The organism is Sphingomonas sp. DMC6 (genome assembly GCF_056314225.1).
The window spans coordinates 1-99,909 of the sequence record NZ_JBQUYT010000009.1; the positions used below are offsets into that span (position 1 = coordinate 1).

At 65.9% G+C, this 99,909-nt stretch carries 105 protein-coding genes, 1 pseudogene and 1 riboswitch; of the genes and pseudogenes, 37 read left to right on the plus strand and 69 right to left on the minus strand.

Translation table 11 applies throughout. The features are described from left to right. Positions 1 to 126: 126 nt before the first annotated feature. From proC to ACT53M_RS17115, 5 genes are all read right to left on the minus strand, one after another. Positions 127 to 933, minus strand: a complete 807-nt coding sequence (gene proC, locus ACT53M_RS17095) for a pyrroline-5-carboxylate reductase (RefSeq protein WP_476234938.1) — start codon at positions 931 to 933, stop codon at positions 127 to 129. A 9-nt stretch (positions 934 to 942) separates the two neighbouring features. Next, positions 943 to 1,446 (minus strand): type III secretion system chaperone family protein, encoded by a 504-nt coding sequence (locus ACT53M_RS17100; RefSeq protein ID WP_476227280.1) that lies wholly within the window; start codon positions 1,444 to 1,446, stop codon positions 943 to 945. A gap of 118 nt (positions 1,447 to 1,564) precedes the next feature. Beyond that, positions 1,565 to 1,831 (minus strand): accessory factor UbiK family protein, encoded by a 267-nt coding sequence (locus ACT53M_RS17105; protein WP_476227065.1) that lies wholly within the window; start codon positions 1,829 to 1,831, stop codon positions 1,565 to 1,567. Positions 1,832 to 1,852: 21 nt separating this feature from the next. Further along, positions 1,853 to 2,410 carry a TspO/MBR family protein gene (locus tag ACT53M_RS17110; protein WP_476234940.1) on the minus strand — a complete coding sequence of 186 codons (558 nt, stop codon included), beginning with the start codon at positions 2,408 to 2,410 and terminating at the stop codon, positions 1,853 to 1,855. 171 nt (positions 2,411 to 2,581) lie between these two features. Further along, positions 2,582 to 3,319, minus strand: a complete 738-nt coding sequence (locus ACT53M_RS17115; RefSeq protein ID WP_476234941.1) for a TlyA family RNA methyltransferase — start codon at positions 3,317 to 3,319, stop codon at positions 2,582 to 2,584. 125 nt (positions 3,320 to 3,444) lie between these two features. On the opposite strand from ACT53M_RS17115, the gene ACT53M_RS17120 reads away from it, so the two are divergent. The 5 genes from ACT53M_RS17120 to dxs all read left to right on the plus strand — a co-directional run bounded on the left by ACT53M_RS17120 (position 3,445) and on the right by dxs (position 8,662). Beyond that, complete coding sequence (locus ACT53M_RS17120; RefSeq protein WP_476234942.1) at positions 3,445 to 4,167, plus strand: RBBP9/YdeN family alpha/beta hydrolase; 723 nt, start codon at positions 3,445 to 3,447, stop codon at positions 4,165 to 4,167. Between the two features lie 228 nt (positions 4,168 to 4,395). Then, positions 4,396 to 5,640: a serine hydrolase domain-containing protein gene (locus ACT53M_RS17125; protein WP_476234943.1), complete on the plus strand. Its 1,245-nt coding sequence runs from the start codon at positions 4,396 to 4,398 to the stop codon at positions 5,638 to 5,640. An 86-nt stretch (positions 5,641 to 5,726) separates the two neighbouring features. Beyond that, entirely contained in the window at positions 5,727 to 6,113 is a 387-nt protein-coding gene (locus ACT53M_RS17130) for a MerC domain-containing protein (RefSeq protein ID WP_476234944.1), read from the plus strand. 82 nt (positions 6,114 to 6,195) lie between these two features. Next, positions 6,196 to 6,663 carry a Fur family transcriptional regulator gene (locus tag ACT53M_RS17135; RefSeq protein WP_476234945.1) on the plus strand — a complete coding sequence of 156 codons (468 nt, stop codon included), beginning with the start codon at positions 6,196 to 6,198 and terminating at the stop codon, positions 6,661 to 6,663. 73 nt (positions 6,664 to 6,736) lie between these two features. Beyond that, positions 6,737 to 8,662: a 1-deoxy-D-xylulose-5-phosphate synthase gene (dxs, locus tag ACT53M_RS17140; RefSeq protein ID WP_476234947.1), complete on the plus strand. Its 1,926-nt coding sequence runs from the start codon at positions 6,737 to 6,739 to the stop codon at positions 8,660 to 8,662. Between the two features lie 41 nt (positions 8,663 to 8,703). On the opposite strand, the gene ACT53M_RS17145 is transcribed toward dxs, so the two are convergent. The 3 genes from ACT53M_RS17145 to recO all read right to left on the minus strand — a co-directional run bounded on the left by ACT53M_RS17145 (position 8,704) and on the right by recO (position 11,658). Next, positions 8,704 to 9,807 carry a glycosyltransferase gene (locus ACT53M_RS17145; RefSeq protein WP_476227056.1) on the minus strand — a complete coding sequence of 368 codons (1,104 nt, stop codon included), beginning with the start codon at positions 9,805 to 9,807 and terminating at the stop codon, positions 8,704 to 8,706. Then, entirely contained in the window at positions 9,804 to 10,856 is a 1,053-nt protein-coding gene (leuB, locus tag ACT53M_RS17150; protein WP_476234949.1) for a 3-isopropylmalate dehydrogenase, read from the minus strand. The genes ACT53M_RS17145 and leuB overlap by 4 nt, the downstream gene beginning before the upstream one ends. Before the next feature lie 70 nt (positions 10,857 to 10,926). Then, on the minus strand, positions 10,927 to 11,658 hold the full coding sequence (gene recO / locus ACT53M_RS17155) for a DNA repair protein RecO (protein WP_476234950.1): 732 nt from the start codon (positions 11,656 to 11,658) through the stop codon (positions 10,927 to 10,929). A 122-nt stretch (positions 11,659 to 11,780) separates the two neighbouring features. On the opposite strand from recO, the gene ACT53M_RS17160 reads away from it, so the two are divergent. Continuing rightward, positions 11,781 to 12,155, plus strand: coding sequence for a PRC-barrel domain-containing protein (locus ACT53M_RS17160; protein ID WP_476234951.1), 375 nt, complete (start codon positions 11,781 to 11,783; stop codon positions 12,153 to 12,155). 3 nt (positions 12,156 to 12,158) lie between these two features. Here ACT53M_RS17160 and ACT53M_RS17165 read toward each other — a convergent pair whose 3' ends face one another. The 5 genes from ACT53M_RS17165 to putA form a co-directional block, all read right to left on the minus strand. Next, on the minus strand, positions 12,159 to 13,061 hold the full coding sequence (locus tag ACT53M_RS17165) for a GNAT family N-acetyltransferase (RefSeq protein WP_476234953.1): 903 nt from the start codon (positions 13,059 to 13,061) through the stop codon (positions 12,159 to 12,161). Continuing rightward, positions 13,058 to 14,011, minus strand: coding sequence for a polysaccharide deacetylase family protein (locus tag ACT53M_RS17170; protein ID WP_476234955.1), 954 nt, complete (start codon positions 14,009 to 14,011; stop codon positions 13,058 to 13,060). The genes ACT53M_RS17165 and ACT53M_RS17170 overlap by 4 nt, the downstream gene beginning before the upstream one ends. A gap of 96 nt (positions 14,012 to 14,107) precedes the next feature. Next, a complete protein-coding gene (locus ACT53M_RS17175) occupies positions 14,108 to 16,903 on the minus strand; it encodes a DUF3857 domain-containing protein (RefSeq protein ID WP_476234956.1) in 2,796 nt (931 codons plus the stop codon). Positions 16,904 to 17,016: 113 nt separating this feature from the next. Next, positions 17,017 to 18,939 (minus strand): excinuclease ABC subunit UvrC, encoded by a 1,923-nt coding sequence (gene uvrC, locus ACT53M_RS17180; RefSeq protein ID WP_476234957.1) that lies wholly within the window; start codon positions 18,937 to 18,939, stop codon positions 17,017 to 17,019. Positions 18,940 to 19,026: 87 nt separating this feature from the next. Next, positions 19,027 to 22,092: a bifunctional proline dehydrogenase/L-glutamate gamma-semialdehyde dehydrogenase PutA gene (gene putA / locus ACT53M_RS17185; RefSeq protein WP_476234959.1), complete on the minus strand. Its 3,066-nt coding sequence runs from the start codon at positions 22,090 to 22,092 to the stop codon at positions 19,027 to 19,029. Positions 22,093 to 22,213: 121 nt separating this feature from the next. Between putA and ACT53M_RS17190 the strand changes: the two genes are divergently transcribed. The 5 genes from ACT53M_RS17190 (at position 22,214) to ACT53M_RS17210 (ending at position 25,363) form a co-directional block, all read left to right on the plus strand. Further along, entirely contained in the window at positions 22,214 to 22,645 is a 432-nt protein-coding gene (locus ACT53M_RS17190; protein ID WP_476235038.1) for a MaoC family dehydratase, read from the plus strand. A 47-nt stretch (positions 22,646 to 22,692) separates the two neighbouring features. After that, complete coding sequence (locus ACT53M_RS17195; protein WP_476234960.1) at positions 22,693 to 23,868, plus strand: acetyl-CoA C-acyltransferase; 1,176 nt, start codon at positions 22,693 to 22,695, stop codon at positions 23,866 to 23,868. 41 nt (positions 23,869 to 23,909) lie between these two features. Then, positions 23,910 to 24,401: a DUF805 domain-containing protein gene (locus ACT53M_RS17200; RefSeq protein WP_476234961.1), complete on the plus strand. Its 492-nt coding sequence runs from the start codon at positions 23,910 to 23,912 to the stop codon at positions 24,399 to 24,401. Positions 24,402 to 24,468: 67 nt separating this feature from the next. Then, positions 24,469 to 24,963 carry a pyridoxamine 5'-phosphate oxidase family protein gene (locus tag ACT53M_RS17205; protein ID WP_476234962.1) on the plus strand — a complete coding sequence of 165 codons (495 nt, stop codon included), beginning with the start codon at positions 24,469 to 24,471 and terminating at the stop codon, positions 24,961 to 24,963. Between the two features lie 31 nt (positions 24,964 to 24,994). Continuing rightward, positions 24,995 to 25,363: a YkvA family protein gene (locus ACT53M_RS17210; protein WP_476227043.1), complete on the plus strand. Its 369-nt coding sequence runs from the start codon at positions 24,995 to 24,997 to the stop codon at positions 25,361 to 25,363. Between the two features lie 88 nt (positions 25,364 to 25,451). Here the strand turns inward: ACT53M_RS17210 and ACT53M_RS17215 are convergent, their stop codons facing one another. Next, complete coding sequence (locus ACT53M_RS17215) at positions 25,452 to 26,684, minus strand: polyhydroxyalkanoate depolymerase (RefSeq protein WP_476234963.1); 1,233 nt, start codon at positions 26,682 to 26,684, stop codon at positions 25,452 to 25,454. A 154-nt stretch (positions 26,685 to 26,838) separates the two neighbouring features. On the opposite strand from ACT53M_RS17215, the gene ACT53M_RS17220 reads away from it, so the two are divergent. Further along, positions 26,839 to 28,617: an ABC transporter transmembrane domain-containing protein gene (locus ACT53M_RS17220; RefSeq protein WP_476234964.1), complete on the plus strand. Its 1,779-nt coding sequence runs from the start codon at positions 26,839 to 26,841 to the stop codon at positions 28,615 to 28,617. A 94-nt stretch (positions 28,618 to 28,711) separates the two neighbouring features. Here the strand turns inward: ACT53M_RS17220 and ACT53M_RS17225 are convergent, their stop codons facing one another. Continuing rightward, positions 28,712 to 30,325 carry an NAD(P)/FAD-dependent oxidoreductase gene (locus ACT53M_RS17225; RefSeq protein WP_476234966.1) on the minus strand — a complete coding sequence of 538 codons (1,614 nt, stop codon included), beginning with the start codon at positions 30,323 to 30,325 and terminating at the stop codon, positions 28,712 to 28,714. Positions 30,326 to 30,497: 172 nt separating this feature from the next. Here ACT53M_RS17225 and ACT53M_RS17230 point away from each other — a divergent pair, with 172 nt between their 5' ends. Continuing rightward, positions 30,498 to 31,655, plus strand: a complete 1,158-nt coding sequence (locus ACT53M_RS17230; protein WP_476234968.1) for a saccharopine dehydrogenase family protein — start codon at positions 30,498 to 30,500, stop codon at positions 31,653 to 31,655. Positions 31,656 to 31,661: 6 nt separating this feature from the next. Here ACT53M_RS17230 and ACT53M_RS17235 read toward each other — a convergent pair whose 3' ends face one another. Then, positions 31,662 to 32,093 (minus strand): MarR family winged helix-turn-helix transcriptional regulator, encoded by a 432-nt coding sequence (locus ACT53M_RS17235; protein ID WP_476234970.1) that lies wholly within the window; start codon positions 32,091 to 32,093, stop codon positions 31,662 to 31,664. Between the two features lie 143 nt (positions 32,094 to 32,236). Between ACT53M_RS17235 and ACT53M_RS17240 the strand changes: the two genes are divergently transcribed. Further along, complete coding sequence (locus ACT53M_RS17240; protein WP_476234972.1) at positions 32,237 to 32,662, plus strand: organic hydroperoxide resistance protein; 426 nt, start codon at positions 32,237 to 32,239, stop codon at positions 32,660 to 32,662. 44 nt (positions 32,663 to 32,706) lie between these two features. On the opposite strand, the gene ACT53M_RS17245 is transcribed toward ACT53M_RS17240, so the two are convergent. The 6 genes from ACT53M_RS17245 to ACT53M_RS17270 all read right to left on the minus strand — a co-directional run bounded on the left by ACT53M_RS17245 (position 32,707) and on the right by ACT53M_RS17270 (position 37,695). Further along, positions 32,707 to 33,123 (minus strand): flagellar basal body rod protein FlgC, encoded by a 417-nt coding sequence (locus ACT53M_RS17245; RefSeq protein WP_476234973.1) that lies wholly within the window; start codon positions 33,121 to 33,123, stop codon positions 32,707 to 32,709. Between the two features lie 162 nt (positions 33,124 to 33,285). Continuing rightward, the gene (gene rplQ / locus ACT53M_RS17250) at positions 33,286 to 33,708 is read right to left on the minus strand and encodes a 50S ribosomal protein L17 (protein ID WP_476227036.1); all 423 of its coding nucleotides are present in this window, start codon (positions 33,706 to 33,708) and stop codon (positions 33,286 to 33,288) included. Between the two features lie 267 nt (positions 33,709 to 33,975). Further along, a complete protein-coding gene (locus ACT53M_RS17255; RefSeq protein ID WP_476227035.1) occupies positions 33,976 to 35,043 on the minus strand; it encodes a DNA-directed RNA polymerase subunit alpha in 1,068 nt (355 codons plus the stop codon). Between the two features lie 99 nt (positions 35,044 to 35,142). Beyond that, complete coding sequence (rpsK, locus tag ACT53M_RS17260) at positions 35,143 to 35,532, minus strand: 30S ribosomal protein S11 (protein ID WP_010545745.1); 390 nt, start codon at positions 35,530 to 35,532, stop codon at positions 35,143 to 35,145. 78 nt (positions 35,533 to 35,610) lie between these two features. Further along, the gene (rpsM, locus tag ACT53M_RS17265; RefSeq protein ID WP_476227034.1) at positions 35,611 to 35,979 is read right to left on the minus strand and encodes a 30S ribosomal protein S13; all 369 of its coding nucleotides are present in this window, start codon (positions 35,977 to 35,979) and stop codon (positions 35,611 to 35,613) included. 639 nt (positions 35,980 to 36,618) lie between these two features. Then, positions 36,619 to 37,695: an alpha/beta fold hydrolase gene (locus ACT53M_RS17270; RefSeq protein ID WP_476234974.1), complete on the minus strand. Its 1,077-nt coding sequence runs from the start codon at positions 37,693 to 37,695 to the stop codon at positions 36,619 to 36,621. Between the two features lie 149 nt (positions 37,696 to 37,844). On the opposite strand from ACT53M_RS17270, the gene ACT53M_RS17275 reads away from it, so the two are divergent. Beyond that, positions 37,845 to 38,003 (plus strand): hypothetical protein, encoded by a 159-nt coding sequence (locus ACT53M_RS17275; protein ID WP_476234975.1) that lies wholly within the window; start codon positions 37,845 to 37,847, stop codon positions 38,001 to 38,003. A gap of 74 nt (positions 38,004 to 38,077) precedes the next feature. Here ACT53M_RS17275 and ACT53M_RS17280 read toward each other — a convergent pair whose 3' ends face one another. The 3 genes from ACT53M_RS17280 to rplO all read right to left on the minus strand — a co-directional run bounded on the left by ACT53M_RS17280 (position 38,078) and on the right by rplO (position 40,868). Continuing rightward, entirely contained in the window at positions 38,078 to 38,731 is a 654-nt protein-coding gene (locus ACT53M_RS17280) for an adenylate kinase (protein WP_476234976.1), read from the minus strand. 28 nt (positions 38,732 to 38,759) lie between these two features. Then, positions 38,760 to 40,121: a preprotein translocase subunit SecY gene (gene secY / locus ACT53M_RS17285; RefSeq protein ID WP_476234977.1), complete on the minus strand. Its 1,362-nt coding sequence runs from the start codon at positions 40,119 to 40,121 to the stop codon at positions 38,760 to 38,762. Positions 40,122 to 40,337: 216 nt separating this feature from the next. After that, positions 40,338 to 40,868 (minus strand): 50S ribosomal protein L15, encoded by a 531-nt coding sequence (gene rplO / locus ACT53M_RS17290; RefSeq protein ID WP_476234978.1) that lies wholly within the window; start codon positions 40,866 to 40,868, stop codon positions 40,338 to 40,340. A gap of 142 nt (positions 40,869 to 41,010) precedes the next feature. Between rplO and ACT53M_RS17295 the strand changes: the two genes are divergently transcribed. Next, positions 41,011 to 41,742: a hypothetical protein gene (locus ACT53M_RS17295; RefSeq protein ID WP_476234980.1), complete on the plus strand. Its 732-nt coding sequence runs from the start codon at positions 41,011 to 41,013 to the stop codon at positions 41,740 to 41,742. A 209-nt stretch (positions 41,743 to 41,951) separates the two neighbouring features. Here ACT53M_RS17295 and rpmD read toward each other — a convergent pair whose 3' ends face one another. The 24 genes from rpmD to rpsL all read right to left on the minus strand — a co-directional run bounded on the left by rpmD (position 41,952) and on the right by rpsL (position 55,988). Continuing rightward, the gene (rpmD, locus tag ACT53M_RS17300) at positions 41,952 to 42,131 is read right to left on the minus strand and encodes a 50S ribosomal protein L30 (RefSeq protein ID WP_010545738.1); all 180 of its coding nucleotides are present in this window, start codon (positions 42,129 to 42,131) and stop codon (positions 41,952 to 41,954) included. Between the two features lie 6 nt (positions 42,132 to 42,137). Beyond that, positions 42,138 to 42,848 (minus strand): 30S ribosomal protein S5, encoded by a 711-nt coding sequence (rpsE, locus tag ACT53M_RS17305; RefSeq protein WP_476234981.1) that lies wholly within the window; start codon positions 42,846 to 42,848, stop codon positions 42,138 to 42,140. 2 nt (positions 42,849 to 42,850) lie between these two features. Then, on the minus strand, positions 42,851 to 43,210 hold the full coding sequence (gene rplR, locus ACT53M_RS17310; RefSeq protein ID WP_029623362.1) for a 50S ribosomal protein L18: 360 nt from the start codon (positions 43,208 to 43,210) through the stop codon (positions 42,851 to 42,853). Then, positions 43,210 to 43,743, minus strand: coding sequence for a 50S ribosomal protein L6 (gene rplF / locus ACT53M_RS17315; protein WP_476227022.1), 534 nt, complete (start codon positions 43,741 to 43,743; stop codon positions 43,210 to 43,212). Before rplF ends, rplR begins: the two co-directional genes overlap by 1 nt. Beyond that, the gene (gene rpsH, locus ACT53M_RS17320; RefSeq protein WP_476227021.1) at positions 43,743 to 44,138 is read right to left on the minus strand and encodes a 30S ribosomal protein S8; all 396 of its coding nucleotides are present in this window, start codon (positions 44,136 to 44,138) and stop codon (positions 43,743 to 43,745) included. The genes rplF and rpsH overlap by 1 nt, the downstream gene beginning before the upstream one ends. Before the next feature lie 12 nt (positions 44,139 to 44,150). After that, positions 44,151 to 44,456, minus strand: coding sequence for a 30S ribosomal protein S14 (gene rpsN / locus ACT53M_RS17325; protein WP_010545733.1), 306 nt, complete (start codon positions 44,454 to 44,456; stop codon positions 44,151 to 44,153). A gap of 19 nt (positions 44,457 to 44,475) precedes the next feature. Further along, positions 44,476 to 45,057 (minus strand): 50S ribosomal protein L5, encoded by a 582-nt coding sequence (gene rplE / locus ACT53M_RS17330; protein ID WP_476227020.1) that lies wholly within the window; start codon positions 45,055 to 45,057, stop codon positions 44,476 to 44,478. Continuing rightward, complete coding sequence (gene rplX / locus ACT53M_RS17335) at positions 45,050 to 45,367, minus strand: 50S ribosomal protein L24 (RefSeq protein WP_476227019.1); 318 nt, start codon at positions 45,365 to 45,367, stop codon at positions 45,050 to 45,052. The genes rplE and rplX overlap by 8 nt, the downstream gene beginning before the upstream one ends. Continuing rightward, on the minus strand, positions 45,367 to 45,735 hold the full coding sequence (gene rplN / locus ACT53M_RS17340; protein WP_019369682.1) for a 50S ribosomal protein L14: 369 nt from the start codon (positions 45,733 to 45,735) through the stop codon (positions 45,367 to 45,369). The genes rplX and rplN overlap by 1 nt, the downstream gene beginning before the upstream one ends. A gap of 142 nt (positions 45,736 to 45,877) precedes the next feature. Beyond that, positions 45,878 to 46,144: a 30S ribosomal protein S17 gene (rpsQ, locus tag ACT53M_RS17345; RefSeq protein ID WP_010545729.1), complete on the minus strand. Its 267-nt coding sequence runs from the start codon at positions 46,142 to 46,144 to the stop codon at positions 45,878 to 45,880. 13 nt (positions 46,145 to 46,157) lie between these two features. Then, positions 46,158 to 46,361 carry a 50S ribosomal protein L29 gene (gene rpmC, locus ACT53M_RS17350; protein WP_476227018.1) on the minus strand — a complete coding sequence of 68 codons (204 nt, stop codon included), beginning with the start codon at positions 46,359 to 46,361 and terminating at the stop codon, positions 46,158 to 46,160. A gap of 5 nt (positions 46,362 to 46,366) precedes the next feature. Further along, complete coding sequence (gene rplP / locus ACT53M_RS17355) at positions 46,367 to 46,798, minus strand: 50S ribosomal protein L16 (protein ID WP_476227017.1); 432 nt, start codon at positions 46,796 to 46,798, stop codon at positions 46,367 to 46,369. Positions 46,799 to 46,814: 16 nt separating this feature from the next. Next, positions 46,815 to 47,525 (minus strand): 30S ribosomal protein S3, encoded by a 711-nt coding sequence (gene rpsC, locus ACT53M_RS17360; RefSeq protein ID WP_476227016.1) that lies wholly within the window; start codon positions 47,523 to 47,525, stop codon positions 46,815 to 46,817. Further along, positions 47,525 to 47,902: a 50S ribosomal protein L22 gene (gene rplV / locus ACT53M_RS17365; RefSeq protein ID WP_476227015.1), complete on the minus strand. Its 378-nt coding sequence runs from the start codon at positions 47,900 to 47,902 to the stop codon at positions 47,525 to 47,527. The genes rpsC and rplV overlap by 1 nt, the downstream gene beginning before the upstream one ends. After that, entirely contained in the window at positions 47,902 to 48,180 is a 279-nt protein-coding gene (gene rpsS / locus ACT53M_RS17370; RefSeq protein WP_476227014.1) for a 30S ribosomal protein S19, read from the minus strand. The genes rplV and rpsS overlap by 1 nt, the downstream gene beginning before the upstream one ends. Before the next feature lie 3 nt (positions 48,181 to 48,183). Beyond that, positions 48,184 to 49,035: a 50S ribosomal protein L2 gene (gene rplB, locus ACT53M_RS17375; RefSeq protein ID WP_476227013.1), complete on the minus strand. Its 852-nt coding sequence runs from the start codon at positions 49,033 to 49,035 to the stop codon at positions 48,184 to 48,186. A 4-nt stretch (positions 49,036 to 49,039) separates the two neighbouring features. Beyond that, positions 49,040 to 49,351, minus strand: a complete 312-nt coding sequence (locus ACT53M_RS17380; RefSeq protein WP_476234982.1) for a 50S ribosomal protein L23 — start codon at positions 49,349 to 49,351, stop codon at positions 49,040 to 49,042. Then, complete coding sequence (gene rplD / locus ACT53M_RS17385; RefSeq protein ID WP_476227011.1) at positions 49,344 to 49,970, minus strand: 50S ribosomal protein L4; 627 nt, start codon at positions 49,968 to 49,970, stop codon at positions 49,344 to 49,346. The genes ACT53M_RS17380 and rplD overlap by 8 nt, the downstream gene beginning before the upstream one ends. Then, entirely contained in the window at positions 49,971 to 50,720 is a 750-nt protein-coding gene (rplC, locus tag ACT53M_RS17390) for a 50S ribosomal protein L3 (RefSeq protein ID WP_476234983.1), read from the minus strand. A gap of 355 nt (positions 50,721 to 51,075) precedes the next feature. Further along, positions 51,076 to 51,387 (minus strand): 30S ribosomal protein S10, encoded by a 312-nt coding sequence (rpsJ, locus tag ACT53M_RS17395; protein ID WP_029936463.1) that lies wholly within the window; start codon positions 51,385 to 51,387, stop codon positions 51,076 to 51,078. Between the two features lie 262 nt (positions 51,388 to 51,649). Next, positions 51,650 to 52,843 (minus strand): elongation factor Tu, encoded by a 1,194-nt coding sequence (tuf, locus tag ACT53M_RS17400; RefSeq protein ID WP_476227009.1) that lies wholly within the window; start codon positions 52,841 to 52,843, stop codon positions 51,650 to 51,652. Positions 52,844 to 52,922: 79 nt separating this feature from the next. Next, on the minus strand, positions 52,923 to 55,016 hold the full coding sequence (gene fusA, locus ACT53M_RS17405; protein ID WP_476227008.1) for an elongation factor G: 2,094 nt from the start codon (positions 55,014 to 55,016) through the stop codon (positions 52,923 to 52,925). A gap of 66 nt (positions 55,017 to 55,082) precedes the next feature. Beyond that, positions 55,083 to 55,553 carry a 30S ribosomal protein S7 gene (rpsG, locus tag ACT53M_RS17410; RefSeq protein WP_476227007.1) on the minus strand — a complete coding sequence of 157 codons (471 nt, stop codon included), beginning with the start codon at positions 55,551 to 55,553 and terminating at the stop codon, positions 55,083 to 55,085. A gap of 63 nt (positions 55,554 to 55,616) precedes the next feature. After that, entirely contained in the window at positions 55,617 to 55,988 is a 372-nt protein-coding gene (gene rpsL, locus ACT53M_RS17415) for a 30S ribosomal protein S12 (RefSeq protein ID WP_019831557.1), read from the minus strand. A gap of 301 nt (positions 55,989 to 56,289) precedes the next feature. On the opposite strand from rpsL, the gene ACT53M_RS17420 reads away from it, so the two are divergent. Next, positions 56,290 to 56,724 carry a bactofilin family protein gene (locus ACT53M_RS17420; RefSeq protein ID WP_476234985.1) on the plus strand — a complete coding sequence of 145 codons (435 nt, stop codon included), beginning with the start codon at positions 56,290 to 56,292 and terminating at the stop codon, positions 56,722 to 56,724. A 25-nt stretch (positions 56,725 to 56,749) separates the two neighbouring features. Here the strand turns inward: ACT53M_RS17420 and ACT53M_RS17425 are convergent, their stop codons facing one another. Both ACT53M_RS17425 and ACT53M_RS17430 read right to left on the minus strand, forming a co-directional pair. Continuing rightward, the gene (locus ACT53M_RS17425) at positions 56,750 to 57,373 is read right to left on the minus strand and encodes a DUF4142 domain-containing protein (protein WP_476234987.1); all 624 of its coding nucleotides are present in this window, start codon (positions 57,371 to 57,373) and stop codon (positions 56,750 to 56,752) included. A gap of 163 nt (positions 57,374 to 57,536) precedes the next feature. After that, positions 57,537 to 57,926: a hypothetical protein gene (locus tag ACT53M_RS17430; protein ID WP_476234989.1), complete on the minus strand. Its 390-nt coding sequence runs from the start codon at positions 57,924 to 57,926 to the stop codon at positions 57,537 to 57,539. A gap of 91 nt (positions 57,927 to 58,017) precedes the next feature. Next, a riboswitch (cobalamin riboswitch) is annotated at positions 58,018 to 58,211 on the plus strand. 114 nt (positions 58,212 to 58,325) lie between these two features. Here ACT53M_RS17430 and ACT53M_RS17435 point away from each other — a divergent pair. The 6 genes from ACT53M_RS17435 to ACT53M_RS17460 all read left to right on the plus strand — a co-directional run bounded on the left by ACT53M_RS17435 (position 58,326) and on the right by ACT53M_RS17460 (position 65,254). Then, positions 58,326 to 60,197 (plus strand): TonB-dependent receptor plug domain-containing protein, encoded by a 1,872-nt coding sequence (locus ACT53M_RS17435; RefSeq protein ID WP_476234990.1) that lies wholly within the window; start codon positions 58,326 to 58,328, stop codon positions 60,195 to 60,197. Further along, on the plus strand, positions 60,197 to 61,027 hold the full coding sequence (locus ACT53M_RS17440) for an ABC transporter substrate-binding protein (RefSeq protein WP_476234992.1): 831 nt from the start codon (positions 60,197 to 60,199) through the stop codon (positions 61,025 to 61,027). Before ACT53M_RS17435 ends, ACT53M_RS17440 begins: the two co-directional genes overlap by 1 nt. 199 nt (positions 61,028 to 61,226) lie before the next feature. Then, positions 61,227 to 62,198 (plus strand): FecCD family ABC transporter permease, encoded by a 972-nt coding sequence (locus tag ACT53M_RS17445; protein WP_476234993.1) that lies wholly within the window; start codon positions 61,227 to 61,229, stop codon positions 62,196 to 62,198. Beyond that, positions 62,189 to 62,968, plus strand: coding sequence for an ABC transporter ATP-binding protein (locus ACT53M_RS17450; RefSeq protein ID WP_476234994.1), 780 nt, complete (start codon positions 62,189 to 62,191; stop codon positions 62,966 to 62,968). Before ACT53M_RS17445 ends, ACT53M_RS17450 begins: the two co-directional genes overlap by 10 nt. Before the next feature lie 271 nt (positions 62,969 to 63,239). Further along, positions 63,240 to 64,016 carry an enoyl-CoA hydratase gene (locus ACT53M_RS17455; protein WP_476234995.1) on the plus strand — a complete coding sequence of 259 codons (777 nt, stop codon included), beginning with the start codon at positions 63,240 to 63,242 and terminating at the stop codon, positions 64,014 to 64,016. 302 nt (positions 64,017 to 64,318) lie between these two features. After that, entirely contained in the window at positions 64,319 to 65,254 is a 936-nt protein-coding gene (locus tag ACT53M_RS17460; RefSeq protein WP_476234996.1) for a right-handed parallel beta-helix repeat-containing protein, read from the plus strand. Positions 65,255 to 65,306: 52 nt separating this feature from the next. Here ACT53M_RS17460 and ACT53M_RS17465 read toward each other — a convergent pair whose 3' ends face one another. Continuing rightward, positions 65,307 to 66,950, minus strand: coding sequence for an alkaline phosphatase family protein (locus ACT53M_RS17465; RefSeq protein ID WP_476234998.1), 1,644 nt, complete (start codon positions 66,948 to 66,950; stop codon positions 65,307 to 65,309). Positions 66,951 to 67,029: 79 nt separating this feature from the next. Here ACT53M_RS17465 and ACT53M_RS17470 point away from each other — a divergent pair, with 79 nt between their 5' ends. The 6 genes from ACT53M_RS17470 (at position 67,030) to ACT53M_RS17495 (ending at position 75,515) form a co-directional block, all read left to right on the plus strand. Continuing rightward, a complete protein-coding gene (locus tag ACT53M_RS17470) occupies positions 67,030 to 69,057 on the plus strand; it encodes a protein-disulfide reductase DsbD family protein (protein ID WP_476235000.1) in 2,028 nt (675 codons plus the stop codon). 226 nt (positions 69,058 to 69,283) lie between these two features. Further along, the gene (locus ACT53M_RS17475; RefSeq protein WP_476235001.1) at positions 69,284 to 70,720 is read left to right on the plus strand and encodes a circularly permuted type 2 ATP-grasp protein; all 1,437 of its coding nucleotides are present in this window, start codon (positions 69,284 to 69,286) and stop codon (positions 70,718 to 70,720) included. Between the two features lie 214 nt (positions 70,721 to 70,934). After that, positions 70,935 to 71,870 (plus strand): alpha-E domain-containing protein, encoded by a 936-nt coding sequence (locus ACT53M_RS17480; RefSeq protein WP_476235039.1) that lies wholly within the window; start codon positions 70,935 to 70,937, stop codon positions 71,868 to 71,870. Continuing rightward, positions 71,870 to 72,679: a transglutaminase family protein gene (locus tag ACT53M_RS17485; RefSeq protein WP_476235003.1), complete on the plus strand. Its 810-nt coding sequence runs from the start codon at positions 71,870 to 71,872 to the stop codon at positions 72,677 to 72,679. The genes ACT53M_RS17480 and ACT53M_RS17485 overlap by 1 nt, the downstream gene beginning before the upstream one ends. 203 nt (positions 72,680 to 72,882) lie before the next feature. Beyond that, on the plus strand, positions 72,883 to 74,874 hold the full coding sequence (thrS, locus tag ACT53M_RS17490; protein WP_476235040.1) for a threonine--tRNA ligase: 1,992 nt from the start codon (positions 72,883 to 72,885) through the stop codon (positions 74,872 to 74,874). A gap of 71 nt (positions 74,875 to 74,945) precedes the next feature. Beyond that, complete coding sequence (locus tag ACT53M_RS17495) at positions 74,946 to 75,515, plus strand: Uma2 family endonuclease (RefSeq protein ID WP_476235004.1); 570 nt, start codon at positions 74,946 to 74,948, stop codon at positions 75,513 to 75,515. 16 nt (positions 75,516 to 75,531) lie between these two features. Here ACT53M_RS17495 and ACT53M_RS17500 read toward each other — a convergent pair whose 3' ends face one another. Beyond that, positions 75,532 to 76,227, minus strand: a complete 696-nt coding sequence (locus ACT53M_RS17500; RefSeq protein ID WP_476235006.1) for a hypothetical protein — start codon at positions 76,225 to 76,227, stop codon at positions 75,532 to 75,534. Positions 76,228 to 76,572: 345 nt separating this feature from the next. Between ACT53M_RS17500 and infC the strand changes: the two genes are divergently transcribed. Both infC and ACT53M_RS17510 read left to right on the plus strand, forming a co-directional pair. Beyond that, positions 76,573 to 77,109, plus strand: coding sequence for a translation initiation factor IF-3 (gene infC / locus ACT53M_RS17505; protein ID WP_476226991.1), 537 nt, complete (start codon positions 76,573 to 76,575; stop codon positions 77,107 to 77,109). Then, positions 77,109 to 77,990 carry a glycoside hydrolase family 16 protein gene (locus ACT53M_RS17510; RefSeq protein ID WP_476235008.1) on the plus strand — a complete coding sequence of 294 codons (882 nt, stop codon included), beginning with the start codon at positions 77,109 to 77,111 and terminating at the stop codon, positions 77,988 to 77,990. The genes infC and ACT53M_RS17510 overlap by 1 nt, the downstream gene beginning before the upstream one ends. A 153-nt stretch (positions 77,991 to 78,143) precedes the next feature. Here the strand turns inward: ACT53M_RS17510 and ACT53M_RS17515 are convergent, their stop codons facing one another. From ACT53M_RS17515 to ACT53M_RS17540, 6 genes are all read right to left on the minus strand, one after another. Continuing rightward, positions 78,144 to 78,353, minus strand: coding sequence for a hypothetical protein (locus ACT53M_RS17515; RefSeq protein ID WP_476235010.1), 210 nt, complete (start codon positions 78,351 to 78,353; stop codon positions 78,144 to 78,146). Positions 78,354 to 78,393: 40 nt separating this feature from the next. After that, the gene (locus ACT53M_RS17520; RefSeq protein WP_476235011.1) at positions 78,394 to 78,945 is read right to left on the minus strand and encodes a F0F1 ATP synthase subunit B family protein; all 552 of its coding nucleotides are present in this window, start codon (positions 78,943 to 78,945) and stop codon (positions 78,394 to 78,396) included. Further along, positions 78,938 to 79,432, minus strand: coding sequence for a F0F1 ATP synthase subunit B family protein (locus tag ACT53M_RS17525; RefSeq protein ID WP_476235012.1), 495 nt, complete (start codon positions 79,430 to 79,432; stop codon positions 78,938 to 78,940). The genes ACT53M_RS17520 and ACT53M_RS17525 overlap by 8 nt, the downstream gene beginning before the upstream one ends. A 21-nt stretch (positions 79,433 to 79,453) precedes the next feature. Further along, the gene (locus tag ACT53M_RS17530) at positions 79,454 to 79,669 is read right to left on the minus strand and encodes a F0F1 ATP synthase subunit C (protein ID WP_476227276.1); all 216 of its coding nucleotides are present in this window, start codon (positions 79,667 to 79,669) and stop codon (positions 79,454 to 79,456) included. A 67-nt stretch (positions 79,670 to 79,736) separates the two neighbouring features. After that, on the minus strand, positions 79,737 to 80,519 hold the full coding sequence (locus tag ACT53M_RS17535; protein ID WP_476226986.1) for a F0F1 ATP synthase subunit A: 783 nt from the start codon (positions 80,517 to 80,519) through the stop codon (positions 79,737 to 79,739). Continuing rightward, a complete protein-coding gene (locus ACT53M_RS17540) occupies positions 80,516 to 80,857 on the minus strand; it encodes an AtpZ/AtpI family protein (RefSeq protein ID WP_476235013.1) in 342 nt (113 codons plus the stop codon). The genes ACT53M_RS17535 and ACT53M_RS17540 overlap by 4 nt, the downstream gene beginning before the upstream one ends. A gap of 189 nt (positions 80,858 to 81,046) precedes the next feature. Here ACT53M_RS17540 and radC point away from each other — a divergent pair, with 189 nt between their 5' ends. Continuing rightward, positions 81,047 to 81,730 (plus strand): RadC family protein, encoded by a 684-nt coding sequence (radC, locus tag ACT53M_RS17545; RefSeq protein ID WP_476235014.1) that lies wholly within the window; start codon positions 81,047 to 81,049, stop codon positions 81,728 to 81,730. A gap of 6 nt (positions 81,731 to 81,736) precedes the next feature. Here the strand turns inward: radC and ACT53M_RS17550 are convergent, their stop codons facing one another. Continuing rightward, positions 81,737 to 82,219, minus strand: coding sequence for an EF-hand domain-containing protein (locus tag ACT53M_RS17550; protein ID WP_476235015.1), 483 nt, complete (start codon positions 82,217 to 82,219; stop codon positions 81,737 to 81,739). Between the two features lie 195 nt (positions 82,220 to 82,414). Here ACT53M_RS17550 and purB point away from each other — a divergent pair, with 195 nt between their 5' ends. Continuing rightward, positions 82,415 to 83,731 (plus strand): adenylosuccinate lyase, encoded by a 1,317-nt coding sequence (gene purB, locus ACT53M_RS17555; protein WP_476235016.1) that lies wholly within the window; start codon positions 82,415 to 82,417, stop codon positions 83,729 to 83,731. Between the two features lie 345 nt (positions 83,732 to 84,076). On the opposite strand, the gene ACT53M_RS17560 is transcribed toward purB, so the two are convergent. The 5 genes from ACT53M_RS17560 to dnaK form a co-directional block, all read right to left on the minus strand. Then, on the minus strand, positions 84,077 to 85,522 hold the full coding sequence (locus ACT53M_RS17560) for a radical SAM protein (RefSeq protein ID WP_476235018.1): 1,446 nt from the start codon (positions 85,520 to 85,522) through the stop codon (positions 84,077 to 84,079). After that, positions 85,443 to 86,195 (minus strand): prolipoprotein diacylglyceryl transferase family protein, encoded by a 753-nt coding sequence (locus ACT53M_RS17565; RefSeq protein WP_476235019.1) that lies wholly within the window; start codon positions 86,193 to 86,195, stop codon positions 85,443 to 85,445. The genes ACT53M_RS17560 and ACT53M_RS17565 overlap by 80 nt, the downstream gene beginning before the upstream one ends. 3 nt (positions 86,196 to 86,198) lie before the next feature. Continuing rightward, positions 86,199 to 86,867 (minus strand): spermidine synthase, encoded by a 669-nt coding sequence (locus ACT53M_RS17570; protein ID WP_476235021.1) that lies wholly within the window; start codon positions 86,865 to 86,867, stop codon positions 86,199 to 86,201. Between the two features lie 223 nt (positions 86,868 to 87,090). Then, on the minus strand, positions 87,091 to 88,215 hold the full coding sequence (dnaJ, locus tag ACT53M_RS17575; RefSeq protein WP_476235022.1) for a molecular chaperone DnaJ: 1,125 nt from the start codon (positions 88,213 to 88,215) through the stop codon (positions 87,091 to 87,093). A gap of 130 nt (positions 88,216 to 88,345) precedes the next feature. Continuing rightward, a complete protein-coding gene (gene dnaK, locus ACT53M_RS17580; protein ID WP_476235024.1) occupies positions 88,346 to 90,256 on the minus strand; it encodes a molecular chaperone DnaK in 1,911 nt (636 codons plus the stop codon). 171 nt (positions 90,257 to 90,427) lie between these two features. Here dnaK and ACT53M_RS17585 point away from each other — a divergent pair, with 171 nt between their 5' ends. The 3 genes from ACT53M_RS17585 to ACT53M_RS17595 all read left to right on the plus strand — a co-directional run bounded on the left by ACT53M_RS17585 (position 90,428) and on the right by ACT53M_RS17595 (position 92,023). Then, entirely contained in the window at positions 90,428 to 90,859 is a 432-nt protein-coding gene (locus ACT53M_RS17585) for a copper chaperone PCu(A)C (RefSeq protein WP_476235025.1), read from the plus strand. A gap of 238 nt (positions 90,860 to 91,097) precedes the next feature. Beyond that, positions 91,098 to 91,550, plus strand: a complete 453-nt coding sequence (locus ACT53M_RS17590) for a PH domain-containing protein (protein ID WP_476235026.1) — start codon at positions 91,098 to 91,100, stop codon at positions 91,548 to 91,550. Beyond that, positions 91,547 to 92,023, plus strand: coding sequence for a vgr related protein (locus ACT53M_RS17595; RefSeq protein WP_476235028.1), 477 nt, complete (start codon positions 91,547 to 91,549; stop codon positions 92,021 to 92,023). The genes ACT53M_RS17590 and ACT53M_RS17595 overlap by 4 nt, the downstream gene beginning before the upstream one ends. 171 nt (positions 92,024 to 92,194) lie before the next feature. Here the strand turns inward: ACT53M_RS17595 and ACT53M_RS17600 are convergent, their stop codons facing one another. From ACT53M_RS17600 to ACT53M_RS17615, 4 genes are all read right to left on the minus strand, one after another. Continuing rightward, positions 92,195 to 93,721 carry a hypothetical protein gene (locus ACT53M_RS17600; RefSeq protein ID WP_476235030.1) on the minus strand — a complete coding sequence of 509 codons (1,527 nt, stop codon included), beginning with the start codon at positions 93,719 to 93,721 and terminating at the stop codon, positions 92,195 to 92,197. A 301-nt stretch (positions 93,722 to 94,022) separates the two neighbouring features. Continuing rightward, the gene (locus ACT53M_RS17605; RefSeq protein ID WP_476235032.1) at positions 94,023 to 94,193 is read right to left on the minus strand and encodes a hypothetical protein; all 171 of its coding nucleotides are present in this window, start codon (positions 94,191 to 94,193) and stop codon (positions 94,023 to 94,025) included. Continuing rightward, the gene (locus tag ACT53M_RS17610) at positions 94,190 to 97,642 is read right to left on the minus strand and encodes a class I SAM-dependent DNA methyltransferase (protein WP_476235034.1); all 3,453 of its coding nucleotides are present in this window, start codon (positions 97,640 to 97,642) and stop codon (positions 94,190 to 94,192) included. Before ACT53M_RS17610 ends, ACT53M_RS17605 begins: the two co-directional genes overlap by 4 nt. 92 nt (positions 97,643 to 97,734) lie before the next feature. Continuing rightward, positions 97,735 to 98,748 carry a hypothetical protein gene (locus ACT53M_RS17615; protein ID WP_476235036.1) on the minus strand — a complete coding sequence of 338 codons (1,014 nt, stop codon included), beginning with the start codon at positions 98,746 to 98,748 and terminating at the stop codon, positions 97,735 to 97,737. A 205-nt stretch (positions 98,749 to 98,953) separates the two neighbouring features. Between ACT53M_RS17615 and ACT53M_RS17620 the strand changes: the two are divergent. Beyond that, positions 98,954 to 99,909: pseudogene (locus tag ACT53M_RS17620) on the plus strand (hypothetical protein); the annotation flags it as partial.

Here is a 99,909-nt window from a genome sequence, read left to right on the forward strand (position 1 = left end):
CTCGCGGCCAACTTCCTTGCAATGGTCCAGCTTGCCTCAATGCGGCTGTGGCTCAGGGCTTATGAGTCTACGGCCTAGCCCTGTATCACGAGGTGATGGCTTAGTGCCGTCACGCTCCACAGATGGCTATTTGCGCGCTTCGGCGGCCATTTCGGCATTGCGGCGGGCAGATGCAGCCAGCGTCTCTGCCATCAGGCGCATCAGCGCACCGTCGCGATCGAGCACATTCAGGCCCTCGCGCGTCGAACCACCCGGGCTGGCGACCCGATCGGCAAGCGCCGCGGGCGAGACATCGGCCTGCGCCGCCAGCAGCGCCGATCCTTCGACCGTGGCGACTGCCAGCCGCTGCGCCTGTCCCGGTGGCAGGCCGAGCGCGACGCCGGCGGCGGCCATCGCGTCGATGAAGCGATAGACAAAGCCCGGCCCGCATCCGGCCAGCGCCGTCACGCTGTCGAGCTGCGCCTCGCTCTCGATCCACTCGACCAGCCCCAGCGGCTCCATCAGCCCCTGTGCCGCGCGGCGCAACCGGGCGTCCTGGCTGGGCGTATGGAGCGCGACCACGCCCTTGCCGATCGCCACCGGCAGATTGGGCATCGCCCGCACCACTGTCTGCGCGCCGAACCGCGCCTCAAGCACGGCGACTTCGACGCCGGCGAGCACGGAAACGAGCAAGGGCACGCCCGCAACCTGACGGCCGATCACGTCGGCGAGCGCATGAAGTTGCTGCGGCTTCACGGCCAGCACCAGCGTGCTGGGCGCCGCCAGCCCCTCCGGGCTCGCCACCAGCCTTACACCCGCCGGCACGGCAGGCGTGCCCGGGTCGATCACGGTAATGCGGTTGGGGTCGATGCCGGCGCCGATCCAGCGGCGGAGCATCGCCCCGCCCATGTTACCGCAGCCGACCAGCCAGATGTTCGCCAGGGGGGCTTCCACGCCGGAAACTCAGGCCTCGCCCTGGGTTTCGATCAGCGCCGCCGCCAGTGCTTCCGACGGGCTCTTGCCGCCCCACAGCACGAACTGGAAGACCGGGTAGAAGCGCTCGCACTCGTCGATCGCGCTTTCCACCAGCAATTCCGCCTGGGTCAGCGTCAGCGAAGCGCCTTCGTCGCCGTCGATCAGCGCGGCGTGGCGGAACAGCAGGATGCCGCTCGACGACCAGAGCTCGAAATGGCCGATCCACAGCTGCTCATTGACCAGCCCGACCGTCTCGTACAGCGATGCGCGCCGCTCGTCGGGCACGCGAATGTCCGGGAACGCCAGAAACTGCAGCACGCCATCGTCTTCGCGCCAGATGGCGCGCAGCTCATAATGCGTCCAGCTGCCCTTCAGCTTGGCGACGATTTCATCCTCGTCGCGTTCGAAGGTCCAGCCATGCGCAGCGAAATAGCTTTCGAGCATGTCGATCGGTGCCGCCGCGTCGCGATCGAAACCCGCCTCGTCGAGCATCAAGACCTCCGCACCGATGGACTGGCAAGACATGCTCCTGCCAATCGCGAAACGCGCTCACAAGCGCGACGTTCGAAGTCCGCTCGAAAAACTGTGGACAAGCAGCGCGTTCCTGCCGTCACGCATCGCCCTTGGTGGCGCCGCCCAGCTTGGCTTCCAGCGCATCCAGCCGCGCCTTCAGCGCATCGGCCTCGTCGCGCGCGGCCGCAGCCATCGCCTTCACGGCCTCAAACTCGTCACGGCTGACGAAATCCAGCCCGCCGATCCATTCGCGCGCACGTTCGCGGGCGGCGGATTCGGTTTCGCGGGCCACACCGGCCAGGGTGCCGGCGGCGCCGTTCACCATCTTCACCAGATCGTCGAACAGGCGGTTATCGGTCTGCATGGAAATTTCACTCACTCGTTTTCAGCGAATCTCGATCTGGTCATTCGCGCGGCCCGGCGCAATCCCTTCCGCGTCGGGATTCAGGACATGCACCTGATAAAGCAGCGCCGTGGCAAAGCCCACCCACAAGAGATAGGGCAGCAGCAACAGCCCCGCGCCGGTGCGAATCCGCCAGAAGACCAGCAGGGTCGCCAGCACCAGCACGAAAAGCACGGCAATAACGCCCAGCGCAGCCACGACCTGATGAAAGCCGAAGAACAGCGGCGTCCAAGTGAGATTGACCGCGAGCTGCACGAAGAACAGCAGGATCGCAGCCCCCCGGCCCCGCGCGCCGCGGGCATGCAGCACCATCGCCAGCGCCAGGCCCATCAGGATGTACAGAATCGTCCACACGATCGGAAAGGCAATGTTCGGCGGCATGATCGCCGGCTTCTGCAGCTGGACGAACCAGGGATTGTCCGGCCCGGACGGCACAAATCGCGCAGAGGCAAGCCCCAGCAGCAGCACGAACGGCACCGTCACCACCGCCCAACGCATAAAGGCCAGCCGCAACTGGCCCTTGGACGCAATCTCGCTCACCCCCCGATGCTCCTTTTGATCACCGCAACCGACGCCTCCGGCTCGCCCTTTCGGCGCCCCGCCCTTGCATCGACTGCGGCGCGGCAAATTGCCGGCGACCCACATGGATAAGGAAAGAGTAACCGGCCGCAGGCGGAGGTGGCAAGGGCAACCTCTTGCCTTCACGAAGTTTCAGATGGGGCGCTGCGCCGCTACCAGAAACTCCACATTGCCTTCGGGGCCGGTGATCGGACTGGCGACGATGCCCTCCACCCGCCAGCCCTGCCCCGTCAGCCAATCCGCAACGGCATCGCAAACCCGCTGGTGCACGGCCGGATCGCGCACCACGCCGCCCTTGCCCACTTCGTCGCGCCCTGCCTCGAACTGGGGCTTGATCAGTGCGACCAGCCGCGCGCCGGGCCGCGTAAAGCCCAGCGGCACCTCCAATACCTTGGCCAGGCCGATGAAGCTGGCATCGCACACCACCCAATCGATCGACTCGGGAATATGCGCTTCGGTCAGGATACGGGCGCTGGTCTGTTCGTGGACGACGACGCGGGGGTCCTGCCGCAATTTCCAGGCGAGCTGGTTGGTGCCGCTGTCGACCGCATAGACTCGCGCCGCACCCTTGGTCAGCAGCACATCGGTAAAGCCGCCGGTCGAGGAGCCGACATCGATCGCCACCGCACCCGTCACATCCCAGCCGAAATGGTCCAGCGCATGCGCCAGCTTGATTCCGCCGCGCGACACCCAGGGGTGGTCGCGCCCGCGCACTTCGATCGCGGCGTCCTCCGCCAGCATCTGGCCCGGCTTGTCGATCTTGCGTTCGCCGGCAAAGGCGAGCCCCGCCATGATCAGCGCCTGGGCACGGGTACGGCTTTCGGCGAGCCCCCGATCGACGAGCATCTGGTCGGCGCGCTGCTTGGCCATGGCGCCCCTTTAGGCGCGGCCAACGGCCCGGCGCAACCGCCCATCGCTCCGCCGCAAGCGCATTGCCCACTAATTCAGTAGGGATTACGTAGGGGGTCCGGCCATCCCTCCAGAGGAGTGGATTTATGACCATCTTTTCGCCGATCGATGATCGCTCGCCGATCATTCTTACCGTTCCGGGCCTGGGTGGATCAGGCCCCTCCCACTGGCAGACGCTGTGGGAACAATCGCGCCCCGACACCCACCGCGTCGAACTTGGCATGTGGGACACGCCGCATCGCAATGCCTGGGTAACGCGACTCGACCAGGCGATCCGCCAGGCACAGGCACCGGTGGTGCTGGCGGCACACAGCCTGGGCTGTCTGGCGGTAGCATGGTGGGCCGAACTGGCCGGCCAGCCCTTTGGCTTTCCGGTCGCCGGTGCGCTGTTGGTGGCGCCCGCCGATGTCGATCGCGACTCGGCGCCGGAAGAACTGCGTACCTTCCGGCCGACGCCCACCAAATTGCTGCCCTTCCCCTCGATCGTGGTGGCCAGTTCGGATGATCCCTGGATCGGCATCGATCGGGCACAGGCGCTGGCCAAGGGCTGGGGCAGTCTGTTCGTCGATGCCGGGCCGCAAGGGCATCTCAACGCCGCCAGCGGGATCGGCTGGTGGGAAGAAGGCCAGGTGCTGCTCGACCGGGTGCTCGATACCGGCACACAGGGCAGCGGCCGGGTGCGTTCGGCAGCGGAAGCACGCACGCTTTTGGCGGTAAATGCCACCGATGCCGCCCAGTCGCATTATCTCGGCGGGCGCCCCGCCCGTTCGCCGCAGCAGGGAGCAAAATTGACGCATGCCCGTTGGTAGCAGCGTATAAATCGGCTACATTGATACCATTGGGCGTGGCCGGGTGACGTACCCTAGAGCGTCATCCGGCCTACGCCCTTTTTTCTTCCCTCCTCGCCCGCTGCGCATATCTGCACCTCGATTTTTTCGCGGTCCATGACGCTGCGCGGGATTGGCCTGGATCGCTATATGTCATAACACTGTCTCGCACGATGACTCACCAGGGGTCACGGAGTCGGGAGAGGATGAATGCGATACAAAGCTGCGCGGGCACTCCGCGCCGGGTTGCTGGGCTGCGCGCTGGTGGCCGCCCCGATCGTAGCGAAGGCACAGCAGAGCCTGCCGGCGGTGCTGACCGAAGGCCCCCATTCGGATGTTCCGGTCGCCGTGCAGATCGCCCGCTGGCACATGCTGGATGGCGACATCAACGCGCTGACCTTCCACAGCATGGACAGCCTGTTCACGACTCGGACGGTCGCCCATTCCGGCACGCCCTGGCAATTGCCGCACGCCGACCATGCGCTCGATTTCAGCTATGACTTTGGCGGGCAAAGCCACGCGGCCGCCGATTTTGCCGAGCGCACCTACACCAACGCGCTGCTGATCATGAAGGACGGCCGCATCGTTACCGAGCTCTATCGCAACAACACGCGGCCCGACATGCGCTTCATCGGCTGGTCGATGACCAAGTCGATCGTGTCGCTGCTGGTCGGCTGTGCGGTGCAGGAAGGACGAATCAAGTCGCTCGACGATCCGATCACGGCCTATCTGCCCGAGCTGAAGGACGGCGCCTATGCCGGCGTCACGATCCGCCAGATCCTGCAGATGCGGTCCGGCGTCGATTATGAGGAGCGCTACGACTTCCAGCACCCGGGAGTGGCCGCGCGCAACCACATCGGCGCGCTGGTCAAGAATGTCGTCCGGTTCGCCGATGCCGCACGCAAGGTACAGCGCGCCCATGCGCCGGGCAGCACCTTCCAGTACAAGACGATCGACACGGCCGTGCTCGGCTGGCTGCTCGAGCGCGTGAGCGGCGGCAGCAACCTTGCTGCCTATATGACGCAGCGACTTTGGGAACCGCTGGGTGCCGAAGCGGACGGTTTCTTCCTGATGGACGGGCAGCCCGGCGTCGGGCGCGAGTTCAGCGGTGCGGGCTTCAACGCCACACTGCGCGACTTTGCCCGGCTGGGCCAGATGGTGCTCGATGGCGGCAAGGCCAATGGCCGCCAGATCGTGCCGGCTGACTGGATCGCCACCGCCACGCGCCCGACCGTGCCCGAAAAGCCCGGCGAACTCGGCTATGGCTACCAATGGTGGACACTGGGCGACGGCACCTTTTCGGCGATCGGGCTGCAGGGACAGTTCATCTTCGTCGACCCGAAGAGCCGGACCGTTGTGGTGAAACTCAGCTATTTCCCGCCCGACGCGAACACCACGGAAATGGCCGAAACGGTCGCGTTCCTGAAAGCAGCCTCTGCCTGGACGCCGCACTGACCTGCCCATTCGGGAGGCCTCACTGCGCCTCCCGAATTTTCAGATGATATGTTGTACCGTTTATCCGGCAGGTATATATGCCGACCATGTCGTTGAGTATCCCCTGGTCCCGGCTTGTCGCGGGTCTCGATTCGCACTTCGATCGAATCGCGATCGCGATCAGCGGCTTGTGCCTGGTTCATTGCATCGGCACCGCAGTATTGCTGACGGTACTCTCCACGGCGGGCGGCCTGCTCAATCCGCACATTCATGAAGTGGGGCTTATGCTGGCGATCGGCATGGGCATCATCGCGCTGGGCCGCGGAATCGTTTCGCACGGCTATATGGCACCGGCGGTGGTGGGTGCGTTCGGGCTCGGCATCATGGCCGGCGCCCTCAGCCTTCCGCATGGTGGTTTTGAGATTTTCTGGACGCTGGTGGGTGTGTCGCTCGTCGCGCTGGGGCATGATCTCAACCGCCGCGCGACCTATTGATACCGCGGTACGGGCCCCCGGGCCGTTCCTACGGAAGATGCACAAGCTTGCCGGAACCGGCCACACTGCCTAAATCGCACCCATGGGCGCCCATATGCATCACGATCATCACGAACGTCAGGGCGACGACCTGACCCGCGCTGCTCAGGCGACGCTGGAAAAGGCCGGCGAGCAATGGACGGCGATGCGCGAGCGCGTGTTCGAGGCGCTGGCCGCGTTCGACAAGCCTGCCTCCGCCTATGACATTGCCGAGGCCGTGTCGAAGCTGGAGGGGCGCCGGGTCGCCGCGAACAGCGTCTATCGCATCCTCGACCTGTTCGTCGGCGCCAATCTTGCGCGGCGGGTCGAAAGCGCGAACGCCTATGTCGCCAACGCGCATCCCGATTGCCTGCACGACTGCATCTTCCTGGTGTGCGACCAGTGCGGCCAGACCACGCATATCGACGACGATACGATCACCCGCAATGTGCGCACCGCCGCGCGGAACGCGGGCTTTTCACCGGAGCGTCCGGTGATCGAGGTGCGGGGAAAGTGCCACAATTGCGAGTGATTGCACGGCCCCTGCACGATACCTGTACCATTTGACCGTTCGACTTGCGTCCAACACTACGCTAACAAGGCCCATGGCCGATCTACCGCAGACGCCGTTGCTCGACACTGTCGACACGCCCCACGATCTCCGCAAGCTCAAGCCGACTCAGCTGCGCCAGCTGGCGGACGAACTGCGCGCCGAAACCATCAGCGCGGTGGGCACCACCGGCGGCCATCTCGGCTCCGGGCTGGGCGTGGTCGAGCTTACGGTTGCGCTCCACTATGTCTTCAACACCCCCGACGACCGGCTGATCTGGGACGTCGGGCATCAATGCTATCCGCACAAGATCCTTACCGGCCGGCGCGCGCGCATCCGCACACTGCGCCAGGGTGGCGGATTGTCGGGCTTCACCAAGCGCAGCGAGAGCGAATATGATCCGTTCGGCGCGGCGCACTCATCCACTTCGATATCGGCCGCCCTGGGCTTCGCCATCGCGAACAAGCTGAACGAGGCGCCCGGCAAGGCGATCGCGGTGATCGGCGACGGCGCGATGAGCGCGGGCATGGCCTATGAGGCGATGAACAATGCCGAGGCGGCGGGCAATCGCCTGGTCGTGATCCTCAACGACAACGACATGTCGATCGCCCCGCCGGTGGGTGGGCTGTCGGCCTATCTGGCGCGGCTGATCTCGTCTTCCGAATATCTCGGCCTGCGCGAGCTGGCGAAGCGCGTCACCCGGAAGCTCTCGCGCCGCCTCACCGCCGCCGCCGGCAAGGCGGAGGAATTCGCCCGCGGCATGGCGACCGGCGGCACGCTCTTCGAGGAACTGGGCTTCTATTATGTCGGCCCGATCGACGGCCATAATCTCGACCACCTTATCCCGGTGCTCGAAAATGTCCGCGATGCCGAAGAAGGCCCGATCCTCGTCCATGTCGTGACCAAGAAGGGCAAGGGCTATGCCCCGGCCGAAAACGCCGCCGACAAATATCACGGCGTGCAAAAGTTCGACGTCATCACCGGTGCCCAGGCCAAGGCCCCACCGGGGCCGCCCGCCTATACCAAGGTGTTCGCCGACGCGCTGATCGCCGAGGGCGAGCGCGACGCCAGCATCTGCGCGATCACCGCGGCGATGCCGTCGGGCACGGGCCTGGACAAGTTCCAGGCAATGTTTCCCGATCGCACCTTCGACGTAGGCATTGCCGAGCAGCACGCCGTCACCTTCGCCGCCGGCCTCGCGGCACAAGGGATGCGGCCATTCTGCGCGATCTATTCCACCTTCCTGCAGCGCGCCTATGACCAGGTGGTCCACGACGTCGCGATCCAGAACCTGCCGGTCCGCTTCGCGATCGACCGCGCCGGGCTGGTCGGGGCCGACGGCGCCACCCATGCCGGCAGCTTCGACGTGACCTATCTCGCCAGCCTGCCCAATTTCGTGGTGATGGCCGCCGCCGACGAGGTCGAGCTGGTCCACATGACCCACACCGCCGCGCTGCACGACAGCGGCCCGATCGCGCTGCGCTATCCGCGCGGCAACGGCATCGGGCTGGAGCTGCCCAAGGTTCCCCAGCGGCTGGAAATCGGCAAGGGCCGCGTGGTGCGCGAGGGCAAGAAGGTCGCGATCCTCTCGCTCGGCACCCGCCTGGCCGAGGCGCTCAAGGCCGCCGACGCGCTCGACGCCAAGGGCCTGTCGACCACCGTCGCCGACCTGCGCTTCGCCAAGCCGCTCGACGAAGCGCTGATCCGCCGCCTGCTGACCACGCACGAAGTCGCGGTGACGATCGAGGAAGCGTCGATCGGCGGCCTCGGCGCGCATGTGCTGACGCTGGCGAGCGACACCGGCCTGATCGACGCGGGCCTGAAGCTGCGCACCATGCGCCTGCCCGACATCTTCCAGGATCAGGACAAGCCCGAAAAGCAATATGACGAAGCCGGCCTCAACGCCGCGCATATCGTCGAGACGGTGCTGAAGGCGCTGCGCTATAACGAAACCGAACTGGCCGACGGCGCGCGCGCCTGAGAGTGAGCGCCCCTCCCTTCACAGGGAGGGGCGAATAACCGTCAGTACCGGCCCCAGACGAAGCGCGACGACAACGCGAAATTCCACACTGCGGCCACCGCTATGCCCGCCAGTGCCGACAGGCGCCAGTCGCCATGCTGGACATTGTGCAGGAACGCCGCGAGCCCGACATTGGCCGCCGCCCCCACCGCGCAGACCAGGCAGAAGCTCACCCAACCGCCCAGCAATGCCGCGAATCCGCGCAGCCGCCGCTCGCGATAGGTCAGCGCGTTGTTGAGGAAGAAATTGAACGTCATCGCCACGATCGTCGCGACGATGGTGCCCGTCACGAACGGCTGGCCAAGCATGCGGAAGAGCAGGAACAGCACCGACAGGTGTACGGCAGCGCCGACCGCGCCGATTGCCGAGAAGATCGCAAACCGCACCGGCACGACCTTGCCGAACATCCGGTCGTAGAGCGCAATCAGATATTCCATCGCCACGACATGGTCGAGCTTGCTTTCGCCTTCGGTGCGAACCCGGAAGGTATAGGGCAGTTCCAGAAAGCGCAGCGGCTGATGGCTCGCGGTCATGATGTCGAGCAGAATCTTGAAGCCGATCCCCGACAGCCCCGGCACCAGTTCGCGCACAATCGGTGTGCGGACCATGAAGAAGCCGCTCATCGGGTCGGTCAGGTCGGCCTTCAGCACCCGGCGCGACAGGCGCGTCGCGAAGGCCGATTTGGCCACCCGCTCGCGATCCCAGTCACCCGTGCCGCCGCCGCTGCAGAAGCGCGAACCGACGACGATGTCGAGTTCGGCATCGGCCTGCAGCGCATCGAGCATCTTGGGCAGCAGCCTTTCGTCATGCTGCAGATCGCCGTCGATCACGGCCACGCAAGGGGCCGCCGTTGCGCACATGCCTTCGATACAGGCCGACGAAAGCCCGCGGCGCCCGATCCGCTGGATCACGCGCACGCGCGGGTCGCGACGGGCGATCTCACGCGCAACCTCCGACGTTCCGTCGGGGCTGTTATCATCGACGAAGATCGCCTCCCAGTTCCGCCCTGCCAATGCCGCGTCGAGTTTCTCGACCAGCAACGGCACATTGGCGCGTTCGTTGAACGTGGGAATGACGACGGCGAGTTCGAGCAGATTTGTGCTCACTGAAGCTCCAGCAACACCGCATCCCCCATCGCGGCGGTTGACAAATTACCTCCCAGATCGGCCGTCCGCGCGCCCTTGGCGAGCGCTGCGGCAACCGCTTTTTCTATGCGCTGCGCGGATGCTTCGTCGGCCAGCGAATGCCGCAGCAACATGGCCGCAGAAAGGATCGCAGCGCAAGGGTTTGCCTTACCCTGTCCGGCAATGTCCGGCGCGCTGCCATGGATCGGCTCGTACATGCCGTTTGCGCCCTGCCAGTCGACGAGCGACGCCGAGGGCAGCATGCCGATCGAGCCGGCGCACATGCTCGCCTGATCCGAAAGGATGTCACCGAACAGGTTACCGGTCACGATCACGTCGAACTTGCCCGGCGCGCGCACCAATTGCATCGCGGCATTGTCGACATACATGTGGGTCAGCTCGACATCGGCATAATCGGATGCGATGTCGTTCACCACGTCGCGCCACAGTTGCGAGGTTTCGAGCACATTGGCCTTGTCGACCGAGCAGAGCTTCTTGCGGCGGCGGCGGGCCATTTCGAAGCCGACGCGGGCGATGCGCTCCACTTCGCTTTCGTCATAGCTCATGATGTCGAAGCCCTGGCGCAGCCCTTCCAGGTTGGTGCGCCGGCCCTTCTCGCCGAAATAGACATCGCCCGTCAGTTCTCGGACGATGACGATGTCGAGGCCGTTCACTACTTCCGGCTTGAGCGGCGAGGCATCTTCCAAGCCGGGGAACAACGTTGCGGGGCGGATATTCGCGAATAGCCCCAGTTCGCGGCGGATGCCCAGCAGCGCCGCTTCCGGGCGCAGATGTCGTTCAAGCGCCTCGAACCGCGGATCGCCGATCGCGCCGAACAGCACCGCATTGGCGCGCTTGGCCAGCGCCAGCGTCTCCGGCGGCAGCGGGCGGCCGGTAGCGAGGTAGGCAGCGCCGCCGACCAGCGCTTCCTCGAACGTCAGGTCGAGGTCGAGTGCTTCGAGCACCCGGCGCGCTTCGCGAGTGACCTCGGGGCCGATCCCGTCACCGGGCAGAACTGCAATCAGCGGCATTCGAATTCCTTCCGCCTCTCGGCCTTGTGCGAGAGGTAATATGCGCGCCGCTTAGCCGCGTGCGGGCCAATTATGCAACTGCCCGCAACAATCGGTCCACCAGCCGTTCGCGCGCGGCGATTAGGTCCGCCCCCTTGCCGATCAGCAGGTCGCGCGCCAGGAAATGCCCCGTAAGCCGGAGACCGGCAACGATATCAGGCCATTCCGCCGCCCCGCCCAGGGTTAGAAAGGGCGGCAGCGGCAGCAACCGCGCGGCATAGTCCCCTGCCCCCGCCCGACTGATCGCCATGCCGCTTTTGGGGCTGACATAGGCGAGATCGTCGCGTGCGCCGGTGACTGCACATTGCTCCAGATCGAGTCCGAAACCAAGTTCGGCCAGGAGCAGCAACTCGTATCGTACCATCGCTACCGCCCATCCCCGAGCGGCGGGGGCGGCCTCGATAGCGGCCAGCAGCCCCTCCAGCGCTGCATGAAGCTGCGGATAGGGCAGCCCCTCCGGCAAGGTCGCCGCCGTCAGTGCCGTGCTCCAGGCAAGGGCCGCCGCAGGCAGCGGCTCACCGAACAGCGGCGCCCGGCTGTGGAGCAGCTCTACGGTAAGCGCCGCAAGCTGCTCTTCGGTACGGGCCCGCCAATCGCCGAGCACCACGTTGGAAGGCTGCAGCACCGGCCGCAGCGCCCGCGACCGACCGCCACGGACATAGCCGGGCTGCACCCCCTCCCGCGCCGTCAGCGCCCGCACGATCGCACCATGTTCGCCATGGCCACGCACGCTCAACAAAATGGCTTCGGCGCGAAGGTGCATAAGGCGCGATGTAGGCTGCCCGGCGGCGAAGGGAAATGGCGGATGCGGCGGCGCCTCATCGCGCTCCCGGAACGACTTCGCGCATCGCGCATTCCCACTCGCACATGCGGAGGAATGCAATCATGTCCGAAACGTCCGAAGATACCAGCCTGCTCGTCACTGCCCGCGTCGAAGGGCTGAAGGTGCGCAGCCGCGACGGGGACAATCTGGGCCAGGTGCAGGCACTGATGGTCGAGAAGGGCAGCGGCCGGACTCTCTATGCCATCCTCAGCCTGGGTGGCTTCCTCGGCATGGGCAAGAGCTATTATCCGCTGCCCTTCGAGGCGCTGGCCTATGATCCGGCGGCAGATGATTATGTCGTAACGATCGACCGCCGCGTGCTGGAGGGCGGCCCGAGCTGGGCCAGCAACCCGCCCGAATTCACCCAGGGCTATGCCGACCGCGTTTCCAGCTATTATGGCTATACCGCGGCACGGGTCGATCGCGTGCCCGGTTGAGGCTCAGCCGCGGCGCAGGCGTTTTACCAGCCGTTCGACATGGAGCCGGTGGACGGTGGCCTTGGCGAGCGCGATGCCCATGTCGAACGCCGCCAGCCCCGCAATGGCGAGCCGGTTCGTCCAAGTCGACCGCAGCAACAGCAGGTCCACGCATGCCACGCCCATGCTCGCCATCTGGCGCTTGTGCTGCCCTTCGCCTTCGGTGAAATCGAACCAGGCGAAGCGGGCTTCGGCGAACAGGTCGCGCAGCGCCTCGAACTGCAACAGCGCACCGGGCGAAAGCGCCTCGAACGCCGGATCATGGCCGACATGCGCATAGAGCAGCGTGTCGCCTTCGGCCGGGCAATAGAGATAGGCGGCCGGCACCCCGTCCACATAGAGCAGCCAGGCGCGGACCGCATCCGCCGCCGCACCACGCCGCATTGCTTCGCGAAACGCCGGCGTTTCAGGAAGCCCGGCGTCGAGCAGGCGCTCCTGATAGGTTCGCGCGGAAATCCGGCGGGCGATCGGGTAGAACGTCTCCAGTTCGTCGGGCGTGCGGAAGCAGCGGACATCGCGCGTGCCGAGTTTCCTTGCCTTGCGGCGCAGCCCCTGCCGCGTATTGGCCGAAAGGCCCGACAGCCAAGTGTCGAAGCCTTGCTGCAGATCGATCGCATGGCGGGTATAATGCTGCCGCACAAAGGCGAGCATGCCACCGGACGCCGTGCAAAGCGCCGCCAGCCGTCCGGCAGGAAGCGACGTGACGACATAGCCATGCGCGTCGCGCGGGAGCGGCGGCAGCACCGGTAGTTCCCCGGCCCGCGCCTCAGCCCAGGTCAGCGGCACCCGCACCAGTCGCCGCCGCACCGTAAACAGCGTCCGCGCGCCGATCGCGAACTTCAGCGGCACGCTGCGCGCGGCATTCATGCGGCGCGCTCCTCCACCAGATTCGACCAGATCTGTTCTGCCTGGCGCAAGCCGGTACGCAGCAGGTTGGGGCCCAGCGGCATATCCGGCTGGCCCAGCGGCAGCTCAGGCCGGTCAGCGAAATGCACCGTCGGCAACATATCTCGCCGCGCCGCCAGCATCGCGCATAGAGCCTCGAAACGGCGGACGTGTACTGCGTTGGGTTTCGTGCCGGCGCGATTGGCAAGCTCAAAGCCGTGGCTGACCACCGTCACTGCTGCGTGGCGCGCGGCGACCGCGTGGTCGAGGGCCGCCTTCATCTCGCGCGCCGACAGCGCGCAAATCTGGAAATGGCGAAGTCCCGCGCCGCTGTCGATCAACGTGACCGGCACTTCGACGATCCCACGATATAGAACCGGCGCGATCTGCCGTGCCGGCAGACCGATAGCGCTGGGCCAGGGATGTTCGGAGCCATTGTGGCTCGAATCATATACGAAACCCTGTTCCGCCAGCGCCGTGAGCGTATCGTCGCTCGCCGCGTAGGCGCCGGAACGAAAGGCGATTGGCATCGGCGCCCCGGCGGCGACCAGCAGCTCGGTGGCGCCGCGCAACAGCGCACGCTGCTCCTCCAGATCATAATCGGTCAGCAGGTCGCGATCCGCCCCCTTTCTGCGGCTATCGGGGCAGGCACCGGCCCAGATCGGGTGGAGGTGAAGCTGCACTTCCTGTCCCGCAGACAGGATCGTCTCGACGATCCGTGTTATAGCTCCCAGTCCATGCGCCAGCGCAGGCATGGGATCGACGAAGAAGCAAGCCTTCAGGCCATGTCGCGCCAGTTGTTCTAGCTGCCACGAAACGCCCACCCCTGCCGGTTCCAGCGAGCACGCCGCAATGGTCTCCAGGTCGCATCCGGATGCGTGATGCCCCCACATCAGCTCGGTATCGATCGTCAGGAAAACATGGGTTGGCACGCAGGCATTTCTCCGGTCCTCCCGCAAGCATGCGAAAGTATTCAGGGGTTGTGCCTGCTGCTTACACCGGCCGAAATGAAGAAATCGGAAAGCGCGTCAGGGCTTGATGCCCCAACGCGCATAATCGCTGTCGACCTCCGGATTCAGCAGTCGCGCATCGTGCAGATCCGCCGCAGCCTCGCTCTTCTTGCCCAGCCGCATTTCCACCACGCCCCGCATATAGCGGCTTGCCGATGAACCGGGACGCTGATCGATGGCTGCATTAAGGTCGGTCAGCGCGTCGCCGAGCCGGTTCATTCGGAAATAGACCATCGCCCGGCTGTCGAGCGGCACTGCCGTATTCTGCCCGCCCAACTCGATCGCGCGCGTACAGTTTTTCAGCGCCTCATCCAGCGCGAAGTTCATCGTTCCGGCGATCCAGCAGCGATTGTTGAGCAGACCGCCATCGTCAGGCTTGTCGGCGAGCGCCTTGTCGAGCGTGGCCAAGGCAGCATCCCGGTCGCCTGCATGCGACAGCACCGTCGCCTTCGCCGAAAGCATCGCCTGCAGATTCTCGCCACCCTCATCGATCTTCGGATCGATCAACGCCAGCGCGTCGTCCTTCTTGCCCGTATCTGCCATCAATTGGGTAAGGCGAGCAAGCAGCGCCACATTGCCAGGTTCCTGATCCCGTGCCGCCTGCAGATCGGCAATAGCACCGGCCTTGTCGCCCATCGCGGCACGTATCGAGGCGCGCGCGACGAGATATTCGGCACTTGCCTCAATTCCGATCGCCTTGTCGTAATCCGCCAAGGCCTGCTTGCGCTCGAAAATCTTCGACAGGAAGCGCGCGCGCGCCGCATAGCGCGCGGCCTCTTCAGGGCGTTCGGCGATATAGCTGGCATAACGTTGCAGCGTCACGTCATAGAGGTGCGCCTGCTTTGCAGCTTCCACGCCATGCCAGGGTCCGGGATAACCGACGTCGGTACGAATGCTGAGCTTCTGGTTGCGCAGTTCGGCAAGCTTCGCGCGAACAGCGGGCAGATCGGCAGGGGCGATCTCGGCACCGGTCTGCATGTCTTCAGTCTGGACGGTAAACGCACCGTCCTGCAACGAGAGCGAAGCGGAGATGTGGCCGCCCGGCTTGTCAATGTCCAGCGTCGGCTTTCCATCGATGGCGAAGCCCTTGCCCGCACCAGGCAACAATTCGGCCGTCTTCGACAAAACCTTCATCGCGTCGCCAGTCGCGATCGGCACGTCTTTCCAGATCGTGCGCGAACGGTCTGGCAACTTCATCCCTTCGGCCTGGAAGAGATCGTTGGTGTACCGGCGCTCCCGATATTTCCACTTCGGCGTGGTGATGCCGCTGAGACTGATCGTCGCAGTTCCGGCCTGATCGTCAAACGCGATGTCACCAGCGGTGACAATCGCGTCGCGATCCCCCGACGCCGAGGTAAACTGGCGGAATGCCTTGCGCAGCGTTTCCTTGTCTGCATTGGCCGCAAAGGCTTTCCACGCACCTACCGCAGCCCCCCGCACAACAACGGTCGTGTCGAACGGCGCGGGAATGTCGAGGCCGCCGCGTGCGTCGGCGCGCGAGTTGACTACCAGTTGCGGCCGCGCCGGTGCACGGTTGGGTGACGCTAGCAGCTGCGCCCCCTCTGCCCGTAGCGGCAGCACCCAGCGATAGGAAGGTACATCGCCCAGATCTTCATATTGTGTGCCGGTCGCGGTGCCTTCCAGCCACAATTGTTCACCACCGACCTTGGCCAGCACGAACACATGGTTGAACGCACCCGCCGAAGGCAGCCGCGCCGCGACCAGATCGCCCTGCCCCAGATTGGCCAAAGCCGGCTCCGCCTCAATCCCCAGTTCGTGCAGAATGGCGAGCAGCAGCAGCGTCTTCGCCTTGCAATCGCCATAGCGCAGCGACCAAGTATCCGCCGGCTTCTGCGGGACATAATTGCCGTTATTCATGCCGTTGAGCAGATAACGGACCTTTTCCTGCACCAGCGCCAGGGCCGCTGCGACGCGGTGGCGGGGGTCTTTTTCCGCTGCGGCGATCCTGGCGACTTCGGCTGCGAGCGAGCTGCCGGGGGCGATCAACCCGTCGGTGCGGTAGAGCGGCGCCATCACCTTCGATAGCGCAGCCCAGTCGGCGAAGGTGGATGCCTCGACCAGCGGCGGGCGGGAGAACCGGCCCGGCGCGTCGGGGGCAGCGTCGGGCTGGCGCGCCAGCGGCTGGTTGAACACCGCCTCGTGCCAGCCGCCATTGTCGCTTTCCGCCGGCGTGGCGCCGACCGGATAGGCTTTCCAGTGCACTGCCGCGCCGGTCGGCCAAAGCAGCCGCGTGCGGGCGAACCCCACCTTGACCGGTTGCGAAACGAGCGGCCCCCGCGCCTCGGCATTGCCCCCAAGCGTCGGATCCTTGACCGTTATCGAGGCGCGGACATCAAGCACGTCGCCAACCCGCAGCCCCTCAACCGCCAACGTGGCGGTAAGCGTGCCGTCGAGCATCATGTTCTCCAGCCCCTGCTCGCGCCGCAGAACGGTGAACGTCTTGCCTTTCAGCGCATCGATCCGGGTGCCGTCGCGCAGAATGTCGACGCCATGGACGATCAGATCGCCATGTGCCGGATTCCAGCTAAGCGTGATCGTCCCCGCCTTCGAGAGCGCATCCAGCGACGTAGGCCGCACCGCCTGCTCAAAATAGGACCAGCTGGCGCCGTCGCTGACCCGCGACTGACTGTCATAGACCAGCATCGCCGGCGAATCGTTGGTCAGTGTCTTGGTGTCTGGCGTGGGCGCGAGCTTCACCCAGCTCGGCACCGGCTGATACAGCGGCTTGTCCCCCGCATGGGCAATCCCCGCCGTGGAAAGCAACACGGCAACCAACGCACTACGCCTGACCATCAACCCATCCCCGAAACAATCCGCACGAAACCTAGCCGAATCCCGTTGCTGCTCAATAGGGTCGCGGACGATTTTAGGATCAGCTTTGGCGCTGTTTCGCGTCCCCGCGCCAGTCAGCTAGCATGATAAAAATCATAGACCTGCTGCGCCACCGCCGCCGATACGCCGGGCGCACGCTGCAGGTCTTCCAGGCTGGCGTTGCGTACCGCCCGGGCCGTGCCGAAATGCATCAGCAGCGCCTTCTTCCGGGCCGGGCCGATGCCGGGTACTTCGTCCAGCGGGCTCGCGCCGATCGCCTTGGCGCGCTTCTCGCGGTGCGCGCCGATCACGAAGCGGTGGACCTCGTCGCGCAGCCGCTGGAGATAGAAGAGCAAGGGCGAATTAACCGGCAGCATCCGCTCGGTCCCGTCCATCAGGTGGAAGACTTCCCGGCCATCCCTGCCATGGTGCGGCCCCTTGGCGACACCAACCATGCAGACATCCTCGATCCCCAATTCCTCCAGCACCGCCTTCGCCGCATTGAGCTGGCCGCGCCCGCCGTCGAGCAGCACCAGATCCGGCCAGTCGCCCTGCGTCCGATCAGGGTCTTCGTCCTGCGCGCGGGCGAAGCGGCGGGTCAGCACCTCGCGCATCATGCCATAATCGTCGCCGGCGATCGTTTCGGGCCGCTTGATGTTGAACTTGCGATACTGACTCTTGCGGAACCCATCCGGCCCGGCGACGACCATCGCGCCAACTGCGTTGGTGCCCTGGATATGGCTGTTGTCGTACACCTCGATCCGGTTCGGTGGCTCGGGCAGGTCGAACAGATCGGCCATCTCGCGGAGCAGCTTGGCCTGTGTCGTGCTTTCCGCCAGCCGCCGGTCGAGCGCCTCCTCGGCATTGCGCTTTGCCTGGTCGAGCAGGCGCCGCCTGGTGCCGCGTTGGGGCACCGACAGCGCCACCTTATGCCCGGCGCGTTCGCCCATCGCTTCGGCCAGCAGCTCGGCCTCGGGCAGGTCGCGGTCGACGAAGACATTCTTTGCCGGCGGCACGTCCTCATAAAACTGCATCAGGAAGGCGGCGAGCACTTCGTCCTCGGGCACCTCCTGCGTGTGCGTCGGGAAAAAGCTGCGATGCCCCCAGTTCTGGCCGCCGCGAATGAAGAATGCCTCGATCCCGATGACGCCCGACTTGCAGGCGAGCGCGAAGATATCGGCATCGCCCACGCCCTCGGCGTTGATCGCCTGACTGCCCTGAATGAAGGTCAAGGCCTTCAGCCGATCGCGCAGGATCGCCGCCAGCTCAAAGTCGAGCGCCTCCGCCGCTGTCTGCATCTGCTCGCCCAGCTTGGCCTGTACCTGGGTCGACTTGCCCTGCAGGAAGTCGCGCGCATCATCGACCAGTTCGGCATAGGCCTCGGGTTCAATCCGCCCCACGCAGGGCGCCGAGCAGCGGCGGATCTGGTAGAGCAGGCACGGCCGGTCGCGGCTGGCGAAGAAGCCGTCGGTGCAGCTCCGAAGCAGGAAAAGCTTCTGCAAGGCATTGAGCGTCTGGCGCACCTGCCCCGCGCCCGCGAACGGTCCGAAATAATCGCCCTTGAACCGCCGCGCGCCGCGATGGAGCTGGATGCGGGCATAGTCATGGTCGCGCCGCAACAGGATGAACGGGAAAGATTTGTCATCGCGCAACAGCACGTTGTACGGCGGGCGGTAGCGCTTGATCAGCTGCGCTTCGAGCAGCAGCGCTTCTGCCTCGTTGTTGGTGGTGACGATCATCATCGACCGCGTCTGCGCCACCATCCGCTGCAGCCGCTTCGACAGCCGCTGAACCTGGGTATAGTTTGTCACCCGGTTCTTCAGCGCCCGCGCCTTGCCAACATAGAGCACGTCGCCCCGCGCATCCTGCATCCGGTATACGCCGGGCCGGGCGGGCAGCGTTTGCAACACGTTACGGATCGCCGCGACCCCCGCCTCCAGATCGGGAGCGTCGGCGCCGCGCACCGCATAGGTCGCCTTTTCCTCGTTGAAACGGTCGGGGGAATTGGGTTCGTTCATTGCCGCCGATGTAGGCGCGCGGGCGCGCGATTGCCAAGCGATCGCGGGGACAGGGAGCGCGGCAGCCGCCGGCGCTCCCCTACCGCCTCAAATACCGCCTTCATCCAGGCTGAGCAGCGTCGCGTTGCCGCCGGCGCTGGTGGTATCAACCGACACCGCCCGCTCTGCGCAGAAGCGGTGGAGATAATGCGGCCCGCCCGCCTTCGGCCCTGTGCCCGACAGCCCCTCGCCGCCGAACGGCTGCGAGCCCACCACCGCACCGATCATCGATCGGTTGATGTACAGGTTGCCGACCCGCGCCTCCGCCTCGACCAGTTCAGCCGAGCGGGCGATGCGGCTGTGCAGCCCCATGGTGAGGCCGAAGCCCTTGGCGTTCACCCATGCCACCGTTTCGGCAAGCGTGCCGGCCTTCCAGGTGGCGACATGCAGAATCGGGCCGAACCATTCGCGCGTCAGGTCTTCCGGCCGATCGAGTCGGATCATCGTCGGCGGCACGAACAGGCCGGTGGCAGGCGCCGGCACGGTCTTCACCCACTGGCCCTTCATGCTCTCGCGATAGGCCATCAGCTTGTCATAGGCAGCCTGATCGATCACCGGGCCGACATCGGTGCGCGGATCGCCGGGATCGCCCAGCACCAGCAGGTCCATCGCGCCGCGCAGCATCTCGATCACGCCCTCGGCGATCTCCTCCTGCAGCAGCAGCAGGCGCAGCGCCGAGCAGCGCTGGCCGGCCGAGCGGAAGGACGAGGTGAGCACGTCCGCCACCACCTGTTCGGGGAGCGCGGTCGAATCGACGATCATCGCGTTGATGCCGCCTGTTTCCGCAATCAGCGGGACGAGCGGGCGGTCCTCGCCTTCCAGCAGCGCGGCCGCGATTTTCTTCGCGGTGGGCGTCGAGCCGGTGAAGGCAACGCCGGCGATGCGCGGGTCGGCCGTGAGCGCCGCGCCCACTTCCGGCCCGCCGGTCACCAGCTGCAGCACATCCGCCGGCACACCCGCCTGAACCGCGAGCCGCACGGCGGCGCGGGCGATTTCCGGCGTCTGCGGCGCGGGCTTGGCGACCACGGCGTTGCCCGCCACCAAAGCCGCGACGGTCTGGCCGAGGAAGATCGCCAGCGGGAAGTTCCACGGCGCGATCGACACCCACACGCCGCGCCCTTCCATGCGCAGCTCGTTGCGCTCGCCCGTCGGCCCGGGCAGCGCGATGGGTGCCAGGCCCGTGCGCGCCTGCATCGCATAATAACGGCAGAAATCGGCGGCTTCGCGGACCTCGCCGAGCGCGTCGGGGATGGTCTTGAAAGCTTCCTTCACCGCGAGCGCCATCAGTTCGATGCGGTTCTCCTCCAGCAAGTCGGCGAGGCGCTCGAGGATCGCGGCGCGGGTGGCCACGGGGGTGGCGGACCATGCCGGGAAGGCGGCCGAGGCGCGGTCGATGGCGGACCTTACCTCCCCGTCTGAGCCCCCCTTCCGCTTGCGGGAGGGGTCGGGGGAGGGGATGGCTGCAGCCGCGTCCGCTCTCGCCACGTCAGCCCCTCCCCTAGCCCCTCCCGCGAGCGGGAGGGGAACGTTCGGGACGGGCCGGGCAGCGATCGCCACCGCCGTCTCCGCCAACACCGTCCGCTCGGCGAGATCGATCCCGCCGGAATTCTTCCACGCGCCGAACAGCTCCACCGGCAGCGGAATGCTCGGATGCCGCGTACCGCCCACCGCCGCGATCTTCTCCACCGGATCGGCGAGCAGTTCTTCCTCGCTCAGATGCTCGTCGGCCAACTGATGCACGAAGCTGGAGTTCGCGCCATTCTCCAGCAGGCGGCGGACGAGATACGCCAGCAGGTCGCGGTGCCCGCCGACGGGCGCATAAATGCGGCAGTGATAGCCTTCCTCGTTGACCAGCCGCTCGTACAGGCCCTCCCCCATGCCGTGCAGGCGCTGGAACTCGAAGTCGCGCGAATCGCCCGCCCAGTCGAGGATCGTCGCCACCGTCAGCGCATTATGGCTGGCGAAGGCCGGGACGATGTTCTTCGCCGCCAGCATGTCGCGGGCGCAGGCGAGGTACGACACGTCGGTCGCGGCCTTGCGAGTGAACAGCGGATAGTCGGACAGCCCCTCTACCTGGGTGCGCTTGATTTCGCTGTCCCAATAGGCGCCCTTGACCAGCCGCACATGCATCGGCCGCCCCAGATCGTCTGCCCAGCCAATGACAGCACGGGCGCGTTTGCCATAGGCCTGCACTGCCATGCCGAAGCCGGTCCAGCCGCGCAGCTCCGGCCGGCGCGCGACCGATCCGATGATGTCGAGGCTCATCTCCAGCCGCTCGCTCTCTTCGGCGTCGACAGTCAGCGGAATGCCCTGCGCCGCCGATTCAGAGGCGAGCTGCGCCAGCATGTCGGTCAGCTCCGGCACGCAGCGATCATATTGCGCCACTTCATACCGCGGGTGAAGGGCCGAGAGCTTCACCGAAATCGAATGCCCCGCCTTGGGATCGCGCCCCACTGCCCGGATCGCCTCGAAATAGGCCTGGAAATAGCGTTCGGCATCGGCCTGGGTCCGCGCGGCCTCGCCCAGCATGTCGAAGCTGGCGGTGAAGCCCTTGTTCTCGGGCTTCTTCATCCGCTTCATCGCTTCGTCGATGGTGCGGCCCATCACGAAGACCTCGCCCATCATCTTCATCGCGGCGCCCACCGCCTGGCGCACGAAGGGCTCACCGGCCCGAGAGATCAGGCGGCGCAGCACGCCGGTCTTTTCGTCCCCCACCAGCGCGCGGCCCAGCATCAGGCCCCAGGTTGCCGAATTGACCAGCATCGAGTTCGACTTGCCCGAATGCGCCTTCCAGTCGGCATCGCCGATCTTGTCGGCGATCAGCAGGTCGGCGGTTTCCGGGTCGGGGACGCGCAGGAACGCCTCGGCCAGGCTGAGCAGCGCCACGCCCTCGGACGAGTTCAGCCGATATTCCTGCAGAAACTGGTTCACCCAGCCGCGATTTTGCGCCGCACGCAGATCCGCCAGCAACGCCAGGGCATGATCCATCACCCGCTCGCGCGACTCAGGGCTGAGTCGCGCGCGCTCCAACAGCGGTTTTAGAACATCGGGTTCGGCAGCTCGGTGCAGTTTTGCCAGCAATTCGCGGTAGGAGGACGTTACGTCAGTCGACATTTTCCAATTTCCGGTCGGTCAAGGCTTGCGGGAAACCCCTTCGCCTCACTAGATGATGGCTGCCTATGAAAGATAATTACGCGAGAGGATAGCCTTGGCAGCAACCGTGACACCGCAGCAGATGGCCGGGATGACCGGCACAGAGCGCGTGTCCGGTTGGGTCGAAGTGACTCAGGCGATGATCGATCAGTTCGCGCAGGCGACGGACGATCACCAGTTCATTCATGTCGATCCGGTGCGCGCCGCGGAAACGCCCTTCGGCGGCACGATCGCGCACGGCTTCCTGTCGCTGTCCCTGATGCCGATGCTGGCCGCCCGCACCGATACCCCGGTCGTCGAGGGCGCGCGGATGGGCGTGAACTATGGCGGCAACAAAGTTCGTTTCCTGACGCCGGTGCGCTCCGGCAAGCGCGTCCGCGGTCGGTTCACGCTGCTGAAGTTTTTCGAGCGCCATCCCGGCGTCTGGGAACAGGTGCAGGAATATGTCCTCGAGATCGAGGGTGAGGAGAAGCCCGCGCTGATCGCCGAGTGGATCGGGCTGGTTTACACATGAATTCCCCTCCCGCTTGCGGGAGGGGAGCGAAGAAGAAAGGACAGGAAATGCGCTCCGCAGTCATCGTTTCCACCGCCCGTACGGGCATCGGCCGCGCCTATCGCGGTGCGTTCAACGCCACGCCGGCGCCGACCCTCGGCAGCCATGCGATCAAGGCCGCGATCGAGCGTGCCGGAATCGAACCCGGCCAGGTCGACGACGTGGTGTTCGGCGCCGCGCTCCAGCAGGGCAGCCAGGCGCCCAACATCGCCCGTCTCGCGCTGCTCCGCGCCGGGTTGCCCGTCGAAGTGCCGGGCATGTCGATCGACCGCCAGTGCGCCTCGGGCCTGATGGCGATTGCTACGGCCGCCAAGCAGATCGTCGTCGACAACATGGACATCGCGCTGGGCGGTGGCGTCGAATCGATCAGCATCGTGCAGACTCCGGCGATGCGCGTCGAACCCGATCGCGAGCTGATCGCGATGCACAACGACACCTATATGCCGATGCTCCAGACCGCCGAAGTGGTCGCCGCGCGCTATGGCATCGGCCGCGATGTCTGCGACGCCTATGCGCTCCAGTCGCAGCAGCGCACCGCCGCCGCGCAGGCCGCAGGCAAGTTCGATCAGGAAATCGTGCCCGTCACGGCGACGATGAATGTCGTGAACAAGGAGACCAAGGAAGTCTCGCAGAAGCAAATCACGCTTGCCAAGGACGAGGGCAACCGCCCCGAGACGACGCTGGAAGGCCTGCAGGCGCTACAGCCGGTAGTGCCGAACGGCACCGTCACTGCGGGTAATGCCAGCCAGCTTTCGGACGGCTCCTCCGCTGCGGTGCTGATGGAGGAGAAGGTCGCCGAGAAGCGTGGCCTCACGCCGCTCGGCCGCTATGTCGGCATGGCGGTAGCGGGCACCAAGCCCGACGAAATGGGCATCGGCCCGATCTATGCCATCCCCCAACTGCTCGAACGCTTCAACCTGAAGATGGACGATATCGGCCTGTGGGAGCTGAACGAAGCCTTCGCGGTGCAGGTGCTCTATTGCCGCGACAAGCTCGGCATTCCGAATGAACTGCTCAACGTGAACGGCGGCGCGATCTCGATTGGCCATCCCTATGGCATGTCGGGCGCGCGGATGACCGGCCACGCGCTTATCGAGGGCAAGCGGCGCGGGGCGAAATATGTCGTCGTGACGATGTGCATCGGCGGCGGCATGGGCGCGGCCGGGCTGTTCGAAGTCCTCTAAGGGGTTGACCGAGGGGGGCCGGGCGCGGCACCCTCCCTTCGATGACGGCTGCCACTTATCGCGATGGCGTTTCGCTGCGGACCGGGCTCCGGGCCATCGCCAGGACTTTCGTGTTGCACGGACGCGCGACGCGGAGCGAATTGACCAGCGCGCTGATCCTGATCGTGATCGCCGAAGGGCTGCTGTTCCTGCTCATCCACCTCTTCCATCCGCCCACCGCGCTGGGGGTAACGACCTTCTGGCGTCGCGTGGCGGTGGAGCAGAGCCTGATGCTGGTGCTGATGCTGCCGATGATCGGTTTGATCTTCCGCCGTTTCCACGATCTGGGCTTGTCCGGCTGGCCGGGGCTGCTGATTGCAGCGCTCGCCATTGCCGGGCAGATCGAACAGGTGAAGGCCGCGCTGGGCGTATTTCCCGGCCTGCCGGCGCTGGCACTGATCGGCGAAGGCTGCGCGCTCATCCTCTTGGTCGCGCTATACTGGAGTCCGGTGATCGGGCCCAATCGCTACGGTCCGGACCCCCGCGCCAGCTGACGGTCACGGGGGAACGCCGGACCGGCCCTGCACGTTACCCGGAACAAGAAACTCCGGGAGACCCAGCATGGCCGACACTGCCGAACTGAAACAGCATTTCTGGGACAAGCTAAGCGGCAGTCCGTTCCTGATGGTCGGGTTGCAGGATGGCCAGCACAGTGAGCCGCTGACCGCGCAGCTGGACAAGGATCAGGTCGACACGCTGTACTTCTTCATCGGCAAGGACAACCGGATGGCCGCCGGCGGGAAGGCGATGGCGCAGTTCGTCGCCAAGGAGCATGATTTCTTCGCCTGCCTGGCGGGTACAGTCCGCATCGACAACGACTTCGCCATGATCGACAAGCTTTGGAACAAGCAGGCTGAGGCCTGGTTTACCGACGGCAAAAGCGATCCGAACCTCGCCCTGCTGCGTTTCGACATCGACGATGCTGAATTCTGGGAAAGCGATTTGTCCATCGCAGGTCGCGTGAAGATGCTGTTAGGCGGCACCATACGATCCGACGAGACGGGCAGCCACGCGCAAGTGCAAACCACTGCAGAATCCGCGTCCTCGGGCAATTGACCCGCGGCGCCGGGCGCGCGAAGCAGGCGCCATGGGACCATCGCTTGCTCACCGCGTCCGCACCGAGGCGCATGCCGTATGGCTGGCTATCCGCGATCCGCGAACGCCTTGGCCGGCGCGCGCCGTGGGGCTGTTGGTTGCCGCCTATGCGCTGTCGCCGATCGACCTGATACCCGACTTCATCCCCGTACTGGGCCTGGTGGACGACGCGATCCTGATTCCGTTGGGGATCTGGCTGTTCGAGCGGCTGGTCCCCCCGGAGCAGTTTGCAGAACATCGCATCGCGGCGGAGCGCGCCACCCAGCGACCGGTGAGCTGGGGCGGTATCCTGATCATCGTAGCGATCTGGGGACTGCTTGCCGTGCTGGCTTGGAACTGGCTGGTGACCAAGTTCGATTGATCTCGCAGCGTTTTTTCGCGGGATCGCGGATGGACTGCCTGTTCGCTTCCCGCTCAGCCAGCGGGAAGCAAAACAGGCGCCTACAGGATCAACCCTTGTGGGCTTCCATCCACTCGACCAGCACCGGAGCGATGCGGTTACGCCATTTTGAGCCGTTGAAGATGCCGTAATGGCCGACACCGGCGGCGAGGTGATACTGCTTATAGGCCTCGGGCAGATTGCGTGCGATGGTTAACGCTGCCTTGGTCTGGCCGATGCCGGAAATATCGTCGCGCTCGCCTTCGATCGCTAGAATGCCGATATCGGTGATGGCGCCCACGTCGACCGGGCGACCGCGATGGCGCATCTCGCCCTTGGGCAGGGCGTGCGACTGGAACACCACGTCGATCGTCTGGAGATAGAATTCGGCGGTCATGTCGCAGACCGAACGATATTCCTCGTAGAACTTCATGGTCGCTTCAGCACCCTCGTCATCGCCCTGAACGAGGTGCTTGAACATTTCCCAGTGTGAAATCAGGTGATTGCCCAAGTTCATCGTCATGAACCCGGCCAGCTGCAGAAAGCCCGGATACACGCGGCGGCCGGCGCCCGGATAAGTGAGCGGCACCGTCGCGATGACATTCTGCTCGAACCAGCTGAACGGGCGCTCGGTAGCCAGCGTGTTGACGGCGGTGGGCGCCTCGCGCGTGTCGATCGGGCCGCCCATCATGGTCAGCGTGCGCGGGCGGTTGGGATGCTTGTCCGCGCTCATCACCGCTGCCGCAGCATAGCAGGGCACCGACGGCTGGCACACCGCGAGCATGTGCGGCCGCGGATCGCCGTCGGCACCGATATGGGCGAGGAATTCGATCACATAATCGATATAATCGTCGAGGTCGAAACGGCCTTCCGACGTCGGCACCAGCTTGGCGTCGCGCCAGTCGGTGATGTACACATCAGCCACCGGCAGCATCCGCTCCACCGTGCCGCGCAGCAGCGTGGCATAATGGCCCGACATTGGCGCAACGATCAGCAGTTTCGGACCGCCCTCCACGCCCGCACGCACGAAGCGCTTGAGCTGGCCGAACGGCTTGCGCAGCACAATTTCTTCATGGACGTCGACCGTGTGGCCATCGATCACCGTATGATCGAGCGCAAATTCGGGCTTGCCGCGCGGCGCCGATGCGTGCGCGAACACTTCCAGCGCCGAGGCAAGCACCGGGCCGCCACCGAAATAGGCAAAGGGATTGGCCGGATTGTTCAGCAACCCGGCGCTAAAATTGGCAAGCGCACTGGCGCCCGCAAGCACCGAACGCTGGATTTCATAGGCGTCGTACAGCATCGCGATCCTTCCCCGCAGCCCCATCCCAACAGCGGGGTTTTGTTATGTCTCATATAGACCCCGCCGTTGTGCACCGCAACGTTGTACGCTTCCTTAATTGGGAGTCTCCGGAGGGTGTTTCCCTCCGCGCCGAACCGCGCTACTCGCTCCTGCCATGGCCGAACCGACCCCGCAGGCGCCCGCGCCGCGCAAGCTGAGCAGCCTCCTTCTGATCTGGGGCTTCACCCGCCGTTATCCGCTGCAGATCGCCATTGCGACGCTGGCATTGCTGACCTCGTCCGCCGCGACGCTGTGGATACCGCGCACGTTCAAGCAGATCGTCGACAATGGCTTTGCCGCCGGGGCCGACACCAGCAAGATCGGCGTCTATTTCCAGGGCCTGCTGGCCGTGATCCTGGTGCTGTCGCTGGCAACAGCGGTGCGGTTCTATTTCGTGTCCTGGGTTTCGGAAAAGACGATCGCCGATCTCCGCGTGGCGGTGCACCGCAATTTGCTGCGCCTGCCGCCGAAATGGTTTGAGGAAAACCGCCCATCGGAAATCGCCTCGCGGCTTACTTCGGATACGGCGATTGTCGAACAGGTGGTGGGGTCGACGGTTTCGATCGCGCTACGCAACTTCCTGACCGGGTTTGGCGGCGTGATCTATCTGTTCGCGCTGGCGCCGAAGATCGCCGCCTTTCTGGTGGTCGGCATTCCGCTCACCGTGCTGCCGATCGTGTGGCTGGGCGGCCGGGTGCGCCAGCTCTCGCGCTCGAGCCAGGACCGGATCGCCGACATTGGCGCCATCGCCTCCGAAACGCTGGGCGCGATGCGCATTGTCCAGGCATTCGGACAGGAAAGGCGCGAGGGGCAACGCTTTCAGGATGCAGTGACCCGCAGCTTCGCGGCCGCGAAGCAGCGGATCGCCTTGCGCGCGATCATGACAGCGCTGGTGATCGGCCTGTTGTTCACCGCGATCACGCTCATCATGTGGGATGCCGTTTCCGGCGTCGCGACGGGCCAGATTACCGGCGGCGCGATTACGGCCTTCGTTATCACAGCCGGTCTCGTTACCGGCTCGTTCGGGGCACTCACCGAAGTTTATGGCGACCTGCTCCGCGCATCGGGCGCGGCCGCCCGCCTGGCCGAGCTGCTGATGCAACAGCCCGATATCGGGGCGCCCGCCAACCCGGTCGCTCTTCCCAGCCCGGCCGAGGGGGCGATTGCGTTCGATTGCGTGACCTTCCGCTATCCCACCCGGCCGGAAGTGTCGGCACTCCAGGACTTCTCGCTGTTCGTGGCGCCGGGCGAAACAGTGGCGGTCGTCGGCCCTTCGGGCGCCGGCAAGTCGACCCTGTTCCAGCTGCTCCAGCGCTTCTACGATCCCGAAGCGGGCGAAATCCGCATCGACGGCGTAGCGCTCCCCAAAGCCGACCCCGCCGACATTCGCGCCCGCATGGCGATGGTGCCGCAGGAGACCGTGATCTTCGCCGCCAGCGCTCGCGACAATCTGCGCTACGGCGCCTGGGATGCCAGCGATGAGGCGATCTGGGCGGCCGCCGAGGCCGCCAATGCCGCCGATTTCCTGCGCGAGCTGCCGCAAGGGCTCGATACCTTCCTGGGGGAAGGCGGAGCGCGCCTCTCCGGTGGCCAGCGCCAGCGGATCGCGATCGCCCGCGCGCTGCTCCGCGACGCCCCGATCCTGTTGCTCGACGAAGCAACGAGCGCGCTGGACGCCGAAAGCGAGCGGCTGGTGCAGGACGCGCTGGAACATCTGATGCAGGGGCGCACCACGCTGGTCATCGCCCACCGCCTCGCCACCGTCCGCGCGGCAGGGCGGATCATCGTGATGGACGAAGGCCGCATCGTCGAGACCGGCACCCACGCCGAACTGGTCGCCAGGGGTGGGCTCTACGCCCGGCTCGCCGCCCTGCAGTTCCACGAGGCGGCGTAACGAACAAGAGCCATCGCCCCAGCGAAAGCTGGGGCCTCTCTGCAAGCGTTTGGCCCGTGGGCGGAGATCCCGGCTTTCGCCGAGATGGCGAGGTTCAAGCCGAACCCGCCAGGCTCTTCGCGACCGCCTCGGCAACCTTGATCCCGTCGATAGCGGCCGAAAGGATGCCACCGGCATAGCCCGCCCCCTCACCCGCCGGGAACAGCCGGCCGGTGTTGAGGCTCTGGAAATCGGCCCCGCGCGTGATCCGTATCGGCGAGGAGGTACGCGTCTCCACGCCCGTCATCACCGCGTCGGGATGGTCGTACCGGGCGATCTGGCGCCCGAACACCGGCAGCGCCTCGCGAAAGGCTTCGATCACGAAGCCCGGCAGGCACGCCGACAGGTCGGTCATCGTAACGCCGGGTTTGTAGCTGGGGACCACCTCGCCCAGCGCAGTCGAGGGTCGGCCGGCGAGCAGATCGCCGACAAGCTGCCCCGGCGCGTTGTAATTGGAACCGCCTGCGATGAATGCCGCATCTTCCCAGTGCCGCTGCAACGCGATTCCGTCCAGCGGCCCGTCGGGATAATCGCGCGCCGGATCGATCGCGACCACCAGCCCCGAATTGGCATTGAACTCGGCGCGCGAATATTGGCTCATGCCGTTCGTGACGACACGCCCCTCCTCGCTGGTCGCCGCAACCACCCGCCCGCCGGGGCACATGCAGAAGCTGTAGACCGTCCTACCGTTGGCGCAGTGGTGCGACAGCGCATAGGCCGCGGCGCCGAGATCGGGGTGCTTCGCGCATTTGCCGAACCGCGCCTGATCGATCCAGCTTTGCGGATGCTCGATCCGCACGCCGATTGAAAAGGGCTTTGCCTCGATATGCACGTCGCGCCGGTGCAGCATCTCGAAGGTCGGCCGCGCGCTGTGCCCAACTGCCAACACGACATGGTCCGCCTCCAGAAAACTGCCATCTTGCAAGTGCAGCCCGCGCACGTTGCGCTGTGCGTCCAGCTCGATCTCGTCGACACGCGTCTGCCAGCGATATTCGCCGCCCAGTTCCTCGATGGTGCGGCGCATGCTTTCGACCATCGTGACGAGGCGGAAGGTACCGATATGCGGGTGCGCCTGCCACAATATGTCGTCGGGCGCACCGGCCTTCACGAACTCCTCCAGCACCTTACGGCCGAGGAAGCGCGGATCCTTCACCCGGCAATAGAGCTTGCCGTCGGAAAAGGTGCCCGCCCCGCCTTCGCCGAACTGCACGTTCGAGTCCGGGTTCAACTCGGAACGTCGCCACAGGCCCCAGGTGTCCTTGGTCCGCTCGCGCACGATCTTGCCGCGGTCGAGGATGATCGGGCGAAAACCCATCTGCGCCAGGATTAGCCCGGCGAACAGCCCGCACGGCCCCGCCCCGATCACCACCGGCCGCAACCCCTGCCAGCCCTCCGGCGCCTGGAAAGGCTGGCGATAGGTCATGTCAGGGGTCCGGCGCACATCCTTGTCGCCGGCCAGCCGCGCCAGCACCTCGGCTTCGCCGTCCAGATCGACATCGACCGTATAGACGAGCTGGATCGCATTGCGCCGCCGCGCGTCATTCCCCCGCTTGAATACGGTAAAGCTGCGCACCGACGCCAGCTTCACCCCCAGCCGCGCCGCGATGGCGCCGGGCAGCGCATCGGCGGGATGATCGAGCGGGAGAGACAGTCCAGAAAGGCGAAGCATGGGGTACGGTGTTCCAGGGGTGAACGGGAAGCCCCCCATGTAGCTGCAAGGCCGCGGGCGGCAAGTGCCCAGGTTGAAGCTGGTACCCGCCCATAAACGGCGTTATGGGTATGCCGCTGGTACAGATATACGACCAACGATTGGAATGTCGGGTATCCAAGAGGAGAGGAAAATGGCCGAGTTCGACCTGATCGTTTATGGTGCCACCGGTTTTACCGGTCGGCTGGTCGCCGAATATCTCGCCGTCACCTATCCGGATGTCCGCTGGGCAATGGCCGGCCGCTCGCTGAGCAAGCTGCAGCAGGTGCGGGACGAAATCGGAGCTCCCGCCGATACCCCGCTGCTCACCGCCAATGCCGATGATCCCGCTGCGCTGGAAGCGCTGGTGGCGCGCGCTACGGTCGTCATCACCACCGTCGGCCCCTATCAACTCTATGGCGAAGCGCTGCTTGCCGCCTGCGCAAAAACCGGCACCGCCTATGTCGATCTGTGCGGGGAGCCCGCCTGGATGCGCCAGATGATCGACAAATATGACGCCGCCGCCAAGGCCAGCGGGGCACGGATCGTCTTTTCGTGCGGTTTCGACTCGGTGCCCTTCGACCTCGGCGTCTGGTCCGTGCAGCAGGAAGCGGCCAAGCGCTTCGGCAAGCCTGCGCCGCGCGTGAAGGGGCGCATCCGCGCGATGAAAGGAACCTTCTCGGGAGGGACCTTCGCCAGCGGCAAGGCAACCATGGCCGCCGCCGCACGCAATCCCTCGATCCTAAAGCTGATGGTCGATCCCTTCGCGCTCGCGCCCGGCTTCGATGGCCCGCACCAGCCGAACGGGATGCTTCCGCACCACGATGCAGCGGTCGATGCCTGGGTCGCGCCGTTCATGATGGCGGTGATCAACACCAAGAATGTCCATCGCAGTAACTTCCTGGCCGGCTTCCCCTATGGCCGCGACTTCCAATATGACGAGATGGTCATCGTCCCCGGCCTGGGTGAAGTCGGCAAGGCGGCAGCCGAAGCGATCGCCAAGTTCAATCCGATGACAGCCGACAAGGGGCCGGCTCCCGGCGAAGGCCCCAGCAAGGAAGAGCGCGACAACGGCTATTACGACCTCCTGTTTGTTGCAGAGGCCGCCGATGGCCAGTCGGTCCGCCTCAGCGTCAAAGGCGACCGCGACCCGGGCTATGGCTCGACCAGCAAGATGATCGCCGAAAGCGCGATGTGCCTGCTGCGCGACGTGCAAGGCGAAGGCGGCATCTGGACGGCGGGGGCGCTGATGCCCGCCGCACTGCAGGTGAGGCTGGAAGCGCATGCGGGGCTGACCTTTACCGTGGAGTGAGCGCCCTCACTCGCGCGCCAGCGAATCCCGGAGCGCCTGCGCCTCGCGGTTGAGCACGGCCAGGCGCTCCAACGAAAGGTCCGTCTTCTCCAGAACAGCCTCGCCCAGGCAACCGCATTCTTCGCGGATCGCTCGGCCGGCGTCGGTCAGGAACACCTGCACCTGCCGCTCGTCCGCCGGGTTGCGTTTGCGCGCTACCAGCCCGGCAGCTTCCAGCCGCTTCACCAGCGGCGTGATCGTGCTCGATTCGAGCGAAAGCCGCTCGGCAATCGCGCCCACGGTGCGGCCATCGGCTTCCCACAGCGCGTGCAGCACCAGATATTGCGGATAGGTGATGCCCAGCCGATCGAGGATAGGCTTGTAGATGCGCGTGATCGCCATGCTCGCGCTGTAGAGCGCGAAGCAGAGCTGACCGTCGAGCGGAAGCGGGGCTGGCATCGGCAAAACTCCTGCCCGCCAACCATGGCGGGACAGAACCTATATCGCGATACAGAATCCGCTGGACAAGGCCCGAACGGCCTCCTATTTAGTAATTTATCGCGATAATTATTATCGCAAACTCTTTGTCGAAAGGAACCCGCATGTCAGTCGATGTGAAGTACACCACCCAGGCAACCGCAAGCGGCGGACGCGACGGCAGCGCCCGCTCGGCGGATGGCGTGCTTGAGGTGAAGCTGTCGACGCCGAAGGAACTGGGCGGCGCCGGCGGCGATGGCACCAACCCTGAACAGCTGTTCGCCGCGGGCTATTCGGCCTGCTTCATCGGCGCGCTGAAGGCAGTGGGTGCCGGCATGAAGATCAAGGTGCCGGCTGATGTGAAGGTCACCGCGACGGTGGGCATCGGCCCGCGTTCCGAAGGTGGCTTCGGCATCACCGCCGATCTGCTGGTCGACCTGCCGGGCATGGAGCGTGCGGAAGCGCAGAATCTGGTCGATGCTGCCCACCAAGTCTGTCCCTATTCGAACGCCACCCGCAACAATGTCGATGTCGGCCTGAAGCTGGCCTGACGCCCCCTTCCCTGCCCCTGCGGCCCAGCCGCGGGGGCGCCGGATCAGGCGCGCCTGTCGACCAGCGTGCCTTCCATCTGGTTCGCGGTGCGGATTACCGCGAGGTTGGCGCGGTAGGCAGACAATGCCTTGCGCTGCTCGGCATCCTCGGCGGCATAGTCGACATCCGGGGCGGCGACCATGCCGTCGTCATCGGCATCGCGGGAATCGGGATCATAGCGGTTGGTGACGCCGGGCACCGCCGGTACCGGGCGCGCATTCACCCCGCCCCCGGCCACCGCCGCCTGATAGACCATCACCGGCTGATAAGCGCTGTTCGCCACCCGCCCCGCCGCATTTGCCGCGGCCACTGCCTTGGGCGTCTCGCCGGTGGTGTTGGCGTTGGCGACGTTCTGGGCGCTGGCGTTCAGGCGCGTCACGCTGGCCTGCAGGCCCGAATAGCCGATATTGGCGGCGATCATGACAGGCGCCTTTCAAGGTCCATGGTGCAGGATCGCACAAACCTGCTTACGGCCCGGTTGCGGCAAAGCGTAAACGGCGCGCACGGCATCTTCCCGCCCCCCAGACAAAAATGGCGGCCGCTGCATGCGACCGCCATTCTATTTTGGGTTCGATCGGGCCGATCAGGCGGCTTCGTCGAAATCCTCGTCCGAGATCACCGGACCCGAGTCCTGGCCCTTGGCCGAAACGTCGCGGTCGACGAACTCGATGATCGCCATCGGCGAGGCGTCCGAGGCGCGGATGCCGGCCTTGATGATGCGGGTGTAGCCGCCGTTGCGATCGGCATAGCGCGCGGCCAGCACATCGAACAGCTTCACCAGCTGCGCGTCGTCGAGCAGACGGGCATGCGCCAGACGACGGTTCGACAGGCCACCCTTCTTGGCGAGGGTGATCAGCTTTTCGACGTACGGACGCAGTTCCTTCGCCTTGGCGAGGGTGGTGGTGATCTGCTCGTGCTTGATCAGCGCGGCCGACATGTTGCGGAACAGCGCGGCGCGATGGGCCGAGGTACGCTGCAGCTTACGACCGCCATAACGATGACGCATGATATTCTTCCCTTCGTTCGTCAGGGGGCCGTCTTACGGAACCCCAAGCCAGGCGGTGCGAAACGGGCCACCGCCCAAAACCCGAAGTTTAGGAAGTTCAGGCGTAAACCCAACTTCCGAGGCCGAAGTTTAGGAAGTTTAGGCTTGTGCCAGACTTCCCGGACTGGCCGCCGCGGCAAAGCCGCGTCGTCGGTCGGAGCCTGTGGCCCCGCCGGCCGGGCCTCGCGATCCACCCGGGATTAGCGACGCTAATCCCGGACGCGAGGCTCAGCCCATGATCTCCTGCTCGAGCTTCTTGGCCATTTCCTCGATATTCTCGGGCGGCCAGCCCGGGATTTCCATGCCCAGGCGCAGGCCCATGCTGGAGAGGACTTCCTTGATCTCGTTGAGCGACTTGCGGCCAAAGTTCGGCGTGCGCAGCATCTCGGCTTCGGTCTTCTGGACCAGATCGCCGATATAGATGATGTTGTCGTTCTTGAGGCAGTTGGCCGAACGCACCGACAGTTCGAGCTCGTCGACCTTCTTGAGCAGATAGCGGTTGATCTGCGCGGTATCGCCCGCGCCACCTTCCGCCGGAGCCGCCGCCGGCGCCATGCCGACCGGCGCAGCGCGCGTCACCGACGAATCGTCGAAATGGACGAACAGCGCCAGCTGGTCCTGCAGGATGCGCGCGGCATAAGCGAGCGCGTCCTCGGGAGCCACGGTGCCGTCGGTCTCGATCGTCAGCGTCAGCTTGTCGTAATCGAGTTCCTGGCCGACGCGGGTGTTCTCGACCTTGTACGACACCTGACGAACCGGGCTGAACAGCGCATCAACCGGGATCAGGCCGATCGGTGCATCGGCCGGACGGTTCGACGTGGCGGGGACATAGCCCTTGCCCACATCGGCGGTCAGTTCCATGTTCAGCGTCGCGCCATCGTCGAGATGGCAGATCACCAGATCCGGGTTCATCACTTCGATGTCGCCCGAAACCGCGATGTCGCCAGCCTTGACTTCCGCCGGGCCGGTTGCCGAAAGCTGCAGACGCTTCGGGCCTTCGCCCTGCATCTTCAGCGCGATCTGCTTCACGTTGAGGACGATGTCCGTCACGTCCTCACGCACGCCGGCGAGCGACGAGAATTCGTGCAGAACGTTCTCGATCTTGATCGAGGTGACTGCCGCGCCCTGGAGCGACGACAGCAGCACGCGACGCAGCGCGTTGCCCAGCGTCAGGCCGAAGCCCCGCTCCAGCGGTTCCGCGACAAAGGTCGACTTGCGCTTGGGATCGCCACCGGGCTTCTTCTCGAGGCCGTTGGGCTTCTTGAGTTCCTGCCAGTTCTTAGCGTTGACCGACACGGGCTTTCCTCATGTTGGGCAGGGGTGAGGCTTCCCCCGCCAGGTAACTACTGCAGGACCGCAGACCCGCCTCAGGGCCTGCGGCACCAGCAGGACGTATCAGACGCGACGGCGCTTCGACGGACGCACGCCGTTATGCGGGATCGGCGTCACGTCGCGGATCGAAGTGATCTGGAAGCCGACCGCCTGCAGCGCGCGAAGCGCCGACTCGCGGCCCGAACCCGGACCCTTCACTTCCACTTCGAGCGTGCGCACGCCGTGCTCGGCAGCCTTGCGGCCGGCGTCTTCGGCGGCGACCTGGGCGGCGTACGGGGTCGACTTGCGCGAGCCCTTGAAGCCCATCATGCCAGCCGACGACCAGCTGATCGCATTGCCCTGCGCGTCGGTGATCGTGATCATGGTGTTGTTGAAGCTGGCGTTCACATGGGCGACGCCGGCGGTGATGTTCTTGCGCTCGCGACGGCGAATGCGCTGCGGTTCACGTGCCATTTGGAAATTCCTGACCTTGAAGCTTGATGCCTGGAGGCTCGGGGCCTCAGGGGAAGAAGAGCGCGCTGGAAGCGCGGCTTACTTCTTCTTGCCTGCGATCGGCTTGGCCTTACCCTTGCGGGTGCGCGCATTGGTGTGCGTGCGCTGGCCGCGGACCGGCAGACCCTTGCGGTGACGCAGGCCGCGATAGCAGGCCAGGTCCATCAGGCGCTTGATGTTCATCGCGACTTCGCGACGAAGATCACCTTCCACGGTGTAGCCGGCGTCGATCGTCTCGCGGATCTGCAGCACTTCCTGATCGCTCAGGTCCTGCACGCGGCGCTCCGGCGAGATGCCCAGCTTCTCGGTGATTTCCTTGGCCTTGGCCGCGCCAATGCCGTGGATATACTGCAGCGCGATAACGACGCGCTTGTTGGTCGGGATGTTAACACCCGCAATACGTGCCATGAACCTTGTTCTCCCAGCTCCACAGGGCGCCGCATGGCAGCAGCACCCCATCTCGTAGCGTTGACTTCCGAAATGCAGCGGCACGACGGGCGCACAACGGCGCCGCCGGGTTTCACTATCTCGGAAGATGGGCGACATATGCCGCCGCAGGCGCTGAGTCAAGCGCTGCGGAGGGAGAAAGCCAGAACCGGATTCATACACCATGGTTCCCGCCGCGCCAAGCATGGCTGCGCCGGCAGCGGCGACATGCGTCCCATTTCGGATAAGGCGGTGGGGTGGTGACGCGGGGCGCGGGCTGAATGGCTGGCGGTGGTGGAGAAGCGCCGTGTCAGACCGTGACCACCGCCTGAAGTTTAGGAAGTTCAGGCATGCACGCGTTTCGGCAGGGATCGCGACGAGACCGCGCGCGGATGCGAAGTTTAGGAAGTTTAGGCTCACGCGCGTATGTGCGCGAGGGCAGACGGGTGTTGATCGGACAAGTTCAAAGAGCGGCACATTGTGGTACGCGATGCAAACATATAGAGAACATTTCGAGATCGACAAGGGTTTGTGGAGCGTCTGAAGGTGGTGGATTGCGGTTCCACGGCGCTGCGAACGGTGAATCCTCTATGCAGATGTATGGTGGGGCTTCGCCTCTCTTCAACGCGTCTCCCCCGCCGAGGCGATAGCTCGGACCCGAGTCATCAGCACCCGCAATTGTGCGTCGATCATCGTCACGTTGGGGTCATGCCCGGTCCGCGGCAGGAGCAGAAATTCCTTCGCCGGAGCGGAGATGCTGTTGAAGTAGGCCTCGCTGATCTCCCGCGGTGTGACCAGATCCTCCTCGCCCTGCAGGAGATAAACCGGCACGGCGAAGCGGGTTCCCAATTTCCGCAGGTCGATCTTTGGGCCCATTCCGTCACCGGAGAGCCCGACAAAGTTCAGGAACGAATAATCTTCTCCGGCCTCATAGGCAGCCCGGTAGTCCTGCGTGTCATATTCAGGAGCGAACTTGAACCAGTCGTCGGGTGCCGGATCGGTGCGCATGGCTTCGTACTTGCGCGTGATACGCCTCAGGATCCCGAAATTGTGCGGGTCGAACCAGGGTGGTGGCCCAATCCTCGCCAGCTTGCCGATCGCGTCCGCATCGCCGGCGGCCTGCGCCAGCTTCAGGGTGTGCGCATAGCTCGAGGCCATGTCCTCCTGATAATTGACCAATTGCGCAGTGCCGACATAGGCGTGGAACAGGTCCGGAGCTGCCATGACCATGTTGACGGCCAATGCGGAGCCCCAGGATCCGCCCATCACGATGACCCTGCGCTTCCCCAGCCGCTGCGCCGCATAGCGGGCGACCTCGATACCGTCCTGCGTGAGCCGTTCCATGGTCAAGGCGTCGTTATTGGCGGGCTTGCTTGCGGCGTAGGTTTTGCCCGACCCGCGCTGGTCCCACTGGACGACCGTGAAATTCCGCGTCCAGCCTCCGAACAGCTTGTGCGCGAAAGGCGTGTTGGGATTGCCTGGCCCGCCATGGACAATCAGGACCACGGGATTGCTGCAATCCTGCCCCTCGATCACGATCCACTGGCGGATGCCGCCGATCTGGACCAGACCTGACTCGTCGACAGGCATTTTCTGTGCGCGGCAAGCGGCGTTCAGCGCTGCCTTTTCAGGCTGCGCGGCACCCAATCCCGGCGCCAGCACAAGCAAAGCCGCGATAACCATCCAGAAACGCTTCATTTTCCCTCTTCGCCGGCCATTGGCTGCCGCAACCAAATGGTCTCTTCCCCCGCCTTGGCGACGCTCGTTCACTGTGCTGCCTATAGGTTTCACGAGACACACGATAGCGGGCCATTGCGAGGTCCGCTATCGGCGTTGCCTGAGCAAAGATGAATGACTGCAACTGGGGCGGTAAGCGGACAAGGGGCTCTTGGCAGCAAGCCGACTCCGGACCTTATCCGGTGCCCAAACCGACGGACCCGATCAACGCCACCTTCGACGAGCCGACGCTGGTCCCCAATCCTGATGCGCCCGGCGGCGGGGCGTAAGCCGAGGGCGCCCAATAAATCCCCGCAAACAAAAAGGGCGGGGTCTCCCCCGCCCTTCCTGTTATCCTTGGCCGTTATCCCTGCCCGTCGAGCACTGCGGCGATCTGCCGGGTGACTTCGTCGATATCGGCCATGCCGTCGACGCGGCGGACCAGTCCCTTTGCCTCGTAGAAAGGCAGGATCGGCGCGGTCTTGGCGCGGTATTCGGCCATGCGGGTGCGCACCGTTTCGGCATTGTCGTCGGGACGGCGCTTGAACTCGGTGGAGCCGCACACGTCGCACACGCCCGCCACCTTGGGCTGCTTGTACTTGTCGTGATAGCCTTCGCCGCACTTGGCGCAGGTGAAGCGGCCCTCGACGCGCTCGACCAGCGCCTCTTCGTCGACGACCAGCTCGATCACATAATCGAGCTTGCGGCCGCGTTCGCTGAGCAGGGCGTCAAGCGATTCCGCCTGGGCCACGGTGCGCGGATAGCCGTCGAAGATCGCGCCTGCCTCGGTATCGGCCATGTCGAGCCGCTCGCCGATGATGCCGGAGACGATGTCGTCGGACACCAGCTCGCCGGCTTCCATCACTGCCTTGGCCTTCAGGCCCGTCGGCGTGCCCGCCTTTACCGCGGCGCGCAGCATGTCGCCGGTGGAAAGCTGCACCATGCCGCGCCCGGTTTCGAGCAGCTTTGCCTGGGTGCCCTTGCCTGCGCCCGGCGGGCCCAACAGGATGATATTCAACGCAAACCTCCCCAGAACAGCCGGCGCCTCAGCGCATCCGGCCCTTGAGCTTCGCCTTCTTGATCAGGTCGCCATACTGATGCGCCAGCAAGTGCGACTGAATCTGCGTCACCGTGTCCATGGTTACGTTGACCACGATCAGAAGGCTAGTGCCGCCCATCAGGAACGGGATGCTCATCGCCGAAAAGGCCCATTCCGGCACCAGGCAGATGATCGTCAGATAGGCCGCGCCGATCACGGTGATGCGGGCGAGGACGTAATCGAAATAGAGCTCGGTGTTCTTGCCCGGGCGGATGCCGGGGATGAAACCGCCATAGCGCTTCAGATTGTCCGCCGTCTCTTCCGGATTGAACACCACGGCGGTGTAGAAGAAGGAGAAGAAGATGATGCCGGCGGCATAGAGCGACATGTAGATCGGCGAGCCGTGGCGCAGCCAGATGTTCAGGTTGCTGATCAGGTCGCCCCACCAGCTGTCGCCCGACGCGGCCTTGCCGGCGAACTGGGTGATCGTCAGCGGCAGCAGCAGCAGCGACGAGGCGAAGATCGGCGGGATCACGCCGGCGGTGTTGAGCTTGAGCGGCAGATGGCTGCGCTCGGCCTGGACGCCGCGTGCGGTCTGGCGCTTCGGATACTGGATCAGGATGCGGCGCTGGGCACGCTCCATGAAGCAGATGAACAGCACGAGCAGCGCGACGCCGACGATCACCAGGATCAGGCGCAGCGGGTCGATCGAGCCCGAACGGCCGCTTTCGAACAGCTGGACCAGCGTGACCGGCAGGCGGGCGACGATGCCGGCCATGATGATCAGCGAAATGCCGTTGCCGATGCCGCGGCTGGTGATCTGCTCGCCCAGCCACATCAGGAACATGGTGCCGCCGATCAGGCTGACCACGGCGGTGGCGGTGAAGGCGATACCGGGCTCGACCACCGGGCTCAGGCCCTTGGCGGCGCCGGCGGCTTCAAGCCCCTGCACCAGGAAGAAGCCCTGCACGGCCGTCAGCGCAACCGTGCCGTAGCGGGTGTACTGGTTCAGCCGCTTGCGGCCGCTCTCGCCTTCCTTCTTGATGGCGGCGAGCTGGGGCGACAGCGTGCTGGCAAGCTGCACGACGATCGACGCGGTGATATAGGGCATCACGCCCATCGCCACGATCGACATGCGCGACAGCGCGCCGCCCGTGAAATTGTTGAAGAAATCGAGCACGCCGCCCTGGGTCTGCTGCGCGAGCAGGCCGAGCTGGGTGGGATCGATGCCGGGCAGCGGCACATAGCTCAGCATCCGGAACACGATCAGCGCGCCGAGGGTGAACCACAGGCGCTTCTTGAGGTCGGTGGCCTGGCTGAACTTCGCCAGGTTGATGCTGGAGGCCAGCTGGTCGGCTGCGGATGCCATTTCGTATCTTCGTCCCGGAGTTGTGACGGGCGCTCCCCCGCCCTGCGGGGATGCATATAGGGCTTGTGCGCGGCTTGTCTAATAGCGGGCGCGGAAATCCCGATCGCCCTGAGCTTGTCGAAGGGCCGTTTTTCTGTGGACGAAGAAGAAAGAACGGCCTTTGGGCAAGCCCAGCACGAAGGAAGGCGGAGCCAGCGGCCCCGCCTTCGCCTTTCGTCAGCCCTGCTTGGCGGCCTTGGCGGCGGCCTGCGCGGTGCGGTGCTTCGCCTTGTGCTTCTCGGCGGCCGGCACGACCTCGATCACGGTGACGGTGCCGCCAGCCTTCTCGATGGCCTCACGGGCCGAACCCGACACGCCGGCAACGGTGAAGTTCAGCTTCGCGGTCAGTTCGCCCTTGGCGAGGATGCGGACGCCGTCCTTACCGCCACGGGCCAGGCCAGCGGCCTTCAGCGCGGTGTGGTCGATGTCGGTCGCGGTCAGCTTGCCGGCGTCGACGGCCTTCTGGATCGCGCCCAGATTCACTTCGGCATAATCCTTGGCGAAGATGTTGTTGAAGCCACGCTTCGGCAGACGCATGTGGAGCGGCATCTGACCGCCCTCGAAGCCGTTGATCGAAACGCCTTCGCGGCTCTTCTGACCCTTGACGCCGCGGCCGCCGGTCTTGCCCTTGCCGGAACCGATACCACGGCCGACACGGATGCGGCGATGACGGGCGCCCTGGTTGTCGTTGAGTTCGTTCAGCTTCATGATGTGTGCACTCGCTTTCGCTTTTGTCGCGCGTTGATAGGAAGCGCGGGCTCATAGCGGCGTGCAGGGGGAATGTCGACTCTCAATTCCACGGACACCGTCAGTCTGGTTATGCATCCTTCGCAGGAGCACAGGAAAGCAAATGAACTCCCGAACGAAAGACGGCACCGACGACACAAACGCCCAGCCACAGCCGAGCGTACATCCGAATGCACGCGCCGACCTTTTCGTGTTTCAGGCATTCGATCCGGTTACGCTGACCGTATGCGCGGAATGGCGTGTCCACATCGGCGATGTCACTCGCCTAAAGGCGCTGCTGGGACCGGAAAGCGAGGACGATCCCGGTCTGACATGCCTCTACGAAGATCTGACTGAACACGACCTCTGCGCGATCGGAGCGCTTTGCCTTCCTCCGATCGTCCCCGACCCGATTTTCACCGGGCTTTGCCGACCCATGACTGGGTTCGATGCAATTCCATATCTGATCCACACGAACTTCGAGCTGCCGCTGATGCTGGAAGGACGAAAGCCCTTGGCGGTCTTCGGCGATGCCTATCCGTCCGACTGGTTCGACGCATTTCTCGCGCCATTCGAACCCTTTGTCGCGTCGGGTCGGATCATTCGCCGGATTATTGATGTTCCAATGCCCGGCCTCAAGCAGCGCCGCCCGGAACTGGAAGGAATGCGGCACGTCTACTTCGCCCTTCCGGGAGAAGAGTGGCGCATCGACGCCTATATCGACCGGATCGTCAACCGGACTGGCGACTGGAACGACGACCTCGAGCGTCTTCAAGGCACGCTGCTGGGATACGAAGACTGGCAGAATGACTGGTGGATCGCACAGCGCGCCCAGCGCAGAAGTGCGCAGGGCTGACGCGCGGGCCAAAATCGATTCGACCGGCATCGCCCTCTTACCACCAAACACCACTTGCTGGCGTAAGCGCTGAAGCCTCGCCCGCCGCTAAAGCGAACCGGATGCAACGCAGCGCATACGTATCAATCACGCAAGACCCCAAAACGAAAAAGGGCGGTGGTTGCCCACCGCCCTTTTCCTATTTCACCGGTTCAAGCGAACCGAAGGCCTCAGCCCTCGATCACTTCCACCATGTGCGGCAGCTTGCGGATCATGCCGCGGACCTCGGGGGTATCCTCGAGCTCCGAAACCTTGTGCATCTTGTTGAGGCCAAGGCCGATCAGCGTTGCGCGCTGATCCTTGGTGCGGCGGATCGGCGAGCCGATCTGCTTGATCTTGATCTTCGCCATGATCGATTACTCCGTGACGGCCGCTGCGTCCGCCTCGGCGGTCTGCGAACCACCGCGGCCGAGCAGGTCGGCGATCTTCTTGCCACGACGCTGTGCGACCGACTTCGGCGAAGTCTGCTCACCCAGTGCCTCGAACGTGGCGCGGATCATGTTGTACGGGTTCGAGGTGCCGACCGACTTGGTCACCACATCGGCAACGCCCAGCGACTCGAAGATCGCGCGCATCGGGCCGCCGGCGATGATGCCGGTACCCTGCGGTGCCGAACGGACGGTCACGCGGCCTGCGCCGAAATGCCCGTTGCCGTCATGGTGCAGCGTGCGGCCTTCCTTCAGCGGAACGCGAACCATCGCCTTCTTGGCCGAAGCGGTAGCCTTCGAGATGGCTTCCGGCACTTCACGCGCCTTGCCATGGCCGAAGCCGACACGGCCCTTGCCGTCGCCGACGACGACGAGCGCGGCGAAGCCGAAGCGCTTACCACCCTTCACCGTCTTCGAGACGCGGTTGATGTGGACGAGCTTCTCGATCAGCTCCTCGCCCTGTTCCTCGGCGTTGCGACGGTCGTCGCGACGGCCACGGCCGTCACGGCCCCGGCCACCACGCTCGCCGCGCTCACCGCCACGGCCACCGCGGCCGCCACGGCCACCGCGATTGCCCTGCTCCTGGCCGGCGTCCTGCGCCTCGACCGGAGCTTCGGTCGTGTTGATTTCGTCGGCCATCTTTAGAACTCCAATCCGCTCTCACGCGCGGCTTCCGCCAGCGCCTTGACGCGACCATGGTAGAGGAAGCCACCGCGGTCGAAGACGACCTGGGTGATGCCGGCGGCCTTGGCGGCCTCGGCAACGCGCTTGCCCACTTCCTGCGCTGCGGCGATCGTGGCACCGGTCTGGCCGCGCACGTCCTTTTCGAGCGTGGAGGCAGAGGCAACGGTGCGACCTGCGGCGTCGTCGATCACCTGGGCATAGATGTGCTTGCCCGAGCGATGGATCGACAGACGAGGACGGCCACCGGCACGCGCACGAAGCGCGGTGCGGTTGCGGCGACGACGCTTTTCGAAAAGCGAAAGACCCTTGGTGCTGATCACTTCTTCTTCCCTTCCTTGCGGAAGATGAATTCGCCATCGTACTTGATGCCCTTGCCCTTATAGGGCTCCGGCTTGCGCCAACGGCGGATTTCCGCGGCCACCTGGCCGACCTTCTGCTTGTCGATGCCCGAGATCTCGACCGTGGTCTGATCCGGCGTCTTGATCTCGATCCCTTCCGGGATGTCGAAATTGACGTCGTGCGAATAGCCGAGCTGCAGCTTCAGCACCTTGCCCTGGGCAGCGGCGCGGTAGCCCACGCCGGTGATCAGCAGCTTCTTCGAGAAGCCGGTGGTCACGCCGGTGACGAGGTTCTGCACCAGCGTACGCTGCATGCCCCAGAAGGCACGGGCGCGCTTGGTGTCGTTCGCCGGCTGCACCGAAATGCCGCCTTCGACCATCTCGTACTTGATGTCGTCGGCGAGCGGCATGGTGAGGGTGCCCTTCGGCCCCTTCACCGAGATCTGCCCGCCGTCGATGTTCGCGGTCACGCCCGCAGGGACGGTAACCGGCTTTTTGCCGATGCGGCTCATCAGAACACCTCCGCCAGCACTTCGCCGCCGACATTCTGTTCGCGCGCTTCCGCGTCGGACAGAACGCCGCGAGGCGTCGAGACGATCGTGATGCCCAGGCCGTTGCGAACGCGCGGAAGTTCCTGCGCGCCCGAATAGATGCGGCGGCCCGGCTTCGAGATGCGCGCGACGTGCTTGATCGCCGGCTGGCCCTCGAAATACTTCAGCTCGATGCGGATGCCGGCCGCGGGGCCCATCTGCTCTTCGCTGTAACCACGGATATAGCCCTCGCGCTGGAGCACGTCGAGAACGCGGGCACGCAGCTTCGACGCGGGCGTCAGGACGCTGTCCTTGCGCGCACGCTGGCCGTTGCGGATGCGGGTGAGCATATCACCCAGGGGATCGGTCACTGCCATCTTGCGTGTCCTTTACCAGCTCGACTTCGTGACACCCGGGATCAGGCCCTTGTTGGCCAGATCGCGCAGCATGACACGTGCGAGACGGAACTTGCGGTAATAAGCGCGGGGACGGCCCGTCAGCTCGCACCGGTTGCGAATGCGGGTCGGGTTCCCGTTGCGGGGAATCTCGGCCATCTTGAGACGAGCGATAAGACGCTCGGTCTCATCCAGGCTCTCGTCATTCGCAATTGCCTTCAGCTTCGCATACTTGCCGGCGTACTTCTTCACCAGCTGCTTGCGACGCTCGTTCTTGTTGATCGAACTCAGTTTCGCCATGACTTAAGTTCTCTTTCCCTTACGCTGCCTTGGCCTGATCGGCCTGCTGCCCCGTGAAGGGGAAGCCGAAGAGACGGAGCAGCTCACGGGCTTCCTCGTCGGTCTTCGCGGTGGTGGTGACGATCACGTCCATGCCGCGCACCTTGTCGATGCGGTCATAGTTGATTTCCGGGAACACGAGCTGTTCCTTCAGGCCGCAGGCATAATTGCCACGGCCGTCGAACGACTTCGGGTTCAGACCGCGAAAGTCGCGGACGCGCGGAAGCGCGATCGTGATGAAACGGTCGAGGAATTCGTACATGCGCTCGCGGCGAAGGGTGACCTTCGCGCCGATCGGCATGCCTTCACGCAGCTTGAACTGCGCGATCGACTTCTTCGCCTTGGTGACGACGGGCTTTTGCCCCGCGATCAGTTCCATTTCAGAAGCGGCCTGCTCGACCTTCTTCTTGTCCTGGGTGGCTTCGCCAACGCCCATGTTCAGCACGATCTTTTCGATGCGCGGAACTTCCATGACGTTCTTGTAGCCGAACTTCTCGGTCATCGCCTTTGCGATCTGCTCGTCATAGAGCTTGCGCAGGCGGGGGACGTACTTGTCAGCCATTGATGACCTCCCCGGTCTTGACGGCGACGCGAACCTTCTTGCCGTCGCGGGTTTCAAAGCGGACGCGGGTGGCCTTGCCGTCGGCGGTCACGTGCGCGACCTTCGAGACATGCAGCGGCGCTTCGGTGCGCACCAGACCACCCTGGGGATCGCCCTGGGTCGGCTTCTTGTGGCGCACGGCGATGTTCACGCCGGCGACGACGACCTTGTCGTCCTTCGGCAGCGACTTGACGACTTCACCGGTCTTGCCCTTGTCCTTGCCGGACAGGACGATGACCTGGTCGCCCTTCTTGATCTTGGCAGCAGCCATCACAGCACCTCGGGGGCGAGCGAAATGATCTTCATGAAGCCCTTCGAGCGAAGCTCGCGGACCACCGGGCCAAAGATACGGGTGCCGATCGGCTCCTCGTTCTTGTTGACCAGCACAGCGGCGTTGCCGTCGAAACGGATCACCGAACCGTCGGCGCGACGGATGTCCTTCGCCGTACGGACGATCACCGCGCGGTGCACGTCGCCCTTCTTCACCTTGCCGCGGGGAGCGGCTTCCTTGATGCTGACGACGATAACGTCGCCCACGCCGGCGAAGCGACGCTTCGACCCGCCCAGCACCTTGATGCACTGCACCCGCTTCGCGCCGCTGTTGTCTGCGACGTCGAGATTGGACTGCATCTGGATCATCGATCCGGTTCCTTCTCGTTTGGCCTGCCGGGACGCGCCCGGTGGTTCCGTTTCTAATGCGTCACCCCGGCCTGCCGGCCGGGGCACCAAAGCGGCGGCCTATGACCGCAACTTGAGTTCTCGGCAAGAGCCGAGATGACGATTATGCGTCGACCGTGTTCGGCGTCGCGTGGGTATCAACCCGCCCGATCACCTTCCAGGTCTTCAGCTTGGAGATCGGCGCAGTCTCTTCGATGCGCACGGTCTCGCCGGCCTTGTACTCGTTCGCCTCGTCATGGGCGTGGTACTTCTTCGAGCGACGGATGATCTTCCCGTAGAGCGGGTGCTTCACCTTACGCTCCACCAGAACCACCACGGTCTTGTCGCCCTTGTCCGAGACGATGTTCCCGGTCAGCACGCGCTTCGGCATGGTCTCGGTCCTCTTACTTCGCAGCCGAGCGCGAGCGCTCGTTCTGCAGCGTCTTGATACGGGCGATGTCGCGACGCACTTCACGCACGCGGCTCGACTTCTCGAGCTGGCTGGTGGCGGCCTGGAAGCGCAGGTTGAACTGCTCGCGCTTCAGGTTGCCCAGCTGCTCGGCGAGCTGGTCGTCGGTGTTCGCCCGAAGGTCGGTTGCCTTGGTCATTTCTATCAGCCCTCCAGGTGCGACGTGTCGCCGAGGCGAGCGACGACCTTGGTCTTGATCGGCAGCTTCATCGCAGCGCGCTCGAACGCTTCCGCAGCGAGCTGGCCGGGAACGCCGTCCAGTTCGAACAGGATGCGGCCGGGCTTGACGCGGGCCACCCAGAATTCCGGCGAACCCTTGCCCGAGCCCATGCGGACTTCGGCGGGCTTCGACGAAACGGGGACGTCCGGGAAGATGCGGATCCACAAACGGCCCTGACGCTTGATGTGGCGGGTGATCGCGCGGCGAGCCGCTTCGATCTGGCGGGCGGTGATCCGCTCCGGCTCCATCGCCTTCAGGCCATAGGCGCCGAAGTTGAGCGCGGTGCCACCCTTGGCGTCGCCATGGATGCGGCCCTTGAAGGCCTTGCGGAACTTGGTGCGCTTCGGTTGCAGCATGGTTCTGTCCTAGTCCTTAGCGGCGATGATCGTCGCGCGACGGGCGCACGCCCGAGGTCTGCGCCTCGAGGTTCAGCCGGTCCTGCGCCATCGGGTCGTGACCCAGGATTTCGCCCTTGAAGATCCAGACCTTCACGCCGCACACGCCGTAGGCGGTGTGGGCTTCGGCCTCGGCATAGTCGACGTTCGCACGCAGCGTGTGCAGCGGAACGCGGCCTTCGCGATACCATTCGGTGCGGGCGATTTCCGCACCGCCCAGACGGCCGGCGCAGGTGATACGAATGCCTTCGGCGCCCAGACGGAGAGCCGACTGCACCGCACGCTTCATCGCACGACGGAACGCGATACGGCGCTCCAGCTGGTCGGCAACGCCCTGCGCAACGAGCTTCGCATCGACTTCCGGCTTGCGGATTTCGACGATGTTCAGCGAAACGTCGGACGAGGTCATCGCGCCGAGCGTCTTGCGCAGCTTCTCGATGTCCGCGCCCTTCTTGCCGATGATGACACCGGGGCGGGCCGCGAAGATCGAGATGCGACACAGCTTGGCCGGACGCTCGATCACCACCTTCGAAATCGCGGCCTGGGGCAGCGTCTCGACGATGTACTTGCGGATCTTGAGATCCTCCAGCAGCAGACGGCCATAGTCATGGCCTTCCGCGAACCAGCGGCTGTCCCAGGTGCGGTTGATCTGCAGGCGCAGACCGATGGGATTGCTCTTCTGACCCATTATGCTTCTTCCTGCTCGCGCACGACGATGCGCAGACGGCTGAACGGCTTCAGGATGCGGGTGGACTTGCCACGGCCGCGCGTCGCGAAGCGCTTCATCGTGATCGACTTGCCAACCGAAGCCTCGGCGACGACGAGTGCGTCGACGTCGAGATTGTGGTTGTTCTCGGCGTTGGCGATGGCCGAAGCCAGCACCTTGCGGGCGTCAACCGCCATCGCCTTCTTCGAGAAAGCGAGGATGTTCATCGCCTCGGCCGCCGAACGGCCGCGGATCAGGCCAGCAACCAGGTTCAGCTTCTGGGCCGAACCACGGATCTGGGTGGCGACGGCAAGGGCTTCCTTGTCGCCGACCTTACGGGGGGCTGCCTGCTTGCTCATTAGCGCTTACCCTTCTTGTCGGCGGCGTGGCCGGGGAAGAAGCGGGTCGGCGCGAACTCGCCGAGCTTCATGCCCACCATGTCCTCGTTGACCGACACCGGCACGAACTTGCGGCCGTTGTACACGTTGAACGTCAGGCCGACGAACTGCGGCAGGATCGTCGAGCGACGCGACCAGGTCTTGATCGGACCGGCGCGGGTGCCCTGTTCCTGAGCGGCTTCAGCCTTCTTGAGAAGGTGCAGGTCCACGAACGGACCCTTCCATACGGAGCGAGCCATCTATCAGCCCTTCTTCTTCGCGTGACGCGAACGGATAATCATCTTGTCCGTCGCCTTGTTGTGGCGGGTGCGCGCACCCTTGGTCGGCTTGCCCCACGGGGTGACCGGGTGACGGCCGCCCGAGGTACGGCCTTCACCACCGCCGTGCGGGTGGTCGACCGGGTTCTTGGCGACGCCGCGGGTAAGCGGACGCTTGCCCTGCCAGCGGCTGCGACCGGCCTTGCCGAAGTTCTGGTTCTGGTTGTCGGGGTTCGACACCGCACCCACGGTCGCCATGCAGCTGGCGTGGATATAGCGCTGCTCGCCCGAGCTCAGGCGCACGATCACCATGCCGCGGTCACGACCGACGACCTGAACATAGGCACCGGCCGAACGGGCGATCTGGCCGCCCTTGCCCGGCTTCATCTCCACATTGTGGACGATGGTGCCGACCGGCATCTGGCCCAGTTCCATGGCGTTGCCCGGCTTCACGTCGGTCTTCTTGCCCGCGATCACCTTGTCGCCAACGCCGAGGCGCTGCGGAGCGATGATATAGGCCAGACGATCCTTGCCGTCTTCGCCCGCGCCATAATTGACGAGCGCGATGAAGGCGGTGCGGTTCGGGTCATACTCGATCCGCTCGACGGTGCCTTCGACGTCCCACAGGCGGCGCTTGAAATCGACGACGCGATAGCGCTGCTTGTGACCGCCGCCGATGCCACGCGAAGTGACATGGCCCTTGTTGTTACGGCCGCCCGTCTTGGTCTTGCCCTCGGTCAGCGCCTTTACGGGGCGACCCTTGTAGAGCTGCGAGCGGTCGATCAGGATCAGCCCGCGGACGCCAGGCGACGTCGGATTATAGTTCTTGAGCGCCATGGTCTCAGATTCCCGTCGTCACGTCGATCTGATCGCCTTCGGCGAGCGTCACGATCGCTTTCTTGATGTCGGAGCGGCGGTAGGGCGCGCCCTTCCACTTCTTGGTCTTGCCCTTCTGGACGAGGGTGTTCACGCCGGTGACCTTGACGTTGAACAGCGCCTCGACGGCAGCCTTGATCTCCGGCTTGGTCGCATCGTTGGCGACCTTGAACACGACTGCGTTCGCTTCGGAGACGAGCGTCGACTTTTCGGTGATGTGCGGGGCGAGCACCACGTCGTAGTGACGGATGTCGACCGGCTTGGACTGCTTAGCCATTGAAGCGCGCCTCCAGCTTCTCGACGGCAGCGCGGGTCAGGACCAGCGTGTCGCTCTTCAGGATGTCATAGACGTTGGCACCGATCGCCGGCAGCACGTCGACCTGGTGCAGGTTGCCAGCAGCCAGCGCGAAAGTGGTCTCGACGGTGTCGCCGTCGATCACCAGCGCCTTCTTGCCGAAGCCCAGCTTTTCCAGGTTGCTCGCAAGCACCTTGGTCTTGCCGTTCTCGACGACCAGGCTGTCCATGACGATCAGCGAACCAGCCTTGGCATGGCTCGACAGTGCCATCTTCAGGCCCAGCGCGCGGATCTTCTTGTTCAGCGACGGATTGAAGTCGCGAACACGGGCACCGTGCGCCTTACCACCGCCGATGAACACCGGCGCGCGGCGATCGCCGTGACGAGCGGTACCACCGCCCTTCTGGCGGCCCCACTTCTTGCCCGAACGCGCAACGTCCGAACGCTCGCGGGTGCCACGGGCAGTGCCGCGACGCTTCTCGAGCTGCCAGGTGACGACGCGGTGCAGGATGTCGGCGCGCGGATCGAGACCGAAGATCTCGTCGTTGAGCTCGATATCGCCCTTCTCGGCGGCGTCGAGGGTTTGAACCTTGACCTTCACTTAGCCCTCCTGGCCTTCGGTGGCTTCCGGAGCCGCCACTGCGGGCGCTTCGGCGGGAGCCTCGTTGCTGTTCGCGACGGTCTTCAGACCGGCGGGGTACGGCGCATCGGCGTGACGGGCGACCTTGACGGCGTCCTTCACGATCAGCCAGCCGCCCTTCGAGCCCGGGACCGAGCCCTTGACGAAGATCAGGCCGCGCTCGGCATCGGTGCCGACCACTTCCAGATTCTGCTGGGTGCGGTTGCGGTCGCCCATGTGGCCGGCCATCTTCTTGTTCTTGAAGACGCGGCCCGGATCCTGGCGGTTACCGGTCGAACCGTGCGAGCGGTGCGAGACCGAAACACCGTGGGTAGCGCGCAGACCGCCGAAGCCCCAACGCTTCATGGCGCCGGCGAAACCCTTACCCTGGGTACGGCCCGACACGTCGACGAGCTGGCCCGCGACGAAATGGTCAGCCGAAATCTCGGCGCCCACGTCCAGCAGACCATCTTCCTCGACGCGGAATTCGCAGAGGACCGCCTTCGGCTCGACTTCGGCCTTGCCGAAGTGGCCGCGCTGCGGCTTGGCGACGTTCTTGGCCTTCGCCGTGCCGGCGCCGACCTGAACGGCCACATAGCCATCCTTTTCGGTGGTGCGCTGTGCCACCACCTGGACGCCTTCCAGTGCCAGAACGGTCACCGGCACGTGCCGGCCGTCGTCCTGGAACAGGCGGGTCATCCCCATCTTCTTCGCGATAACGCCAGTGCGCATCGGCCTGTTGCTCCTATACAGAGGCACCCCCGGGACCATTCCCGCGGGTGCGTGCTCAACCCGAAAAATACTGCGAAGCCCCCGTCCGGGCTGAACCCCCGCCTTGCAGCGGGAGAGACGGGGGACGCAGGCCCGGCCACCCGAAGGCGCCCGGCGGTATCCCTTGTCGATGCGAGCCGTTCCGGCTCAGCGCTCCTTGCGTTGGATCGGGGAACGATCCGGTCGAGGAGGATGGCGACTCCAAAAGGGGTCGCGAATCTCGTGGAAGCGGGGCCTTTACGTCAGCTTCGCTTCCCTGTCCACCCTTTTAGGGGTGAACGCCAAAAGCCCCCGCGAAGCGCGGGGGCCGAAGCCATCAGGCCAGCTTGATCTCTACGTCGACGCCGGCGGCGAGGTCGAGCTTCATCAGCGCATCGACGGTCTGCGGGGTCGGCTGCACGATGTCGAGCATGCGCTTGTAGGTGCGCACTTCGAACTGCTCGCGCGACTTCTTGTCGATGTGGGGACCGCGGTTGACGGTGAACTTCTCGATCTTCGTCGGAAGCGGGATCGGGCCACGGATCAGCGCGCCGGTGCGGCGTGCGGTGTCGGCGATGTCGCCGGTCGCCTGGTCGAGCACTCGGTGATCGAACGCTTTCAGACGAATGCGGATATTCTGCGTTTCCATGGTCCTACCGATGCGAAAGAGCGGGGCTGCGCACCCTGCCACCATCCTGGCGAAGCTACCGGCCCCTGCCCTGCCCCGAAGGGCGATCGGCGGACCCGGTAAACCGGGACGGCGGCTGAACGGCCGCCTCTTGCTGTGTTGAACTCAAAACCGAAGGGCGGGCCCTACAGGCACTCCCATAAAAAGGCAACCGCCCGACACCCATTTTTTTGGGTGCCGGGCGGTTGTTTTCCAAACGAGCCGGCCGAAGCCGGCGCCGTTCTTACTTGTCGATCGAGGCGACCACGCCCGCGCCGACGGTACGACCGCCTTCACGGATGGTGAAGCGCTGGCCGACGTCCATCGCGATCGGGGCGATCAGCTTGACGCCCAGCGAGATGTTGTCGCCCGGCATCACCATTTCGGTGCCCTCGGGCAGCTCGACGGTGCCGGTCACGTCCGTGGTACGGAAGTAGAACTGCGGACGGTAGTTCGCGAAGAACGGCGTGTGACGGCCGCCCTCGTCCTTCGACAGGACGTACACTTCCGACTTGAACTCGGTGTGCGGCTTGATCGAGCCCGGCTTCGCCAGAACCTGACCACGCTCCACTTCGTCGCGAGCGACGCCGCGCAGCAGCGCACCGACGTTGTCGCCGGCCTGGCCCTGGTCGAGCAGCTTGCGGAACATTTCGACGCCCGTGACGGTGGTCTTGCGGGTGTCGTGAATGCCGACGATCTCGACTTCTTCACCAACCTTGATGATGCCGGTTTCGACACGGCCGGTCACCACGGTGCCGCGACCCGAGATCGAGAACACGTCTTCGATCGGCATCATGAACGGCTTGTCGAGCGGACGATCCGGCTCGGGGATCGATTCGTCGACAGCAGCCATGAGCGCCAGGATCGCGTCCTTGCCCAGCTTCTCGTCGGTGCCGTTCAGCGCGGCGGTAGCCGAACCACGGATGATCGGAATGTTGTCGCCGTCGAACTCGCGCTTGGAGAGCTCTTCACGGATTTCCATTTCGACCAGCTCGAGGATTTCCTCATCGTCGACCAGGTCGCACTTGTTGAGGAACACGACCATGGTCGGCACGCCGACCTGACGGGCGAGCAGGATGTGCTCCTTGGTCTGCGGCATCGGACCGTCGGTCGCTGCCACCACCAGGATCGCGCCGTCCATCTGCGCCGCGCCGGTGATCATGTTCTTCACATAGTCGGCGTGACCCGGGCAGTCGACGTGCGCATAGTGACGGCTGTTGGTCTCATACTCGACGTGTGCGGTCGAGATGGTGATGCCGCGCTCACGCTCTTCCGGCGCCTTGTCGATGTTCGCGAAATCGACCGCAGCGTTACCCGCGACGTTCTCCGCGAGGATCTTGGTGATCGCAGCCGTCAGCGACGTCTTGCCATGGTCGACGTGACCGATGGTGCCGATGTTGAGGTGCGGTTTGCTCCGATCGAACTTTGCCTTCGCCATTGTTTCCTACCTTCTGATTCAATTTCCCGTGCCGCCATGGGACTCGCGAGAACGCGGCCCCATAGCGGTTGATTTCCGATTACGCCAGCTTCGCCTTCACTTCTTCGGCAACGTTGGCGGGCACTTCGTCGTAATGCGAGAACTGCATGGTGTACTGTGCACGGCCCTGGGTGAACGAGCGAAGCTGGTTCACATAGCCGAACATGTTCGCCAGCGGCACCATCGCCGTAACCGCCTGGGCATTACCACGCGTGTCGGTGCCCTGGATCTGGCCACGACGGCTGTTCATGTCGCCGATGACGTCGCCCAGATAGTCTTCCGGGGTGACGACTTCGACCTTCATGATCGGCTCGAGCAGCTTGATGCCGGCCTTCTGGGCCACTTCACGCATCGCGCCGCGGGCGCAGATTTCGAATGCCAGCGCCGACGAGTCGACGTCGTGGTAGGCGCCGTCCGTCAGATGGACTTCGAAGTCGATGATCGGGAAGCCGATCAGCGAACCGGTTTCTGCGGTTTCGCGGAAGCCCTTTTCCACCGACGGGATATATTCGCGCGGGATGTTGCCGCCCTTGATCTCGTCGAAGAACTGGAAGCCCGAGCCACGCTCGCCGGGTACCACGGTCACCTTCACGCGGCCGAACTGGCCCGAGCCACCCGACTGCTTCTTGTGGGTGTAGTCGATATCGACCTTCTTCGCGAGATATTCGCGATAGGCCACCTGCGGCGCGCCGACATTCGCCTCGACCTTGAACTCACGCTTCATGCGGTCGACGAGAATCTCGAGGTGGAGTTCGCCCATCCCCTTGATGATCGTCTGGCCCGATTCGTGGTCGGTCGAAACGCGGAACGAAGGATCCTCGGCAGCCAGGCGGTTGAGCGCGATGCCCATCTTTTCCTGGTCGGCCTTGGTCTTCGGTTCCACCGACAGCTCGATCACCGGCTCGGGGAATTCCATCCGTTCGAGGATGATCGGGTTCGCCGGATCGCACAGCGTATCGCCGGTCGTCGTTTCCTTCAGACCCGCGATGGCGACGATGTCGCCCGCAAATGCCTCGTCGATGTCCTCACGCGAGTTCGCGTGCATGAGGAGCATACGGCCGATCTTTTCCTTCTTGTCCTTCACCGAGTTCAGGTACGTGCCCTTGGACAGCGTGCCCGAATAGATGCGCGCGAAGGTGAGCGAGCCCACGAACGGGTCGTTCATGATCTTGAACGCCAGCGCCGAGAAGGGCGCCTTGTCGTCGGCCGGACGGGTGTCCTTGGTTTCGCCGTCGAGCTTGACGCCTTCGACCGCCGGAATGTCCAGCGGGCTCGGCAGATAGTCGACCACGGCGTCGAGCAGGGGCTGCACGCCCTTGTTCTTGAACGCCGAACCGCACAGCACCGGCACGAACGCGAAGTTCAGCGTACCCTTGCGGATCAGCGCCTTCAGGGTGGCGACGTCGGGCTCGTTGCCCTCCAGATACGCCTCCATGACTTCGTCGTCCTGCTCGACCGCCATTTCGATCAGCTCGGCACGCGCAGTGGCAGCGGCGTCGGCGAGATCGTCCGGGATCGCCTGATATTCGAACTTCGCGCCCAGCGACTCTTCGAGCCAGATGATCGCGCGGTTCTCGACCAGGTCGACCAGCCCCTTGAAGCCGCCTTCGATGCCGATCGGCAGGTACAGAACGGCCGGGCGGGCGCCCAGGCGATCCTTGATCATGTCGACGCAGCGCTCGAAGCTCGCGCCGGTACGGTCGAGCTTGTTGACGAAGCACATGCGCGGCACGCGATACTTTTCAGCCTGGCGCCACACAGTTTCCGACTGCGGCTCCACGCCGGCAACGCCGTCGAAGCACGCAACCGCACCGTCGAGCACGCGCAGCGAACGCTCGACTTCGATGGTGAAGTCGACGTGGCCGGGGGTGTCGATGATGTTGATCCGGTGCTCTTCACCCTTGCCTTCTTCGGCGCGCCAGAAGCAGGTGGTGGCAGCAGACGTGATCGTGATCCCGCGCTCCTGCTCCTGCTCCATCCAGTCCATCGTCGCGGTGCCTTCATGCACTTCGCCGATCTTGTAGGACTTGCCGGTGTAATAGAGGATGCGCTCGGTCGTGGTCGTCTTGCCGGCGTCGATATGCGCCATGATGCCGATATTGCGGTAACGCTCGAGCGGATGGCTGCGGGCCATGATCGTGGTTTCCTTGAAGTTTTGGGGAGCCGGACCGTCCAGCTCCCCAATATGTAGGTAAGAAATTTACCAGCGGTAGTGGCTGAAGGCGCGGTTCGCTTCCGCCATGCGGTGCGTGTCCTCGCGCTTCTTCACCGCGTTGCCGCGGTTGTTCGCCGCATCCATCAGCTCGCCCGAAAGACGGGCAGCCATGGTGTGCTCGCTGCGGTTGCGGGCCGAGGCGATCAGCCAGCGGATCGCCAGCGCCTGGGCACGCTCCGGACGAACTTCGACCGGAACCTGGTAGGTCGCACCACCGACGCGGCGGCTGCGGACCTCGATGCCCGGCTTCACATTGTTCAGGGCGTCGTGGAACACGCCGATCGGCTCGCGCTTGGCGCGCTGCTCGATGGTTTCCAGGGCGCCATAGACGATCGCTTCTGCAACGGCCTTCTTGCCGTCCAGCATGACCGAATTCATGAACTTCGACAGAACCTGATCCCCATAGACGGGATCGGGCAGGATTTCCCGCTTCTCGGGACGACGACGACGTGCCATCTCACTTAATTCCTTCTGAACTTCAGCCGATCCGGAACCTGTCCGGGGCTTACTATGGCCTGATTACTTCGGACGCTTCGCGCCGTACTTCGAACGGCTCTGCTTGCGGTCCTTGACACCCTGGGTATCGAGCACACCGCGCAGGACGTGGTAGCGCACGCCGGGAAGGTCGCGCACACGGCCGCCGCGGATGAGCACCACCGAGTGCTCCTGCAGGTTGTGGCCTTCACCCGGAATGTAGCTGATGACTTCGCGCTGGTTGGTCAGGCGGACCTTGGCAACCTTGCGGAGCGCCGAGTTCGGCTTCTTCGGGGTGGTGGTGTAGACACGGGTGCAGACGCCGCGCTTCTGCGGGTTCTGTTCCATCGCAGGGACCTTCGACTTGGCCTTCTGCGGTTCGCGGCCCTTGCGGACCAGCTGGTTAATCGTCGGCATGAAGCCCTTCACCTTTCAAGTGGTTACTTTGCTGGAGCCCTGTTGGACAGAATACGAAAAAGCCCCGGCGGCATTCTTGCCCCCCGGGCGATTGCGTCTCCAGCAACGTTCAGCTCTTATTCCAAAGCGGGATGGCACCTTTGAAGACCAGCCCACGTGGAACGGCGCGCCTATACCGATGTGCCCGGTTGCGGTCAACCACTTCCACCCTGCCCCATCTCGGGGATTCACGGAGGCTGTAGCGGGCCTTGCGCTGTGCTAACGCCCCTGCGGGATTCGGATCAAGGGTTGGGGATCAGGCATGTTCAACGGCAATCGCGGTCGCGAGGAACGTCAGGCGGCACCGGCCGCACCGGCCAATGGCAAGCGCGGCATGTTTTCGGTGATCGGCGCCGATATCGTCATCACCGGCAACCTCACCGCCACGGCCGACCTGCATGTCGACGGGCGCATCGAGGGCGATGTCGATTGCGGCACCCTGGCGCAGGGCGCCGAAAGCCAGATTTTCGGCAGCGTGCGCGCAGACACGGCCCGCATCGCCGGCAACATCGAAGGATCGGTGCATGTCCGCCAGCTCACCGTCGAGCGCTCCGCGCGAATCGTCGGCGATGTCGAATATGAGACGATCACCATCGAACAGGGTGGCCATGTCGATGGCCGGCTGAAGCATCTCCAGCCCGGCGCCCCGGCCGCCGCGCCGGTGCCGCTACAGATTGCGAGCGAAGCGGCGGCCTGACGCCGCCGCCTCGCCCTGCGGGGCCTTACTGGCCGCGAATTTTGTCGAGATGATCGGCCACCACCTTGGCGGTCGAATCGGCGAAGTCGCGCAGCGCCGGCACGTCGCCGCCCTGAGCATAGCTGCGCAACACCGCCAGCCCCTGCTCGTGCGCCTTCACCTGCTGCGAGCGATAGGCCGAGTCGAAATCGGCACCCGTCGCCGAGCGCAGCGTTGCCAAATTGGCCTTTTGCTCGGCAGTCATCGTCGGGTCGGGTGTGAGCGGCGGGGTCGCCTTGCCCGATGCCTTGCGCAGCTTTTCGGTCGAGTCGTTATGGTCCTTGACCATCTCCTTGCCGAAATCCTTCAGCTTGCTGTCCGTCGCCTTCTGCTGGGCAAGCTGCCCGGCGGCGATTTCATAGGCATCGCTGGCAGCTATGGTGTTGACGAATTTCTGACCCGACACCGGCGCGGCGGCAGTTTCGTTGCCGGCCATGCCGTTCATCGCATTCGCATCCATGCCGCTGACATTTTCGTCGGCGGGCATGCTGGTGACCATATTGTCGGTGTTGCCCGCTGCCATGCCGTTGTCGGCACGTTCGCCGCCATTATGGCAGGCGGCAAGGGCGGCGACCGGCAAGACGCCAAGGATCAACAACGATTTCTTCATGAGCGCATCCTCCTGTTTCCTTGGCGCGATTGAACGCGCGGGCGGTATCGCCGTTCCGGTAACGCCTCGAATCGTCCCGAAACTTTGCCGCTCCGGCGAAACGACTTGGGGAAAAGGGAGGAATACTGATGCAGGTTAGGCTTGGAACGGCCGGAAGTGGTGGCTAGCCGCCGTTCACCCGTGCAAACGAATACCGTCCACTGTCCGCGGGATTACCAAGCAATTCCAGTTGGTGGGGATGAGCTGGATCGTCGAGACGTAGCTTAAGCGGGTAAGCATCATACCTGACGATGAAGGCATGCGCTGACGCTCCAACGAATGCCGCTGGCAGCACATACGGGCCTACCTTGTCCCGCTCTATGATGTAATCAACACGCTGATTTGCAACGGTCATCACCCCGTCGTGCAAGACGATCGTGCCACAACAGGCGCTTGAATATCGGCCGTTCGCAATACCGATCGGCAAACGCGGTTCTCCCGAGAGCGCAATGTAAGCCCACGCAGAAAGAACCATGACCACGGTAGCGATCCCAACAGTCTTATTTGCGCTCATGATGCCTGTTTTGAACTGGCACAGGCATGTCCGCAACTGGCCGCAGCCCCCATTCGGCTTTACCCCTTGCCCCGCCCCGCCGCTTGCCGCTACAGGCCGGCGCGTGACGGGTGTCCCCCTTGGCCGGGGGATGAAAAGGGAATTCGGTCTGCAAGTCCGAAGCTGCCCCCGCAACTGTAGCCGGCGAGCCTGCACGCCACAAAGCCACTGGACCTGTTCCGGGAAGGCGGCGTGCCCAGGCGATGACCCGGAAGCCAGGAGACCTGCCCGCCACAGTCGATTCCTTTGCGCGGGCGGGGTGTACCGGGCGAACGGGGCTGAAATCCCCGCGTGAGCGACACCAAACCAGCGGCGCGTCCCGGCCCCCGGGGCGGGCCCGTTTCGAGGTGTCTTGAAGCAATGCGTTACCTGAACTTCCTTTGCGCGACCGGTGCCCTGCTGGTGCCGTTCGCGGCCCATGCCCAGCAGGACGATTCCAGCAAGACCGACAACGAAGTCGTCGTCGTCGCCAGCGGCGTTGCCCAGCCGATCGACCAGGTCGGCCGCTCGGTCACCATCATCGACCGCGCCGAAATCGAGCAGCGCCAGACGCTGGTGCTGTCGGACCTGCTGGCCACCACACCCGGCGTCACCGTCACCCGCAATGGCGGGATGGGCACCCAGACGAATGTGAACATCCGCGGCGCCCAGAGCGAACAGACGCTGGTGCTGATCGACGGCATTCGCGTGAACGACCCTTCCTCGACCGGCGGCGCCTATAATTTCGGCAGCCTGCTCGCCGGCTCGATCGAGCGGGTGGAAGTGCTGCGCGGTCCCAATTCGGTGATCTGGGGCAGCCAGGCGATCGGCGGCGTCGTCAACGTCACCACGCTGCAGGGCAGCGAAGGCCTGAAGGCCCGCGCCAATGCCGAAGGCGGCAGCTATGGCACGTTCAGCGGCAATGCCGCACTCGCGGGCGGCAATGACCGCATCACCGCCGGGCTGACCGCCGGCTATACCACCACCGACGGTATTTCCGCCGCGGCCAATGGCAAGGAAGCCGATGGCTATCGCCAGTTCGGCGCGACCGGCAATGTTCAGGTCAAGCTGGTCGAAGGCCTGTCGCTCGACCTGCGCGGCTATTATGCCGATTCCAAGGTCGATCTCGACGGCTACGCCCCGCCCACCTATGCGTTCGGCGACACCGGCGAATATGCCAAGACGCGCGAATTCTACGGCTATGCCGGGTTGAAGGGCGACCTGTTCGGCGGCAAGCTCCACAACCGGCTGGGCTTCACCTATTCGAACATCAACCGCGACGGCTATAATCCCGCCACCACGCCGACGCTGGAATATGCCTATCGCGGCCGCGCCGAGCGCTACCTCTATCAGGGCGACGCGCAGTTGCTCGACCAGTTGCGCGTCGTGTTCGGCGCCGAACATGAAGACAGCCGCATCCGCTTCAACGATGGCGGCCCGGGCACCACGGCAAAATCGGTCGGCGTCACCAGCGTCTATGGCCAGGCGATCGTGACGCCCGTGGCGCCGGTGACGGTGACGGCGGGCGTGCGTAACGACGACCACGACACGTTCGGCAACCACTGGACCTGGAACACCGATCTGGCGGTGCGCGCCACCCCCGGCACGCTGCTCCACGCCAGCTATGGCGAAGGCTTCAAGGCACCGACGCTGTACCAGCTCTACAGCGCTTACGGGAACGCGGCTCTCCAGCCGGAAACCGCGAAGAGCTACGAGGCGGGCATCCGCCAGTCGATCGCCGGCAATCAGGTCGCGATCGGCTTCACCTGGTTCCACCGCGATGCCGACAACCAGATCGACTATAACTTCGTCACGTCGAGCTATTACAACATCAACAGCACCCGCGCCGAGGGCGTGGAGCTGGAAGCGGTGCTGCACCCGGTCGCGGCCTTCACGGTGCGCGGCAGCTTCACCCATGTCTATGCGCAGAGCCTGAGCGGCAGCACGCTGGGCAAGGATCTGCCGCGCCGCCCGCGTGACACCGGCAGCGTTTCGGCCGATTACCGCTTTCCCTTCGGGCTTGCGATCGGTGGCACAGTGACGATGGTGGGCGACAGCTTCAACGATGCGGGCAACAAGACGCGGATCGACGGCTATGCGCTGGCGAGCATCCGCGCCGAAATGCCGGTCAATCGCCTGCTGTCGGTCTATGCCCGGGTCGAGAACCTGACCGACGAACGCTATCAGACGATTACCGGCTACGGCACGCTGGGCCGCGCTGCCTATGGCGGCGTCCGGTTGCGGTTCAACTGATGCGAAGCGCCGCGCTGCTCGTCTGCCTGATGGCCGCGAGTTGCGCGGCGCCCCCGCCCGGTCCGCAGGGCGGCGGGGGCATCGTGTCGATGAACCCGTGCGCCGATGCGGTGCTGGTGGAACTGGTGCCGCCGGCCCGCATCGCCGCGCTCAGCCATTATTCGATGCGCGAAGATTCGACCTCGATACCGCTGGAAGTTGCACGGAAGTTCCACGCCAATAACGGCACGGCGGAAGAAGTGATCGCGCTGCGGCCCGATCTGGTGATCGCCAGCAGCTTCACCCCGCCTTCGACGCGCGAGGCCTTTGCCCGCGCGCATCTGAAGACGCTCTATATCAACATGCCGGGCACCATTGCCGCCAGCCAGGCGCAAGTGACCGAACTGGCCGAGGCGGTCGGGGCGCCGGCAAGGGGCGACGCGCTCAACGCCCGCATCGACGCCGCCGTCGCGGCTGCCCGCTGGCACGGCCCCAGCGCCCCTGCCCTGCTGTGGATCGGCGGCAACCTCGTCACCGGCGGCAAGACCTTGCTCGACGACATGATGACGCATGCCGGCTTTTCCAATCAGGCGGCGCATTATGGCCTGCAGCACACGGGTCATCTGCCGATGGAGCGCGTGATCGCCGATCCGCCGCGCGTGATGATGGCTCCCGAAGGCGCCGGCCACGACAGCGATTCGCGCGCCGCCGGCCTGCGCAGGCGCGTGATCGCGGAGACCGGCCTGCCCGTAACGCAGGCAGTGTTTCCCCGCCCGCTCGTCAATTGCGGCGGCCCGGTGATCATAGCGGCGATGGCGCGGCTGGCGGAAATCCGGCGGGGGGTGCGGTGAGAATGGCCAACCTGCCCAGCGCAATTCCCCTCCCGCTTGCGGGAGGGGTCAGGGGAGGGACCGACGTGGAAGAAGCGCAATGCCGTTTCGATCCGTGGCCTATGGCATCCCCCTCCCCCAGCCCCTCCCGCAAGCGGGAGGGGAGCGCTTGCCGAAGCCGGCGCAGCGCTTCGATCGCGCACAAACCAAGGCCGCCCCAATGACCCGCACCGCCCTCAACCTCACCCTCGCCTTCCTCACCGCCCTGCTGTTCGTCGGCTCGCTTGCGGCCGGCAAGCTGTGGGTGCCGTTCGATGCCTGGTTCAGCCACGATCCGCGCTGGTGGATCATCGCCGAGCTGCGCCTGCCGCGCGCGGTGCTGGGGCTGGCGATAGGGGCGGCGCTCGGCCTGTCCGGCGCGGTGCTGCAAGGATTTCTGCGCAACCCGCTCGCCGATCCGGCGATCGTCGGCGTCTCGGCCAGCGCGGCGCTGGGCGCCGTGGCCGCGATCGTGTTCCTGTCGACCGCCGCGCCGCTGGTGCTGTTCGCCTGCGCGATGGCGGCGGGCTGTGCGTCGATGCTGTTGCTGGCGGGGCTTGCCTGGCGGGCGGAAAGTCCGGTCGCCTTCATCCTGGCAGGCAGCGTGCTTTCCAGCCTGGCCGGCGCACTGACCGCCTTTCTGATCTCGATCTCGCCCAACCCCTATGCCACTGCCGAGATTCTCGACTGGATCATGGGCGCGCTCACCGACCGCAGCTATTCGGAGGTGCAGCTTGCCCTGCCCTTCATTGCTGCCGGCTGTGCGCTGCTGTTCCTCACCGGCCGCGCGCTGGATGCGCTGACGCTGGGTGAAGGCGCGGCGCGGTCGATGGGAATGCGGCTGGAGCGGACGCAACTGCTCGTCGTGCTCGGCACCGGCCTTGCCGTGGGCGCCAGCGTCGCGGTCACCGGCGTGGTCGGGTTCGTCGGGCTGATCGTGCCGCATCTGTTGCGCCCCTTTGTCGGCGCGCGCCCCTCGGCGCTCTTGCTGCCGAGCGCGCTGGGCGGCGCGGCGCTGGTGCTCGCGGCCGACAGTCTCGTCCGGCTGGCGCCCGGCCCCGGCGAGATCCGGCTGGGCGTGGCGATGGCGCTGATCGGCACGCCCTTCTTCTTTGCCCTGCTCCTCAAATTGCGGCGGTCGCCATGGAACTGAGCATCACCAGCCTTTGCGTCAGCCTGGGCAAGCGCCGGGTGCTCCACCGCCTCGATGCGACGCTGGTGCCGGGGGAAGTGACGGCTATCCTTGGGCCGAACGGATCGGGCAAATCGACGCTGGTACGCACGCTGGCCGGGCTGCTCGTGCCCGATGCGGGACAGGTCACGCTGGGCGACCAGTCGCTCGACCGCTATGAGCCGCGCGAGCGGGCGCGGCGGATCGGCTATCTACCGCAGGACGCGACCGTCCACTGGGACGTGCGCGTCGCCGATCTGGTGGCGCTGGGGCGCCTTCCCCACCGCGCGCCCTTTGCCGGGCTGTCCGCCGAGGACCGCGCCGCCATCGACTCTGCGATGGAGGCGACCGGCACGCGCGATCTTGCCGACCGCCCGGTGACGCAGCTTTCCGGCGGCGAACGCGCCCGCGTGTTGCTTGCCCGCGTGCTCGCCGGCCAGCCGCAATGGCTGCTGGTCGACGAGCCGCTCGCCAGCCTCGACCCGGTCCACCAGCTCGACCTGCTCGACCGGCTGCGCGCGCTGGCGGCGGAGGGCATCGGCGTGGTGATCGTGCTGCACGATCTGGTGCAGGCCGCCCGCGCCGCCGACCGCGTGCTGCTGCTCCGCGACGGCAACCGCATCGCCTTCGGCCCCGCCGGCGAAGCGCTGACGCACGCGCCGCTGCGCGAGGCATTCGGTGTTGAAGTGATGATGGTGCAGGGCGCCGACGGCAGGCAACTGCCGGTGCCGGTGGGGCGTACGCGGGGGTAGCGCCCCTCTATCCCCGGCAAAAAAGGAAAACTTACTCCATGCTCCCCTCCCTGCTCACAGGGAGGGGCTGGGGGTGGGTCCGCCGCCGTAAGGCGGCGGGGCTCGCTGTCGGCACGCGAAGATTTTTCCGAGCGCGCAGACGCGCGCACCCACCCCCGCCCCCTCCCTTTCAGGGAGGGGAGTGCCGCGTAACTCTAACTAATTCGCCTCGCCCTCTTCGCATCCGTCGCAGGAAGCGGCATGAGGCCGGCAAAGATCCGGGAGAAGCACGATGCCGTCTTACGAAACGATTCTGGTCGAGCAGCGCGGTGCCGTCACGCTGGTCACGCTCAACCGGCCCAAGGCGCTCAACGCACTCAACAGCCAGGTGTTGGCCGAACTGCTCGACGCGATGCGCGCCTATGATGCCGATGCCGCGCAGGGCTGTGCGGTGCTGACCGGCAGCGAAAAGGCGTTCGCCGCCGGCGCCGACATCAAGGAGATGCAGGCGCAGGGCTTTGCCGACATGTACGGCCATGACTTCTTCGCCGGCTGGGATGCCTTCACCCGCACCCGCAAGCCGATCATCGCGGCGGTGGCCGGCTATGCGCTGGGCGGGGGCTGCGAAGTGGCGATGATGTGCGACTTCATCCTCGCCGCCGACACGGCGAAGTTCGGCCAGCCCGAGATCAAGCTGGGCGTCTCCCCCGGCATGGGCGGATCGCAGCGGCTCACCCGCGCCGTGGGCAAGGCCAAGGCGATGGAAATGTGCCTTACCGGCCGCATGATGGACGCCGAAGAAGCCGAGCGCGCCGGGCTGGTCAGCCGTATCCTCCCCGCCGCCGATCTGGTCGAGGAAGCGGTGAAGACCGCCGCCGCCATCGCCGCGATGCCGCCGCTGGCGGTGAAGGCAAACAAGGAAATGGTCAACGCCGCGTTCGAGACCAGTCTGGCGCAAGGCGTCCATTTCGAGCGCCGCCTGTTCCACGCGCTGTTCGGCACCGAGGACCAGAAGGAAGGCATGACCGCCTTCGTCGAGAAGCGCCCCGGCAACTGGACGGGCAAGTGACCGGTCGCTGAGCCTTGTCCCCACCCCTCGCGCGGGCGGGCATACGGGCAGGGCAATCGCATTTTGGCTCCTTGTCCCCCCTCCCTGCATTGCAGGGAGGGGCCGGGGGTGGGTCCGCCGCCGTCAGGCGGCGGGACTCGCTGTCAGGTTAGGAAGAGCATTTTTGGAGCGCGCAGACGCGCGCACCCACCCCCAACCCCTCCCTTTCAGGGAGGGGAGCTAAAGCTGCAAACACGACTGCCCTTCCCCGCCTCGGAGGGGGGGCGGGAAAATCTTAACCGCGGCGCGCTAGTTCTCCAGCCATGCTCCTGCCGATCCTGCTCGCCGCCCCGCTGCTCGCCGCGCCTGCCGTGGCGCAGCAAGCGCCGTCCGCGCCCTTTACCATTGCCGAGACCGGCCAGCGGTTCCAGACCCTCGACGCCGCGGTGCAGTCGGTGCGCGACGGCAAGGCGACGATCCTGATCGCGCCCGGCACCTATCACCAATGCACCGTCCAGGCCGGCGGCCAGATCAGCTTCAAGGCAGTGAAGCCCGGCACCGTGATCTTCGAGAACACGGTGTGCGAGGACAAGGCAGCCTTCGTGCTGCGCGGGCGCGGATCGGCGGTCGACGGCATCATCTTTCGCGGCTTTCGCGTGCGCGACGGCAACGGCGCCGGCATCCGCATCGAAATGGGCGACCTGACGGTCACCAACGCAATGTTCCTCGACAGCCAGGAAGGCATATTGGGCGGCGGCCACCCGACGGTGCATGCCATCACCATCGACCACACCACCTTTGCCGGGCTGGGTCAGTGCGACGAGGCGCCGAACTGCTCGCATTCGGTCTATCTGGCGGTCGACGGGCTGGTGACGATCACGCGCAGCCGCTTCGAGCGCGGCACCGGCGGCCATTATGTGAAGCTGCGCGCGCGCCGCGTGGCGATCACCGGCAACAGCTTCGACGACAGCGCCGGGCGCAAGACCAACTATATGATCGACCTGTGCGAAGGCGGCACCGGGCTTATCGCCGACAATGTCTTCGTGCAGGGCAAGGGCAAGGAGAACACCTCGGGCCTGATCGTCGTCGCGGCCGAGGCCCGAACCTATCCCGTCGCCGGGCTGCGCGTGGAAGGCAACACCGCCAGCCTGGCACCGGGTGCGCCGGCCAATCCGGCGTTCGTCGCCGATCTTTCGGGGCAGCCGATCGTGGTGGAGAACAACCGGCTGACGGGCATGCGGGCATTCGAGAAGCGATAGTCGCTTCCGCCCGTGCTCCCCTCCCGCTTGCGGGAGGGGAATGTGAGCGGACCTACTTGCAGCTATCCCCCGCACCCGCATCCAGATCGAGGCAGCGCCCGTCGATTTCCACCGGCACCGGCACATGGATCAACGCCGCCAGCGTCGGGGCGATGTCGACCGTCTCCACCGACAGCGGCTGCTCGAAGCCGGTCATCCCCTTGCGCCAGAACAGGATCGGCACGCGGCGGTCATAGTCCCAGAAGCTGCCATGCGTCGCGACATTGCCGATAGAGGGGTCGAGGATCGGCGTCACCCGCGGCTTCAGCGCCACCACCAGATCGCCCGAATGTTCCGGATTGTACGAGGCGCGCGCGCGCTCGATCAGCGTCCAGGTCTCGGGCGGCGTATGCGCGATCGGCGTCGCTTCGATCTGCGCGCGGGTGAACACTGCCTGGACCTGCGGATTGGCCGAATACAGCTTCACAGCCTCGGCCAGTACCGCTGCGCGCTTCGCCTGCGGCACTGCGGGAGAGACATAGACGTCGCCGCCCGGTCCGCCGACCAGCACCGTGCCGGTCAGGCCCAGCCGCGCGGCAATGTCGCGACCGATACTGGTGACGGTTGCGTCAGCGGTGATCCGCTGCGCCATCGGCGCGGCATGCTCGCGGTTGCGCTCGGGCAGGTCGTGGCCGCCATGGTCGGCGGTCAGCACCACCTGATAGTCGACGCCGGTGCGGTCCAGCGCCTCGAACAGCCGGCCCAGCGTCTGGTCGAGCGAAAGCAGCTGCAGGCACATCTCGCTGCCCTCGGTGCCATAGGTATGGCCGACATAGTCGGTGGCCGAGGCGCCGAGGATCAGCAGGTCGGTATGGCCCTGCTGGCCCAGCTTCATGTCGGTCGCCAGCTTGGCGCCCAGCGCTAGCACTGCGTCGTCGAAATCGGGGGAGATGCGGAACGCCTTGGCGTCGCCGGCGGCGCGCGCGAAGCGGCCGTCGCCGACCGACTTGGTCGCGCTTACCGGAATGGCGCGGCTGCGTGCCTGGCAGAAGGCGGGCAGTTCCAGCGGCTCCTGCGCCTCGGCGATGCGCGCGGCGGTGGCGGCGTTGATCCGGTTGACGGCATCGGGCGCGGTGCGGCCGGCATAGGAAACGAAGGCCTTGCCGTTCCACCACCAGAGCTCGTCGACCTTGTGGCCGCCCATCATCACGGCCGCACGGTCCTTGCCCGCCACCGAAACGACGCGCGAGGCCGGGTCGGCCGCCTTCATCCACTCGCCCAGCGTCGGCACCTTCAGATGCTTGTCCGACACGGTGTAGTGGTTCGAATCGGTGCCCGGGACGCTCTCGTCCTCGGCGCAATAGACCGTCTTGTCGGCGCGCGGCGCGGCGAAGTCGGTCCAGTCATTGGCGATGATGCCGGTGCGCGAGGGGTGGTCGCCGCTCAGGATCGTCGAATGGCCGGGGCAGGTCTCGGTCGCGGCGTGGCTCTGATAGCCCGAGGGGAACACCGCGCCGGTCATCAGCCGGGCGAAGCCGCCGGTGAACTGGGCGCGATATTCGGCGAACAGGTCGGCGGAGAACTGGTCGACCGAAATCACCACGACCAGCTTCGGCGGAGTCGCGGGCAGCGCAGGTGCGGGCGCCGCCGTCTGCGCGGCGAGTGGGGTCGCAGCGGCCAGCGCAAGAGCGGCGGCGAGCGAAGGAAACAATTTCATCAGGGCCAGCTCCAGGCACGGGACGAGAAAAGGACACCCAGCTATTGTCGATCGCGCCGAACTGGGCAAGGACGACGCCATGGCCCAGCTTCGTTTCGCTTTGATGTCGCTTCTTCTCCTCCTTGCTCCGACGTTGCCGGCGGCGGCGCAGGAATTTGCCAAGGGGCCGCACGTCCACAACGAACTGGTGGCGGAAACCGCGCATCCCGCGCCCGGCAGCACGGTTACACTGGCGCTGGTGTCGACGCCCGACCCCAAATGGCATGCCTATTGGCAGAATCCGGGTGACGCCGGCCTGCCCGCCGAAGCCAACTGGACGCTGCCCGCCGGCATGACCGCCGATCCGCTGCGCTATCCGGTGCCGCAGCGGCTGCTGATCGCTGGGCTGATGAACTATGTCTATGAAGGCACGTTCGCGCGGCTGACCACGCTCCACATCCCGGCCGACGCGAAGGGCACGCTGCCGATCCGGCTGAAGCTCGACTATCTGGTCTGCACCGATACGCTGTGCGTGCCCGAAAAAGCCGCGCTGGAGACCAGCCTGACCGTGGGCGACGGCGCGGTCGACGCCGCCACGCGCGCGAAGTTCGACGGCTGGCGGGCGAAGCTGCCGCGGCCGCTGGGCGCCCCGGCGCAGTTCCAGGCGGCGGGCGACACGTTGCGCCTCGCCGTGCCGTACCCCGCAAGCGCCACGGCGAAGGATGTCTATTTCTTCCCGCTGACTGCCAACACGATCGACTATGCCGCGCCGCAAAAAGTCACCCGCGACGGCGACCGGCTGGTGATCGAGACCAAGGCCCGCAATGCGCCTAAGGCGATCGAAGGCGTGCTGGCGGTCGACGGCCAGGGGCTGAGCCTCACTGCCAATGCCGGAGTCGTGGGCGAACCGCGGCCGGTGCCCGCCGGGGCGCCCTGGCTGGCGGTGCTCGGCGCCTTCGCGGCGGCGGTGCTGGGCGGGCTGATCCTCAACGTCATGCCCTGCGTCTTCCCGATCCTGAGCCTCAAGGCGCTTAGCCTCGCCAAGGCCAACCATGCCGAGGGCAATCCGCGCGCCGAAGCGCTGGCCTATACCGCCGGGGTGGTACTGGTCTGCCTCGCACTGGGTGGCGTGCTGCTCGGCCTGCGCGCGGCGGGGGCAAGCGTCGGCTGGGCATTCCAGTTGCAGGACCCGCGCGTGATCCTGATCCTCTTGCTGCTCGTGACAGCCATCGCCTTCAATCTGGCCGGGCTGTTCGAAATCAACGCGCCCGGCTTCGTCAACCGCGCAGCCGGCAAGGGCCATGGCGGCGCCTTCGCCACCGGCGCGCTGGCAGCGTTCGTCGCCACGCCCTGCACCGGGCCCTTCATGGCCTCTGCACTCGGCGCAGCGCTGGTACTGCCCTGGTATGCGGGCCTTGCGATCTTCGGCGGGCTGGGGCTGGGCATCGCCCTGCCCTTCCTGCTGCTCGGCTTCGTCCCCGCGCTGCGCCGCGCGCTGCCGAAGCCGGGCGCATGGATGGCGACGCTGCGCCGCATCCTGTCGGTGCCGATGTTCCTCACCGCGCTGGCGCTCGCCTGGGTGCTCGGCAAGCAGGCCGGGGTGAGCGGGATGACGCTGGGTCTCGGTGCCGCGCTGCTCGCCACGCTGGGCCTGTGGTGGGCGGGGCTGCGGCAGGCAAAGGGCCGCAGCCATGCCTGGCTGCCGGCGCTCCCCCTGCTGCTGGTCGCGCTCGCCGCCGCTGCGCTGGTCCGCCCCGCCCCTGCCGGTGCCGAGGCGCCGTCGGCCGGCAATGCGGAAAAGTTCAGCGAAGCCCGCCTCGCCGAACTGCGCGCGCAGGGCCGGCCGGTCTTCGCCTATTTCACCGCCGACTGGTGCCTGACCTGCAAGGTGAACGAAAAGGCCGTGATCGAAACCGCCGCGGTCGAACAGGCGCTGAAGGACGGCAAGGTCGCGGTGCTGGTCGGCGACTGGACCAATGGCGACCCGGCGCTGGGCCGCTTCATCGAGGCGCACAACCGCGCGGGCGTGCCGCTCTATTTGTGGTACAAGCCCGGCAAGGACGAACCCGAGGTGCTGCCGCAGGTGCTGACCCAGGATCTGCTGACCGGGCTGGCGAAGGCGAAATAAGTTCTCCCTTCATTCGCTCCCCTCCCGCTTGCGGGAGGGGTCGGGGGAGGGGCTGATGGAGACGGAGGGTTGCGCTTATGCTGCCATCCCCTCCCCTAGCCCCTCCCGCAAGCGGGAGGGGAACGAGTTCCTCTATCTTCCGCGCCGCCCCATTTCCCCGCTTGTGCAGCGCAACGAAGCGTTGCAGCATGCGACCAAATAGCCACTCGGGCGTTTGGGAGCTTCGATGGGATCAGCGGGGGCGTTCGACGAGATTTGGGGACAGGGCGGGCCGGATGCGCCGCGCACCGAGTTCGCTGCTCTTTCCCAATGGATTGCAGATACACCCGCTGAAGAACTGCAACGAAGGCAACATTCCGCCGAAGCCGCCTTCCGCCAGCTCGGCATCACCTTCGCCGTCTATGGCGACAGCGACGCCGCCGAACGCATCATCCCCTTCGACATCGTACCGCGCATCTTCCTGCAGCATGAATGGCAGAAGCTGAGCGAGGGGCTGGTCCAGCGGGTCGAGGCGATCAACGCCTTTCTCGAAGACATATATGGCCCGCGCCGCATTCTGGCCGAAGGCATTCTTCCGCCCGAACTGATCTTCAGCAACGAACAGTTCCGCCCCGAAGTCGCCGGAGTCCGCCCGCCGCACGGCGTGTGGGCGCATATCTGCGGCATCGACCTCGTCCGCACCGGCCCGGACCAGTTCTATGTGCTGGAAGACAATGCCCGCACCCCCTCGGGCGTGTCGTACATGCTCGAAAATCGCGAGGCGATGATCCGGCTGTGCCCGGAACTGTTCCGCGATTTCCGCGTCGCGCCGGTCGACAGCTATCCGGACATGCTGCTGGAAACCATGCGGTCGGTGGCGCCGTCGGGGCGGTCGCGGCCGGTTTGCGTCGTGCTCACCCCCGGCCATTTCAACTCGGCCTATTACGAACACAGCTTCCTAGCCGATTCGATGGGTGTCGAGCTGGTCGAGGCGGCCGACCTCGTCGTCGATGACGACATCGTCTATATGGAAACGATCGCCGGGCGCGTGCGCGTCGACGTGATCTATCGCCGCATCGACGATGATTTCCTCGATCCCTTGGTGTTCCGCCCCGATTCCCTGCTCGGCGTGCCGGGCCTGATCGCTGCCTATCGCGCCGGCAATGTCGCGCTGCTCAATGCGCCGGGCAACGGCATCGCCGACGACAAGGCAATCTACAGCTATATGCCCGAAATAGTCCGCTTCTATTCGGGCGGCGAGGCAAAGCTGCCCAATGTCGAGACCTGGCGCTGCCGCGAGCCGCAGGCGCTGAAATATGTGCTCGATCACCTGCCCGAACTGGTGGTGAAGCTGGTCGACGGCTCCGGCGGCTATGGCATGCTGGTCGGCCCGACCGCGACGAAAGAGCAGATCGAGAATTTCCGCGCCGCGCTGGTTGCCGAGCCGCACCGCTATATCGCCCAGCCGACGCTGGCGCTGTCGACCGTGCCGACGCTGACCGAAAAGGGCCTCGCCCCGCGCCACGTCGATTTCCGCCCGTTCGTGCTGACCGGCAGCGACGGCGTGCGCGTGGTGCCGGGCGGACTGACCCGCGTGGCGTTGCGCGAAGGATCGCTGGTGGTCAATTCCAGCCAGGGCGGGGGAACGAAGGACAGCTTCGTCCTGCTGGGGGATGCGGCATGAGGAAGTATCCGAACATCGCCGTGTGCGCTCCCCTCCCGCTTGCGGGAGGGGGCGGGGGAGGGGCTGAACCCTCTTCGCGCTCCTTCCACGTCAGCCCCTCCCAGTATCGGGTGAACAGCGCCCCGCGCTGTTCAGTCCATGCCGGGGGCATGGACGTGCCCGATACTCCCTCCCGCAAGCGGGAGGGGAACCTCGAGGAGACCATCGCATGATGATGCTCTCCCGCACCGCCGCCGCGCTCTACTGGCTGGGCCGCTATGTCGAGCGCGCCGACTTCATCGCCCGGCTGGTCGAAGCGACGATCCGCCTCGATGCGCTCTCCGCCCGGCCCGCCGGCGAAGTCGCATGGCAGAGCGCGCTCGCCGTCAGCTATACCGACGAGGCATTCGCCGCGACCGGGCATCCCGCCACGCAGCAGCATGTCGCGCGTTTCCTGACGCTTGACGCCAGCCATCCGGGCTCGATCACCCGCTGCCTGGAAATGGCGCGCAATAACGCCCGCGCTGTCCGCACCGCGCTCACCCGCGAGGCATGGACCGCGATCAACCGCGCCTGGTGGCTGTTCGCCAACCGCGCCTCGACCGGCGGCGCTACCGAGACGCTCAACCTGGTCGAACAGATCAAGGGGGAGACGCGCGGCTTTGAAGGCGCCACCCACCGGATGATGCGCAACGAAGCGACGCTGCTGATCCAGCTCGGCGCCGCGATCGAGCGGGCCGACAACACCGCGCGGCTGGTCGATGTGAAATACCATCTGCTGCTGCCGGCCGGCGAAAGCGTCGGCGGCGCGGTCGATCGCGACCAGTGGACGACGATCCTACAGACCGTCTCCGCCGTCACCGCCTATCGCTGGCTCTATTCGGAAGGGCTGCGGCCCGACAATGTCATCGACCTGCTGGTCAGCCGCGCCGAACTGCCGCGCAGCCTGGCCGCCTGCGTCGAGGAAAGCGTGACGCTGCTCAGCGCGCTCGCCAAGCGCACCGGCCTGCAGGGCGAGGCCGATCGCATGGCCCGTGCCCGGCTGGCCCGCGTCCAGAAGGCGCGCACGCCCGACATCATCGTCGGCGGGCTGCACGAATATCTGGAGAATTTCATCACCGAGAATGCGCTGCTCGACGGCGCGATCGCACGCCAGTTCCGGTTTCTCTGATGCGCATCGCGGTCGAACATCGCTCCGTCTACCGGTTCAGCCAGCCCCAGGCCCGCATCGTCCAGATGCTGCGCCTGACGCCTTGCGACACCCAGCACCAGACGGTGGTCAGCTGGATGATCGGCGTCGATTGCGACGCAAGGATGCGCGACGCGGTCGACGGCTTCGGCAACGCCGTCACCATGCTCTATGCCGAAGGGCCGATCGACGCGCTGGAGATCAGCGTGACCGGCGAAGTGCTGACCAGCGACAATAGCGGCGTGCTGCGCGGTTCGCCCGAACCGCTGCCGCCGGCGCTGTTCCTGCGCGCCACGCCGCGCACGGTTGCGAGTGCTGAGTTGCGCGATTTTGCGGCAGGGAGCACCGCCGACACGGACGACCCGATCGAGAAGCTGCATCGCCTCAACCTAGCGCTGCGGGATCGCTTCCCCCGCGTGCCCGACGCCCCCGATGCCGGGCTGACCGCCGCCGAGGCCTTTGGCGGCGCGGCCCGCGCCTCGCGCGATGTCGCCCATATGTTCTTGGCGGCCGCACGCAGCCTGGGGGCACCCGCGCGCTATGTCTCGGGCTACCGGCTCGACGACGCGGCGCAGTGCGCGCCCCATGCCTGGTGCGAGGCGTGGGTGGAGGGGCTCGGCTGGGTCGGGTTCGATCCCATCACGGGCCTTTGCCCGGGCGACGGCTATGTCCGCGTCGCAGTGGGACTCGATGCCGACGGCGCCGCCGCCATCGCCGGCCGCCGCATCGGTGAGGGCGAGGAGCGGCTGGCGGTCGACCTGCACGTCGATCGGCTTTCGGGCGAGGAATAACCGGAGCGGAGCAAAGCTGGCCCGTGCAAGCGGCGCCATGTGAAGCGGAGCTATATCGCTCCCCTCCCTTTCAGGGAGGGCGAAAAAAGCCCAAAATCCCCCGCCCCATCCCTTTTCGCCAAACGCTTGCCTATATCGCCCCGGCGCGGGCATAAGCCGCGCTCCATTCCACACCCATGAAAGGGGTTCTTCCCGTGTCCGAGATGTTCCGCATAACGCTGCCCGACGGTTCCGTCCGCGAGGTAGCCCCGGGGACTACCCCGGCGGACATCGCCGCGGCGATCGGCCCCGGCCTTGCCAAGGCGGCGCTCGCCGCGCGCGTCGATGGCGAGCTGCGTGACATCGGCCGCCCGTTCGAGGGCGATGCGAACCTCGCGCTGGTCACCGCGAAGGACGAGGCCGACGCGCTCGAACTGGTGCGCCACGACTACGCCCATATCCTCGCCGAAGCGGTGCAGAACCTGTTCCCCGGCACGCAGATCACCTTCGGCCCGGCGACCGACGACGGCTTCTATTACGACTTCGCGCCCAAGGATCGCCCCTTCACCGAGGAGGACCTGCCGGCGATCGAGGAGGAGATGCGCCGCATCATCGCGAAGGACGAGCCGCTGATCCGCGAAGTCTGGTCGCGCGCCGACCTGATCGCGCGCTGGACCGCGCAGGGTGAGACCTTCAAGGCCGAATGGGCCAAGGAACTCCCCGAGGGCGAGGAACTGACCGTCTACCGCGCCGGCAAGGGCGAAGACGCCTGGCTCGACATGTGCCGCGGTCCGCACCTCGCCTCGACCGGCAAGGTGGCGGCGGATGCGTTCAAGCTGACGCGCGTGTCGGGCGCCTATTGGCGCGGCGACCAGAAGAACGCGATGCTCAGCCGCATCTACGGCACCGGCTGGCTGAACAAGAAGCAGCTTCAGGAGCATCTGACGCGGCTGGAGGAAGCCGCCAAGCGCGACCACCGCAAGCTGGGCGCGGAGATGGACCTGTTCCACCTCCAGCAGGAGGCGCATGGCTCGGTATTCTGGCACCCCAAGGGCTTCCGCGTCTGGCGCGAGCTGGAAGCCTATATGCGCCGCGCGATCGACGGCACCGGCTATCGCGAGGTCAAGACCCCGCAGGTGATGGACGCGCGCCAGTGGGAGCAATCCGGCCACTGGGGCAAGTATCGCGAGAACATGTTCGTCATCCCCGACGAAGTGCCGAACACCGAGGATGAAGGCCCGATCGTCTCGAACGATGCCCAGTGGATGGCGCTCAAGCCGATGAACTGCCCGGCGCACGTGCTGATCTTCCGCCAGGGCATCAAGTCGTATCGCGACCTGCCGCTGCGCCTGTACGAGAATGGCTGCTGCCACCGCAACGAGCCGCACGGCGCGCTGCACGGGCTGATGCGCGTCCGCCAGTTCACCCAGGATGACGCGCACATCTTCTGCCGCGAGGACCAGATCGTCGACGAGGTGAAGGCCTTCTGCGCGCTGGCCGACCGGGTCTACAAGGATTTCGGCTTCACCTATTCGATCAAGCTCGCGCTGCGCCCCGAAAAGCGCTTCGGCACCGAGGAGATGTGGGACCAGGCGGAGAACGAACTGCGCAACGCGGTGATCGCCGCCGGCCTCGCCACGGAGGAATATGGCTGGGAGGAACTGCCCGGCGAAGGCGCCTTCTATGCGCCGAAGCTGGAATGGCACCTGACCGACGCGATCGGCCGCACCTGGCAGGTCGGCACCATCCAGTCGGACCGGGTGCTGCCCGAGCGGCTCGATGCGTCGTACGTCGGCGAGGATGGCGAGCGCCACCGCCCGGTGATGCTCCACCGCGCGATCTTCGGCTCCTACGAGCGGTTCATCGGCATCCTGATCGAGCATTTCGCCGGCAAGCTGCCGACCTGGCTCGCCCCGGTGCAGGCGGTGGTCGCGACGATCGTGTCGGATGCCGACGATTATGCCCGCGACGTGGTCGAAAAGCTGAAGGCGGCGGGCATCCGCGTCGAGAGCGACCTGCGCAACGAGAAGATCAACTACAAGGTGCGCGAACACTCGCTCGCTAAGGTGCCGAACCTGCTGGTCGTCGGCAAGCGCGAGGCGGAGGAGAATACCGTCGCGCTCCGCGTACTCGGCAGCCAGGGCCAGACCATGCTGACGCTGGACGAGGCGATCGCCCGGCTGAAGGCCGAGGCGACTGCGCCGGACCTGATCTGATCCCTCCAACTCCCCTCCCGCTTGCGGGAGGGGAACGTGCAAGCCGGCGCCAAAGCTGCTACACTCCCCGCATGACGCTCTTCCAGAATGTGCGCCGGGGCCTCCTCCCCGCCCGTCTGACGGTCGATGAGATCTACGATCTCACGGCCACCGGCGTGCTGCGCGAGAACGAGCATATCGAGCTGATCGCGGGAGAGGTGGTGCCGATGGCGGCGGCCAAAGCGAACTGGCATTCGATGATGGAAGGCAAGCTGAACTGGGTGCTGGCCCGGGGACTGCCGGACGCGGTCCGCGTCTATCCCGCCCCTTCGCTGACGCTGTCGCCGGACACGCTGGTGGAACCGGATCTTCTGGTCGTTCCCAGCGGCACCAGGATGCGCGAGATCGGCGGCCCCGACGTCCTCCTGCTGATCGAAGTCGCCGACAGTTCGCTGCCCTATGACCTGCGCGTCAAGGCGCCGCTCTTCGCGCAGCACGGCGTACGCGATTACTGGGTCGTCGATGCGGTGCGTCAGACCATCCGCATCCACCGCGCGCCCGAAAACGGCAGCTACACCGATGTCGAGGAATATGAAGCGCACGACAGCGTTTCGCCGCTGCTGTTCCCCGACGTGGTGATCCGCCTCGACGCGCTCGACTGAACGAAGCGCACCCCCCTCAGAACTGATATTGCAGGCCTACTTCCAGCACCGGATAGACCTGATAGTTGTTCGCCGTGTCCTGCAGCTTCTGGCGCTGCTTGGCGAGTTCGTTGCGATAGGTCGTGCCGGCAATCGTAGGATCGGTCGCCAGCGTGCCGGTCGAGGTGAAGTCGCGGATATGCACTGGTCCCTGGAACAGCGCGCCGGCATCGACGGTCAGCTTCAGCCCCTTGCGCAGATGCGCGCCATAGCCGAGCGTCACTTGCGGCGCGAAGTCGCGCACATCGCCGCGGCCGGTAATGGTGCCGATCTGGTCGGGCGTGAACACCAGGTCGCCGATCCGCGTCGGCCCGGTCGGCGTTGCGCGCACCCGGCCCTTGTTGCCGTTGATCCGCGCGCCGGCCGAAAGACGGAACCCGCCGCCGAACGGATAGAGATCGACCATCACCCCGCCCGAACGCAGGCTGGCATGGCCATCATAATCGATACCGCCCGACGTGAAGCTGTGGTCGACGCCCAGAAAGCTGGCCTCGGCCCGCACACCCACCAGTTCGTCGAAGCGATAGGCCAGCCGCGGCCCGACGCCGGTGGTGCCGGCGGCAACGCCCACGCTCAGCCGGCCTTCCTCGGCACGCGACTCGGTCTGCGCCAGCGCCGCCGTCGATCCCAGCGCCGTCACCATCAGCGCCACTGCGCACACACCCGTCTTCATATTGCCGTGCCCCTTGCAGGCGCCGAATCCCATGTTCGGGCGCGCTCTCCGGCCATTATAGCCCGATTGAGGTTAACAATCTGGTTTTAAGCATAATTTTCCTGCGCGCGTGCCGACACCGGAATGTCGCGGCAGGAAGGTCGCATCGGCCCGCTTCCCGGCCCGAACAGCCCCCACGCATCTTGTGCACGGCGGGGCAAGTACCGATATCTGCGTCGTCTTCGCGCCACACCCGGCGCTTTTTCCATCGATGATCGCCATGCGGGCTACCGGAAACGGCGTTTGCGCGTTATTATGGCAAGTCGTAAGCAATAACGCACAGGAGCAAGTCTTATACGTCCTCCCATGTCCCGGCGCCCGATGGCGCCCGCAATGCCGCTGAACGGGCCGCGGTTTAACGAATTCATCCAGTCGCCGAAGGTTCGCGTCATCGACGAGAACGGCGAGAATCTTGGCGTGATGTACACGCGTGAGGCAATGGCGCAGGCTGCCGAGGTCGGGCTCGATCTCGTCGAAGTGTCCCCCAACGCCGATCCGCCCGTCGCCAAGTTCCTCGATGTGGGCAAGTTCAAGTACGAGGCGCAGAAGAAGGCCAACCTCGCACGCAAGACCCAGAAGACGCAGGAGATCAAAGAGATCAAGATGCGTCCCAACATCGACGATCACGATTACGACGTGAAGATGAAGGCGATCCACAAGTTCATCGGCGAAGGCGACAAGGTGAAGGTCACCCTGCGCTTCCGTGGTCGTGAGCTTTCGCACGGCCAGCTCGGCATGCAGCTGCTCCAGCGCGTCCAGCAGGACGCCGCCGAAGTCGCGAAGGTCGAAAGCTATCCGCGCATGGAAGGCCGCCAGATGCTGATGGTGCTGGCGCCCAAATAATGCAGGTGCGGCGGCCAGCCCTTGCGGCGGCCGCCGCGCTGCTTTGCGGCCCCGCAGGTGCCCAGACGGCCGCCCTGCCCCCCAGCCCCGCTGCCACCGACGAAGCCATTGCCGTGCCCCCGGGGGCGCGGCTGGTGTGGCATGACGAGTTCGACAGCGGCCCGCTGCCCGATCCGCGCCGCTGGGGTTATGACACTGCCCGCAACCGGCAGGGCTGGGCCAATCAGGAACTGCAATATTATGCCGCCGCCCGGCCGGAAAACGCGCGGGTCGAAAACGGCCGCCTGATCATCGAGGCGCGCCACGAGCGGCTCGCCGACCGGTCCGATTATGGCGGCCAGGACTATAGCTCCGCCCGCCTGATCACCCGCGGCCGGGCGAGCTGGACCTATGGTTTTATCGAGGTCCGCGCGCGCGTGGCGTGCGGCAAGGGCATGTGGCCGGCGATCTGGCTGCTCGGCAGCGACGCGAGCCCCGGATGGCCACGCATGGGCGAAATCGACGTGATGGAGCTGGTCGGCTGGGATCCGGAGACGGTCCACGGCACGATCCACACCGGCGCCTACAACCATGTCCAGCACACCCAGAAAGGCGCCACGACGCGCGTGCCGGATGCCTGCACGGCCTTCCACCGCTACCAGCTCGACTGGAACCGCGACCGCATCCTGCTCGGCGTCGACGGCCATGCCTATATGCGCTTCGACAACGACCATCGCGGCGATCCCGCGACCTGGCCATTCGACAAGCCGCAATATCTGATCCTGAACGTCGCTGTGGGCGGCTGGGGCGGGATGAAGGGCATCGACTCCGCCGCCTTCCCCGCGCGGATGGAAGTCGATTATGTCCGCGTGTGGCAACGCCCGGACGCTGCGGCACGGTAAAACCCGGCGGTCCGCCTCCCTCATTCGCCGTCACCCCAGCGCACGCTGGGGTCTCTTCGGGACTAAGCGATGCGGGAAAAGCGCTGCTGCGGGAGATGCCAGCCTGCGCTGGCATGACGTTGCGGTGACGGGTCGCCATCCGACCGCGTGGGATCACTGCCCCGCTTCATTCTCCAGCCGGTCGACCTCGGCCTCGATGCGCTGCATCGCCCGGTCGGTCTGGCCCTTGATGTCGCGGGCGCGGGCATGGTCCTGCGCGGCGTGGTGCAGCGCGACCACCGCCACAAAAACGGCAAGCGCCAGCGCCACAAGGGCACCGGCGCTCAGCCAGCGATAGGATTTCTGGGGTTCGCCGTCAGCCATAGACCTGCCTTAGCACGCCCCGACCGACCGGCCAGCCGGTTCAGTTGAGCCGGCCCAGCCCAGCGATCGCCTGGTCGACCAGTGCCTTGTCGGCATCGGCGCCATGCTTTTCGGCAATGATCGCGGCAGCCGCGCTGGTCGCGGCATCGGCGGCCTTGGCGCGGATCGCCTGGATCGCGGCGCGCTCGGCAGCGGCGATCTTGTCTTCGGCCATGCGGGCACGACGTGCGGTCAGTTCGGCGACATCGGCTTCCGCCTTCGCCTTCATCGCGGCGGCGTCCTCGCGGGCGCTTTCCACGATCGCACGGGCATCGGCCTCGCTCGATGCGGTGCGGGCCTTGGCTTCGGCCAGCAGCGCTTCGGCTTCGGCGCGCAGCCTGGCCGCTTCGTCGAGCTGGCTGCGGATGCCGGCAATCTGCTTGTCGAGCATCTTGCCGATCGTCGCCGGCACGCGCGCCAGCAGGATGATCAGCACGACGGCGAACATCGACAGGGCCACCCAGCCGGCGGCGGAGATGCCCAGTGCGGTCGGCTCGTGATGCAATTCGGCGGTCCCCATCTCTGCGTGCAGGGAATTGGTTGCCTCAGCCATGGGCCAGTGCTGCCTTCACATTCTGTTCGACGGTGGCGCGGTCCACGGCCACCCCGGAGAGCCGAGCGACGATCGCCTCGACGGCATCGACCGTCGCGGCTTCGATTTCACCCAGCGCCTCACCGGTGCGCGCCTCGATCGTGCGGGTCGCCTCGGCGATCCGCGCTTCGTCGGCGGCATTGGCGGCCTTGATGGCCGCCTCGGCAGCGGTGGAAGCCTCTGCCTTGACGCTGGCAGTCACCTGCTGCGCCTCGACACGGGCGGATTCAAGCCCCGCCTGATAGGCCTCGTCCGAAGCCCGGGCGGCATCGCGCGCGGCTTCCGCTGCGGCGATGTCCCCGGCGATGCGAGCGGCGCGATCTTCCATCGTCCGCTCGATCTTCGGGACCATTGCCTTGCCGATCCCGAAATAGATCAGGGCAAATACGATCGCGAGCCAGAAGAGCTGCGAGGCGTAAATCTCCGTGATCTGATCTAACTGCGGCATCGGCCGAGGCCCCCGTTTTGCTTAGTGCTTGACGACGAAGAGGATCAGGATCGCGACGACGAACGCGATCAGGCCCAGCAGTTCCGACGCGGCGAAACCGATGAACAGACGGCCCTGCTGGCCATCCGCCGCACCCGGATTGCGCAGCGCGCCTTCGAGGAACGAACCGAACACGTTGCCCACGCCGAGGGCGGCGAGGCCGATACCGATCGCCGCGAGACCGGCACCGATGTACATTGCACCCAGATCAGTCATTTCTAGCTCCCTAGATAATCCGCAAAAATTCAAAACGTTACTCGTCGACTTAGTGCAGGTGCACCGCGTCGTGGAGATACAGCGAAGTCAGCAGCGCGAACACATAGGCCTGGATCGCGCAGACCAGCAGTTCCAGCGCGCTGACGCCGACGATCATCGCGAAGCTCAGCACGCCGACCACGCCACCCAGCGGCGTGCCGCTGCTGAAGCCCTGGACGACGAAGCTGCCGAACACTTCGAGCAGGATGTGCCCCGCGGTCATCGCGACGAACAGTCGCAGGCCCAGCGAGAAGGGGCGCACCATGAACGACACGAACTCGACCGGAATGATGACCGGCATCAGCCACAGCGGCGCGCCGTGCGGCACGAACAGCGAGAAGAACTTCAGCCCATGCTTCACCAGCCCGACGACCATCACGATGCCGAACGAGAAGAAGGCGAGTACCGCAGTCACGGTGATGTGGCTGGTAACGGCAAAGGTGTGCAGGCCCGGCAGGATCGCCAGCGGCAGCACGCCGACCAGGTTCGCGAACAGGATGAAGAAGAACAGCGAGAAGATGTACGGCGCGAACTTCTTGCCGCCCTTGCCGATGTTCACATTCACCATCGAGTCGATGAACCCGACGGCGCTCTCGGCCATGAGCTGCCATTTGCCGGGGATCAGCTTGCGCTGCATGCCACCGGCCATGAACAGGTACAGCAACGCTGCAACCACGAACATGAACAGCGCCGAGTTGGTGAAGGAGATGTCATAGCCGAACAGGTCAATATGACGGCCGAACAGGGGTTCGACCTTGAACTGCTCCATCGGATCGATTTTGCCGGCGCTCACTCCGCGCGCTCCTTCGAAATCTTGTAGATGTTGCGAAACGCCACGATCACGCTCAGCGCCAGCAGGATCAACAGCCCCCAGGGGCTGGTTCCCAGCCAGCGGTCGAGCGCAAACCCGATCACGAACCCGCCCAGCGGTGCGCCGATCAGCTCGGCCAGCACGCGGGAGCCCTGCTTATAGCCCTTTTGGGGCCCGGGCGCCTGCACGCCCTCACCGCGCGCCGCGGCCTTCGCATCGGCGATGCGACGGTCGAGGTCGGTACGGACAGGGTCGTCAGACAAAGCGAGCACGGCGATCCAGATATGAAAAAGCCGCCACGCATGGGCGGGCGACACCACGCACCGCAGGCAAAACGCCGCGATGCGAGGGCGCTTTAGGAACAGGCGCCGACCGAGTCAACCGTTGCGCCGGCCCCGCCCGCGCAGCCGTCAAGTCTTCGCCGGCCGGCCTGTCGAAAAGCCGCCAGTTTCCACCGAATCGGTGGCGTTGCGTTGCCGACACTCCCCTCCCCCTGCATAGTCTGTGCGATGCCCGAGGAGATGTCCGACAATAGCGGCCACCGCGCAAGACTGCGCCGGCGCCTGTTTGAAGGCGGGCCCGACGCACTGCTCGATCACGAACTCGTCGAATATATTCTTGCGCTGACGATTCCACGCAAGGACACCAAGCCGCTCGCCAAGGCGCTGCTGCATGAATTTGGCGGTATCGCCGGCCTGCTCACCGCGGATGCCGAGGCACTGACGCGCGTGAAGGGCGTGGGCGAAACCCAGGTCGCGGCGCTGAAATCGGTCCATGCCGCCGCGCTGCGCCTGTTGCAGAGCAAGGTGCGCGAGCGGCCGGTGCTCGCCAACTGGCAGGCACTGCTCGATTATCTGCGCGCCGACATGGCGCACCACCCGATCGAGCGATTCCGCGTGCTGCACCTCAACACCCGCAACATGCTGATCCGCGACGAGCTGATGAGCGAAGGCTCGATCGACGAGGCGCCGGTCCATGTCCGCGAAGTCATCCGCCGCGCGATCGATCTGGGGTCGGCGGCGCTGATCCTGGTCCACAACCACCCCTCGGGCGACCCCAGCCCCAGCCGCGCCGACATCGAGATCACCCGCACCATTGCGGAGGTGGGCAAAAGGCTGGGGATAGTGGTCCATGACCATGTGATTCTGGGCAGCGAGGGGCACACCAGCCTGCGCGCCAAGGGGCTGATCTGAACGCCCCTATTCCCGCCGGGGCTTGAGGAAATGGGTGAGTTCGCTTTTGTCCACCGCGCCGCTGCGGTCGGCGTCGGTGGCGTCGAATGCCTTGTCGATCCACGCCCGCGCCTCGGGCGTGTCGGCATCGAACTTCGGCTCGGAGGCCTTGCGCAGGCTCGCCATCCAGGCCCCGAACTCGGCCTTGTCGAGCATCCCGTCATGATTGAGGTCATAGGTCGCAAAGTCGCGATCGATGGTGCGGCCGATACTGGCTTCGTCGCTGGCCGCCGCTGCGGCTGCTTCCGCAGGCGATAGCGCCGAGGCCGGGGCCGGCGCCGCCCTGTCCCCGGCGTCAGCATCCGCCGGCGCGGCCCCCGCTGCGGGTGCGGCTTCGCGCGCCGCGCCGGGCGTGGCGCCATCCGTGGCCGGCGGCGCAGTGCGCGTTTCCTGGGCGAAGGCCGGCATCGCAAGCAGCAGCGCCCCAACCACCAATCCTGAACGCATCATACGCAACGCTCCACCGCCGGATACTATAGCGACACGACGAAAGCTTGCCGCGGCCGCCCTCGTCTTGCACGATTCCAATAACCAGCGCCGCCGCACTTCGTTTCACCTGCCCCGCATTGCAGCCCCCGCCCGGCTTTGCTACGGGCCGCCCCGTCGCACCGGGCGCAGCCGCCCACCCCCCGAAAAGGAACGCCGATGGTCCCCCGTTACGCCCGCCCCGTGATGACCGATATCTGGTCGCCGGAAACGCGCCTTGCCATCTGGTTCGAGATCGAGGCGCACGCGACGCAGGCGCTGGCCGATCTGGGCGTGGTGCCGCAGAGCGCAGCCAAGGCGCTGTGGGACTGGTGGGCGACCAAGCCGGCGATCGACGTTGCCGCGATCGACGCGATCGAGGCCGTCACCAAGCATGACGTGATCGCCTTCCTCACCTGGGTCGCCGAACAGGTGGGCGAGGAAGCCCGCTTCATGCACCAGGGCATGACCAGCTCCGACGTGCTCGACACCTGCCTCGCAGTCCAGCTCGCCCGCGCCAGCGACCTGCTGCTGGCAGACATCGACGCGCTGCTCGCGGTGCTCGAGCGCCGCGCCCGCGAACACAAGATGACGCCGACGATCGGCCGCAGCCACGGCATCCATGCCGAGCCGGTCACCTTCGGCCTCAAGCTCGCCGAGGCGCATGCCGAGTTCCAGCGCAACAAGGCGCGCCTGCTCGCCGCCCGCGCCGACATCGCCACCTGCGCGATTTCGGGCGCGGTCGGCACCTTCGCCAATATCGACCCGCGCGTCGAAGCGCATGTCGCCGAAAAGCTGGGCCTGACCGTCGAGCCGGTCTCGACCCAGGTGATCCCGCGCGACCGCCACGCGATGTTCTTCGCGACGTTGGGCGTGATCGCCTCGTCGATCGAGCGCCTCGCCGTCGAAATCCGCCACCTGCAGCGCACCGAAGTGCTGGAGGCCGAGGAATATTTCTCGCCGGGCCAGAAGGGCAGCTCGGCGATGCCGCACAAGCGCAACCCGGTGCTCACCGAAAACCTGACCGGCCTCGCCCGCATGGTGCGCGGCTATGTCACCCCGGCGCTGGAAAATGTCGCGCTGTGGCACGAGCGCGACATCAGCCACTCTTCGGTCGAGCGCTATATCGGCCCCGATGCGACGATCACGCTCGACTTCGCGCTCGCGCGCCTGACCGGCGTGGTCGACAAGCTGCTCGTCTATCCGGTGCGGATGCAGAAGAATCTCGACCGCATGGGCGGTCTGGTCCATTCGCAGCGCGTGCTGCTGGCGCTCACCCAGGCGGGCGTGAGCCGCGAGGACGCCTATCGCCTCGTCCAGCGCAACGCGATGAAGGTGTGGGAATCGGACGGCGAACTGTCGCTGCTCGAACTGCTCAAGGCCGACCCCGAAGTCACCGCCGCGCTCAGCCCGGCGGAGATCGAGGACAAGTTCGACCTCGGCTATCACTACAAGCATGTCGACACGATCTTCGCGCGGGTATTCGGCGCGGCGTAACCGTCGATTCTGCCCCGGTGCTGGAGGGCGAAGCGTGTAACGTGCTTGGGCAGCTACGTCCTCCGGCTATGCCGCACCGGTGGCGCGCATCGAGTTCGGCGCGCCCGACCGGGGCACGGCTCGATGCCTCGGCAGGTAGCGCTCAGTCGAGATCTGTCTCGGGTTCCTTGAGCAAGTGCCTGCCCAGATAGAAGAAGGCCAAGCCGATTGCGAAGGGGACGCCCCCTACAAGCGCGACGAGCATAAAGGCCGTGGGCACGGTCAAGAGAAAGACAAGCGAGCACAGCCCACTGCAGCTCATCACCAATATTCCGAGCCCCAGGCAGATTCCCCCGAAAAGCTTCCTCATGACACTTCTCTCGCCCGTGCCAGCACACCCACCCCTTCGGCGCCCGGCCGGTAGAAGCTGTTATAGGTATCGAACGGGATGATCTGCCCCTCCGGCGTCACGAAGTGGACGCAACTGCGCTTCACCGTCCCCAGATCGAAATTATAGCGGTCGAGAAACTGCAGGATCACGACGCGAAAGCTGTTGGCATAGCTCAGGTCCCGCGGCACCAGCGCCTGTGGCAGGCAGCACAGCACCTCCGCCAGCTTGCTCTCGGTATTGCACTGCGCGGTCGCCAGGCTCAGCAGCTCGACCACCGCCTTCTGCAACGCCGGATAGGCTTCATAGCTGATCGTATTCGGTCCCCGGAGCAGCAGCTCGCGCGGCAACAGCGAGGTGATCGGAGTCACCGTCGTCCCGTCGCGCAAACCATAGCCGATGCAGATCTGGTCGGGGTTGCACGGCAGCGGGATCATGTCCTCCGCGCTGAACACGCCGGCCTTCACCACTTCGCGGCGGATCTGGGTCAGCAGCATCCGGTTCGCCTTGGCGTCGAACCCCTGGTTGCGCCCGGCGTCCTGCACCGGCTGGAAGGTCACGCCGCGCACACAGGCCCATTGCAGCGCATGGCGCACGATCGCGGCGATCTCGCCGTCATTGACGCCGCGCTTCACCACCGCGACCAAGGTGGTCGACAGCCCGACCCGCTCCAGCGCCTCCAGCGCCGCGCGCCGCACCCGCGCCAGCCGCGCGCCGCGCAGGTTCACCAGCGCATCGTCGTCCAGGCTGTCGAACTGCAGATAGACTTCCAGCCGGGGCGCATAGCTTGCCAGCCGCTCGACAAATGCCGGATCCTGCGCGATCCGCACGCCGTTGGTGTTGATCATCACATGGCGGATCGGCCGTCGCTTCACCGCATCCAGGATCGCGAAGAACTCGGGATGCAGCGTCGGCTCGCCGCCCGACAATTGCACCAGGTCGGGCTCGCCTTCGCTCTCGACCAGCGCGTCGAGCATCGCCTCGATCGTCGCCAGCGGCAGATGCCCGCCATGCATGTCCTCGGCATCGGCGAAGCAGACCGGGCACGCCAGGTTGCACGCCGAATTGACCTCGACGATCGCCAGGCAGCTATGCTGCTCATGGTCGGGGCACAGCCCACAATCGAACGGGCACCCCGCCTCGGTGCGGGTCTGGGCGGCGAGCGGCCGGTCGCCCGGCTTCAGCCATTCCTTCTGCGACCGCCAGTAAGGCAGGTCGTCGCTGACCAGCGTCTTCTGCACGCCATGGGTGCGGCAGCGCTTCAAATAATAGACCTTGTCGTTCTCGATGATGACCTTGGCCGGCACCACTTCCAGGCAGGTCTCGCACAGGCTGCTGGTCTGGCTATGGAACAGATAGGGCGCCGCCTTGCGGGCCGGCGGGTCGATCAGCGCGGCGTCCGCGGACGATCCAGACAAGGGCATAGAGGCTCAATCCCGTCATGGTCAGGTGGAAGATATTGAACGGCCCGACCAGCTTTGGATAGGGCTTCAGGAACTCCCACGCAAATCGCTGCACGGCATAGGCAAGTACAAAGGCATGGAAACCATGGCGCACCGCCCAGTCGCGCCCCTGTACCAGCGCCCGCCAATAGACCAGCAGGAACACCAATACTGCCAGCGGTTCATAGAGTTGCACCGGATGCCGGGCGATCCCGTCGCCCAGATCGACCCCCCAGGGCAGACGCGTCGCAATGCCATAGGTCTGGTCCGCCAGCCCGGCGAACAGGCAGCCCAGCCGCCCGACGATGATCCCCAGCGCCAGCGGAATCACGAACGGCCCGCCGGTGGATCCGCGCACCCCGCGCAGCCATTTCCAGATCTCGACCGCGACGATCGCCCCGGCCAGCGCCCCGGCGATCGAATGCGACAGCACCGGGCGCGCATCGCGCAGCGTGTTCGCCGATCCGATCAGCCAGGCGCCGATCGCTCCGCCGAGCGCCAGGCTGACGAAATAGCCGGGCTCGGTCTGCCGGGCGAGCCCCTCGACGCTGCGCCGGCGGTGGCGATAGACCCAGCGCCCGCCGGCAAAGGCCGCCGCCCATGCGCCCACGTCCCCCACATAATGCAGCCAGGGCGCGGTCGGCAGGTGCAGCACGTGTCAGCGCCGCGTGCCGAACCAGATCACGTGGCGCGGGCCCTTGCCGTTGGCGCGTGCCCGCACCGCGACCTCCTCGACGCGGAAACCGGCGTCGCGCATGCGCCGGGCGAAGGCGGCGTCGGGGGCCGCCGACCACACAGCGAGAATGCCGCCCGGCCGCAGCGCCTGTCGCGCGGCGTCCAGCCCGCGCATCGAATAGAGCCCGTCATTGCCCGGACGGGTCAGCCCGTCGGGGCCATTGTCGACATCGAGCAGGATCGCGTCATACGACCCCTGCCCGCCGGCGATCACCGCGCCGACATCGTCGAACACCACCCGCACGCGCGGATCGTCGAGGCAGCCATTGGTCAGCGCCGCCATCGGCCCCTTCGCCCATTCGACGATCTTGGGGACCAGCTCCGCCACCGTCACCTGCGCCCGGTCGCCCAGCACCGCCAGCGCCGCGCGCAGGGTGAAGCCCATGCCATAGCCGCCGATCAGCAGCCGCGCCTCGCGCTTGCCGAGCCGTTCGAGCGTCATCACCGCCAGCGCTTCTTCCGAACCGCTCATCCGGCTGTTCATCAGCTCGTTGCGCTCGAGCACGATCATGTGATCGGCGCCCCGGCGGAACAGCCGCAGCGGCTCGCCACCGGGGACATCGGCGGTGTCGATCAGTTCGCGGGGAGTCATTGGCTTGTCCAGAGGTGCGAAGGGGAGGTCGCATCCCCCTCACCCTTCCCACCGCCTTCGGCGGCGGGCCCCTTCCCTCTCCCACAGGGGGAGAGGGAGTTTCGGCGCCACGCTCTCTCTCCCCCCGTGGGAGAGGGAAGGAGCCGCGAAGCGGCGGAAGGGTGAGGGGGACTATCGTGCATAGGCGATAGCCCAGCCGGCTGATGCGCCGCCCTTTCCAACCTCAACCCAGCGCCGCCTTCAGCTTGGCGAAGAACCCGCTCGCCTGCGGGCATTCCTCGCCCGTTTCGGTCTTGCGGAATTCCTCCAGCAGCTCGCGCTGCCGGGCCGACAGCTTGGTCGGCGTCTCGACTTCCAGCCGGATCACCAGATCGCCGCGCCCGCGCCCCTGCAGCACCGGCATGCCGGCGCCGCGCTGGCGCACTTCACGGCCGGACTGGGTGCCGGGGTGGATCTTGATCGTGTGCCGCTCGCCGTCGAGCCCCGGAATGCCGATCTCGCCGCCCAGCGCCGCCGTGGTGAAGCTGATCGGCGCAGTGGCGTAAAGCGTCGTGCCCTGCCGCTCATAGATGGCGTGCTTGGTGACGTGGAGGAAGATGTAGAGGTCGCCCGCCGGCGCCCCGCGCGCGCCCGCCTCGCCTTCGCCGGTCAGGCGGATGCGGGTGCCTTCGTCGACACCGGGCGGAATCTCGATCTTGAGCGTCTTGGTCTTGTCGGCACGCCCGTCGCCGCGACAGCTACGGCACGGCTCGGCAATCACTTCGCCCGCGCCGTGGCAGGTCGGGCAGGTCCGCTCGACCATGAAGAAGCCCTGCTGCGCGCGCACCTTGCCATGGCCGGCGCAGGTCGAGCAGGTCCGTGCCTTGGTGCCCGGCGTCGCGCCCGATCCGTCGCACGCCTCGCACACGCCCGACACGTCGATGGTGATGTCGGTCGAATGGCCGTGAAACGCCTGTTCGAGCGAGATTTCCATGTCGTAGCGCAGGTCGGCGCCGCGCCGCTGGGGCCGGCCGGCACCGCGCCCGCCGCCCATGAACTCGCCGAACACGCTTTCGAAAATGTCGCTGAACGCACCGAAATCGGCATTGCCGCCGCCATGGCCGCCGCCCATCCCGCCATTCTGGAACGCGGCATGGCCGAAGCGATCATAGGCCGCGCGCTTCTGCGGGTCCTTCAGGCAGTCATAGGCCTGGCTGATCGCCTTGAACTTGGCCTCGGAATCCTTGCACCCGGCATTCTTGTCCGGGTGATATTTCATCGCGAGCTTGCGGTACGACGACTTGATCGTCGCATCATCCGCGCCGCGTTCGACCTGGAGCAGTTCGTAATAATCGACTTCAGTGGTCATCAAAAAGCCCTCTCCCCTTCAGGGGAGAGGGTTTGGGAGAGGGGCATGCGCAATACCAGACGCATCGACCTGCCCCGCTCCCCCTCTCCCCGACCCTCTCCCCGCAAGCGGGGAGAGGGAGGGGCAATAGTTACGCCTTGTTGTCGTCCACTTCCGAGAACTCGGCGTCGACCACTTCCTCGCCGCCGGCATGTTCGCCGGCCGCAGCGCCTGCGTTCGGCGAGGCGTTTTCGGCAGCCTGCTTCTCATAGATCGCCTGGCCCAGCTTCATCGCCACCTGGGCGAGGTTCTGCGCCTTGGCGGTCATCGCATCGGCATCGCCGCTTTCGATCGCCGACTTGGTATCGGCGATCGCCGCCTCGATCTCGCCCTTCAGCGCCGCATCGACCTTGTCGCCATTCTCCTGGAGCTGGCGTTCGGTGGTGTGGACGAGGCTCTCGGCATTGTTCTTGGCTTCGGCCGCAGCGCGCCGCTTCTTGTCCTCTTCGGCGAACTTCTCGGCATCGCGCACCATCTGTTCGATGTCGCTGTCCGAAAGACCGCCCGAGGCCTGGATGCGGATCTGCTGTTCCTTGCCGGTGCCCTTGTCCTTGGCCGACACGTTGACGATGCCGTTCGCGTCGATGTCGAAAGTGACTTCGATCTGCGGAACGCCGCGCGGCGCCGGCGGAATGCCGACCAGATCGAACTGGCCGAGCAGCTTGTTGTCCGCCGCCATTTCGCGCTCGCCCTGGAAGACGCGGATCGTCACCGCCTGCTGATTGTCGTCAGCGGTGGAATAGACCTGCGACTTCTTGGTCGGGATGGTCGTGTTGCGGTCGATCATGCGGGTGAACACGCCGCCCAGCGTCTCGATGCCGAGGCTCAGCGGAGTCACGTCGAGCAGCAGCACGTCCTTCACGTCGCCCTGCAGCACGCCCGCCTGGATCGCCGCGCCGATAGCGACGACTTCGTCAGGGTTCACGCCGGTGTGCGGTTCCTTGCCGAAGAAGTCCTTCACGACCTGGCGCACCTTGGGCATGCGGGTCATGCCGCCGACCAGCACCACTTCGTCGATGCCGGCAGCCTTCACGCCCGCATCGGCCAGCGCCTTGCGGCACGGCTCCAGCGTACGCTGGATCAGGTCGTCGACCAGACGCTCCAGCTCGGCGCGGCTGATCGTCTTCACCAGATGCTTCGGGCCGTTCTGGTCGGCAGTGATGAAGGGCAGGTTGACTTCGGTGGTCTGCGCCGAGCTCAGCTCGATCTTGGCCTTTTCGGCGGCTTCCTTCAGCCGCTGCAGCGCCAGCTTGTCCTTGGTCAGGTCGATGCCTTCGGCCTTCTTGAACTCATCGGCCAGGAACTGGACCAGCTTGGAGTCGAAATCCTCGCCGCCCAGGAAGGTGTCGCCGTTGGTCGCCTTCACTTCGAACACGCCATCGCCGATCTCGAGGATCGAGATGTCGAAGGTGCCGCCGCCAAGGTCATAGACCGCGATGGTCTTGTTGTTGTCCTTGTCGAGGCCGTACGCCAGCGCCGCCGCGGTCGGCTCGTTGATGATGCGCAGCACTTCGAGGCCGGCGATCTTGCCCGCGTCCTTGGTCGCCTGGCGCTGGGCGTCGTTGAAATAGGCCGGGACGGTGATCACCGCCTGCGTCACGCTTTCGCCCAGATAGCTCTCGGCGGTTTCCTTCATCTTCTGCAGGATGAACGCGCTGATCTGCGACGGGCTGTAATCCTCGCCGCCGGCATTCACCCAGGCATCGCCGTTCGCGCCGCGCACGATCGTGTAGGGCACCAGCTCGGTGTCCTTCTTGGTCACGGGGTCGTCGAAACGGCGGCCGATCAGGCGCTTCACGGCGAACACGGTGTTGTCCGGGTTGGTCACCGCCTGGCGCTTGGCCGGCTGGCCGATCAGCCGCTCGCCATCCTTGGCGAAGGCGACGATCGACGGCGTGGTGCGCGCGCCTTCAACATTCTCGATCACCTTGGGCTTGCCGCCTTCCATCACCGCGACGCAGCTGTTGGTCGTGCCCAGATCGATACCGATAACTTTAGCCATGGTCCTCGTTGGCCCCCAGAGTCAAAATAGGAGTTTCAAACACTTGCCCGCCCCGCGGCCCCAGAAGAGGCGACCCGGGAACGAAGCTACGCGATCGGATATAGGTGCGCTGAAGCTTGCCGCAAGACGCACAGGTTTCTATGCAGAATCCCGGATTGGGAGGGCGGTGACATGCGGGCTCTGTTGGGGATCGTTACGGCAGTGTCACTGGTGGCGTGCAGCCCCGCCGCCGACGTGAAGGCGGACGGCGCCTGGGTGCGCCTCCCCGCCGTTGCCGGTCAGCCGGGCGCGGCCTATTTCACGATCACCGGCGGCAAGGCGGACGACACGCTGGTCGCGGTATCGGCACCCTTCGCGCTCAAGGCGGAAATGCACGCCAGCATGAAGGACGGCCATGGCATGATGGCGATGGCGCCGCTGAAGGACGTGCCCGTCCCCGCCGGCGCCAAGGTGACGTTCGCGCCGGGCGGGCGGCATGTGATGCTCTTCTCGCTCGCGCCCAAGGTGAAGGCGGGCGACCATGTCCCGCTGATGCTCAGCTTCGCCAGCGGCAAGACGCTGACCGCCAGCGCCGAAGTCGTCACCCCCGGCGACGCGCGCTAGGGTTCGGCGCTTTCGCGCACCATAACAATCTATCTCCCCTCCCTGGAAGGGAGGGGATCAAGGGGTGGGTTCGGCGGCGGGCGGGGCTCGATGCCCCGGCCGACGCCTTTGCGGCAGGCGGAGACGCTCGGGCTGACGCCCTCGCACCCACCCCCGACCCCTCCCTTGCAGGGAGGGGAGATTGCTGCACCCCCACCCCGCCATTGCAGCGTAATACGCCTGCGCTATGATCGCGCGCATGACGCAGCTGATCGATCGTTTCCGCCCCTCCACCGCGGGCTGGCTCAAGGGTTCCTTTGCCGGCTGGGGCACGCTGCTGCTCTGCCTGGTCGGTGTCGGCTTCATCCTCATCGCGGTGCGCTGGATCGCCAACCAGGCGACGCTCTATGAAGTCACCGAAGACCGGCTGATCCTCTATCGCGGCATCATCAACAAATCGATCGACGAGATCGAGCTGTACCGGGTGAAGGACGTGCGGCTCGACTTCTCGATCGTCAACCAGATCGCCGGCATCGGCCGCATCACCATCACCTCGTCGGACGAGACGACGCACAAGGAACCGCTGGTGATCCGCGACGTCGAACATGCCCGCGAACGGCGCGAGAAGCTGCGCGAGCTCGTCAACAATGCCCGCCGCCTGCGCGGAGTGCGCGAGTTCGACATGGCGCCGGATTTCTACGCCCAGGGGTGAGTGCCCCCGCCTCCCGTCCCCTGACCGACGGCGAGACGCGCCTCGCCGCCGCGATCTTCGGCGACGCGATCGATTATGCCCGGGTGCGCGTGGCGAACCGCAAATGGGCGTTCTTCCAGCCGCGCCATGTGACGATGGCGCCGCTCGGCACCATCCATTTCCACCCGGAAGGCGGCCTGTACCGGGACGATTTCAGCGATGCGCCGCTCGGGCTGCAGGGCCTGTTCGTGCACGAGATGGTGCATGTCTGGCAGCATCAGGCAGGGCGATTCCTGCCGCTGCGCCGCCATCCCTTTTGCCGCTATCGCTATCGCTTCGATCCTGACCGGCTGTTCGCCCGCTACGGTATCGAGCAGCAGGCGGAGATCGTCCGCCACGCCTTTCTCCACCGCCACGGCGCCACTGCCCCCGGCGCGCCCGAACCCGGCGTGCTGGAGGCGCTGCTGCCGTTCGTCCCCGCCCGCATCGGCTGAAAGCACGCAACCCAAGCTGGTCGACACGCATTGCGCGCCAGCCACACGCCGTCACCCCAGCGCACGCTGGGGTCTCCCGGGGGCTGGGCGATACCGGAGCGGCGCTACTGCGGAAGATGCCAGCCTGCGCTGGCATGACGAAGGAAATGGGTCGCCATCCGTGGGCCGGTATCAGCGTTTCGGGTCGTTCCGCTCCACCCTGGGCTGCATCGTCGGGCGCGAGGGCGGCGGGGCGGCGCGCGACGGGCCGGACGGCGCCGGATGGAACACCGGCCGGGTGGGCGCCGCCGGCGCCGGATCGGGCCGCGCCGCATCGGCCGGACGCTGGAACTGCGGCTGGGGCTGCGGCTGCGGCTGCGGCCGGGGCACATCCGCCGGACGCGCCGGCTGCGGGCGCGCCGATGGCACATCGTCGAGCGTCGGCCGCTGCTGCCGCGTCCAGCCGGGCGAGGTCCAGGCATGGCCGCCGCGCGCCGGCTGTGCCTGCCCCGCCGGCGGCGCGGCCGGAGCAGGCGCAGGCGCCGGCGCGGGTGCCGCGGTCGAGGGCAGCGTCACGCCGGAGGCAGGCGGCTGCGGCAGATGGTGCCAGCCCGGCCGGTCCGGGCGCACGCCGCCATCGGGGCGGTTCGGCCAGCCCGGCCTCGGCCCGCCCGGCTGGTCCGGATCGGGCCCGTGCCACGGGCGCGGCGCAGTGGGCGGCGGCGTGGCTGGATTGGTCGCATCGGGCACGGCCGGGCGCGTCGGCCGGCCGGGCCAGGGGCGACCGGGCGCGGGCACGGCGTTGTTCGGCGGGAAAGGCGGGCCGCTGTACGGCACCGCCGGCCGGTCGGGCCGCGCGGGACCATCCGGCCGCCCGGGGCGATCGGGCCGGTTCGGCGGCTTGCCCGGATAGCCCGGCGTACCGGGACGCGGCGGCGGCAGCGGCCCCGCGCCGCCCGGCCCACCGGGCTGGTGATGCCAGTGATGCCCCAGCCCCGGCGGGGGCGGCCCCTGGAAGCCGCTGTCGCGCCAGCGCCGATAGGCGTCCGCCAGCGCCTGCCGCCGGCGCCGCTCCGCCTCCCACCGCTGTTGCGCGGCGATCGAGGCGGGGCTGGCGCTATAGCGCTGCCAGCCGGGATAGCGCATCCAGCCATTGTCCCATTGCTGTTCGAGTTCGAGGAACACGAACTGCGTGTCGAACCACTGGTCGCCGTCGATCGGCGCCCATTGCCGGTCGAGCAGCGCCGCCATCAGCCGCTTGCCGCGCGCATAGAGCGCCGTGCCCTCGTCGATGCTGTCCAGCGCCTCGCTCTCGGGCATCGGCCCGCCATCGGCGGTATAGACCATCGCCACCCGGCCGTCGCGATAGCCAAAGCTGCGATCGGGCAGCCGCACCAGAAACGGCCCGCGCGCACCCGGCGCAAAGAACCAGGTGCGCAGCCCGTCCGGGTCCGGCTCCGCCACCACCCAGAAGCCGCCCTGCACCTGCCACGCCCAGGGGCGCACGCTGCCATAGGAAAAGCTGTAGTCGGGGGGCGCGTCGCCGATCGTGTCCCACAGGCTGCGCGCCCGGTCGATCAGCGCAAAGTCCGCCGCGTCCTCGGAACGCGCCGTCACCACGCTGCGGGTCTGCGCCAGCGCCGGCGCGGCGGTCCCGCCGATCAGCAGCACCGCCACCAGCGGCGCAAGCGATGTTCGAAAGTTATGCCCGAGTGTCACGGCGCGCCTTCCCCAGTTTCCCGCTGTACCTAAACGCGCCGGCATGAATGATGACTGACCGATGACAAAATATTTCGCGGCAATGCTGCGCGGCAATGCTGCGCCGCATTTGTCACAAGCAGCGCGCGCCGCCCGATATTCCCTGCACAAGGCGCGCGCATCGGGCCGGTCGACGCCACCTTGCCTGCAAAAGCGCGGCCGCTACGATAAACGCCGGGGCCGGACATCGGGCGCTGCCGGCAGATACCCGGAAACGTTTCGGGCGTTCGCGCGGGGGCCGGCCTCACCCCTGCCCCGTGCCTCAAATCTCCGCGAAGAACTCGGGCAGCACCGTCACTTCATGATGCACCACTTCGCGCACGCGCACCCCCAGCCCGCGTTCGCGCAGCAGCTGGCATAGATATTCGCCGTCGATCAGGTCGATGGCCGGCGCGCCGTCGCGCCGCGCCTCGCGCCGCGCCGCCCCGCTCACGCCGCGTAGCGGCCGTCGTCCAGCTTGCGCAGGCGGCCCATGCCGGCCAGCGCGTCGAGCACCGGCAGCACGCTGGTCGCGCGCTTGCCCTTGAAGGCGCGGGCGACGTCGTTCGCCGCCACCGGCCGGGCAGAGCGCGCCACCACGCTCGCCACCGCCACCACCTGGTCGGGCAGCGCGCCCGGCCATTCCAGCGCCTCGGCCCTGGCCTTTTGCGGGGCGTCGAGTGCCAGCTTCGCCTGCTCGGCCGGGGCCTGGTATCCCGGCGCCTGGAAATCGGGGCGCAGCCAGCGGACCTTGCCCTTGGCTTCCTCCGCCGCGCGTTCCTGGTTGAGCGCGACCAGCCGTTCCAGGATGTCCTCGTCGCTCAGGTCGACCGGCCAGCCATAGGCCTCCGCCACGCCCGCATCGATCGCATCGTGATACTGGCGGATCAGCGAGACACAGCCGCGCTCGGCAATGTCGCGGTCCTTGGGGCCCAGCACCGTCCCCGCCCGCTCGGCGGCGCGCAGCGCCTCCAGCACATTGTACAGCTTGGTGAGCGTCAGGTCGTCGTACCGGGCAAGCACGTCCTTGCGCAGCGCATCCAGCCGCTCGGCGGCATCGCGGATACGGGCTTTCAGGGCTTCGTCCGAGGTATCGGGGAAGGGGAAGGGATCGAAGCAGCGGGTCTTCGAATAGCGTGGGTCATTGCCCACACCTAACCGGGCACCAGCAGCCAATGACCAAACTACGTGCAGGCGGCTACTCAGTACACCGAGAAAAAATGCGTCACGCAAACCAACGCCAACAATAGAATTATCGGGTAGAAAATCGCTGAAATGAAATTGGAATACGCGGTGCTTCGCCGTCTCAGCAGTTATTATAAAGCGCTCAATCCCCTTCTGAAAATTGCGCAACATTTCCACTGGCTCCCCGTGGAGCCACCACCTCTCAGACCTGTGCCCACGCTTATTTAAGTCACGCTCGGGTTTAACGTGTGTATATAGATGATCATATATTGCCGGATAATTCTGCCTAATATTATCTTCGCTCAATCCGTAAGTATCTATTACGTACAAGCCACGAGAGCGCTGCATAATATCACGCCCGTTGGCGAACCTTCGTACAACACCCTGACAGTCCCCACATTTTTTCAACGCATCTTTTGACAGGATAAAGCCAGCACCATGTAGCGGAGCCCCTCGTGACGCAATACGACTGTTACTTCGAAGAGGCGACGCTGTAGATACAGGCGCTCCAACAGTAAGATCGCTGTGAATGCGCCCGACCTTCTCAACGAAGCCGATCAGTTCGGGCGCGCCGCTTTCGTCGATCACCTGCAAGCGCCGCCCGGCAATCTCGCCCGGCGCCCCGGCACTCATCGCGATCCGCACTGCCGCATCGCCCTTCTCGCTGACCCATGGATGGTCGGGAATGGCATAGGTCAGGCTCAGCGGCGGATCGGCCTCCAGATGCGCGGCGATCACCCGGCGGCTGAACGCCTGGGTAATCGAATTGGTGGTGACGAAGCCGAAGCGGCGCGTCACGCCCTGTCGCACCATCGCCGCCGAGCGGTCCCACCAGTGCATCACGAAATCGGCTGATTCCGGCACCTTGGTGGTGCGGAACAGCGCCTCGAAATAGCCGTCGCCCAGCCGGTCGCGGACATCCTTGCCGCCGATGAACGGCGGATTTCCGATGATAAAATCCGCCTTCGGCCATTTCGCCGCGCGCGGGTTCAAATAGCGATACAGCTCCACCCGCGCGCTTTCGTCGGGCACGTCCTTCCCCGTGACGGGGTGCTTCTTCATCGTCTCCCCGTCCCAGCGCGTCACCGGCACGCCGTTTGCGTCGCGCTCCAGTTCGCGGCGGTCCCATTCGATCAGCGCGTCACGGTTCTCGATCGTGCGCACGTCGCGCAGCACCGGCGGCTCGGGCATCCGGTCCTCGCCGTTCACCCGGAAATGCCATTGCAGATAGCCGATCCACAGCACCAGCTGCGCGATCGCCGCCGCGCGCGGGTTGATCTCGATCCCCAGGAAATTCTCGGGCGTGATGGTGTGGCCTTCCAGCTCGGCCAGATAGCGCTCGTCACCCAGCGCATCGAGCAGTTCGAGCACTTCGCCCTCCAGCTCCTTCATCCGCGCCATCGCCACGTACAGGAAGTTGCCGGTGCCGCACGCCGGGTCGAGCACCTTGGTCGCGGCCAATTTGGTGTGGAACGTCTCGACGATCTGCCGCGCTTCTTCCTTCTCGCCACGCTCCGCCGCCTCGGTCGCAATCGTGCGCGCACCCATCCACTCTTCGCGCAGCGGCTCCAGGATGGTCGGCCCCACCAGCCGCTCGACATAGGCGCGCGGGGTATAGTGCGCGCCCAGCTTGGCGCGCTCCTTCGTGTTCAGCGCGCGTTCCAGCAGCGTGCCGAAAATCGCCGGCTCCACCTGTCGCCAGTCGGCCTCGGCGGCGGCGATCAATATGTCGATTTCCTTGACCGTGACCGGCAGCGCGGTGGTGTCCTTGAACAGATAGCCGTTGAAACGGCGCACCGTCTCGCCCGCCTCGCCCAGCCCGAAGGCGAGCCCGCCCTTGTCCATCGCCTCCCACAGCTGGCTCAATTGCTGGGGCAGCAATTCGGGGCGATCGCGCGTCTTCTTCAACAGCGCGCTGAAGCTTTTCCTGGGGATCAGCCCGGTGTCTTCGGCGAACATCGTGAACAGCAGCCGCATCAGGAACGCGGCGACGCGGTCCGGATTCTGTTCGCGTTTCTCGATGTCCTTCGCCAGTTCGGCAAGCAGCGTGGCGATCTCGCGGGTGACGCGCGCCGCCTCGGCCGAGGGGTCGAGCGCCATCGGCGTGGTCCACACCGCCGCCAGCCGCTTGCGCACTTCGTCGTCGCGCAGATCGTCCAGCGTGATGCGGTATCGCCGCCGGTCGGGGAACGGGGCATAGCCTTTGCCGCTGCGCTGGAAATCGGCATAGACGTCGATGCAGTATCCCACATCGGTGACGAGCAGGAACGGCGGCCAGCCATGGTCGCGCGGCAGGTTCTTGGCATAGCCTTCGGCCTGGCTGGCGGCGCGCTGCATCGCGCCGGTCCATTGGCCGGTGCCGCGCTTGGCCATGCCGCGCTTGAACCGGTCGATCGCGGTCTGGCCGAAAAAGTCGCGCATCGCGGCATTTTCGCCCGCATCGACGGCGGCGATGTCGGCGGCGCTGCCCTGCTTCGCCTCCAGGATGAAGCAGTCGCGCTTGTAACAGTCGATCCAGCCATTGGTCGGCGGCGCGTCGATCTCGTTCTTGATGACGTGGCGCTCGAACACATAATCGTTGCGCTGCGTGTCGGGCAGCGTCGGCTGGGGCGGCTCGACCCCCAGCAGATGGCACAGATCGGTGACGAACAGCTGCGTGTTCGCCCGCTCGTTACCCCCGGATGCCTGCCACTTGGCGATGAACTCGTCGACGGTCACACAATCCCCCCGCCCCTCTTTGGCCGGGAAGCGGGCCGGGCATCAAGTCCCCGCGCGGTGCGGCATTACTGCCGGATTGGATGTAATCCCCCTCACGGTGCCGGCGTGGCGGCGTCCTTTGGCGCCGATCCGCCATCGACCGGCGCGTCCACGGGCAGGCCGGCGCCGGAATTGAACCGATAGGGGCGCGGCATCGGCTTGAACCCGATCGCGTTGCAGGCCTTGCCGCGGATCGTCTGGCTCGTCTTCAGATCATCGGCCTTGCCGCTGAAATTCAGCGCGACGCAGTCGGCCGCGATGCCGCGCATCAGCATCAGGAAGGCGCGCTGGTTCACCTTGCCATCGGCGATCGCGGCGCCCTTCAGCTCTTCGGGATTGCCGAACAGATCGTCTTTCGACAGGCCCAGGCATGCCGCCGCCTGCACGATCGTTTTCGTATCGGCGCGAAAGGTGCCGCCGCCGTGACACGTCTTCACCGTCGACGCCACCGTTTCCAGCCCGGTGCGATAGCGGGCAAAGCCGACATGCAGCCCGCCGACAAGGTCCGCCGCCGCGCCCACCGCCTTCCACGCCGCGCCCATCACATTGCCCTTGGTAACGTCCTCCAGAAACTTGCGGGCCTTGTCGGTGGGCAGCGCGGCCAGCATCACCTTCACGATCCGCCCTTCGATCGCGGGCACATTGCTTTCGAAATTCTCGTAAAAGCCGTTGCAATGCGTGTCGTCGATGCTGGCCGGCGTGGGGGTGGCCGCCGGCGACGGGGGGCCTTGCGATTCGTCGCGGGTCCAGCAGACCTTGTGGGTCGCATCGGCATCGTACAGGTCGGCCGCGGCATAGTTGATCTCCAGCGCAGCGCTGGCCAGCAGTTGCGCAAAGCCGTCGGCATCCTGCCCGTTGACGGTGGTACGCCCGATGTCCGCCGCCATCGCCAGGATGATCGTGGCGCGCAGCAGTTGCAGCCGCTTCGAATAGGATGCGTCGAAAGTCCGCTTGTCGAGTAGATGGCCGGGATAGCCGCCGCTGTGCCGGGTTTCCTTGACGATCATGGTGCAGCCAGGCGCCATCAGGATTGCTGTGGCTGCCAATATTGCGGTTGCGCGCTTCATTCGCCCCCTTCCTCTTGCGAAAGACTGGCGCAGCACCACGCAACCGGCTGCGAATATTGATAGTGGTTGGCGGATATTGCCGCAGGGCGCAAGCCGTTTCGCGCCGCCTTCGCCTTGCCGCCCCTTGCGGACAGGTGGCACATGCCGCCCGGCGTCCCTATCTCCGCTCTGGAAAATCCTTCAGAACAAAGCTAGAACCCTCCCCATGGCACTCACCACCATTTCCGTCCGCGGCGCGCGCGAGCACAACCTCAAGGGCGTCGACATCGACATTCCCCGCGACACGCTGACGGTGATCACCGGGCTGTCGGGCTCGGGCAAGTCGAGCCTGGCCTTCGACACCATCTATGCCGAGGGGCAGCGCCGCTATGTCGAATCGCTCTCGGCCTATGCGCGTCAGTTCCTCGAGCTGATGCAGAAGCCGAATGTCGAGCATATCGAGGGGCTGAGCCCCGCCATCTCGATCGAGCAGAAGACCACCAGCCGCAACCCGCGCTCGACGGTGGCGACGGTTACCGAGATTTACGACTATATGCGCCTGCTCTGGGCGCGGGTGGGCGTGCCCTATTCGCCCGCCACCGGCCTGCCGATCGCCGCGCAGACGGTGAGCCAGATGGTCGACCGCGTGCTGGCGCTGCCCGAGGGGACGCGGCTGCTGCTGCTCGCCCCCGTGGTGCGCGGGCGCAAGGGCGAATATCGCAAGGAACTCGCCGAGTGGCAGAAGGCCGGGTTCAGCCGCGTGCGGATCGACGGCGAGACGTACCTGATCGAGGAAGCCCCGGCGCTCGACAAGAAGTTCAAGCACGACATCGAAGTGGTGGTCGACCGGCTGGTCGTCCGCGACGACATCGCCACCCGGCTGGCGGAAAGCTTCGAGACCGCGCTGAAGCTGGCCGACGGGCTGGCCTATGTCGACCTGGTGGATGCGACGGTGGCGGAACTCACTCCCCCTCCCGCGCGCGGGAGGGGGCCGGGGGGTGGGCCCACGCTCTCCACCAGCGATGACCTTGCAGGCGAGCGGGGGGCCCCCCCCCCCCCCCCCCCCCCCGCCCCGGGGGGGGCCCCCCCCCCCCCCCCCCCCCCCCCCCCCCCCGGGGGGCGCCACCCGCCCCCCCAGGCAAACACCCCCCCCCCCCCCCCAAAACCCCAGCAAACAACCCC

Coding starts and splice junctions, on each gene's coding strand:
- ACT53M_RS17460 (WP_476234996.1), top strand. CDS start 64,319: ATGCTCCTGCCGATCCTGCTCGCCGCCCCGCTGCTCGCCGCGCCTGCC.
- rpmD (WP_010545738.1), bottom strand. CDS start 42,131: ATGGCGAAGATCAAGATCAAGCAGATCGGCTCGCCGATCCGCCGCACC.
- ACT53M_RS17470 (WP_476235000.1), top strand. CDS start 67,030: ATGGCCCAGCTTCGTTTCGCTTTGATGTCGCTTCTTCTCCTCCTTGCT.
- ACT53M_RS17550 (WP_476235015.1), bottom strand. CDS start 82,219: ATGATGCGTTCAGGATTGGTGGTTGGGGCGCTGCTGCTTGCGATGCCG.
- ACT53M_RS17525 (WP_476235012.1), bottom strand. CDS start 79,432: ATGCCGCAGTTAGATCAGATCACGGAGATTTACGCCTCGCAGCTCTTC.
- ACT53M_RS17445 (WP_476234993.1), top strand. CDS start 61,227: ATGACCCGCACCGCCCTCAACCTCACCCTCGCCTTCCTCACCGCCCTG.
- tuf (WP_476227009.1), bottom strand. CDS start 52,843: ATGGCGAAGGCAAAGTTCGATCGGAGCAAACCGCACCTCAACATCGGC.
- ACT53M_RS17120 (WP_476234942.1), top strand. CDS start 3,445: ATGACCATCTTTTCGCCGATCGATGATCGCTCGCCGATCATTCTTACC.
- rplV (WP_476227015.1), bottom strand. CDS start 47,902: ATGAGCAAGCAGGCAGCCCCCCGTAAGGTCGGCGACAAGGAAGCCCTT.
- rplX (WP_476227019.1), bottom strand. CDS start 45,367: ATGGCTGCTGCCAAGATCAAGAAGGGCGACCAGGTCATCGTCCTGTCC.
- ACT53M_RS17245 (WP_476234973.1), bottom strand. CDS start 33,123: ATGATCGCCGCCAATATCGGCTATTCGGGCCTGCAGGCCAGCGTGACG.
- ACT53M_RS17585 (WP_476235025.1), top strand. CDS start 90,428: ATGCGGGCTCTGTTGGGGATCGTTACGGCAGTGTCACTGGTGGCGTGC.
- ACT53M_RS17240 (WP_476234972.1), top strand. CDS start 32,237: ATGTCAGTCGATGTGAAGTACACCACCCAGGCAACCGCAAGCGGCGGA.
- ACT53M_RS17270 (WP_476234974.1), bottom strand. CDS start 37,695: ATGAAGCGTTTCTGGATGGTTATCGCGGCTTTGCTTGTGCTGGCGCCG.
- ACT53M_RS17225 (WP_476234966.1), bottom strand. CDS start 30,325: ATGCTTCGCCTTTCTGGACTGTCTCTCCCGCTCGATCATCCCGCCGAT.
- ACT53M_RS17420 (WP_476234985.1), top strand. CDS start 56,290: ATGTTCAACGGCAATCGCGGTCGCGAGGAACGTCAGGCGGCACCGGCC.
- rpsJ (WP_029936463.1), bottom strand. CDS start 51,387: ATGGAAACGCAGAATATCCGCATTCGTCTGAAAGCGTTCGATCACCGA.
- ACT53M_RS17165 (WP_476234953.1), bottom strand. CDS start 13,061: ATGAATGCCGCGCGCAGCGTGCCGCTGAAGTTCGCGATCGGCGCGCGG.
- ACT53M_RS17480 (WP_476235039.1), top strand. CDS start 70,935: ATGCTCTCCCGCACCGCCGCCGCGCTCTACTGGCTGGGCCGCTATGTC.
- ACT53M_RS17500 (WP_476235006.1), bottom strand. CDS start 76,227: ATGAAGACGGGTGTGTGCGCAGTGGCGCTGATGGTGACGGCGCTGGGA.
- ACT53M_RS17100 (WP_476227280.1), bottom strand. CDS start 1,446: ATGCTCGACGAGGCGGGTTTCGATCGCGACGCGGCGGCACCGATCGAC.
- ACT53M_RS17175 (WP_476234956.1), bottom strand. CDS start 16,903: ATGGTCAGGCGTAGTGCGTTGGTTGCCGTGTTGCTTTCCACGGCGGGG.
- uvrC (WP_476234957.1), bottom strand. CDS start 18,939: ATGAACGAACCCAATTCCCCCGACCGTTTCAACGAGGAAAAGGCGACC.
- ACT53M_RS17275 (WP_476234975.1), top strand. CDS start 37,845: ATGAATGACTGCAACTGGGGCGGTAAGCGGACAAGGGGCTCTTGGCAG.
- rpsE (WP_476234981.1), bottom strand. CDS start 42,848: ATGGCCGACGAAATCAACACGACCGAAGCTCCGGTCGAGGCGCAGGAC.
- rpsS (WP_476227014.1), bottom strand. CDS start 48,180: ATGGCTCGCTCCGTATGGAAGGGTCCGTTCGTGGACCTGCACCTTCTC.
- ACT53M_RS17495 (WP_476235004.1), top strand. CDS start 74,946: ATGACGCTCTTCCAGAATGTGCGCCGGGGCCTCCTCCCCGCCCGTCTG.
- rpsM (WP_476227034.1), bottom strand. CDS start 35,979: ATGGCACGTATTGCGGGTGTTAACATCCCGACCAACAAGCGCGTCGTT.
- ACT53M_RS17200 (WP_476234961.1), top strand. CDS start 23,910: ATGACGGCTGCCACTTATCGCGATGGCGTTTCGCTGCGGACCGGGCTC.
- ACT53M_RS17615 (WP_476235036.1), bottom strand. CDS start 98,748: ATGAAGCGCGCAACCGCAATATTGGCAGCCACAGCAATCCTGATGGCG.
- ACT53M_RS17295 (WP_476234980.1), top strand. CDS start 41,011: ATGAACTCCCGAACGAAAGACGGCACCGACGACACAAACGCCCAGCCA.
- rpmC (WP_476227018.1), bottom strand. CDS start 46,361: ATGACCAAGGCAACCGACCTTCGGGCGAACACCGACGACCAGCTCGCC.
- ACT53M_RS17520 (WP_476235011.1), bottom strand. CDS start 78,945: ATGGCTGAGGCAACCAATTCCCTGCACGCAGAGATGGGGACCGCCGAA.
- rpsH (WP_476227021.1), bottom strand. CDS start 44,138: ATGGCAGTGACCGATCCCCTGGGTGATATGCTCACCCGCATCCGCAAC.
- rplP (WP_476227017.1), bottom strand. CDS start 46,798: ATGCTGCAACCGAAGCGCACCAAGTTCCGCAAGGCCTTCAAGGGCCGC.
- ACT53M_RS17125 (WP_476234943.1), top strand. CDS start 4,396: ATGCGATACAAAGCTGCGCGGGCACTCCGCGCCGGGTTGCTGGGCTGC.
- rplN (WP_019369682.1), bottom strand. CDS start 45,735: ATGATCCAGATGCAGTCCAATCTCGACGTCGCAGACAACAGCGGCGCG.
- ACT53M_RS17160 (WP_476234951.1), top strand. CDS start 11,781: ATGTCCGAAACGTCCGAAGATACCAGCCTGCTCGTCACTGCCCGCGTC.
- ACT53M_RS17425 (WP_476234987.1), bottom strand. CDS start 57,373: ATGAAGAAATCGTTGTTGATCCTTGGCGTCTTGCCGGTCGCCGCCCTT.
- rpsQ (WP_010545729.1), bottom strand. CDS start 46,144: ATGCCGAAGCGCGTGCTGACCGGGAACATCGTCTCGGACAAGGGCGAC.
- ACT53M_RS17205 (WP_476234962.1), top strand. CDS start 24,469: ATGGCCGACACTGCCGAACTGAAACAGCATTTCTGGGACAAGCTAAGC.
- ACT53M_RS17455 (WP_476234995.1), top strand. CDS start 63,240: ATGCCGTCTTACGAAACGATTCTGGTCGAGCAGCGCGGTGCCGTCACG.
- ACT53M_RS17430 (WP_476234989.1), bottom strand. CDS start 57,926: ATGAGCGCAAATAAGACTGTTGGGATCGCTACCGTGGTCATGGTTCTT.
- ACT53M_RS17475 (WP_476235001.1), top strand. CDS start 69,284: ATGGGATCAGCGGGGGCGTTCGACGAGATTTGGGGACAGGGCGGGCCG.
- radC (WP_476235014.1), top strand. CDS start 81,047: ATGCCCGAGGAGATGTCCGACAATAGCGGCCACCGCGCAAGACTGCGC.
- ACT53M_RS17440 (WP_476234992.1), top strand. CDS start 60,197: ATGCGAAGCGCCGCGCTGCTCGTCTGCCTGATGGCCGCGAGTTGCGCG.
- ACT53M_RS17450 (WP_476234994.1), top strand. CDS start 62,189: ATGGAACTGAGCATCACCAGCCTTTGCGTCAGCCTGGGCAAGCGCCGG.
- ACT53M_RS17590 (WP_476235026.1), top strand. CDS start 91,098: ATGACGCAGCTGATCGATCGTTTCCGCCCCTCCACCGCGGGCTGGCTC.
- rpsK (WP_010545745.1), bottom strand. CDS start 35,532: ATGGCACGTGAACCGCAGCGCATTCGCCGTCGCGAGCGCAAGAACATC.
- ACT53M_RS17515 (WP_476235010.1), bottom strand. CDS start 78,353: ATGGCTGACGGCGAACCCCAGAAATCCTATCGCTGGCTGAGCGCCGGT.
- ACT53M_RS17115 (WP_476234941.1), bottom strand. CDS start 3,319: ATGGCCAAGCAGCGCGCCGACCAGATGCTCGTCGATCGGGGGCTCGCC.
- purB (WP_476235016.1), top strand. CDS start 82,415: ATGGTCCCCCGTTACGCCCGCCCCGTGATGACCGATATCTGGTCGCCG.
- leuB (WP_476234949.1), bottom strand. CDS start 10,856: ATGCCGCTGATTGCAGTTCTGCCCGGTGACGGGATCGGCCCCGAGGTC.
- rplB (WP_476227013.1), bottom strand. CDS start 49,035: ATGGCGCTCAAGAACTATAATCCGACGTCGCCTGGCGTCCGCGGGCTG.
- ACT53M_RS17510 (WP_476235008.1), top strand. CDS start 77,109: ATGCAGGTGCGGCGGCCAGCCCTTGCGGCGGCCGCCGCGCTGCTTTGC.
- ACT53M_RS17195 (WP_476234960.1), top strand. CDS start 22,693: ATGCGCTCCGCAGTCATCGTTTCCACCGCCCGTACGGGCATCGGCCGC.
- ACT53M_RS17215 (WP_476234963.1), bottom strand. CDS start 26,684: ATGCTGTACGACGCCTATGAAATCCAGCGTTCGGTGCTTGCGGGCGCC.
- ACT53M_RS17435 (WP_476234990.1), top strand. CDS start 58,326: ATGCGTTACCTGAACTTCCTTTGCGCGACCGGTGCCCTGCTGGTGCCG.
- dnaJ (WP_476235022.1), bottom strand. CDS start 88,215: ATGACCACTGAAGTCGATTATTACGAACTGCTCCAGGTCGAACGCGGC.
- rplO (WP_476234978.1), bottom strand. CDS start 40,868: ATGAAGCTGAACGAACTCAACGACAACCAGGGCGCCCGTCATCGCCGC.
- secY (WP_476234977.1), bottom strand. CDS start 40,121: ATGGCATCCGCAGCCGACCAGCTGGCCTCCAGCATCAACCTGGCGAAG.
- infC (WP_476226991.1), top strand. CDS start 76,573: ATGTCCCGGCGCCCGATGGCGCCCGCAATGCCGCTGAACGGGCCGCGG.
- ACT53M_RS17135 (WP_476234945.1), top strand. CDS start 6,196: ATGGGCGCCCATATGCATCACGATCATCACGAACGTCAGGGCGACGAC.
- ACT53M_RS17560 (WP_476235018.1), bottom strand. CDS start 85,522: ATGCCCTTGTCTGGATCGTCCGCGGACGCCGCGCTGATCGACCCGCCG.
- ACT53M_RS17465 (WP_476234998.1), bottom strand. CDS start 66,950: ATGAAATTGTTTCCTTCGCTCGCCGCCGCTCTTGCGCTGGCCGCTGCG.
- ACT53M_RS17380 (WP_476234982.1), bottom strand. CDS start 49,351: ATGGCTAAGCAGTCCAAGCCGGTCGACATCCGTCACTACGACGTGGTG.
- ACT53M_RS17105 (WP_476227065.1), bottom strand. CDS start 1,831: ATGCAGACCGATAACCGCCTGTTCGACGATCTGGTGAAGATGGTGAAC.
- recO (WP_476234950.1), bottom strand. CDS start 11,658: ATGCACCTTCGCGCCGAAGCCATTTTGTTGAGCGTGCGTGGCCATGGC.
- rplF (WP_476227022.1), bottom strand. CDS start 43,743: ATGAGCCGCATCGGCAAAAAGCCGGTTACCGTCCCTGCGGGCGTGACC.
- ACT53M_RS17485 (WP_476235003.1), top strand. CDS start 71,870: ATGCGCATCGCGGTCGAACATCGCTCCGTCTACCGGTTCAGCCAGCCC.
- ACT53M_RS17190 (WP_476235038.1), top strand. CDS start 22,214: ATGGCCGGGATGACCGGCACAGAGCGCGTGTCCGGTTGGGTCGAAGTG.
- ACT53M_RS17235 (WP_476234970.1), bottom strand. CDS start 32,093: ATGCCAGCCCCGCTTCCGCTCGACGGTCAGCTCTGCTTCGCGCTCTAC.
- dnaK (WP_476235024.1), bottom strand. CDS start 90,256: ATGGCTAAAGTTATCGGTATCGATCTGGGCACGACCAACAGCTGCGTC.
- ACT53M_RS17130 (WP_476234944.1), top strand. CDS start 5,727: ATGTCGTTGAGTATCCCCTGGTCCCGGCTTGTCGCGGGTCTCGATTCG.
- dxs (WP_476234947.1), top strand. CDS start 6,737: ATGGCCGATCTACCGCAGACGCCGTTGCTCGACACTGTCGACACGCCC.
- ACT53M_RS17570 (WP_476235021.1), bottom strand. CDS start 86,867: ATGACTCCCCGCGAACTGATCGACACCGCCGATGTCCCCGGTGGCGAG.
- ACT53M_RS17220 (WP_476234964.1), top strand. CDS start 26,839: ATGGCCGAACCGACCCCGCAGGCGCCCGCGCCGCGCAAGCTGAGCAGC.
- thrS (WP_476235040.1), top strand. CDS start 72,883: ATGTTCCGCATAACGCTGCCCGACGGTTCCGTCCGCGAGGTAGCCCCG.
- rplC (WP_476234983.1), bottom strand. CDS start 50,720: ATGCGCACTGGCGTTATCGCGAAGAAGATGGGGATGACCCGCCTGTTC.
- rplE (WP_476227020.1), bottom strand. CDS start 45,057: ATGGCTGACAAGTACGTCCCCCGCCTGCGCAAGCTCTATGACGAGCAG.
- ACT53M_RS17210 (WP_476227043.1), top strand. CDS start 24,995: ATGGGACCATCGCTTGCTCACCGCGTCCGCACCGAGGCGCATGCCGTA.
- putA (WP_476234959.1), bottom strand. CDS start 22,092: ATGTCGACTGACGTAACGTCCTCCTACCGCGAATTGCTGGCAAAACTG.
- rpsL (WP_019831557.1), bottom strand. CDS start 55,988: ATGCCGACGATTAACCAGCTGGTCCGCAAGGGCCGCGAACCGCAGAAG.
- rpsG (WP_476227007.1), bottom strand. CDS start 55,553: ATGGCACGTCGTCGTCGTCCCGAGAAGCGGGAAATCCTGCCCGATCCC.
- fusA (WP_476227008.1), bottom strand. CDS start 55,016: ATGGCCCGCAGCCATCCGCTCGAGCGTTACCGCAATATCGGCATCATG.
- ACT53M_RS17230 (WP_476234968.1), top strand. CDS start 30,498: ATGGCCGAGTTCGACCTGATCGTTTATGGTGCCACCGGTTTTACCGGT.
- rpsN (WP_010545733.1), bottom strand. CDS start 44,456: ATGGCGAAACTGAGTTCGATCAACAAGAACGAGCGTCGCAAGCAGCTG.
- rplQ (WP_476227036.1), bottom strand. CDS start 33,708: ATGCGTCATCGTTATGGCGGTCGTAAGCTGCAGCGTACCTCGGCCCAT.
- rpsC (WP_476227016.1), bottom strand. CDS start 47,525: ATGGGTCAGAAGAGCAATCCCATCGGTCTGCGCCTGCAGATCAACCGC.
- ACT53M_RS17530 (WP_476227276.1), bottom strand. CDS start 79,669: ATGTACATCGGTGCCGGTCTCGCGGCGATCGGTATCGGCCTCGCCGCC.